The organism is Ensifer sp. ENS08 (genome assembly GCF_014852195.1).
Classification (GTDB): domain Bacteria; phylum Pseudomonadota; class Alphaproteobacteria; order Rhizobiales; family Rhizobiaceae; genus Ensifer; species Ensifer adhaerens.
Genome location: NZ_JACVBF010000020.1, coordinates 57,672 through 145,718 on the forward strand (window position 1 = coordinate 57,672; position 88,047 = coordinate 145,718).

Annotated in this window: 69 protein-coding genes and 10 pseudogenes (1 of these 79 cut by a window edge); 29 read left to right on the forward strand and 50 right to left on the reverse strand. The window is 57.8% G+C overall.

Features of this window, described 5'->3' with window-relative positions; genetic code table 11:
• From IB272_RS29860 to IB272_RS29905, 11 genes and pseudogenes are all read right to left on the reverse strand, one after another.
• Positions 1-196: pseudogene (locus IB272_RS29860) on the reverse strand (hypothetical protein); it reaches 539 nt to the left of the window's first position.
• A gap of 282 nt (positions 197-478) precedes the next feature.
• Positions 479-726: pseudogene (locus IB272_RS29865) on the reverse strand (putative quinol monooxygenase); the annotation flags it as partial.
• A gap of 156 nt (positions 727-882) precedes the next feature.
• The gene (locus tag IB272_RS29870) at positions 883-1,722 is read right to left on the reverse strand and encodes a type 1 glutamine amidotransferase domain-containing protein (protein WP_192445624.1); all 840 of its coding nucleotides are present in this window, start codon (positions 1,720-1,722) and stop codon (positions 883-885) included.
• Positions 1,723-1,805: 83 nt separating this feature from the next.
• A pseudogene (locus IB272_RS29875) lies at positions 1,806-2,498 on the reverse strand (type 1 glutamine amidotransferase domain-containing protein).
• 197 nt (positions 2,499-2,695) lie between these two features.
• Positions 2,696-2,959 carry an SDR family oxidoreductase gene (locus IB272_RS34785; RefSeq protein WP_246810477.1) on the reverse strand — a complete coding sequence of 88 codons (264 nt, stop codon included), beginning with the start codon at positions 2,957-2,959 and terminating at the stop codon, positions 2,696-2,698.
• A 5-nt stretch (positions 2,960-2,964) separates the two neighbouring features.
• Positions 2,965-3,246 (reverse strand): annotated as a pseudogene (locus tag IB272_RS34790) (SDR family NAD(P)-dependent oxidoreductase); the annotation flags it as partial.
• Positions 3,247-3,678: 432 nt separating this feature from the next.
• A complete protein-coding gene (locus tag IB272_RS29885; RefSeq protein WP_192445625.1) occupies positions 3,679-4,206 on the reverse strand; it encodes a hypothetical protein in 528 nt (175 codons plus the stop codon).
• A 466-nt stretch (positions 4,207-4,672) separates the two neighbouring features.
• On the reverse strand, positions 4,673-5,464 hold the full coding sequence (locus IB272_RS29890; protein WP_192358493.1) for a hypothetical protein: 792 nt from the start codon (positions 5,462-5,464) through the stop codon (positions 4,673-4,675).
• Positions 5,465-5,576: 112 nt separating this feature from the next.
• The gene (locus tag IB272_RS29895; protein WP_348646827.1) at positions 5,577-6,818 is read right to left on the reverse strand and encodes an alpha/beta hydrolase; all 1,242 of its coding nucleotides are present in this window, start codon (positions 6,816-6,818) and stop codon (positions 5,577-5,579) included.
• Positions 6,819-7,024: 206 nt separating this feature from the next.
• A pseudogene (locus IB272_RS29900) lies at positions 7,025-7,360 on the reverse strand (arylsulfatase); the annotation flags it as partial.
• Positions 7,361-7,812 (reverse strand): annotated as a pseudogene (locus tag IB272_RS29905) (SUMF1/EgtB/PvdO family nonheme iron enzyme); the annotation flags it as partial. It lies immediately after the preceding pseudogene.
• Between the two features lie 690 nt (positions 7,813-8,502).
• On the opposite strand from IB272_RS29905, the gene IB272_RS29910 reads away from it, so the two are divergent.
• Complete coding sequence (locus tag IB272_RS29910; protein WP_244496894.1) at positions 8,503-9,480, forward strand: AraC family transcriptional regulator; 978 nt, start codon at positions 8,503-8,505, stop codon at positions 9,478-9,480.
• A gap of 63 nt (positions 9,481-9,543) precedes the next feature.
• On the opposite strand, the gene IB272_RS29915 is transcribed toward IB272_RS29910, so the two are convergent.
• The 4 genes from IB272_RS29915 to IB272_RS29930 form a co-directional block, all read right to left on the reverse strand.
• Positions 9,544-11,523 (reverse strand): mechanosensitive ion channel family protein, encoded by a 1,980-nt coding sequence (locus IB272_RS29915; protein ID WP_162727182.1) that lies wholly within the window; start codon positions 11,521-11,523, stop codon positions 9,544-9,546.
• Positions 11,524-11,725: 202 nt separating this feature from the next.
• On the reverse strand, positions 11,726-13,168 hold the full coding sequence (locus IB272_RS29920; RefSeq protein ID WP_192445626.1) for a DUF1254 domain-containing protein: 1,443 nt from the start codon (positions 13,166-13,168) through the stop codon (positions 11,726-11,728).
• A gap of 46 nt (positions 13,169-13,214) precedes the next feature.
• Positions 13,215-13,541 (reverse strand): hypothetical protein, encoded by a 327-nt coding sequence (locus IB272_RS29925; RefSeq protein WP_029742860.1) that lies wholly within the window; start codon positions 13,539-13,541, stop codon positions 13,215-13,217.
• The gene (locus IB272_RS29930) at positions 13,538-14,338 is read right to left on the reverse strand and encodes a DUF2092 domain-containing protein (protein WP_246810473.1); all 801 of its coding nucleotides are present in this window, start codon (positions 14,336-14,338) and stop codon (positions 13,538-13,540) included. The genes IB272_RS29925 and IB272_RS29930 overlap by 4 nt, the downstream gene beginning before the upstream one ends.
• Before the next feature lie 1,638 nt (positions 14,339-15,976).
• Between IB272_RS29930 and IB272_RS29935 the strand changes: the two genes are divergently transcribed.
• Positions 15,977-16,189, forward strand: coding sequence for a hypothetical protein (locus tag IB272_RS29935; protein WP_134888074.1), 213 nt, complete (start codon positions 15,977-15,979; stop codon positions 16,187-16,189).
• Between the two features lie 544 nt (positions 16,190-16,733).
• On the opposite strand, the gene IB272_RS35170 is transcribed toward IB272_RS29935, so the two are convergent.
• Complete coding sequence (locus tag IB272_RS35170) at positions 16,734-16,946, reverse strand: hypothetical protein (protein ID WP_029742856.1); 213 nt, start codon at positions 16,944-16,946, stop codon at positions 16,734-16,736.
• Between the two features lie 838 nt (positions 16,947-17,784).
• On the opposite strand from IB272_RS35170, the gene IB272_RS29940 reads away from it, so the two are divergent.
• Complete coding sequence (locus IB272_RS29940; protein ID WP_192445627.1) at positions 17,785-18,054, forward strand: hypothetical protein; 270 nt, start codon at positions 17,785-17,787, stop codon at positions 18,052-18,054.
• A gap of 357 nt (positions 18,055-18,411) precedes the next feature.
• Here the strand turns inward: IB272_RS29940 and IB272_RS29945 are convergent.
• Positions 18,412-19,049: pseudogene (locus IB272_RS29945) on the reverse strand (hypothetical protein).
• Positions 19,050-19,903: 854 nt separating this feature from the next.
• Between IB272_RS29945 and IB272_RS29950 the strand changes: the two are divergent.
• The gene (locus IB272_RS29950) at positions 19,904-20,104 is read left to right on the forward strand and encodes a hypothetical protein (RefSeq protein ID WP_192445628.1); all 201 of its coding nucleotides are present in this window, start codon (positions 19,904-19,906) and stop codon (positions 20,102-20,104) included.
• 392 nt (positions 20,105-20,496) lie between these two features.
• Here IB272_RS29950 and IB272_RS29955 read toward each other — a convergent pair whose 3' ends face one another.
• From IB272_RS29955 to IB272_RS35175, 4 genes and pseudogenes are all read right to left on the reverse strand, one after another.
• Entirely contained in the window at positions 20,497-20,730 is a 234-nt protein-coding gene (locus IB272_RS29955) for a hypothetical protein (protein WP_029742822.1), read from the reverse strand.
• A gap of 272 nt (positions 20,731-21,002) precedes the next feature.
• Positions 21,003-22,115 (reverse strand): exo-alpha-sialidase, encoded by a 1,113-nt coding sequence (locus IB272_RS29960; protein ID WP_192445629.1) that lies wholly within the window; start codon positions 22,113-22,115, stop codon positions 21,003-21,005.
• A complete protein-coding gene (locus IB272_RS29965) occupies positions 22,099-22,386 on the reverse strand; it encodes a SemiSWEET transporter (protein WP_082566491.1) in 288 nt (95 codons plus the stop codon). The genes IB272_RS29960 and IB272_RS29965 overlap by 17 nt, the downstream gene beginning before the upstream one ends.
• Positions 22,387-23,714: 1,328 nt before the next feature.
• A pseudogene (locus IB272_RS35175) lies at positions 23,715-23,915 on the reverse strand (integrase); the annotation flags it as partial.
• A gap of 118 nt (positions 23,916-24,033) precedes the next feature.
• Between IB272_RS35175 and serA the strand changes: the two are divergent.
• Positions 24,034-25,272 carry a phosphoglycerate dehydrogenase gene (serA, locus tag IB272_RS29975; RefSeq protein WP_060520969.1) on the forward strand — a complete coding sequence of 413 codons (1,239 nt, stop codon included), beginning with the start codon at positions 24,034-24,036 and terminating at the stop codon, positions 25,270-25,272.
• Between the two features lie 689 nt (positions 25,273-25,961).
• Positions 25,962-26,090 carry a hypothetical protein gene (locus IB272_RS35440; protein ID WP_255381751.1) on the forward strand — a complete coding sequence of 43 codons (129 nt, stop codon included), beginning with the start codon at positions 25,962-25,964 and terminating at the stop codon, positions 26,088-26,090.
• Positions 26,091-26,151: 61 nt separating this feature from the next.
• Here IB272_RS35440 and IB272_RS29985 read toward each other — a convergent pair whose 3' ends face one another.
• Positions 26,152-26,397, reverse strand: a complete 246-nt coding sequence (locus IB272_RS29985) for a DUF982 domain-containing protein (RefSeq protein WP_060520967.1) — start codon at positions 26,395-26,397, stop codon at positions 26,152-26,154.
• 34 nt (positions 26,398-26,431) lie between these two features.
• Positions 26,432-26,602, reverse strand: coding sequence for a hypothetical protein (locus tag IB272_RS29990; RefSeq protein WP_089046309.1), 171 nt, complete (start codon positions 26,600-26,602; stop codon positions 26,432-26,434).
• Between the two features lie 510 nt (positions 26,603-27,112).
• Between IB272_RS29990 and IB272_RS29995 the strand changes: the two genes are divergently transcribed.
• Positions 27,113-27,322: a cold-shock protein gene (locus IB272_RS29995; protein WP_029742828.1), complete on the forward strand. Its 210-nt coding sequence runs from the start codon at positions 27,113-27,115 to the stop codon at positions 27,320-27,322.
• A 585-nt stretch (positions 27,323-27,907) separates the two neighbouring features.
• Positions 27,908-28,837, forward strand: coding sequence for an NAD(P)/FAD-dependent oxidoreductase (locus IB272_RS30000; protein ID WP_192445632.1), 930 nt, complete (start codon positions 27,908-27,910; stop codon positions 28,835-28,837).
• 87 nt (positions 28,838-28,924) lie between these two features.
• Here IB272_RS30000 and IB272_RS30005 read toward each other — a convergent pair whose 3' ends face one another.
• On the reverse strand, positions 28,925-29,185 hold the full coding sequence (locus tag IB272_RS30005) for a hypothetical protein (protein ID WP_029742830.1): 261 nt from the start codon (positions 29,183-29,185) through the stop codon (positions 28,925-28,927).
• Positions 29,186-29,262: 77 nt separating this feature from the next.
• On the reverse strand, positions 29,263-29,514 hold the full coding sequence (locus tag IB272_RS30010; protein ID WP_029742831.1) for a hypothetical protein: 252 nt from the start codon (positions 29,512-29,514) through the stop codon (positions 29,263-29,265).
• Positions 29,515-29,899: 385 nt separating this feature from the next.
• Here IB272_RS30010 and IB272_RS30015 point away from each other — a divergent pair, with 385 nt between their 5' ends.
• The 3 genes from IB272_RS30015 (at position 29,900) to IB272_RS30025 (ending at position 33,063) form a co-directional block, all read left to right on the forward strand.
• Positions 29,900-30,406, forward strand: coding sequence for a ferritin-like domain-containing protein (locus IB272_RS30015; protein WP_192445633.1), 507 nt, complete (start codon positions 29,900-29,902; stop codon positions 30,404-30,406).
• Positions 30,407-30,784: 378 nt separating this feature from the next.
• The gene (locus tag IB272_RS30020; protein WP_034800018.1) at positions 30,785-31,687 is read left to right on the forward strand and encodes a membrane protein; all 903 of its coding nucleotides are present in this window, start codon (positions 30,785-30,787) and stop codon (positions 31,685-31,687) included.
• A 200-nt stretch (positions 31,688-31,887) separates the two neighbouring features.
• A complete protein-coding gene (locus tag IB272_RS30025) occupies positions 31,888-33,063 on the forward strand; it encodes a zinc-dependent alcohol dehydrogenase (RefSeq protein ID WP_112772491.1) in 1,176 nt (391 codons plus the stop codon).
• 265 nt (positions 33,064-33,328) lie between these two features.
• Here the strand turns inward: IB272_RS30025 and IB272_RS30030 are convergent, their stop codons facing one another.
• The 4 genes from IB272_RS30030 to IB272_RS30045 form a co-directional block, all read right to left on the reverse strand.
• Positions 33,329-33,511 (reverse strand): hypothetical protein, encoded by a 183-nt coding sequence (locus IB272_RS30030; RefSeq protein ID WP_029742934.1) that lies wholly within the window; start codon positions 33,509-33,511, stop codon positions 33,329-33,331.
• Positions 33,512-34,033: 522 nt separating this feature from the next.
• On the reverse strand, positions 34,034-34,567 hold the full coding sequence (locus IB272_RS30035) for a hypothetical protein (protein WP_192445634.1): 534 nt from the start codon (positions 34,565-34,567) through the stop codon (positions 34,034-34,036).
• 694 nt (positions 34,568-35,261) lie between these two features.
• Positions 35,262-35,588, reverse strand: coding sequence for a hypothetical protein (locus IB272_RS30040; protein ID WP_156553156.1), 327 nt, complete (start codon positions 35,586-35,588; stop codon positions 35,262-35,264).
• Positions 35,589-36,434: 846 nt separating this feature from the next.
• Positions 36,435-36,770, reverse strand: a complete 336-nt coding sequence (locus IB272_RS30045) for a hypothetical protein (protein WP_234798844.1) — start codon at positions 36,768-36,770, stop codon at positions 36,435-36,437.
• Positions 36,771-38,081: 1,311 nt separating this feature from the next.
• Here IB272_RS30045 and IB272_RS30050 point away from each other — a divergent pair.
• From IB272_RS30050 to IB272_RS30070, 5 genes are all read left to right on the forward strand, one after another.
• On the forward strand, positions 38,082-38,441 hold the full coding sequence (locus tag IB272_RS30050) for a hypothetical protein (protein ID WP_034800013.1): 360 nt from the start codon (positions 38,082-38,084) through the stop codon (positions 38,439-38,441).
• A 44-nt stretch (positions 38,442-38,485) separates the two neighbouring features.
• A complete protein-coding gene (locus tag IB272_RS30055; protein ID WP_034800012.1) occupies positions 38,486-38,932 on the forward strand; it encodes a hypothetical protein in 447 nt (148 codons plus the stop codon).
• A 297-nt stretch (positions 38,933-39,229) separates the two neighbouring features.
• Complete coding sequence (locus IB272_RS30060; RefSeq protein ID WP_034800011.1) at positions 39,230-44,695, forward strand: HAMP domain-containing protein; 5,466 nt, start codon at positions 39,230-39,232, stop codon at positions 44,693-44,695.
• A 10-nt stretch (positions 44,696-44,705) separates the two neighbouring features.
• Positions 44,706-46,379: a response regulator gene (locus tag IB272_RS30065; RefSeq protein ID WP_192445635.1), complete on the forward strand. Its 1,674-nt coding sequence runs from the start codon at positions 44,706-44,708 to the stop codon at positions 46,377-46,379.
• Between the two features lie 423 nt (positions 46,380-46,802).
• Positions 46,803-47,057, forward strand: a complete 255-nt coding sequence (locus IB272_RS30070; RefSeq protein ID WP_034800008.1) for a hypothetical protein — start codon at positions 46,803-46,805, stop codon at positions 47,055-47,057.
• 330 nt (positions 47,058-47,387) lie between these two features.
• Here the strand turns inward: IB272_RS30070 and IB272_RS35665 are convergent.
• Both IB272_RS35665 and IB272_RS30075 read right to left on the reverse strand, forming a co-directional pair.
• Positions 47,388-47,617 (reverse strand): annotated as a pseudogene (locus tag IB272_RS35665) (CsbD family protein).
• Between the two features lie 94 nt (positions 47,618-47,711).
• Positions 47,712-48,578, reverse strand: coding sequence for an alpha/beta hydrolase (locus tag IB272_RS30075; protein ID WP_192445636.1), 867 nt, complete (start codon positions 48,576-48,578; stop codon positions 47,712-47,714).
• A 606-nt stretch (positions 48,579-49,184) separates the two neighbouring features.
• On the opposite strand from IB272_RS30075, the gene IB272_RS30080 reads away from it, so the two are divergent.
• Together IB272_RS30080 and IB272_RS30085 are read left to right on the forward strand one after the other, a co-directional pair.
• Positions 49,185-49,475, forward strand: a complete 291-nt coding sequence (locus IB272_RS30080) for a hypothetical protein (protein ID WP_034800005.1) — start codon at positions 49,185-49,187, stop codon at positions 49,473-49,475.
• A gap of 75 nt (positions 49,476-49,550) precedes the next feature.
• On the forward strand, positions 49,551-50,522 hold the full coding sequence (locus tag IB272_RS30085) for a YihY/virulence factor BrkB family protein (RefSeq protein ID WP_192359112.1): 972 nt from the start codon (positions 49,551-49,553) through the stop codon (positions 50,520-50,522).
• A gap of 760 nt (positions 50,523-51,282) precedes the next feature.
• On the opposite strand, the gene IB272_RS30090 is transcribed toward IB272_RS30085, so the two are convergent.
• The 5 genes and pseudogenes from IB272_RS30090 to IB272_RS30110 all read right to left on the reverse strand — a co-directional run bounded on the left by IB272_RS30090 (position 51,283) and on the right by IB272_RS30110 (position 61,295).
• On the reverse strand, positions 51,283-52,164 hold the full coding sequence (locus IB272_RS30090) for a DUF72 domain-containing protein (RefSeq protein WP_034800004.1): 882 nt from the start codon (positions 52,162-52,164) through the stop codon (positions 51,283-51,285).
• 86 nt (positions 52,165-52,250) lie between these two features.
• Complete coding sequence (locus IB272_RS30095) at positions 52,251-54,566, reverse strand: glycosyltransferase family 4 protein (RefSeq protein ID WP_110819831.1); 2,316 nt, start codon at positions 54,564-54,566, stop codon at positions 52,251-52,253.
• Positions 54,563-57,741 (reverse strand): annotated as a pseudogene (locus IB272_RS30100) (glycosyltransferase). Before IB272_RS30100 ends, IB272_RS30095 begins: the two are co-directional and overlap by 4 nt.
• 8 nt (positions 57,742-57,749) lie before the next feature.
• Positions 57,750-60,092 carry a UDP-galactopyranose mutase gene (glf, locus tag IB272_RS30105; RefSeq protein ID WP_192445637.1) on the reverse strand — a complete coding sequence of 781 codons (2,343 nt, stop codon included), beginning with the start codon at positions 60,090-60,092 and terminating at the stop codon, positions 57,750-57,752.
• Between the two features lie 39 nt (positions 60,093-60,131).
• A complete protein-coding gene (locus tag IB272_RS30110; RefSeq protein WP_192359118.1) occupies positions 60,132-61,295 on the reverse strand; it encodes a glycosyltransferase in 1,164 nt (387 codons plus the stop codon).
• Positions 61,296-61,774: 479 nt separating this feature from the next.
• Here IB272_RS30110 and IB272_RS30115 point away from each other — a divergent pair, with 479 nt between their 5' ends.
• The 3 genes from IB272_RS30115 to IB272_RS30125 all read left to right on the forward strand — a co-directional run bounded on the left by IB272_RS30115 (position 61,775) and on the right by IB272_RS30125 (position 65,263).
• Positions 61,775-62,284 carry a ferritin-like domain-containing protein gene (locus tag IB272_RS30115; protein WP_192359121.1) on the forward strand — a complete coding sequence of 170 codons (510 nt, stop codon included), beginning with the start codon at positions 61,775-61,777 and terminating at the stop codon, positions 62,282-62,284.
• Between the two features lie 117 nt (positions 62,285-62,401).
• Complete coding sequence (gene catE, locus IB272_RS30120; protein ID WP_192359124.1) at positions 62,402-64,549, forward strand: catalase C; 2,148 nt, start codon at positions 62,402-62,404, stop codon at positions 64,547-64,549.
• Positions 64,550-65,044: 495 nt separating this feature from the next.
• Complete coding sequence (locus IB272_RS30125) at positions 65,045-65,263, forward strand: hypothetical protein (protein WP_110819836.1); 219 nt, start codon at positions 65,045-65,047, stop codon at positions 65,261-65,263.
• Positions 65,264-65,495: 232 nt separating this feature from the next.
• On the opposite strand, the gene IB272_RS30130 is transcribed toward IB272_RS30125, so the two are convergent.
• The 5 genes from IB272_RS30130 to IB272_RS30150 form a co-directional block, all read right to left on the reverse strand.
• A complete protein-coding gene (locus IB272_RS30130) occupies positions 65,496-66,137 on the reverse strand; it encodes a helix-turn-helix domain-containing protein (RefSeq protein WP_089046231.1) in 642 nt (213 codons plus the stop codon).
• A gap of 68 nt (positions 66,138-66,205) precedes the next feature.
• The gene (locus IB272_RS30135; protein ID WP_192359127.1) at positions 66,206-66,547 is read right to left on the reverse strand and encodes a hypothetical protein; all 342 of its coding nucleotides are present in this window, start codon (positions 66,545-66,547) and stop codon (positions 66,206-66,208) included.
• A 90-nt stretch (positions 66,548-66,637) separates the two neighbouring features.
• Entirely contained in the window at positions 66,638-67,249 is a 612-nt protein-coding gene (gene fixJ / locus IB272_RS30140; protein WP_162728876.1) for a response regulator FixJ, read from the reverse strand.
• The gene (locus IB272_RS30145) at positions 67,245-68,798 is read right to left on the reverse strand and encodes a PAS domain-containing sensor histidine kinase (protein WP_281436411.1); all 1,554 of its coding nucleotides are present in this window, start codon (positions 68,796-68,798) and stop codon (positions 67,245-67,247) included. The genes fixJ and IB272_RS30145 overlap by 5 nt, the downstream gene beginning before the upstream one ends.
• A 343-nt stretch (positions 68,799-69,141) precedes the next feature.
• Complete coding sequence (locus IB272_RS30150) at positions 69,142-71,322, reverse strand: EAL domain-containing protein (RefSeq protein ID WP_110819901.1); 2,181 nt, start codon at positions 71,320-71,322, stop codon at positions 69,142-69,144.
• Between the two features lie 1,428 nt (positions 71,323-72,750).
• Between IB272_RS30150 and IB272_RS30155 the strand changes: the two genes are divergently transcribed.
• Together IB272_RS30155 and IB272_RS30160 are read left to right on the forward strand one after the other, a co-directional pair.
• A complete protein-coding gene (locus IB272_RS30155) occupies positions 72,751-73,068 on the forward strand; it encodes a hypothetical protein (protein ID WP_089046285.1) in 318 nt (105 codons plus the stop codon).
• A gap of 1,075 nt (positions 73,069-74,143) precedes the next feature.
• The gene (locus IB272_RS30160; RefSeq protein WP_110819902.1) at positions 74,144-74,548 is read left to right on the forward strand and encodes a hypothetical protein; all 405 of its coding nucleotides are present in this window, start codon (positions 74,144-74,146) and stop codon (positions 74,546-74,548) included.
• Between the two features lie 188 nt (positions 74,549-74,736).
• Here the strand turns inward: IB272_RS30160 and IB272_RS30165 are convergent, their stop codons facing one another.
• Positions 74,737-75,012, reverse strand: coding sequence for a hypothetical protein (locus tag IB272_RS30165; RefSeq protein WP_192445638.1), 276 nt, complete (start codon positions 75,010-75,012; stop codon positions 74,737-74,739).
• A 269-nt stretch (positions 75,013-75,281) separates the two neighbouring features.
• Here IB272_RS30165 and IB272_RS30170 point away from each other — a divergent pair, with 269 nt between their 5' ends.
• Entirely contained in the window at positions 75,282-75,533 is a 252-nt protein-coding gene (locus IB272_RS30170; protein WP_192445639.1) for a hypothetical protein, read from the forward strand.
• Positions 75,534-75,723: 190 nt separating this feature from the next.
• Here IB272_RS30170 and IB272_RS30175 read toward each other — a convergent pair whose 3' ends face one another.
• The 3 genes from IB272_RS30175 to IB272_RS30185 form a co-directional block, all read right to left on the reverse strand.
• A complete protein-coding gene (locus IB272_RS30175; protein ID WP_034800001.1) occupies positions 75,724-76,026 on the reverse strand; it encodes a DUF982 domain-containing protein in 303 nt (100 codons plus the stop codon).
• A 109-nt stretch (positions 76,027-76,135) separates the two neighbouring features.
• A complete protein-coding gene (gene groL / locus IB272_RS30180; RefSeq protein ID WP_192445640.1) occupies positions 76,136-77,764 on the reverse strand; it encodes a chaperonin GroEL in 1,629 nt (542 codons plus the stop codon).
• Positions 77,765-77,820: 56 nt separating this feature from the next.
• Positions 77,821-78,135: a co-chaperone GroES gene (locus IB272_RS30185; RefSeq protein ID WP_034799999.1), complete on the reverse strand. Its 315-nt coding sequence runs from the start codon at positions 78,133-78,135 to the stop codon at positions 77,821-77,823.
• A 278-nt stretch (positions 78,136-78,413) separates the two neighbouring features.
• On the opposite strand from IB272_RS30185, the gene IB272_RS30190 reads away from it, so the two are divergent.
• From IB272_RS30190 to IB272_RS30205, 4 genes are all read left to right on the forward strand, one after another.
• A complete protein-coding gene (locus IB272_RS30190; RefSeq protein WP_034799997.1) occupies positions 78,414-78,686 on the forward strand; it encodes an usg protein in 273 nt (90 codons plus the stop codon).
• Positions 78,687-78,877: 191 nt separating this feature from the next.
• A complete protein-coding gene (locus IB272_RS30195) occupies positions 78,878-79,354 on the forward strand; it encodes an Hsp20 family protein (protein WP_060520794.1) in 477 nt (158 codons plus the stop codon).
• Between the two features lie 65 nt (positions 79,355-79,419).
• The gene (locus IB272_RS30200) at positions 79,420-79,776 is read left to right on the forward strand and encodes a DUF982 domain-containing protein (RefSeq protein ID WP_192445641.1); all 357 of its coding nucleotides are present in this window, start codon (positions 79,420-79,422) and stop codon (positions 79,774-79,776) included.
• Positions 79,769-80,071, forward strand: a complete 303-nt coding sequence (locus IB272_RS30205) for a DUF982 domain-containing protein (protein ID WP_034800027.1) — start codon at positions 79,769-79,771, stop codon at positions 80,069-80,071. Before IB272_RS30200 ends, IB272_RS30205 begins: the two co-directional genes overlap by 8 nt.
• Before the next feature lie 1,441 nt (positions 80,072-81,512).
• Here the strand turns inward: IB272_RS30205 and IB272_RS30210 are convergent.
• From IB272_RS30210 to IB272_RS30230, 5 genes are all read right to left on the reverse strand, one after another.
• Positions 81,513-81,911 carry a response regulator gene (locus tag IB272_RS30210; protein WP_192358861.1) on the reverse strand — a complete coding sequence of 133 codons (399 nt, stop codon included), beginning with the start codon at positions 81,909-81,911 and terminating at the stop codon, positions 81,513-81,515.
• A gap of 13 nt (positions 81,912-81,924) precedes the next feature.
• Positions 81,925-83,031, reverse strand: coding sequence for a PAS domain-containing protein (locus tag IB272_RS30215; RefSeq protein WP_060645037.1), 1,107 nt, complete (start codon positions 83,029-83,031; stop codon positions 81,925-81,927).
• Between the two features lie 155 nt (positions 83,032-83,186).
• Positions 83,187-84,722 carry a cache domain-containing protein gene (locus IB272_RS30220; protein ID WP_192358857.1) on the reverse strand — a complete coding sequence of 512 codons (1,536 nt, stop codon included), beginning with the start codon at positions 84,720-84,722 and terminating at the stop codon, positions 83,187-83,189.
• A 187-nt stretch (positions 84,723-84,909) separates the two neighbouring features.
• Positions 84,910-86,421 (reverse strand): UdgX family uracil-DNA binding protein, encoded by a 1,512-nt coding sequence (locus IB272_RS30225; protein ID WP_192445642.1) that lies wholly within the window; start codon positions 86,419-86,421, stop codon positions 84,910-84,912.
• Positions 86,418-87,641 (reverse strand): putative DNA modification/repair radical SAM protein, encoded by a 1,224-nt coding sequence (locus IB272_RS30230; protein WP_060520790.1) that lies wholly within the window; start codon positions 87,639-87,641, stop codon positions 86,418-86,420. The genes IB272_RS30225 and IB272_RS30230 overlap by 4 nt, the downstream gene beginning before the upstream one ends.
• Positions 87,642-87,848: 207 nt before the next feature.
• On the opposite strand from IB272_RS30230, the gene IB272_RS30235 reads away from it, so the two are divergent.
• A partial coding sequence (locus IB272_RS30235; protein ID WP_192445643.1) for a ferrochelatase occupies positions 87,849-88,047 on the forward strand: 199 nt, incomplete at its 3' end.

Below are 88,047 nucleotides of genomic sequence, written 5' to 3' on the forward strand. Positions count from 1 at the left end.
GGATTGACGAAATGCTCAATCAGATAGCCATTGGCGCCCCACGTATCTCGACGCCGTCGAAGCCGGCCTTGGTCGCATTCGTCGCAGCACTGGCGAAGTCGTCTACTACGCGCCGCACTCCCTCGGTTTCCAGGGCGCGCGGCGCGCTCGTCTGCACGAAACCGGGGTTGCCGTCCTCATCGAAGGCGAAAGCCATGCTGTTTGCGTCGCGCGCCGGGTTTCCAGTGGAGCTGACGGCTTACCGCCGGGCTGCAAGGAGGTATGAGAAGATGCGGCCGACATGCCAGATCTGGGCGAAGATGGTTCCGCCTTCCGCATGCACTGCATCGGTTACGCCCGCATGCTTTCACCTGTGCGTCGGACCGGGAACGAAGGCGAAGCCCTGTCCCTCCCGCGAGATCGGCGTTCCTTCGGCGTTCCTTCTGTCACGATCCAGCCCTTGCACGCTGACGGAGTAAAGGGCGGTTTCAGGGTCGGCTAGGGGATGGATCTCGATGTGGGCGATTGTTCCCGGGGGCAGTTGCGCGTTGAAGACGCGGATGGCTTCGCCGGACATGTGCTGTTCCCAGATCCGTCGGGAGGCCCATTCCTTAACGAAGACGTAGACCCCTTCTGGTTGAGGTTGCGATGAAGGTGATAGAAGTGGCATCCCACTTCAGCCCGCGTCGCGACCGACAGTTCCGCGGCATATTTTTCGAAGGCGTCTTTCCTGCCGGGTGTGGTCATGACGCGTGCCACGACCTGATGCTGCTGGTCATTTGTCTGTCCTGTCAGGCTTGCTTCGGCTTGCGATATGGAGCAACGCCCAAGCTGCTGACTGGGGGAAGGAAGCCGAGGCGCCGTTCCCGACCGGGAGCGGCGCTGGCCAATCGTCTGGCTGGTTTATTTCAAGCGCTTGAGCAGCTCTGCCGCTACGGCCGGAGCGGAGCCAGGGTTCTGGCCGGTGATCAGTTCACGATCGGTTACGACGTTGGAAGACCACGGTGCGTCATTGCTGACGAAATCGCCCCCCGCCGCCTGCAATGCCGTCTGTGGATAGAACTTCATCTCCCCGCCATTGAGCAGGCCCTTGGCAATTTCTTCTTCCTGATTGCTGATGACGGTCATCTTGTAGCCCGCATAGATCCAGCCCTCGGCCTTGGCCGAACCGCTTGTCTCCAGCTTGGTGGTGAAGGCCGTCGCATCGGGCAGGGCCGAGAGGAGCGCGATGGGGCCGTGGCAGGCAAGCGCCGTGGTCTTGCCCTTCGTATGGAAGTCGGCGAGCAGCTTGCCCAGTTCAGGGCTGACGAGAAGATCCTGCATCGGGGCATGACCGCCCGGCACGTAGACCGCATCGAAATGGTCGTAACCGATCTGCTCGACGCGGGCGAGGCTGACGACCGGCGAGGCGTTATCCGAGGTCAGCCTGAGTTTCTCAAGCATGGCGATGCTTTCCTGCATCGCGGCCTCGTCGCCGCCGAAATACATCTTGTCCACGGAGGACTTGTCCAGCGTCGGCGCCGTACCTTTCGGGGTCGCAAAGGTTATGTCGTGACCGGCCTCGGTGAGCGCCTTTACCGGCTGCATCAACTCGTTGAGGTAGAAGCCGGTCTCGAAAACCTTGCCGTCCTTGAGGTCGAGGTGATCGGAATTGGAAAGGACGACCAATACATTGGCGGCCTGTGCGCTGAAGCCACTTGTTCCAAGAGCAAGCGCAAGAGCGAGAGTGCGGATGGGTTTCATGTTTTTCTCCATGCCAAGGCCATTCCCAAACCGCACGGTCAGGGATGGTTGATGATCCGTTATGAGTGATGCGGGGTATTCGGTTATGCGGTCAGCAGGTCGCGGAGCGCTTCGCCGACGCCAGTCGCCGATTGCGGGTTCTGACCGGTGACCAGCCTTCCGTCGACGACGACCTTGGCCGTCCAGTCGGCGGTCGGATGATGATGCGCGCCGCGCGCTACAAGCGTGCTGGCAAGCAGGAAGGGAACCGTCTTGTCCAGCTTGGCGGCGCGCTCCTCGTCATCGGTGAAAGCCGCGACGTTCTTCCCGGCGACAAGATGCGCGCCGTTGCTCAGCGTAATGTTGACCAGTGCCGCGGGGGGCGTGGCACACGGCGGCGACGACACCGCCCGCCTCGTAGATATCGCGGGCGACGTTGTTGACGGCCAGACTTGTCGGGAAGTCCCACATTGCGCCGTGACCGCCAGCGATGAAGATGGCGGCGTAGTTTTTCGGATCGACGTCGGAAAGGCGCGACGTGTTGCGAACGGCGTGGCGGAAGCCTTCGCTGTTCCAGTAGCGGGCATTGGTCGTGTCATTGAGTTCGAAGCCGTCGACGGGCGGCTCGCCGCCATCGATCGAGGCGAACTCGACCGGGATGCCGGCGGCATTGAGGACGGCGAGGGGATGGGTGACTTCGCCGAGGTAGAAGCCTGTGGGTTCGCCGGTTTCGCCTTAACGCCATGGCTGGTGAGGACGAAGAGAACGGGTTTGATGTCCTGAGTTGCGCTTGTCATGATTTGCTCCTGAAATCGGGGACGAAGTTGGATCGCATTTGGTGGTGTGAACGTATTAAACCTGGAAAGGCGGATAAATGCGCCGCCCGGGAATTCATTTGTTCGCACGGGGACAGAATGGCGGTGAGCAGCACGCAGCGGCGGCTAAGCGAATGGGCTCGCTGTCCTCCTATCGTGTTCGTCCGACGCCAAATGCCTCAGAGCAATGCCCTGCCGATCGATGCACCGCCGTCGATAAACAGCGTCTGGCCGGTGATGAAACCAGCATTTCCCGACAGCAGGAACTGGATTGCCGCTGCGATTTCGTCTGGCGTGCCGAGCCGGTGCATGGGAACGCCGGCCAGATACCGTTCTTCGCCCTCGCTCCCCGCAGGATTGCTGGCGCGGAACAGTTCTGTTTCGGTCGGGCCGGCGCGACAGCGTTGACCGTAATGCCAGTTCGCGCGAGTTCGAGTGCCCATGTCCGGGTGGAGCTCACCAAAGCCGCCATTGCAGCCGCATAGGCGGTCCGCTCGGCGATGCCAAGAATGGTGAGGCTGGAAATATTGACGATACGTTCCCAACCGTTTGTCCGCATCCGAGGCAACGCCGCCTGCGCGGCCTGAATGGCGGGTTGCAGGTTAAGGCGAAGGACCGCATCGAGTGCCTCCAGTTCGACATCGGCAAGGGCTTGCGGAACCCTCAGACTTAAACGTCGCGTGGTCCGGCGTATCAACTGCGCGCCGAGACGAGTCTCGAGACGGGTAATCGCCCTGCTGAGGAGTGATGGCGTCGTCGAAAGCCCGACCGCCCCTCAGTCATCGAGCCTTTTTCAGCAACGGTGACGAATGCCTCAACGTCGCCCAAATGATCAAACCGCCGCCCTATTAGCCCCTTGCGAATAAGTCCGTTTCTTCCGAGCAGGTGTATCCGCGATTTTGGCAGCATCCGGAAAGCCTGCTTTATCTCGTATGGAACAAAGGCGCCTTGCGCCGTCCGCGCTTCGCCTAACCTCGAACCATTAAGCTGTGTAATGTTCCAGGAAGGTTTGCCCGCCTGTCCGGTCCCGCCGTCCCTGCGTAACCAATTGATTGTCCCATTCGGTCTACCAAATCGTCTCCGTAGCCAAAGTGCACAGGTCGCAAGCGAAGCCTCTCACCCTATCACGCCGCCTCATGTGTCAGGGGCATGACCGCGCAAGTCATGGAACTGGAGTAGGATAGGTGGGGTATATCGCGCCCTCTCCGGCATTTCCGGCCGGAGAGCCCTTCGCCCGAATCTCCGTCGCGAGATGATCGAGGTATTCTAGCGCTTCGTGAGTGGCGATCAAAGACGTCATACTCTCGTCCGTGCCGGCACGTATCAGATCGTTTCTAGCATTCTCCACGGCATCATGGATGAACCGGTTTGGATCATTGCATTGCTCGGCAGCCGACCGCAACAATTCACACAGCAATCTTTCGTTGACGCGCATCGCCGTAACGGCCTGGCTCAACATGAGGTTAATTTTCTGGACCTTCTCATCTTTGATCCTGCGAGCCATCGGAATTCTTCCTGATCTACTTCTACGCATGCCTGCGGCCGTTCCAAAGTCCAACGGCGAGGCGAATACATTTGTTCCGCGCCAGAACGCTGCTTGAGCGACGAAGCTGGCGCCCCCTTCTGCACGTTCATCCTGGCCACTCATGATTGAGGCGAGCTGCAACAATGAAACCGGCTTGTGGGACATGGCGCGAGGCGGAGCCTCGACCCGATGCTGACCGGGCCCAGTTGGCCCCGTCCCACTTCCTTCTACCCGGGGTCTAAACAAGAACTGCTCGAATTCGTGCGGTAGTTCGAACAGAGTTTGAACATGGCAACGCGCCGAACGTCCAGCGGTGTTTGCCTCGCGGTCAATAGTGCCTGCGCTTCCGTTGGCGAAAGCGAGGCAGATCGTTTGTGACTCGAGCGGATGGCCAGCCGTCCCCAACTGCTAGCCGCCGGGCATTAGTCGTCTCCCGGCCGGAACGCAAGGGATGTTTGAATGATGGAACCATGATGGCTAAAGTCTGATTTGATCTTTCAGCATTTTGGCGCCTCCACAGTATCCGGTGTAAAGCATCGCGGCATCGACAGCGTACGGTTCGAGTTCGACATAGCGATCCGGCTACAGGTCGAGGTCGATCCGCTCCAAAGGCTAGAAAGTGCGTGCTTCCTTAGAACCGCACTGTGAGCCCCAGCATCGGACCCTGCTGAGTGACATCGAACACGAATCCGTCATTGCTGTAATCCACGCCCAACGCGCGGTAGCCGGCAATCGCCGAAATAGTATCGTTGAACCGGTAACCAATTGCTGCCGCAACGTCCCAATCGAGATCAGCGCCACCAGCACCGACAAGGCCCCAGCCGATTAGGTAGATTTCGGATGTGAGCGAATAGGTGCCGCGGAAGCCGGCCAGACCGTCTACCCAGGTTGCCTGATCGATTCTGGTGCGCCCATCGAGAACGCCGCCGTGGAAGGAAAGCTCGCTTTCGACGGACCATACGCGCATGCCAGCAACCAGGTCTAACCGCGCTGCATCGCTGTCGATAACGGAGTATCCCGCGCCGAGCAGCGCGGCGAAGGTTTCCGATGTGAGCTCGACGTCTGTCGCAAGCACACCTCTTGGCGTGCCCGACTGCCCCGAAATCTTCGTATACATGACATCGGCAAAGATGCTGTACGGACCGTTGCGGGCTTCGCCGATCGCCATCGCACCGAACTCAAGATGGTCGAAGATGTCGCTGAAACTGGCATCGACATCCACCGCCGGCAGCCCGAACTGCGCAACCTCCCCCGACAATCCGGCCGCCCAGAAATAGGGGGCAAAGGAAAAGGTCCATCCGCTTTCGGTGGTCGTCTGCTGAAGCTCGGGCGTCATGGGGGAATAGATGTCCGTGGCCTTTGCCGTCCCAGCGACGAGGCAAGTCCCGATTGCCGCTAGAGTACGAACGATGCAAATCCTCATGATATCTCCTGTTAGGGCCGCTCTTGCGAGCAACCTTGTTGTAGGTCTTCGTTCAACCCGGCGTGAGACCGCGGCCTGATCAAGTGTCTTTCGGGTGCCGTTTTCTATCGGGCTATGGGTTGCATTTTCCGGATCTCGTCTGATTTTCCTTCCCGCATGCGCTATCGGCCGTGTTCGATCTTGCTCTGCCGGAGGGTCCGACGAGTGTCTCCACATGATGGGCATAGTTTTGCCGGGTATTTTGATCCACGATCGCAGCTGGAGCAGCAACGACCAGGCCCGCAGCGGTACCAACCGTTTGTGCGGCCCCGGCAGTGGCCGCGACGATATGGTCGCCCAGCCCCAGTCTGCTGTCGGTCAAGGTTTGGCCGCCAGACAGACGGTTACCAATCAATTGTACGATTTCGGGCGACTCTGCGAACTTGGTATGGTGCAGATTGTCACCTGCCTTGATCTTGGTGAGATCCACGACGGTGATCCCATTCGCGGCCAGTTCCTCTTTGTAGGGCGACTGCTCCGGATCGATCGCTCCCAACCGGGAGACATTGCCCCAGACGCGCCGAGAAACGGCGAGCGCACGGTCATCGCGGGAAACGAAGAGTGTGAATCGCGGTCGCCGCTTGCCCATGTCGGCAATCTGCGAACCGAAGACGTCGACGTCGACGTCCGGCGCTGCCAACATGACATTCTTGAACTTTGCCGGCAGCCCGTCGTTGCGGATGGCCATCTGGCGCAAGGATTCCAGCGCCAGCCAATTGCCCATCGAATGTGCCAGGATGGAGACTTCCTTGACCTCGGGATCACGCGCCAGATATTGAAACAAGCGTTCTACGGCGTTGCGCGTATAGTTGGTGCTTTCACGATCGTAACCATAGGCCAACAAACTCCCGCGCGACGGCCAGGTCGCGAGCACCGGCACACTGCGCGCGCCCGAGTCGTGGACGATTTGCGCGAAACGGAAAACTGCGTCCTCGAAATGGTTGTTGAACCCGTGGATGAAGACCAGGACACTGCCGTCCGGGCTCTTGCGCACATGGCTGTTCAACCATCTTTCGGCGACGACGCGGTCAATTTCCTCAGCCTTCAGTGCGGCGAAATCCGTCGCCGGATTCGGTGGAAGCTTGCGCGGCCAGGCGACTTCGCCCGCCTTGCGGACCGTGTCAGGCGGTATCGACACGGTAATATCGGCGAATGTCGGGCTGAGCGCGCGCTCGCCGCTGAACATCTCGCCCGGTTTTTCCGCCCGGCCTCGGGTCGTCGTGACCAGCATTTCGACTTGAGCGGTCGAGGGATTGGCCGCTACCGGCGCGAGCACCCCTGTCGGACGGCCCGCACATGCAGAGAGCAGCGTCACGCATAAGGCGACCGACGGTAAAAACGGCCAGGATGGTACGCCGCCCTTGGCGTTCCGGAAGAGGCACAGCGTCAATTTAATCGCTCCCGTTAAGCACAGTATGCACGTCGGCAGAAAGAAGAGCGGCGATCGAAACGTCGCCGCGCCAAGGCTCCGAGCGTGCCATCGCTCACTTCAAATACTCGATCTTCAAGCTTGTAGTCTAAGTATGCGAGGGAGACTGGAGTGTAGCTGTCTCTGCCCACATCGAAGGCGTCATTCGCCGAAAACGCGAGCGGAGCGGAGCGCGGCACGCATCCCTTCGCTATCTTTTTGCCATCAACGCGGATAACGACGTCGAGCGGTGCGTCGTGATTGCGGCCGGCCTTGCGTGTTTCGACCTCTATGTTGATCTTTCCGTTCGGCAACGGATCGGACGATTCGAGGCGCGTCCGTTCGATCTCGATCAGATTGTACTCGCAGATTAGCTTGCCGTTCTCGACCCACAAAGCGACACCTCCCGAAAACGCACCCAGAGCGTAGAGCACGCCCTCGGAGTCCGGCCCGTCCGGCAGGGCTAAGCCCCACGCATATTCTGCGCCCTCGAGCCCGCCCCTGGCAGCAAACTCCCATTCGGCCTATGTTGGAAGATCCGCTCCACCGCGCGTATGCGAGGGCATCCTGGTCGGAAACATGAACGACTGGATGGTCATCCAGTCCTTTTGATGTTGCTTCCGGGGCCGTATGGATGACGCCAGCAGGCGCCTTTCACAAAGGACCACCATCGAGTCCAGTCTTGGAGACCAACGGTTCCGTTCGGCTGTTGAAATACCAATGAACCGGCATACAGCATCTCCAGCAAAATACCGGGATAGTCCGCGGGGGCGCGAACGGCATCGGCGAACGTGCGATAATTAGTAGCCGAGACAAACTTGGAAAACTGGGCGTTGGTCACCGGCGTCTCGTCGATGAAGAACCCGTCGACCGTCACGCGATGGGCCGATCCCTCCATCATGCCATCGCGCGGAGAAGTTCCTGGCAATTCGACGAGAGCCGATTGAGAATGCACCGGCGAGTCCCCTCAGTGTGCGTTCAAGGAGTTCACGGGCAGACCGCTGCTCCTGTTCATCTCAGTCGTACCTACAATGAAACCAGGCGGCGAACTTATCATTTGACGCCACGTCCGGTCTCAGAAACCTTGTTTCGCTAGTGATAAATACCACTTTTGATTGTTGTTCAAAGCGCGAATATTCGGAGCTTCGGCCGAGCTTGGCGTAAAAGGTTAAGACGCGACTTCGCTTCCGTTGCATCTTCAGAACTAGATGCCGTAATGATGAATGGGGCGCCCCACGGCTTTGGTGGCCTTTCTCGCAACAGCCCGTCGCAACCGCGAACGCTATTGGTTCAAAGGATTACTAACGGCATGCTGTGCCTTGAAAGCCTGCGGCAAAACTTCCGCCCCGATAAGGTGGGCGCCGTCATCTGCGTATCGAGGGAAACCGAATAATGCGTGCGCGCCTTATATCTATACCGATCTGCGGATACCACTTGCCAAATATACCGGCGGTCGAATATGTGAGAACTATTCATTTTCCGCCAATATCGTTTTCAGGAACCATTTCAGATCGCACCGATTCCCGTGATCTCGAGCCATGTCTTGCAAGGCTTGCCCGCGTTCGTTCGAAGCGAGCTCGGCGAGCGAGCGTTGCTGCGTGCCAACCGCGCCGCGGGCTTCGACGTAGAGCTGATCGAGGATCGCAATGTCTACATTCCTCAGCAGTCCGTGGTGGGCTTCGTCGAAGCCATGGCGAGAGCAGTGGGCGACGCGAATCTCGGTCTCCTGCTCGTGCCCAATATGGACGTTTCCGCGTATGGCAGCTTCGGGCGTTTTATCACTGAAGCGGACACGCTCGGCGAAGCGATCAAACGAAGTATCGTGGCACTGCAGTATCACAGTACTTTTGACAATTTGACGGTCACCACAACGAAGGAGGAACTACGCTTTGGTTACAAATTCGCTCTGGCCGGGTCTCGGGGTTATGAGTCGGTCGCATGTGCTGCTGCTGGCGAACTGCTGAGTCTCTTCAAGGCATATCTGCCTGACCATTGGCACCCCCTTCGCATCGAACTTGACATCCCGACCCCGAGCCATACCTCGCTTTTTGAGAACGTGTTTCAATGCCCGGTGATATTCAATGCGCCAGCAGTGGCGGTGGTCGTTGAGCGGCATCGGTTGATGGCTGCGTCGCGACGAACATCTCGGTCGATCTTGACTCTCGAGGACGTGGCTCGCGATCGTCCAGGGGGTGCACCTCGGAGTTTGTTGGAAATCGCCACTGCACAGATTCGGGCACAACTCCTCGCGGGCGATGTGTCGATCGAGGATGCTGCGCGGACAATGGACACGAGCGTTCGGACGCTGCAGCGTGAACTTCGACAGGCAGGCGCCGACTTTCGTAGCCTGACCAGTGCGGTGAGAATGCAACGTGCGACGGAAATGTTGCGTGATGGGAACGTCTCGATCACCAACATTTCGGAGGATCTGGGCTATTCTTCTCCCGCTGGTTTTTCCCGTGCTTTTCGAAAGGCTACCGGATTTGGACCTCGCGAGTTTCGCGTCAAAGAGAACCTGTCCACTGCTGATCCTGACAGCGAATCCGCAGCACGGAGTGGCGGCCTATAGTCGAACCGCGCTAAAGGCAGTTCCTCTTTCTTCTTCACGTGGCTTTCGACGGAATCGGGCCGGCTAGACGGTGTCCGGCGTAACAGTCTTACCTGGACGCTGCCGCACGGCCAGCGTCGCGGCGGCTGTTTCCTTTTCGTCACCGCTAACTTGAACCACCGGCTGTGCAAAGTCGATCCCATTGTCATGGAAAGCCTGCATCAGCATCGCGTAAGCCTTCCGACGGATCACAGTCTGTTCCCCCGGCTTGCAGGTGAAGGCGATACCAAGTTCGATTCCGTATTCACCGATCTGCTCGACGCCTTTGAGCTTGAGCGGCTCGATAAAGAGCGATCCGAGTTGCGGATCGGCCTGCAATTGGGCGCCGATTTCCTTAATCAGCTTGCGGACTTTATCAACATCAGTTTTGAAAGGGACACGGATGCGGAATTTGTCGACACTCCAATCGCGGCTGGCATTCTTGATCGCGCCAAGCGAACCGAACGGTACGGTGAAGATTGGCCCACGGTGGTGCCGCAGTCGCACGGAACGAAGGCTGAAGGATTCCACGACGCCTGTATAGTTTCCGGCTTCGATGTATTCCCCAACCCGGAAGGCATCGTCCAATAGATAGAAGATACCGCTGACCACGTCCTTGACCAAGGTCTGCGAGCCGAATCCAATTGCAACACCGACGACGCCCGCGCCTGCGACCAGCGGGCCGATTTTGACGCCCATCTCCGAAAGAACCGTGAGCCCCGCGACACACAGAAGCGCTGCTGCCAAGGCGTTGCGGAAAACAGGGAGCAAAGTGCGAAGCCGGCTTTCTCGCGCGAGCGCGTTCGACGTCCCTTCATCGCCAACGTCGCTCAGCTTGCTTGTAATGTAGGCTTTTGCCAATTGCCAGACGAGGTCGATAATGAGCAGAATCACGACGCTGTTGAATGCCCCGGCAATGATCGTCCGGATCAGTGTCACTTCACCGGAAACAAAAGGGAAATTGTGGCGCCAAACGAATGCGACCCAGTCGACCGCTGCAATAAGGATAATAGCCCGCGTTCCGCGGACGAGCAGCACCGACTTAGCGTCCGGTAGGCTTGAACGCGAGGGCGAAAGGGTTAGACTGTCGGCAATCGACAATGCGCGGGGCACGAGGGCGAGCATCATGCCGAGCCAGAATAAAGCCAGGAAGTCGCCGCACCAAAGCAGCCACAGGACGACTGCACCCGAGATGCCCATGGCGCGAGAGACACGGCCTTGCAAAGATCCGACATCGCTGGAGCGCTCACGCCAGATCATCGCGACTGCGATAACGACAAGCGGAATGGACAATCCAATAGCAAGAGCCGATCGAACGTCAGCTGCAACTGCAAGCCGCTCGCATATGGCCGAGAATGCCATCGTTGCCGCCAGCAGCGCGACGAATATTTGGGTCCGCGAATAGGAGCGGGCCGACACTATGGACGCGGCCAGCGCGATGCGCAAGAGCGCGGTCGCGAGCCTCCAGGCGATCAATGCGACGAGCGAGTAGAGTAGGACCACACGCATGAGTGGCGGCCAAGTGAACAGAAAAAAGAAGATCGCAACGCTCGCCGTGAATATGGAGAGCGTCAGAATCTCCGTGTAGGCCTGCCCCCGGGGGAGGGCCTCTGGCAGTGAACGACGAAAGATCCATTCGGTGCTAACCGCAATCCCTGCGATGATAACGAACATCAGCGCCGCGGGCACCAAACCGCTGCTCCGTGCCTCTTGCCGAATCGCAGACACGACTCGGGAAAGTTCATCGCCGACCCGAGGCACTGCGGCAAGAAGTGCATTGAAACGGGCACGTGAGCGGGCCTCCCATTCCTCGATGAACCACACTGCCTCATTGTCGCGGGGCTCGGAAAGGGCGTCTTGCTTCCGCTCTAGCCAGACCCTTACGTCCTCATCCTCGAGAAGACGCAGCAGTTCGTCTATCTTGGACGGTTGCGCAATTCGGGCCGCAGGCGTTTGCGCCTGTAGGTTCGTAAGCCCACAAAGGCACAGAAACAAACTGAATAGCAAAGGCCGAAGAATGTACATAGAAGCTCGGTCCACTAGATCAGACCCCATTTGTCAAAAATTGGTCTCCAAAAACCAAAGACAGGGCCGAAACTAACGTGGTTTCATTCATCATGGCGCGGTGTATCTCCATCGCACCATGCTTGCACTGATGGACGTCGATAGTTCGTGTTTGCAGCCGCCAAGGACCGGAGCCGTGGCAGCTGCATGCACGCTGACAGAATCAGCTCACCTTCTTCACCGGCGGTATCGTCCAGGAACCATCAATGATGGAGGGATTGCTCTCGTTGGGCCAGTAGAGCCGCATCATGAGGATGAACTTTCCCTTGGGCGCCGGGAGCCAGTTCGATTCTTTGTCGGATCCGGGCGACTCATGTTGGATAAACAGGTCGATCGAGCCATCCGGATTGGCCTTCAGCGGTTGGCGCGCGCTGATCGAATAGCGATTGAGCGGATTGTCGACAAAGAAGTAGCCCGCATCATACATGGTCAAGGACCAGAATCCCGAAACCGGTGGCGTAAGTCCCTTTTTGAACGTGAGAACGTAATTCTCGGACCCGTTATACGCCCGCTTGATTACCCCGTCGCCGGACTTCAGCGAGGTCGGATAGATCGCATCCTGCGGCCGGTTCGCCCCAAGACCGATCGCAGTGATCAAGGCACGCTGGACATAGTTGGTGCCGTAGATGCCGGTCTTGGTCGTGAAGCCCCAGCCGTCGATGTCCTGTACGTCGCCGTCGCTGAATTTGAAATGCGTCATGATGCGCGCGAAGCCGAGCTCAGGGACGCGCTTCACAAAAGCGGGATCGAACTTGGCCTTGTCGAAGTCCTGGCCCGGAACGATGCCGAGTTCGGCGAGCTTGGCGACCATAGGTGCATCCGCGTCGGTCGGCGGGTTTCTTTTCAGGAGCTCGGCAAAGAGGGTGAAGTACGCGATGGCGTCCATGCTGTTGACTTGCTCGCGAACGGCAGTCTCCATATCGATGGCCGGATCGACCTTGCCCTTGGGGGCGGTCCACTCCTTGCCCCATGCGCTCAAGGGATAGAGCTTCACTTCATCCTGCAGCTTATGAACTTCTGCGTAGTCCTCCGGCGTCCCCGTGCAATAGATGCGTCCAAGCAGCCAGACGATGCTTGTCGGCGACTTGTATTGGGTCACGCCTTCGGGAAGTGTTCCTTCCCAGCCTGGTCCGGTAACAACGAACGTCTGAGCCTCGGTGCCTGTGGTACGTTTTCCCGGGACGTCGAAGACAGTTGTCCAGCCATCCAGCATCGGAAATAGGGCATACCGGTCTTTCAAATCGGGCAGGCTCACCACCCAAGGCTCGTCCCCCACATCAAAGAAAGCCGTCGTATAGAGGGTATCGGCGTTCGGCGCCGTCACGTCCCGAAACTTCGCGTCTGGATACTGGCGCAGCTTGATCAGATGCCCCATGGGGCCACGGGTTCCCTCGGGCTCCGCGACGTTGGTAATCACGCGCCGGGTCATTTCCATCGTCACGAGGGGGTAGGCGTAAATGTAGGCTTCGACTGCGAGCGCGAACTCATCGAGCCCTTCCGGCAGATCTGCCACCAAACCGTCGGCGGCAGCAGCAGGCCTAGCGAGAGAGCCTGCCGCCAGTACTCCAAGACCGGCGGCCGTCAAGTCACGACGCGTAATATCCATTCTGTCCCTCCATCAAAAAATTGAGTTGCGATGTAATGCACTGAGTTCAGTCGATGTAAACGAGGACGTAACGCCCGCCGTACGGTTGGTAGTAGACCCCGCCGCAATGCCACACCGCGGTGCCATTGACACTAGTGCTGACGCAGCCCGTGGGAAGTGCGGCGACATACATCGTGGAGCGGCGGATCACTCGGCGCGTGGTACGGCGGGCAACACCGGCGACACTTCCTGGTGTCAGCGGGCGTCCCACGACCGCCTGCGCCTCGGGTACGATCGAACCGAACGGCGCGGGAACGAGAGTGTCTGCCGCAAGCATCGCTAGGCCGGCGATGGCGACTGAAAGGATCTTTCCGTGCAGCTTGCTCGTCGTCATTGCCCCGTCTCCAGAGAAAGCTCGCCGGTGACATCGGCGTGGACGTGTTCCAGCTTGTTGGCAGCCGCTGGCGGCGTGAATTTAAACTGCGCGGCGTCGATTCCATCCCACTTCCAGTCGCTGAGCCGCAGCGTATACTGCGGCGCCCCGGTCGTCCATTTGGTCGTGATCACATATTTGAGCGGCAAAGGCCCGCTGCCCTTGCTGATCCAGATCTGCCAGTCGACGATATCGGTCCTGAAGGCGAGCTGATCGCACTCCACCCCGTTGACGAATGCCGATCCGACAACGATTCCTTCTGTCACGCCGTCAGTGAGGACGGCATAAGGATCGCCTGATAGAAATTCCGCTCCCGGAGCGTCAAGTCCGGTAGTGGCGCGAAGCTCCTCGGCTGCATCTTCCACACTTTGGCCGGGGCTCTGCAACTGCGCGTAAACGTTCCGTGTTTTGTCATGCAGTGATATCGTATCGCCATCGAATATCACCTCCGCGCTCGCAAGGGGGCCCATGCGCTTCATTCGAAAACCTTGTGCGCGATCGACGGCGATGGAGCCGGAGGCGCTGTACTGGATCTTCTGACCCTGCAGATTGACGACTTCCTGATCCGCGTCGTAGGCGACACTAAGAGTCTGCGTCGACTTGAGATTTTCGCTCATTGCGGCGAGGATCCGCTCGGCCTCCGGCTCGATTCTGTTCTGCGCCGATACCGGCCAAGCCACCACACTACCAGCAACCACTAACATCCCTGTAAATCGGCGCCGCCAAGCCGCGCTAAGTAACCTCAGTCCGCCAGTCATTCGCTCACCCTGAAGCCTCGTTGATTTCGCTTTGCCGGCCAGGACTCGCAACAGTTCTTGCTCCTGCGAACAACTTGGTTGTGAAGGCCCCCCAGCCAGTGGCATTACTGCTGTATTAGCCGCGTTTCTTCTTACCATTTCACGCCAAGTCGCACTTTCAATGTTACATTCAGCGCACGCTTTCGGAATAAGGTTAAAGGGGTCGGGGCAGCGGACGTTGCAACGACACGCAAATCTGCGGTTGATTTTGAGGAGTCTGATCGCGTCGCAGTAAGGCGATCCGGCTTGCGTTCAAGTGTCAGGAATGCGGGCGAGACCGCAAGCAAGTCTCGGGCGCCGAATACGTCGGTATTGGCATGACTGCGCAGATCATTGACTTGGCGTGTGACAGGTTGGGTACATCGGTGCCCTCACATGCATTTCCGATTGGAGAGCCCTCCGCCCATATCTCCGTAGCGAGGTGATCGAGGTATTGGAGTGCTTCGTGAGTGCAAAGACGTCATACTGTCATCCACACCAGCGGCAGGGGACTTCACCCCTCAAGCGCCCGTCATCCGGCTTCCTCCGCTCCGCGTTCGTTGCGAGCAAGCAAGTGCCCGCAGGAAAAGCGATGACCGACAGCAACCGACGCCTGGGAACCGCCCGAATGGTTTCGGTGACGTCAACCATTACTCGGGTCGGCTGCTGATTGGTCAGCCGTCCGTGGAGAACCATTTGCTGCTTGGCGAGTTGGATCCTAGCGAAACCCAAAGAGTGGCAGCATCGGGATTGGTAAGAGAATGCGGTGCTCCTTTTCCAAATCGCCGGGGAACGCGCAACAGATGAGGAGGTCTCTGTGTCAATTTTCGTTCTAATCAGTGCCGCTTGCATCGTGCTCGGCGTACTTCTCCTTTGCTGGGAGGCACTTGCGGGGCGCCCATTGAGCCGTCCGCGTACTTCCGACGATGGCGCACCTCCGACACTTGAGCCAAAAGGACAAGGCCTTGGCTTCCTCGGTCCAACGAGAAATTGGGCGGGAGTCAGCCTGATTGCGGCAGGCATGATCATATTCCTCTTGGTTCCTTGATGAACGATCGACCTGGCCGCGTGCGGCCCGAAAGGGGGCAGTACCGCGGACGGCGAGATCGCTCGATAGTGAAGGCTTGACCCATCGAGGTTTTATCGCCGCGCGCTGATCCGTATCGCCCCAAATCGAGGACTGGCCGGTGGTCGATCGATTCTGCAAGCCGGCGTCACCGGACGGGTTTGAGTCCGAGAGCCGATCTTGGACACAGATAACATGAAAATGTTTGCCATTTTTGCAGCGGCGCTGAGGAGTAAATGACGAATGGTGCAGTGTCGCTGCGATAAAGCACCGAGACCGCGGAACATTTCCTTTCGGCTGTGTTTGGGCGCGTACACCAGCCGAGTGGACGGTGGTGCGCCAACCGAGGAGAACGAAAATGCCAAACCAAGGCGGCAGCAGCGAGCAAAATCGAAAAGCTGGCGAGCAAGGTAGAAAGAACGAAAACAAGCGTGCATCCAGCAGCCGAGAAAGCGGAAGCGGGAAGAGCTCCGGGTCCGGGGGCAAGAAAAGCGGATCCAGTGGCGCCTCCGGCGCGAGCCGTAGCAGCGATCGAAAGAGTTGAGGTCTTTAAGATGGCAAGCGGACAAGGACGCGAACGACCTGATGATCCCGTGGGCAATGGTAATGGTGTTCGACACAGCGATGAGCAGGATCCACGAAAGCCCCTCCCCGGATCTGATGAAGAAAACGCAGATGAGGAATTGGACGACGACGAAGAAGATGAAATCTCCCCACGGGAGCCGGAGCCCGATGAGGAAGATCCCGATCTGCCGGCTCGCGAGTAGAACCTGCTGGGTTTTCTGACGTGAAGAAGGACCGCCCGCCAAAGCCGCGGGCGGTTCTTTTTTTGCCTAGCCTACCCTGAAAAAACTGAGCTGTGGAAGATTGGGGCCCGCAGCAATCCATGCCAGAAACTCGCACTTGGAAACGGCGGTCGAAAAAGTACGAGGTGTGCGATGAGGTGCTGCGTTTAGCTACCACTGACCGATTAACAGGCTCGCGGCCCTTCTGGCTGGTTGGTGGGCGTGCGGGTGCAAGGGTGGTTCCTCGATCGATAGTTTATGGACGACTGCGAAGACGGCTTTATCGACACGTATGGATCATGCCCCACCGGCGGCGCCGACATGCGCGGGAGTGATCGACTTTCACTGACTGTTTCACGAACGATCTGGCGGTTCGCTGTCGAAGCCGACGTCCCATTCTTTTTTCCCCGGCATCCTGAGAGCCGGTGATGACGGTCGGTTCGCGCTGGCAACCCCGTAGGCCTCGCGGTCCGCCTGGAATGGGGAGAACCCCGCCTGGGACGCGGCGAACGCTTCGGTCTCGCGTTTATTCTCCACCGCGGCGTTCCTTCGCTTTCAAGGCGTGGGAGGGGCGGTTGCGCTCGGGGTCCTTGTTTGTCTCGCCCACGGCGTCACGTGCCGTGTCGGGGTCGTCTTTGGCTGGTAGATAGCCACGCGGCCTAGACTCTTTGGGGCCCTCCCAGCGGGGGGATTGGTCGGTCGTACCGGGCGCGCCGTCCCGAGGTTTGTTAATACCCATAGTCACGTCTCCTTTCCGGTATTAACTGCTCCGTCTTCTCAATGTTCCGTTTGCTAGGGCAATCCTCCCCTCTTGGGGTGAGGGGGTTAACAGGTTTTGACTCTGGAGACACGAAGCGCAGAAAAATCGAGAGGATCACGGGAGCAGCCCTGGACAGGAATTCTAGATTTCAATTCTGGAACCGAACCAGTATTTGGGACTGCCCGCATGTTGTCAGACCGTCGTCGCGGGACTGCCGTGGCTCCGCGCAAAGCTCCGGAGAAAAAGGAGGAAGAGCGTGATCCCGAGAGAGTAGGCGTAACGCCTTGGCGGATAGGCCGCCAAGGCGCACGGGCAACGGCCCTTCAGGCTCATAAGCATGCTTTGCAGGATCCCCGCTTGTCGCTATGAGGCACAGACGGATAAGACCGTCGCTTCTATTTCGAACATTGCCGGCGGGTGGCAGAGGCCGTCCAGCGTAACGAGGCCCAAGTCGTGGCCTACCTGCATGATGTTGTCGAAAGGGGAGGGGATGGACTCTCGACCGTCTACCGGAGGAGGGATTCCCCGAGATCCTGGCGGCCGTCAATGCGATGTTACGCCGCGACCACTAGGCCTAGGGAGGATGCCGTTCGCCGGGCGTCGGCGAACGCCATGTTTCGGCGTGTCAAACAGGCCGATCACGAGGGCAACCTCGCGCAGGTCCAGACGCTGGGGAGAATGGCGCGAAGTACGCAGAGAGCCTTGGGCTGCTGAATACGCTACGAAAATCACGAATAGCGAGCTGCTCCACGGAACCGACGGCCGGCCCCAAAAGTTTGTCACTCCATCGGAACCACTGCTAAACGGGAGGAATCCAATGAGCAGTTCGACGACCACCGACCATGACGTGATCCGTAAATGGGTTGAACAGCGCAAGGGCCGGCCCGCTGCGGTTCGCACGAAGGGCAAGGGTGGCATTCTTCGGATCGACTTTGGCGAGAAGGACGAGGACCTTGAAGAGATCAACTGGGATGAGTTCTTCGAGATTTTCGAGAGCAGCCGGCTTGCCTTTCTTCATCAGGAGAAGACGGAAGGCGGCAAGACTAGCCGCTTCAACAAGTTCGTCGAGCGTGAGTCGACGGACTAGATGGCTCGCCCCGGGTCTGATGAGAGGAATTCCTGGGTGAGGATTCCATCTGCGCGGAGAAGCGATTGCCAAGCGATGCATCGTGCGTTTTGTCTGCCCCCGCTGGATACCGCCTCTTTTACGCGGGGATAGCGATGTGCAAGGTAAATGGCGACGAAAGCGGGTAGCGTTGTTGCAAATGAAGGAAACCTCTGGACCAGTCTGATATGGTCGCCATTGCCTGCCGACGGGGCGTCGCGAGCATGACGCTCGTTGACTGGGAAGTCGGCGCGTTCTACTCGAATTGTCATCGTGCTTACGTCAGGGACTGGGAGCGGCCCGTCCGCGACCAGCAGGAAAGTTCCACCGACGGCACTCCTATCGAAGGAGACCGTCGCTCCCGAATTCGTCCCATCCGCTCAGGCCGGTCGCGGCTTCGTCGGCTCGTTCGCTTGGTTTGACTTTTTCCTTTTTCTTCAGCGACCGCGTCAACTTCGCCTGACACGCGGCCCGCCTGCGATTTTCCGCTTTCGCCGCTATATCTTCTTCTCGCCACTCATCGACGGCACCACGGTCGAGTAGATCTTCGACGACACGAGGATCGAATATGTGAAAGGTGATCTTCTTTGCGCGTCCTTGTAGCCTCACCGTTCGCGTCCCGGCGCTGGGCAGACGACCGTCTGCGAGCCAGCGCTTCCGCTCTGATGCCGTGATCGTCAGAATATCCTCGATCTCTCGAGGAATGATCGGAAGGTTTGCGATGCCGTCCAACGCGCTGGAGACGGCCGATGCCGTAGCTCTGAAGGCTGTCTTCGAAGTCTCTGGCATGACGAGGATCAGCCCGCCTGGCTGCATATCCAGCGACTTCCGGATCGTGGATGGTAGCCGGGACCGGATTCCTGCAGAATACCCTTAAGCCTGACACCAGATCCGAGGGTCGCCACCACGGGAAGCGGCCACTCCCTGATCAGTTCGGGATCGTCACTTTCCTTGCTCTTTGTCTTCGTCTTGGGCATTCCGCAGGAGATGGTGTTGAAGGGGCCGCGCGTCAACGGAGCTTGGGATGATTTGCCACGTTCCCTCCTCATATCTGTGTCGATGCCGAGTTGGTTTCCGGTCATGGGACCGCAAAACCCCGTTTAGAACTGAAGAGATGCCCAGGTTCCGGCGGACCGCCGGGACAGACGCCTACCTCGGTCGATCGGCCGTTACATAAAGCTTGGGTGCGAGCCGAGGCGGCACCAGCGCTGACATTGACGCCAATCAGCAGCATGGTATCGCCTTCCGGGCTGTACTGCTCAAACCAGTGCCGAGCGAGCTCCCGGATCGTTTCAAGCCGGACACCTTGCGATTATCGCTTACGGTCTCCTTTTCCGGCCAACGCGCCGCTGCGCCTCAGCTTCGAAATTTCAGCGTCTGGACTTTTACTTGGAACGGGCGAGTTTCATGCGTCAGGACTTTTACCTTTCGCTCACAGAGGGCCAGCCAAACTGACTCGGCACACGCCCGCGATGATACGCGGCACATCTCAGCGAGCCGGGCACGGTTCACCGTCCAGCGGCCGGTGAGGAACATGAAAGCGGCGATTGAGCCGATAACAATCCGGAGCGCAGCGATAGGCAGGCATAGGGATTCTAGGAATGGCGCAAGATCAAAAGCGCCCGCGCGACTGGTTCGTGATCGTCGAAAACGATTATGTCCTTCAGCTCTGATGAGCCGGCGTGGGCTAAGCGGCGCGCGCTGTTATCATGGCGCGCAGTGCTGGCTGTTGAGGAGGCCAGCATCACTGGAACCAATTCGGTGGCACTCGAGTTGGTGCTTCGACGGATGCGAACCGTACTACAGCCCTCCTAAGTTTGAAAGTCTTGCCATGCGCTACGAAGACACCAAAGAGCAATACAGTAAGGTAGTGCGTGGCTGGAATGCGCGTTACGACCTGAATGAGTTTATCGCGCAGCATGGGCTCCAACCACTGGCCGCGCGCGAACTCTTTGCAAAATTCGGACCGTACAAAGTGGATCTGGATCGCAAAGTCGCAGAGCTACGGAAGGCACGGCACAAGAATCGCTGATCCGTCAGCGGAGCATTCTTGCCGAGACAATGGCCAGACGACGTTTCGTGAACGCATCGGTTGCACCTGGGGTCCCTGTGAATCAATCTAACCGATCCCGAAAAAGGCTAGAATTGCGATCACGATAACGACGAGGCCGACGAGATAGATAATCTGGTTCATGTCACCTTCCTTTCCCCGAATCAACGGCTGCCAAGCCAATAGGTTCCTCGGGCCCCGTTCGGGAATGGTTTGCGAAGTTGAGATGCGTCTTATGCAAAGCGATCACACCCGGTATTGATGATTGCGAGCCAGGTTTCATCGATCCGCGCGGGCTGGAAAGACCGAGCGCCGTCATCGCCTGGCTGTGTGTCCCAACTCCTTGTCAGGCGCTCCTTACCCGTGCATCCATCTCACCGGTTGCGTCTCTTCCACTCGCGATATGGCGCGAGCAACTGACCCGGAAATCGCTTTTCAATTTCTTCTTCGGTTATTACAATGCGCGCCAACACCTCGTCGCGTTCCGCGCCTTCGACACGTTCACTCGCAGCCTCCAGATCAGTCATGACCGAAAAGACTTCGTCCTTGGTCATCGCCTCAAGTCGGTAGGCGAAATCTGCGACGGGAATGTTGTTGAAGTTCGCCATGGTTCACCTCTAGCCTTCCCAGCCCTAAAGCTAGATTCGGCTCGAAAGTTCCCGGAGGCCTACCGCAAGGGCCGTCCTGACAAAATATCGCATGTGGATTTCCTTTTCGTTTCGATTTCGCTGTGGCTGGACCTCCCTTTCAGCAAAGCCAAGCACGACGTGTCCCGATCAGACCTCGGGCCGATGCGATACTGTCAAAGTCGTTGACGTGTGCGACCTTCGTCTGAATTCCCATGCATGCCAGTCCGACGGGTGCCCAAATGGATTGAGTCTCAACTTAAGGTCGGTACTTCTAGGATAGAAGCTGCGATAAAGCGCTCCGGGCCATCTCGATCGTTGAAGTAGTATACAACAATAATCTTGCCGTCCTGTCTAACCAAGGCGCATGGATAACCTAGGTCCGCATCGTCGCCATCATCGCGGAGAACCGCCGGTTCGGTCCATGTTCCGCCCCTATCGCGGCTGACGACAGCGCTTAGTCCGAAGGGTGGATCTCGAAAACCGTAGAGCAGCACCAATCTTTCGTCGGGCAGAGCGACAAGCGCAGGCGGATTGCCCATGATCCCCGTATTCCGAACTGGCGTACCGACACAGGACCAAGTCCGCCCCAGATCCGCTGACCGATATGCCTCCAGCCAGAACCGATCATGGGCCCCACGACGAACGACTGTGTAAATCGTGCCGTCTGCGAGGCGCGTCGACGACGGCATGATGGCGTACCCCGTCTGTTCATCCCAGACGAATCCTTCCGAGGAAAAACTCAATCCTCCGTCCTGCGTGCGGGCGCAAAGGATACGACCTTCCGTCCCATCGGCTTTCGGCGCGGTGAGCATAAACAAAGCGTCGTGTCGGCCCAGCGTTATGATGTCGGTACGCGCAGAGAGCGCCTCTTCGTGAGACTTCAACCCTTCGAACCTAAAAGGCCCATTCCACGAGCGAGCACGGTCCTTGCTGACGTAAAACCAGCTCACTGATCGCCCCGATATCCCGGTGCGGGCTGCCATGACGACTTGCTCGCCATCGGCAAAGTCGATCGGGGTGGGGAGAGTAATGAGATCAAACGCCGGGTCCACATTGGGTCCTGCTTCCAAGTCCTTCGTGACATGTTCGTCCGCCGAAAGACTGCGCGCACCCGGTACGCTCCCACAGAATGGTTCTGCCTGCCAAGTCAGGCCGCCATCGAGGCTTCTCGCCTGAACCGGAGTGAACGCGTGATGCTGATCTTCGAGATGAAGGTTTTCGCTTTCCCTTCCTAGACGGCCTGTGGCAAAGACGCAGACAATTTCGTCTCCCCACGCCCACACGCCGTAATTCGCGGGCCATCCCGCGAATGCGCCGAGTCTCCGATATACGACGGTATGAATCGCTTCAAACCTTGCGGTCATCTCTTCTATTCCCGCGCTCGCAGCCTCCAAGCTTCCGCAAAAGGATGAATGCTGAAAGGCAAAAGCAAATCGCATTGGCGATAATTATCGGCCACTCTCCTTTGAGGACACCAAAGACAGTCCACAGCGCAAAACCGGTAACGGTGAGAACGTACATCCGGGCAGAGAGCGCCGAGGTATCGCCTGTTTTTACGACCTTCCATGCCTGCGGAACGAAGCTACCCACTGAGCAAATTGAGGCGAGATAGCCGATGAGCAGCGTTGCTTCCAAGTGTTCTCCATAAACGTGCGACCAGGATTCTAGCCGGGCACCGCCGCAGCCGCTGTGACTGTGAGCAGACCGAACAGAGAGCCTTGCGAAATGTTCCTCGCATAGGACCGGGTCGCGGTGAGCTAGCGAAAGGCTGGCAATACTTCGCGTGCCATGTCCGCCGATCGATATTGTTTCCTGCCGCAGCCAGAATGCACTGCTCGCACCGACTTCAAGATCCTCTGCACTTGTCAGGCGACATGTAAAACTGGTCCTAAGGACCAGTTCACGATGACGCTTGATACTTTCTTCGAGAGGCCATCGAGCGCGGCATGCGGTTAGTCTGCGACGGGGAAGCCAGCCAAGGTGTCGCACACCCAGCAAATGTTGCAGTTTCGTAATCCGCGTTATGCCATTAACAGGTTGTTTGCTAATGCGTTTTTATGGTTTGAGAATACGCGAATTATTTCAGTTCCCTACGGATCCCGCGATCGGTGAGGCCTTCGCGATAGCCGATAATTGTGTCATCTCCTGACGGAGCGGGGTACTCCTACCGGAACGTTGGTCCCTGTCGGCCGAGACTTTGGATAAATAGGGCACATAGGCTTCTCGAAATTACAGTTGCCCGAAGGAAGTTCCCTATTGCTATGTTGCGCCCAACCCCGCGAACGGTGTTTCGCGCGTCGCACACTGTCGATTCCTACAATTCGAGCTGCGATATTCTGCCGTTAGGATCTAACCCCGGTGCCAAGGCGCGGGACGTCATGTCCGAATTTCGAAGCGCTCGTCTGAGGGGCGACCATCGCATACTGTCCCTGTCGTTGAGGACGCTACGGGCTGCGAAGTATCAGGACGACCTCTCGCCCGCTTTGAGTAGGCTTTGCGGGCGATACGGCGTGTCTCACATGACGTTTCTTGTCTGGGCCGGAGGAGCTTCTCATTCGTACCCGTATTATTGCACCACCTATCCAGAGGCCTGGGTTACGACCTATCTCGAACCGGGCTACTTTGACGTAGCTCCGGTCCTCGACATTATCCGCTGGGGTTCCTGCCCGTGGACTGGTCTTTTTCGAGCACCGGTCAGATCCGTCCGCACCCATGGCATAGGTTCTTATGGCTTGACCATTCCCATCCGTGGGCCAAATGGCGAACGCAGCCATTTTCCGTGACTTGGCGCCTTCCCAGACAGCAATGGACGCATTGCGGACTTCTTTCATTCACGAAATGTAGGTCCTTGCAAGCCATCTCCATGAAACTGTGTTTGAGGCGGTCGGTTTTCGAAGGCTCAGCCGTATTCGCAAACTCTCGCGACGAGAGACATAGTGCCTGCAATTGCTCGCAATGGGCCGGATCGCTTCGGGGAGGGGAATGCCGGGGCGGGCAGCCTCAGTAATATACCCGATCTCATTCCGTGAGCCGAGAACAACGTGGGGTCGAGGGCAGGCCTGCTTGCACCGGCATTTCAGGATCAGATGGACCAACTGTGGCGTGAGCGCCCGTCGGTCGATGCGACGGAACCCCGGTCCTTCACCGGTGCAGGCCTTAGCAAGCACCGCAGTACCTTGAGTTTTTTTGCCGTATCAGTGTGTTGATATTTGCCTGTCCGGCCGCTTAAATCTTCATAGACGCTGAAGCCACTTCGACCTTCCGGACATCGGAGCAACATTTATGACCCGCCAACTTTCTCTCCCACGCGAGCGAATTTCCGTGCTTCTCCTAGAAGGTATTAGCCAGACCGCTGTGGACTACTTTTCTTCGTCCGGCTACACCAACCTCGTTCATTTGCCGAAGGCGCTCGACGACCAGGATCTTAAGCGCCACATCGCCGACGCTCATATCATCGGCATTCGTTCCCGCACGCAGTTGACGGACGAGATTTTCGAATCCGCCAAGAAATTGATCGCCGTCGGCTGTTTTTCCGTCGGTACGAACCAAGTCGATCTGGATGCTGCGCGGCGGCGCGGCATTCCGGTGTTCAATGCACCTTATTCAAACACGCGATCGGTGGCCGAGCTTGTGATCGGCGAAATTATTATGCTGACACGGCAGATCTTTCCGCGCTCGGCTTCGGCGCATCAAGGTGGGTGGGAGAAGTCCGCTGTCGGCAGCCGGGAGGTCCGCGGCAAAACGCTTGGAATTGTCGGCTACGGCAATATCGGATCGCAACTCAGCGCGCTTGCCGAAAGCATGGGCATGGTCGTGCGCTACTTCGATCTTTCAGATCGGCTGCGCCGGGGCAATTCGGAGTCGATGGCCTCGCTCGGCGACCTTCTCGAGATCTCTGATTATGTGACAATGCACGTTCCCGAAACACCCTCGACGCATAACATGATCACTGAAACCGAATTGCGCCGCATGAAGAAGGGCGCCATCTTCATTAACAATTCTCGCGGGACGGTGGTCGATCTCGATGCGCTTGCGAAAGTCCTTAACGACGGGCATCTGGCGGGTGCCGCGGTGGACGTGTTCCCTAAGGAGCCGGCATCGAACAAGGAGCGTTTTGAGACGCCGTTGCAAGGTTTGAGCAACGTCATTCTGACGCCGCATATCGGCGGCTCCACTGAGGAAGCCCAAGAACGCATCGGCGGAGAAGTTTCAAGGAAGCTGGTCGAGTATTCCGACATCGGCTCAACAATGGGCGCCGTCAACTTTCCGCAAGTGCAACTGCCCGAGCGCCCGAACGGCACGCGTTTCATTCACGTGCATGAAAACCGCCCCGGCATGCTCATCCAACTCAACGAGATCTTCTCGTCGCGCGGGCTGAACATCGTCGCTGAGTTTCTTCAGACGCTTGGCGACACGGGCTATGTGGTGGTCGAGGCCGATGGCATTTCCGAAAATGCCGACGAAATTCTTCAGGCTCTACGCGAAATTCCTGGAACGATACGAACGCGATTAGTCTACTGACAGCTGTTAGGGCCGATCTGTTGCGGGGCAATAAGGGTGTTTTCGCGGGACAAGTGAAGACGTCCAATGCTTAGAATGCTCGATTCCAAGGGCTCGAGCGTTTCTGCCTGGGCAGACTACCGAATGCGACAAAGGAGGGTCGAGCTAACGCGGACATGGCCAACGTATGCTGGCCGGGCTCGCGAGCATTCGCCCAAAAATACGCACCCATTGATGGTTTGACGGAAGAGTGGATTGGCAGAGCATGAGGCACGTCAGGCCGCTGCGTTTGAGCAGATGGCAGCGGAAGACACCGACCCGCAGGAAGTCTGGAGGACGCGCCGATGACCGACTCCCCCGAAATGATCGTGTTGTTCAACAACAGCCACTTTCGCCTCACGAGCTGCGGCAAGGAGAGCCAGTCTAGCCCGCGTTGGAGAGCATTTTCCTTCGGTTGCGCGAGCGCAGAAGGCGAGGGCGCGCTGAAAGGCCGGGCCGTAGGTCACCGGCCATCTCTCGGCCAGGACGAACATGGCGTTTCGAGCGTCTTTGATCTCTATCGCACGGGACATTCCCGGAAGCAAAATTATAAGGGTGCTATCCCAGGTCGCAGCAAGCATTTCGAATTTCCCTGTCTCACCGGGGCTATGAATGCAAATCGTGCGCAGGTGGTTCCGTGTTTTTCGCGAAATTTTTAAGAGGCGGACGGCGTGAACGAGATCACACTCCTCACGGACGAACTCGCCGAGCTCGAAGCTCAGATCTTCGGCATCGGGATCAGGATGCACTGGGTCGATGGCGTGAAACTGCAGAAGCTGGCGGTGATCCATTGCCTGTGACCGGAGCAATCGGTCTCTGGACTCCCTCGAAAAGCGGGTGGGCAGCATGACGAGAGTCAATTCAGCGCAATCTTGTAACCTTGGCCTCGGCGATCGCCGCGACGAACGCTACTCGGGCTTGTTCCCATGGGTAGGTACCAACCATTGCGTCCCTGCATTTATTAACGGCGTCGAAGTAAGCGACGCCCGAGGCGGCGGGCCAGTTTTCACCAAGCAGGACCGTGGCCTTGTTCGGTGTCCAGACTATCTGCGCCCCGTCGAGCTCGGGAAGTTCGATGATCACGCACTTGTTCCAGCTCTCAACCACGGCTGTTCCTTTTCTTTATGCTTGCTCCCCGCCGTCAGACGTTGAGCTTCGGTGGCGTGTCGTTCTCATCCGGGTTCGGGTTGGGAACTTCGTCAGGAAGGATGTCGGGCTCCGGTTCCTCGATCGGTGGCTGTGGCACGTCCGGGGGCATGTCCGGCGGGAAATCAGGTTGGGGCGGCCTCGGGATCGGTTCGGTAGGCATCATGATGGACTCCTGTTTAGGAGGGCAACTGATCTCGCGTTGGGATTGTTCCGATCTTTCGGTCAAGGTGCCAGCATGATCAAGCTTCACCTCCCATACCCGTCGGTCTGGGGCCTATACGACGGCTGGGGCGCGAAGCGCCGGCTGTCGCCGACCTACACGAAATGGCGCGTTTCTTCATCAAAGTCGAGGCTGACACTCGGCAGGAACTTCTTCCGCTAGCGATCTGCCGAGCTCGTCATGCAGCAAATGCCAGACCGCGGCGTCCGATGGGAGTGGTTCGTGCGCCGCTCGAATAAGTGACTGCCTGTGCGCGATGCGAAGATAAAGTCCCCATCGACTTGCTAGCGACACATTCGGTCTATAAATACGCAGGCATCGATATTTGCTTGTTGAGCTTTGTTTTCTCGCCTTTCGCGTTCAAGCCGACCTTCCCTCTCAAAGTCGATCTATCTGCCTTGGCTGTCACAATGTCGGTCGGGGTCTTCAATCATGATTTTGAAAGGAATTGTCATGAACACTGGAACCGTAAAGTTTTTCAATAGCGCTAAGGGCTTCGGCTTTATCGAACTCGAGAACGGCGGGACGGACGTATTCGTTCACGCATCTGCTGTCGAACGAGCCGGTCTGCGTTCGCTTGTCGAGGGCCAAAAGGTCACCTTTGACATCGTTCGGGACGCACGCTCTGGCAAGAACGCAGCTGACAACCTCGCAGCTGCCTAAAAAATTCGCTTCTGGCCACTGACCACGGATGTACTGGCAGTGCCGCTGAGGCGTGTGTAGAAGGTCGGGTTTTGCCCGGCCTTTTTTATTGGCAACGTGGTCTGTTTGCCGGCCCGCTCCGCGTTTTCGGCTGACCCGGCTGACCCTAGAAACTGCGGGGAAAAATGGGGCTTTTCTATAAGAGCGACGTTCTCGAACTGTTCTGCGCGTAAGAAGCGCTGGATGCTTGGCTCTCAACCGCCGCTAGATTGTAACGGAAAAGAGGGTCGAATGTTCATTAACCCGTAGGGATTAGAAATCCACTTTTGTACACGCCCCGTTCTCACGCCGTTCGGCGCGTATTAGCGATCAAACTTTCAGTAGAAATTCAGGGTTTTCGTCGGAAGAGGGCAGCTGGGTAGCTCGCTAGCTTCGGGGACGCGCATCATTACGTGACGCGTGCGTTTCACCCATAAATCAGCAAGGCCCCGCCGGAAAAGAGGATCGCGCACCAAGCCATAGAGGGTGCATTGGCGCTCAGAGGGAACCGTTGCTCTCTTAGACAGTTGAACCCTATTAGGCCGCAATTCCTGCTGGGATCTGCCCATGAACCAGTCCTCGAATGGACGAATCTATGACTGCATCGTCGTTGGCGGTGGGCCAGCGGGCCTTACCGCTGCTATATATTTGGCACGCTACCACCTCTCCGTTTTGGTGTTCGACGATCAAGCAAGCCGCGCCGCCAGTATTCCCGTGTCCCACAATCATGCGGGCTTCCCAAACGGTGTGAGTGGCGAAGAGTTGTTGGCTCGTATGCGAACGCAAGCGGAGCGATACGGGGCCTATGTGAGGTATTGTCAGATTACGGAACTGCGCAAGAGAGGTTCGCTGATCGAGGCGATGTCCCCGATTGGTCATTGGAGGGCGAAAACGGTGCTTCTGGCGACCGGGGTCATCAATCGGCGACCGCAGATGCCGGCGGCCGTTCATGATGACGCGCTAGCCCGGGGGCTTCTGCGGTACTGTCCGGTTTGCGATGGGTTCGAGGTTACGGATAAAACCGTAGGCGTTATAGGGGTTGGGACGAGAGCGTTCCAAGAGGCGATTTTCTTGAGAAGCTATACGCGCCACCTCACCATTATCTCGTGCGAGGATAGGCCTCATTTGAATGAGACGCAGATTTCTGAACTTCAGGAGATCGGCGTCAAGCTGGAGCGCGGTCCCGTGAGTTCCATCGAAATCGCGGGCGATCTTCTCGTCATAAACACACCAGACCATCGTCTCTTCTTTGCTTCGGTCTATCCAGCGTTGGGCTCGGACGTGCGGTCGGATTTAGCATCGCGACTGAGCGCTCGGTTATCACGTGAAGGATGCGTGTCCGTCGATGCCCATCAAAGGACGACCGTGAGCGGCTTGTACGCGGCGGGGGACGTTGTACAGGGGTTGGACCAAATCAGTCGCGCAATGGGGCAGGCGGGCGTTGCCGCCACTGCCATCCGAAACGATCTGTGCGAGCAAGTGTTGCGGGTGCGGTAAAAGAGGCCGGACGGTCTCAGATGCAGTTGGGCCGCCCGGCCTATCATTTGTTGCTCCGATAGTTCCACTGCATAATCTTGAGGCGATCTATCGATCGGCAGCAGTCACCTTAGTTGTGTTCGGAATGACTTCGAGAACCAATCTCAGCTCCACCAGCAGGGCATGATGCTGATCGAGAACTTGGATGCTGATCATAGAAATTGGGTCCTGCGGAAGGCCGTCAGCCGCCATCTCCGCCAGGGTGACCTTTGCCTCCTTGATCGCCGCCTGTTCATCTGCGAATTCGAACGCCCGATCTTCGGCGCTGAACCCTTCCTGATCAGTTGTCCTGAAGTAGAAATTTGGCATGTGATGTTCTCCTACTGTCATATCGATACACGGGCTGCCGCGCAGTCGCTTCAACCTCAGAACCGGAGGGATGGCGCCTAGCGTGTCGTGACCACGTTCTTAAGCAATCGGGTGACATCGACCTCGATCCGCGCGCAATCGGAGTCGAGTTCGGCCACATGACTGGAATTCCGGCCTTCAACTGCCCGCACCTGGTCGCGCTGATGAGCCGCAAATCCGTACGCGCGCAGGAGATCTTTCAGCTCGGGAACGCGCAAAAGCTCGATCTGGGGACGATACGTGGGCAATTGTATCAGTAAGCGCGAGCGCCCTATTGCTTCGAAATCCAACGACGTGCCTCCTAAGTTATGTTTTGGGCATCCAGTCGCGAACGGCGAGAAAAGTTCCTCATGCCACGTGCGGACGGGGTGTTGAGGCCCCGAAGGGCGACGTTGCCGCGCTTGTAGGGCTAGGCGTTTGCTGTCTTCTGAGTCGACTCGCTGCGTTAGCCGCGATGATCCAGAGACGAGCAAATCGTCAACGTTGACGGCATCTGGGGGGATTGCGGATGGCTCGGTGAGCGACGGCTAGGAGCGGACCGTGGCGCGCGCTAGCGGCAACAGAGGTGCCGTTGCCGGCAGTGTCAACAGCCCGTGATTATTTCCTGACCCACGGAACGTGCTTCCTGCTCGATGGTTGGGCAGGTCTCTCTCAATAAAATGATCGGACCCTAAAATGCCTGCTGAGAAGACATTGAACGACCTCTTCCTTGACACGCTGAAAGATATCTACTTTGCCGAAAAGCAAATCGTGAAGGCCCTTCCTAAAATGGCCCGCGCCGCCCATTCGGAAGAGGGCAAAGCTGGTTTCCTGCAGCATCGTGATGAGACTGAAGGACAGATCGAGCGTCTCGAGCAGGTGTTCGAACTGATTGGCAAATCTGCCCGCGGCAAGACCTGCGAAGCCATCCAAGGGCTCATCGCCGAAGGCGAAGAAATCATGGAAGAATACAAGGGCACGGCCGCACTTGATGCCGGCCTCATTTCGTCGGCCCAAGCCGTCGAACACTATGAAATTGCCCGCTATGGGGCGCTCAAATCGTGGGCCGCCCAGCTTGGCCTCGATGCGGCCGTCCCGCTCCTCGACGCTAATCTCCAGGAGGAGATCGCCACCGATCAGAAGTTGACGGCACTTGGTGAAGTTGCGGCAAACCCGAAGGCGTCCGAGCGGGCGGCCGAGTAGACCACCTCAACGAAAAGCCGCGCTCATAGTTGGTTTTTCATTTCGCATCGGCGTCGGACGGTCGGTGGCGCATTGCGACGGCACACGACCGGACGACCACAACGCCCCTGCCGTTGGAGACTGCACGCAACCGATGCATCTCATCACCCTTTTTGCCGACGGGCATGGAACCTTTTCATGCGGCAATGTTTGGGTGATGGCGCTCTTCAACCGTAACCGCTCCAGAACAATCACGATCTGGTTTCATGGTTAGCAGCGGTTGGGCCGCGTTTAGCTTAAGGAGGTACGTCGATGGGTCGCGGTATTCTACTCTGGCTACTTGGTGTCCCGATACCGATCATTATTCTGTTGATGCTTTTCATGCGATAGGAGGCTGCCATGGCACCGTCAGTGCTTGCCGATGTTTCAACGCCGGCCGAATCATCTGTTCCAGCCGTCAGCTGGGCGCCGATCATTGCAGGTGCCTTCGCGGCCTCTACATTGACGCTCATTCTCATGCTCGTTGGCTCCGGCCTTGGCCTTACATTGATATCACCGTGGTCTGGGGAATCCGCCAGCGCCACCACTTTCGCGGTCTCAAGCGCCATCTGGCTGGTGATCGTCCAATGGCTCTCGTCGGGCCTGGGCGGCTATCTGACCGGGCGCTTGCGCACCAAATGGGTCGGGCTTCATACCGACGAGACCTTTTTCCGTGATACAGCGCATGGCTTTCTGGCCTGGGCGCTAGCAACGATGCTTGTCGTGTTCGTCCTCGGCTCCGCAACCTCCGCTGCAGTCGGAACGGGGGTGAAGGCAGTTTCCTCAGTCGCGTCAGGCGCGGCCCTTGGGGCGTCAGCGGGCGCAACGAGCGGTCCTGAGGTGGGCGATTCGAACGGGATGCCGTCTTATTTTGTGGACTCCCTTTTCCGTCCAACCGATCCCGCTCGCCTGACGGCGCCGGGCGCCGAGGGCGATGGAGCCGCAGCAGCGCAAGCTTCCCGAATTCTGGTCGCGAGCGCTGCGGCTGGCGAAATGTCGCCGGAGGACAAGACGTATCTGGTCCAGTTGGTCGCGGCACGTACCGGGTTATCGCAGGCCGATGCGACAACCCGGGTCGATACGGTACTTGCGCGGATCGAAGAGGCCAAGGTCGCCGCTCAGAAAGCTGCTGACGCTGCCCGAAAGGCGGCTGCGACATTTGCCCTTGTCGGCGCCTTATCTCTCATCATCGGAGCATTCATAGCGAGTGCCGCAGCCGCCCTTGGTGGACGACAACGGGATGACCTCGAAACGCTTTCCTGAGGGTCCTTCAGCTAAGCTTTTGCATTCTACCTCTTCCTCGACGTCCTTTTTGCCGGGGCAATGGCTGCCTCGGCATCGCTGATCGACGTGCAGGCGGGCGCCGCGATTTCACTATCGCTCTGCTTGCTCTACTGCTCGTCGTCACGACGAAGACCAAGGTGCTTGGCAGGTCTGACCCAACTGATCCAAAGGAGATCACGATGAAAGCCCTTTGCTGGCATGGTAAGAACGACATCCGGTGTGACAGCGTCCCCGACCCGCAGATCGAGGACACCCGCGATGCGATCATCAAGATGACGGCCTGCGCAATCTGCGGCTCGGACCTTCATCTTATGGACGGATACATCCCATTCATGGAAAAGGGCGACATCTTGGGTCACGAGTTCATGGGCGAGGTCGTCGAAGTCGGGAGCGACAACAAGAAGCTCAAAGTTGGTGATCGGGTCGTCGTGCCCTTTACGATTTGCTGTGGCGAATGTCCGCAATGTCTCAAAGGCAACTGGTCTCTATGCGAGCGCAGCAATCGCACCCCCGAGAACGCGGCGAAGGCATTCGGCTATCCGACAGCGGGTCTGTTCGGCTATTCTCATCTAACCGGCGCTTACGCCGGCGGTCAGGCCGAGTACGTCCGCGTCCCCTATGCCGATATTTCGCCTATCATCATTCCGGGCGGAATGACCGATGAGCAGGCTCTCTTTCTCGGCGACATCTTTCCAACCGGTTGGATGGCCGCTGCGAATTGCGAGATCGAAGCCAGCGACATTGTCGCGGTGTGGGGATGTGGCCCGGTCGGCCAGTTTTGCATTAAAAGCGCATTCATGCAGGGCGCCGCCCGCGTCATTGCCATTGATAATGTACCGGAGCGGCTCGCTCTGGCGCAGTCGGCTGGCGCCGAAATCATCAATTTCGATGAAATCGACTGCACGATTCCCGATTATATCAAGGAAATGACTGGCGGGCATGGCGCGGAGAAGTGCATCGACGCAGTTGGCGCCGAGTCTCATGCCACCGCCTCGTTCGACGCCATCGTTGACAAAGTTAAAGCAGCGACACTGATGGGAACCGACCGACCCCACGTGCTGCGCGCGGCGATTATGGCGTGTCGGCCGGGGGGAATCGTCTCCGTGCCTGGCGTCTACGGGGGCGTTCTCGACAAAATTCCGTTCGGCGCGGCGATGAATAAAGGGCTGACCATCCGCACGGGGCAGACGCACGTCAATCGCTATTCGCTCGAGCTGCTTCGCCGGATCGAAGAGGGCGAAATCGACCCTGGCTTTATCATCACGCACCGTGCGACGCTTGAGGATGGTCCCGGTCTCTACGAGACCTTCCGCGATAAGAGGGATGGTTGCATCAAGGTTGTGCTGACCGCCTGACGAATGACGGCGGACGCGTTGAGAACGGAAAAGGACACAGACGACGTGCCCACACCAATGCAGGCAACGAGAACGACCCCGAGCATCAACATTGTCGGCATTTGCGACAAAATGCTCTCGCAAAGCCCTCGTCATTCTTGACGGGTCACGGCGTGCGCTAGGAAACAGGGGTCGAGCCGTTAACGGGCCGAGGGCGGTCGTCGGCATAACAGCAACGACAAAGATGCCAGAACGGTCGCGCAAGACAAGTAGAAGAGGCCTGAGCTTAGGTCGCTACACCAGTGACAGGGTTCACTTCCGGTTTTTCACTCGTATCCTTGGCGTCAGGACCTTGAACGGTTGGCGGCGCGATCGATTCCTCGTCGCGGTGCTTTTTGCGATCGGCGGGGTGATGGACGTCTTCCGGCTTCGCCTGCTCAGGCTTTGCATTGGTGTCTTTGGTTGCCATAGCGATACTCCTTTCCAGTACAACGGGCCTGGGTGGGGCGGGTTCCGCATACGGAGGTTTGATCGCGAAAAAGCTGGCCCCGAAAGGCGACTGACGAGCCCACAAGGCTGCGGTGTCAACGAGAGATCAGAAGCAGACCTTGTAACCTCGGCCGACGAAAAAGGTGGCTTCCCACCTTCAATTCTGCCTCGTCAAGGACACGATGGGCGCGAATGCTGACTAGCTCTATAGGCCGATCGGCCACCAACTCCCCACCTCAGGTGGCGCGATCTCCGTTCGGCTCAGCAATTCCTGCGTTGAAGAGTCCTCCTGAACTTCGCCAATCACGTAGCTGTCGTGGCCGACAGCAGGAGTCGCATGCTGCTTCGATGAGGTCAGAGACGAAGAACGGGATTTCGCTGGCGTCCATCTGACGTCGCCTTCAGTCATGTTTGGCCCTACTCTGAGGGCGGGGAACTGAGCGGCCGCCCGGATCGATAGGAGCGAAGCTCACGCGTAACCCGCTGGACACGATTAATCTGGTCATTCACCTGCGTGACCGGGATCGCCACTACCGTGAGCGGGACCGTCACCAGTGCCGGGGTCGCCGCCACCGCCGTGGCCCGGATCATTCCCGCCCGTGCCGGGGTCGCCGTCACCGCCGTGGTCCGGATCACCCCCGCCCGTGCCGGGGTCGCCACCACCGCCGTGGCCCGGATCACCATCGCCCGTGCCGGGGTCGCCGACATTGCCGTGGCCCGGATCGCCAGCGCCGGGGCCGCCGCCACCGGTAGATGGGGTGCCTGGGTTTCTGCCAGCACCCGTTTTGGTGTCGGTCTTACCCGGATTGCCTTTCGATATTGTCGGGACGATTGCACTTGTCACCGCGGCCGACAGCGGCTCGCATTGTTCTTCTGCAGCCTCGACCATCCGGTTTGCCGGCCCACGGGGACTGCACTGCCCGGGGAAAACGGAGCGCTCAATCATCTGTCCTTGTGCTGGGGTGGCTGTCGATAAAAACCCGGCCGACACCAGGGCCAGACCGGTGGTTATCAGAAGTTCACGTATCGCGTTCATTTTAGCCTCACTAAATTAGCTTCATGCAAAATAAACTTGAGTGAGGGAAATGGTTCCGTCCGACGCCTGGCATGGGACCTTTGTCAGCGCCTGTGGGACCAAGGTCCCATGTGGAGGATCTTGGCCCCGCGTCTGAAAGCGAACCGCAGGGACGGAAAGGCTGTTCTGGTGTCGTTGTCAGTCCAGGGCGGAGTAATAAAATCGCTGCGCGAATAGTCTATTGCTAGGGGCTGGCACGGAGAAACGGAGCCTGGAAGCGACCGAGCGATCACAAAAAGGAATGGCCCCGTCGCGGGACGACGAGGCCAGAGGCGCTTATCGAAGAGACTTCACTTGGGGACAATCGTGAAGCTCGGGCCTGATCTCGATCGGGGAAACGGGATCAGGACAATTGAGAAACGCTTGCGTTATGAAAAGGTTCCTGGCCTCCCAATAAGAAACGGTCCTGAAGTCAACGACGGGGCCGGGAAAGTGCTTTGTTGGGCCAGGAGGTTGGAAAAGCGCTGGGCCCGAATTGGGCTTCTGCTTCCCGACCTTAATCCGTTCCTGTCTCTGTTGCGGCGATGGCGCTGGGCCTCAGTTTCGCTAAGGCCATCAGGCGCATAGTTTTTGGAGTGGTAGGCAACGGTAAAAGACAGCCCCTCCAGAGGGCGGGCAAGTAGGCCCGCGGGGGGGGGGCGGGATTTTTTGATTGTTATTCAATCACCCGTTGAACCAGTGCCGGGATCCCCGCCGCTGCCGGTGCCATGATCGCCGCCACTGCCGGTGCCGGGATCGCCGCCACTGCCGGTGCCAGGATCGCCGCCACTGCCGGTGCCAGGATCACCGCCGCTGCCGGTGCCGGGATCACCGCCGCCGGTGCCAGGATCGCCGCCGCTGCCGGTGCCCGGATCACCGCCGCTGCCGGTGCCAGGATCACCGCCGCTGCCAGTGCCAGGATCACCGCCGCCGCCGGTGCCGGGATCGCCGCCACTGCCGGTGCCAGGATCGCCGCCGCTGCCGGTGCCGGGATCACCGCCACTGCCGGTGCCGGGATCACCGCCGCTAACAGGGGTACCCGGGTTGGTGTTACCGCCCGGACCGGTGGCGGTCCGATCCGTTGTGCCATTCGTTGTCGGGGCGATTGCGTTTGTCGCCGGCAATCGCTCACATTGTGCTCCTCCGGCTCCATTGATCTTGTTTGCGTCTCCAATCGGACCACACTGACCCGGGAAAATGGAGCGCTCGGCGATTTGCCCTTGCGCCGGGACGGCTATGAATAAGAAACCTGCCGACACCACGGTCAGACCGGTGCTTATCAGAAGTCTATGTATCGTGTTCATTTCGACCTCACTAATTTAGCTATATGTTATGTAATCTTTGGTGAGGAGAAAGGTTCCGTCGGACGACTCGGCTTAAAAACTTGCCTGCAGGGCTAGGGTACTATCCTGAGTGTTTTGGGCGCCGTTTAGGGCGAGCTTTAGTTCCTCCGGTTGAACAACGAGATGCTGCGACCGTCGTGTCTAAACGAAGCAAACTGCTTCCGCGAAATCTTGGGGGCATGAAAAGGAATGGCCCCAAGACCCTTCGTGTGAAGGCGAGATCTTGGAGGCCAAGATCTTGGATTGCGAGTTTGGGCCGAATGCGCACCGACACCTCGCAAAAAAGGAGCGGAGTGCGCGCCATATCGGGCTTCGACGAAGCCTCAAAAGGAGTGCTCAAAAGGTGAGTGTGCAATTACGCCACCTTCATTCTCCCATCGATTGATGGGTTCAAGTTTTGTCACTGCGGGCAGGGGCGAGTTTCAGCTCGATACAGGCCTGCCTTGGCAGCCCGATCCTTGCTTTGTGAACCTGATCAACAATGCTTCCAGCGACGGCGAAAGAACTTAAAGCCGCTTGATCGGCAACGCTCGAATGACAATCTCTTGCTGGCCAAACGCGCACTCCAATTCATGGCGATAAACCCGCCACCATAGCTGGTCGAGGTTTTCTGTCATTACTTCCGCCACAACGATCTGATCACGCTCCATTTCAGCTCCGGATACCCAATTTCCTTCCGCGGGTGCATTCCTGTAAAACGTTATGCCGCCGAAGGCCTCCGCAAGTTGTTGCCGAACGGTATCGAACATTTGGGAACCGAACGGTTGCCCATCCCGTCGTTTGAGAGGCAGTAAGATCTGGATAAGATGCATGTTCGGTTCCTTGATTTCGAGCAGTCCCATCCTCTAATTGCCAGGTGGTTTCTTCCAGCGAGATAAAAAGCCACAGTCATCGTCAATGACCTGCCCCTCGTAGGATCAGAAATGCTTGCGGACCACTGCTCTCACTCTTCGCGTAAAGTCATTGCCGTGTTTCGTTGGACGCCGCCAACCCACCCTGCAAAGCACCGCGTTCAACCACCAGGACCGAGAAAGGCGCCTGCGGAAACAGTATCGGCTGCAACTCCCGCGGCTTCAATCGCCTCCTGCTTGGCCGCAGCGATGCTTGTGGTGGTAAGTCTTTTCATACCGCTCGACATGCGTCCGTGCTTGCAGGCTTCCACATTGAACAGGTGAGGGTGAGCCAACAAGGGATTTGCACGATCCCGCCCGTATCGCGACACCTCATGCCTTAGGGTCTTGTTTCTCTCCCGCGCTTTTGCCGTCGGAGCTTCGCGAACGCTCCTCGAAACGTTCCTCCCCTTTTGCCAGGGGGCTTCCTTTTTGGAGTTCAATCCGGCGCTCCTCTCGTTGGGCACTCTCTTGAAGCCCTCGCGCAGACTCGTTGCCCTCGGGTTGTTCATCCCTCGGCCCTTGAGCCGAGAGCGCCTCGAAGGACGACTTTTGTTCGGCGTCAGGCATTGCTGAACTCGCGCTCGCGGCCTCATCGGCCGAGCGAAATCTCTTCAAAGCTGCGCGAACCTCATCTTCTTCCCATCCAGCCTCGACGGCCGCGGCGACCAATTCGGTTTCAAAGTCTCGCCAACTGTCCCGCCCTTCATGAGCTGAAAGAATGGACGAGAAGCACTGGTAACAGTCGGCCGACCTCTCCAACGTGCCCTTCGCAGTCCTTGGGGATGCAATGTATGTCATGATCTCGGACCTCGTATCTGACGGAGCGACCAGGCAGCGAAGTGCAAGGACCTGCATTCGCTATCACTGGCGCGCAAACCTTCGGCCTTTCAAAATGTTCCTGGGAATTTCATACGGAGGGTACGTCGTCGGCCAGGCAAAAAGGCGTGACATGGAGCCGTTGCCGCAGGATCGGAAACTCCTGAAGATCCGTGCAGCCGACGTCGTTGCGCGCGCTTCACCCAGGTTACGTAACAATCCTCTCGCGGGGGGCCCTCTAACCACAGGCTCATCGCCTATGAACTGCCTTGCCCAGGCTTGCAAGCAATTCGCCACCTGAACTCCTCCCGGCGTCTGGCGCGATGAACTCTATCAACCCTTGAACGAGCGCAGGTGTCTTTTCACATTTGGACGGAACCACCGTCTCTCGTGCGGGTTTCACTGATGGCCGGCCGCCAAGTTCGTTCCGATGGAGAAGTTGCAATGGTAAATATCAAAGCAAAGGGGTTTGAAAACCTCGCGCAGTTGCAAGAACATCTGGCTGAGCTCGAGGAAGAAAGCCCTGCAGACGAGCAGGTGCCGGAAGCCTCCCCTTCCCCACAGGAGCAGATCGCAGAATTGCGCCGAGAGCTCGCTCAATTGCAGGCGCGGCTGGTGCCAATTCACGCGAAAACAGAGGGGTTGGACGTTCCATCGCGCCGGGACGTGCATCTGTGGTTGAGGATCGTCATAGCGGCGGCGACAACGCTCGTACTCGCCCGCGTGGTTCAACACTTTCGTCCCGGAGCACCGGGTGCAGCGATCCTACCGTTGCTTACGGCTCGACGTGACGGCAGAATCTGATCCCTACAGGCAAAAGGCCACGGTGAATACATCGGGAGGATCCTATGTCGAACGACAATGGAACGGATGACAGAAATAGCCAGCCAACAGCACCTGGAACCACGTTCGGACGCTCGCTCGAAAGCCAGGCGCAAATGGCGGACGCGCGAGTTGTTGCGACTGGTGAAGCGGTCGAAACCCTCAACGTCTACCGGCTTGTTCCCATTGCGGAGGCAAATGATCCCCGCTGGGCAAACGCTCCATCGCACGGCGTGGTTGTGGTGGCTGCGCGCACTGCCGGGGATGCCCGGGTTGTGGCGGCCGGCGGCGAGCTGGATTTCATGGAGGTCGACGCGGCTCCTGCGGAGGACGTAACGACGCTGCAGGCAAGTGCGTTTCGATCTGAAAAACTTTACAGCGTGGTCGAGATTGAAAGAGGAAGATCGGATCTCAGGAGGGGCGTACTTTCCGGTGCGATCTCGGTCGGCAACATCCGGCCGACTCAGGAGTAGAATCATGTAATCCGTTACCGTCGCCAACATCTTACGACCAACCTTGGGTCGGGGGAGACAATTTCCACCGCCTTGTACTGTCTGCATTCCACCCATTGATGTTGAGAAGGGGACGGAGACAAGTGGCCCGGCATTGACCGGGATGTCCCCCGCCTCTTCTGCTTTGTGCAACTTGGCTTTTCTTCGTCGAAGGCATCGCGTCCCATTGGACCAGAGCGTTCCAACAAGCCGCGCGGTGCCCATGGCAATTTGTGGGTCGAGCGCTAGATCTATCTTGCCTCAACGGAGAACACCAAGGTGGGAAGACAAAGTGGCGATGTCCGGCGTGACAATATGGGCTCAGTCGATCCTCTGGACCCGGCAATTATGGCGGGCGAAGACGCACGCGCCTTGTTCGAAGCACTGCTCGCGATGAAGCGAGGAGACTTCTCGGTCAGGATGAGGCTTGACCTGGATGGTATCACAGGAAAGATAGCCGATACCTTCAACGACCTGGTCGCCGCCAACCAGAAGATGGCTCAGCAGCTAGCGCACGTTGGTCAAGTGGTGGGGCGCGACGGACGCACAAGCACCCGAGTCCGCTTCGGGCTTTCCGACGGGTCCTGGTCCGATATGGAAGACTCCATCAATACGCTGATCGATGATCTCGTATGGCCCACGGCTGCCGTAACCCGTACGATTGCCGCAGTCGCCAAAGGCGATCTTTTGCAGACCGTTCCGCTCGACGTCGATGGTCGCCTCCTCAAGGGGGAGTTTTTAAGATCCGCGAATATCGTCAATACAATGATCAAACAGCTCAGCGTATTCACCTCGGAAGTCACGCGCGTCGCCCGTGAAGTCGGCACTGATGGCAAGCTCGGCGGCCAGGCGCAGGTCCCTGAAGTCACCGGCGTCTGGAAGGACCTCACCGAAAGCGTCAACTCGATGGCGTCAAACCTGACGGCACAGGTGCGCAATATCGCCGAGGTTACGATCGCGGTTGCCAACGGCGATCTGTCGAAAAAGATCACCGTCGATGTCCGCGGCGAAATCTTGCAGTTGAAAGAGGCCATAAACACGATGGTGGATCAGCTTCGCTCTTTCGCCTCGGAGGTAACGCGTGTTGCACGCGAAGTGGGAACGGAAGGAAAGCTCGGCGGCCAAGCGCTCGTGCCAGGCGTTGCCGGGACCTGGAAGGACTTGACGGACTCCGTCAACGCCATGTGCGGCAATCTAACGGCCCAGGTTCGAAACATTGCACAGGTCACGACCGCGGTTGCCCGAGGAGATCTCTCGCGCAAGATCACTGTCGACGTGTCGGGAGAAATCCTTGAGCTCAAGGAAACCATCAATACGATGGTCGACCAGCTGAATGGCTTTGCAGGGGAGGTAACGCGCGTCGCCCGTGAGGTTGGTACCGAGGGGCGTCTGGGCGGGCAAGCACAAGTCCCAGGCGTTGCCGGCACGTGGAAGGACTTGACCGACAGTGTGAATTCCATGGCTGGTAACCTCACGGCTCAGGTTCGAAACATCGCCGAGGTGTCGACCGCCATCGCCAACGGCGACCTTTCACGCAAGATTACCGTCGACGTGAAAGGCGAGATCCTTCAACTGAAAGAAACGCTCAACACCATGGTGGACCAGTTGAACCGTTTCGCTTCCGAAGTTACTCGCGTCGCCCGCGAAGTCGGTACCGAGGGCAAGCTTGGCGGTCAAGCACAGGTTCCAGGCGTTGCTGGCACCTGGAAGGATCTCACTGAAAATGTGAACTTCATGGCATCGAACCTGACGGGCCAGGTGCGAAACATTGCCGAAGTCACGACGGCCGTGGCAAGGGGCGATCTTTCGCGCAAGATCACCGTCGACGTCAAAGGCGAAATCCTAGAGCTCAAGAATACCATCAATACGATGGTCGATCAGCTCAATGCCTTTGCCGGCGAGGTTACACGCGTGGCGCGCGAGGTCGGGACGGAGGGCAAGCTTGGGGGGCAGGCGCAGGTCTCCGGTGTCGCGGGCACCTGGAAGGACTTGACCGATAGCGTCAACTCGATGGCCGGCAACCTGACGGACCAGGTCCGCAACATCGCCGAGGTCGCGACCGCGATTGCCAACGGCGATTTGTCGCGCAAGATCACCGTCGATGTCCGCGGCGAAATCTTGCTCCTGAAGGACACGCTCAACACGATGGTCGATCAGCTGCGCTCGTTCGCGGGGGAGGTGACCCGTGTGGCGCGCGAGGTCGGTACCGATGGCCGACTGGGTGGCCAGGCTGTTGTTCCCGGTGTCGCCGGCACATGGAAAGATCTGACCGACAACGTCAATCTGCTTGCGGCCAACCTGACGACCCAGGTGCGCAACATCGCCGAAGTCACCACGGCTGTCGCGCGCGGTGATCTCTCCCGAAAGATCACGGTCGACGTCAAAGGGGAAATCCTCGAACTCAAAAACACCATCAACACGATGGTCGATCAGCTCAACGCCTTTGCAGGCGAAGTGACGCGTGTGGCCCGCGAAGTGGGTACCGAGGGAAAGCTCGGCGGACAGGCGCAGGTGCCGGGTGTCGCTGGAACCTGGAAGGACTTGACCGACACGGTAAACGTCATGGCTGCCAATCTGACTGAGCAAGTTCGTGGTATCGTGAAGGTGGTGACTGCTGTTGCAAACGGGGACCTCAAGCAGAACCTGACGGTTGCCTCCAAAGGCGAAGTTGCCGCTCTTGCCGAGACGATCAACAACATGACGGGTACGCTTGCAACCTTCGCCGACCAGGTCACGAGCGTGGCGCGCGAAGTGGGTGTCGAGGGCCGGCTCGGCGGGCAGGCAAACGTTCCTGGCGCCGCCGGGACCTGGAAAGACCTCACAGGCAACGTCAACTTGCTCGCGGCAAACCTGACGACGCAGGTCAGAGCGATCGCTGAGGTGGCGACGGCTGTGACGAAAGGTGACCTGACGCGTTCAATCCAGGTCGAGGCCCGCGGCGAGGTGGCCGAGTTGAAAGACAACATCAACACGATGATCGGCAACCTAAGGCTCACGACGGAGCGCAACACCGAGCAAGACTGGCTTAAGACGAACCTGGCCCGGTTTACCAATATGTTGCAGGGGCAGCGCGACCTGACATTGGTCGGGCGGATGCTGCTGTCCGAGCTCGCAGCGCTGGTCGGCGCACACCAGGGCGTCATCTATAAGGTTGATAGCGACGAGCGCCGGTCGACACTTTCGCTTTTGTCGACTTATGCCCACGGGATCGATGCTACCCACCCGGCGCGTCTGGATTTTGGTCAGGGGTTAATCGGACAATGCGCGAGCGATGCACGCCGTATTCTCATTACCAATCTGCCGGACAACGTCGTTCCGATCAGTTCAGGCGTGTTTTCCGCACTTCCCAAGAGCGCGATTGTGCTGCCCGTTCAATTCGAGGGTCAGGTCAAGGCAGTCATCGAATTAGCCTCGGCTGGCGATTTTACAGACCTGCAGTTGTCGTTCCTGGACCAGCTGACGACATCGATCGGGATTGTGCTCAACTCGATTGAAGCGAACATGCAGACAGAGGGTCTGTTGAAGCAATCGCAGCAGCTGGCAACGGAACTTCAAACCCAACAGAGAGAGTTGCAGCAGACCAACGAGCAACTTGAACAAAAAGCACAGCAGCTCGAAGAGCGAAACGTCGAGGTCGAAGGCAAGAACCAGGAAATCGAGCAAGCCCGCCGGGCTCTGGAAGAAAAAGCGACCGAACTTGCACTGACATCGAAATACAAATCCGAGTTCCTTGCCAACATGTCCCACGAGCTGCGGACGCCGCTAAACTCGATCCTCATTCTGGGTCAGCAACTAAGCGACAATCCCGACGGAAATCTGTCGGGTAAGCAGGTGGAGTTCGCCAAGACAATTCACGGAGCCGGCACCGATCTCCTCAACCTCATCAGCGATATCTTGGACCTTTCGAAGATCGAGTCCGGGACGGTTTCGGTCGATGCTGAGGAGATATTCATCAACAACCTGCTGGAGATGATGTCGAGGCCATTCCGCCACGAGGCCGAAAACCGCAACCTCAGCTATTTGGTGGAGATCGGCGACGACGTTCCCAGAAGCGTCATCACAGACTCCAAGCGATTGCAGCAGATCCTCAAGAACCTGCTGTCGAACGCGTTCAAGTTCACCGCAGAGGGCGGCGTGACGCTACGGGTGACCGCGGCAACGGAGGGCTGGTCTTCGGATCACCCCTCGCTCCAACACGCTCCCTCAGTGATCGCGTTCGAAGTGTCTGACACCGGGATCGGCATTTTGCCGGAGAAGCAACGCATTATCTTCGAGGCATTTCAGCAGGCTGATGCTTCGACCAGCCGCAAATACGGCGGCACCGGGCTCGGTCTCGCCATTAGTCGAGAACTAGCAAACCTCCTTGGCGGAGAAATTCAGTTGCGCAGCACCCCCGGGATCGGCAGCACCTTCACGCTCTTTCTACCGCTGACATATGTCGGTGCGTCGACGGCGCTCAAATCTGTTCCCGCTCCAACCAATGTGGTGCAACTGGCGGAGGCTGCAGCCGCATGGCGCGGCGAGAAAGTGGCTGAACAGATGGATGACGATCGCGACGTGATTGAACCCGGCGACGTTGTTCTTCTGATCATCGAAGACGACGCTCACTATGCGCGGGTTCTTGTCGACCTTGCCCGTGACAACGGCTTCAAGGTCCTGGTCGCCAGCCGCGGTAGCGACGCATTGGATCTCGCCCATGAGTTCAAACCCGCCGCGATATCGCTCGACATCTTCTTGCCGGACATGCTCGGATGGACCGTACTGAGCCATTTGAAGCAGAGCGCGGCAACACGACACATCCCGGTCCAGATCATCAGTCTCGATGAAGACCGGCAGCACGGCCTCGCGCGAGGTGCCTTCGCGTTCATGACCAAGCCCACCACCGCACATAGCGTGGGCAAGGCTTTTTCGCGATTAAGAAACTACGCCGAGCCCCGTCGCAAACGCCTCCTTCTCGTCGAAGACAACGAGGCCGAGCGCCTGAGCGTCACCGCACTCCTTGGTGACCATGACATCGACATTGCGAGCGTGGGGTCCGGTGCGGAGGCTCTGGTCGCCCTCCGTAACGATCCCATCGACTGTGTGGTTCTAGACCTGACGCTCCCCGACATGACCGGCTTTGAGGTTCTGGAGAAGATTCGGGACGACGATGACATCGTTGAAGTGCCGGTTGTCGTATTCACGGGGCGAGAACTCTCTCCGGAGGAAGACGCACGACTACACTCCATGGCGCGCAGCGTCGTCGTGAAGGGGGTGGAATCGCCGGAAAGACTCCTCGACGAAACCGCGTTGTTCCTCCATCGGGTGGTAGCTGACATGCCCGCGGCGAAGCAAACCATGCTCGAAGAGCTGCACAGTTCGGATGAGGATCTGCTCGGGGAGGCCGTGTTGCTCGTCGATGACGATGCGCGTAATATTTTTGCGCTAAGCAGCGTGCTGGAACGGCGGGGTATGCGGGTGCTGACAGCGACGACCGGCAGCGAAGCCATCGAGGTCCTTCAAAACGAACCAGGCGTTGCCATCGTTCTCATGGATATCATGATGCCCGGGATGGACGGCTATGAAACCATGCAGGTCATTCGATCGGATTCGAAATTCCGCAGGCTGCCCATCCTTGCGCTCACGGCCAAGGCGATGAAGGGAGATCGCGAGAAATGCCTGGAGGCAGGCGCTTCGGATTACCTTGCAAAGCCGGTCAATACGGAGCAACTGCTGGCAGCTCTTCGTATGTGGCTTCATCGTTGAGGGTTTGGGCATGAATCCTGTCAACATTCTTCTTGTCGATGATCAACCGACGAAATTGCTGAGTTACGAAGTGGTCCTCCAGGATCTGGGTGAAAATCTCCTGAAGGCGCAATCCGGACGGGAAGCTCTGGAGCATCTTCTTCGAAGCGACATCGCGGTAATCCTGGTCGATGTGTGCATGCCGGAACAGGACGGGTTCGAACTCGTCAGCATGATCCGCGAGCATCCGCGATACCAAAACACGGCGATCATCTTCGTGTCGGCCGTCATGATGGCGGAACCCGACCGATTGCGCGGTTACGCCGCTGGCGCCGTCGATTATGTCTCGGTCCCGATCGTACCGGATGTCCTACGTGCCAAGGTTAGGGTCTTTGCGGATCTCTACCGCAAGACCCGCGAGCTCGAACGTCTCAATGCGGAACTCGAGAACCGAGTCCGCGAGCGCACAGCCGAGCTGGAGGCGTCTGCGACCGAACTCCGGCAGCTCAATGAGGAACTCGAACAGCGCATCGAACAGAGGACGCGCGAACGAGAGGCAGCGCTTGCGCAACTGTTCGAAGCGCAAAAGCTCGACACCGTGGGTCAATTGACTGGCGGTGTTGCTCATGACTTCAACAACCTGCTGATGGCGATCCTCGGCAGTTTGAAGCTTTTGAAGAAGCAGCTCCCTCAGGGAGGTAAGAGCGAGCGGCTGGTCGAAAACTCGATCCAGGCGGCCGAGCGTGGTGCCGCATTGACCCAACGCTTGCTGGCGTTCGCCCGTTGTCAGGAACTGAAACCTCAACCGATCGATTTCCTCGATCTTTTTCAAAACATTGAAGACATACTCGTCCGCGCTCTTGGCCCCGGCATCGACGTGCGAAAACACATTCCCGCATCTCTTCCGCCGTTGCTCGTCGATCGCAACCAGCTCGAGCTTGCCTTGCTCAACCTGTTCGTGAACGCTCGCGATGCGATGGTAGGTGGCGGCACGCTTGTCGTGTCGGCTGAGGAGGATTTAACATCGATGCCCGTTAACCTCAAGCCGGGTCGCTACGTGCGAATAACGGTTTCGGACAGCGGTGAAGGCATGGACGAGGCCACTGTGGCGCGCGCGACCGAGCCATTTTTTACCACCAAGGGGCAGGGAAAAGGGACGGGGCTCGGCTTGTCGATGGTCCACGGCCTTGCAGCTCAATCCGGCGGTGCGTTGAGCCTTTCGAGTAGAAAGGACGAAGGCACTACCGTCGCGCTTTGGTTGCCCGTCGCCGAAGATTCCGTGCCGGCGAGCACGCCCTTGGAAACCACCGCGCTCGAGGTTTCCCAAGTCCAAAGTCCTTTGAGGGTACTTGTAGTCGACGACGATGTTCTCGTCAGTATGGGGACAGCCGCTATGCTGGAGGATCTCGGCCATACCGTTGTGGAGGCATCTTCGGCAGCCACCGCACTCGAGATCCTTGGATCGGGACATACGTTCGATCTCGTTATCAGCGACCAGGCGATGCCAGGCATGACGGGTGCGGAGCTGGCACGTTTGATTTTCTCGTCCTATCCGGGTCTCCCAGTGATCCTTGCTTCGGGATATTCTGAGTTGCCCGACGACGAGGGACTTCAGGCGCTCTTGAGAATGACAAAGCCGTTTACGCAGGAAGAACTACAAACAACGATCGGACGCGCGGTGGCCCACCGGGCCACAGCCGCTTGAGAACTTCGTCACGTGCTGAACATCGCAGCAATGATGAAGCGTTCGGAATTCTCGCGGCTGTTGAAGTAGTAGACGGCCAAAAGGGAAGGACACAGCCGATGTCTGGTCCGCCGCGTCGGCTTGGATGACCGTTTCCGAACGCCGCTAGGCGACAGCCTCTATCCATAGCTCGCGCGTGCCAAGCCACTTCAACATTTCCAGCTGACGATAATCAAAGAAGCTGCGGGTGGCGTGGGGGGGAGACGATCGCTGCGAAATCTTTCACGCGGAACCTGCCGGCGGCAGACTGAGCTCAGGCGTCACTTCAGAAAGGGGCTTGCTGCAAGCTCACATCTCGATCACGACGATGTGTACTTTGACAAAGGAACGGGAGTTTGGCTCGATGGTTCGTCCGACATCTACTGGATCAAGAGGAGATTCACGATGCTAAAAACAATGTTAACGGCAGCTGCGCTGTTTGTTGCAGCGACGCCTCCCGCATTTGCCCTATCGGATATCGTGTGTGACCAATCGAACATGTCAAAGCTCGAGAAGGACGTAAAGAGCATCAAAGACGAGATGAAGAAGGACTACGCCAACAAAGAACTCGCCATGGCAAAGGACGCGCTTGCATCAAACGACAGCGACAAATGCAAAACGCACATGTCGAATGCGATGAAAGGCAATGACCCGATGTGATGGGTGAGCGGATTCGGAGGCTCCCTTTTCAAACCGGCCCTGTTGCATGCCCAGACGGAGTGTTGATGCAATATATCGGAGCATTGGAGTGGTTGCCCTTCCTTTTCGCTCGACTCCAGCGGCGCGAGCGCTGCAGCCACCTCAAAAAAACTTGAGGCCCTCGAGGGAGTCGGAGGGTCTCAAAAGGCCCACGTCGCCTTCGTGCCACGCGGTCTTTTAAGCTGCCCCCTCAACCTCTGATCTGGTGCCGGACGCGGAAAGCTTCGCTCCAAATGGTTCCCGCCGCTCCTAAATCAAAATAGTCCGCCCCGCCAAGGCGGGCAGACAACGTCACCAGGTTTGCCGGCCATACCAGTCGTCGATGTTCTTGCCGGACGCGATCCTTCTCGAGGCCGTAAGGCTTCCTGAATCTTCACTTCTAGCTGATCTTGTTTTTCCCCTTACTTGATCAAGATCGTCGTCGGTGAGTTTGCCCTACTTTCCTTGATTTTTCCCTTGAATTGCTTGCAGTTACCTTCATGCGATCCGGCGGCGAAACGCCTGGCGGCTCCTTTGTTCACCGGTTCGTCCAGATTGGGGTTTGAGGAGGGTGATCGACATAACGGCCGCTTCGCTTCGCGGGATGGCTGGCGGGTGTGAGGCTGCAGAAGAGGACTAGATTTCGATTTGGCTTAGGAAGCGAGCAAGTGCCTTCGACAATTCCTCGGGTGCTTCCTCAGCCATATGATGGCCTGAACTGATGGAGTGGCCCTCGAGGTTCGTTGCCCAGGGGCTCCAGACCGCCAGAACATCATCGTAGAGATCCGCGAGGTCGTCCAACCTGGACCATAGACACAACATCGGGCACTCGATCAACCGGCCGGCCCGCCGATCGGCGAGGTCGTGTTGCCTATCGACACCCAGCCCAGCCCGGTAGTCTTCAAGCATACCGTGAACAACGGAAGGATTGCGGGTGGCGGCTCGGAAGTCCTCATAGGCAGCCTGACCCATTGGTTCCATTTCGCCGCCGTACCACGCATCCGGATCGGCAAGGATTGCGCGTTCCGGCTTATCAGGGACGGCAAAGAAAAACCAATGCCACCATTTTCTCGCAAACTGCTCACCAGTTCGTTCGAGAGCTTCCAGGATTGGAACAGCGTCGAGTATGACCAGGTGCGTGACGCTGTCGGGATGATCCATTGCGAGCCGAAACGCGGTGTAGGCGCCACGATCGTGCCCGACAACGGCAAATTGAGTATGTCCAAGCGCCCCCATCAGCTCGACGCATGCGGCAGCCTTGGCCCGTTTCGACGAGCCGGAGTGGTCAGGCGTATCCTGCGGAACATAGGATTGACCAAATCCCGGCAGATCTGGACAGATAACCCGAAAGGTGTCTGCCAGCCGCTCCGCCACCTTCCACCAGGTGACGTGGGTCCGGGGGTGGCCGTGAAGCAATAGAACAGGCGGACCGCTTCCGCCATGTCGCACCCGCAGCTGGCCAGCTGTTACAGGTATCGTTTCAAGTTTGAAGCCCTCGAACATGGTAGTGCCATGAGTGCCATGGGGCCGGTTTTGCATTATATCCGGGCCGCAGATCGGTTAGTAACCGAAGAAACTCTAGCAAAGTCCGATAGTTCCAACCGAGTGTGTGCCTCCCCCAACAAATCGTGGGCCCCACGGGTTAGCATTCGGAACACGTCCGACGCCCTGTCACGCCGCCCATTCTGGCCATCATCACGTCCGCAAGGACTTCGTCCATTTGTCCGTCGGCGCAACGTGGGAATTTTACTTCGGCGCTTTTGGCGAATTCTCGCCCGTCAATGGTCGAAGAAAGTCACACGGAGGGATAGCGGCGGCATGAGACCCTTCCAGCAGTTACGCTCGACAAGCGCGGAAGCGTCCGCTTGGGGGCGAAAGCGACGAGCGCCCTGCGGAACGTTCAAGCTTCTCGCCGGTTTTGGCCTGAGAGAGGAGCCAATTATGGGAATCAACGAATCAAAAAGCGGCGCGCGAGGTACTCCATCACATAGGCTTGGGATACTTGTCCGGGGCCGATTGGAACTTTCCGTCTTTTAGCGCGCTTATCGGATTTGCGGCCAATGCCAGTCGAGCGATGATGCCCGCCTGCCCAGATCAAGGAAAAAGACGATGCGGAATTCAGTTGCCGCGGTCATTGTCAGCGTTTCGCTCGGCGGATGCACCGCCGGCGTCGCGACTTACGGCTTCTCGCCAAACTTAGAACCGATACCCGGTAGCATCACCTATCGCGGCCAGCCTCGCACCAAGCTGACGAAAGCACCTGTGGGCAGCATCGTGCCACACGAGTTTCGAGACCAATTCGGTCGGCGCGTTTCTGAGATCTATGTCATTCAGCCGGATCGCTCTCTTCGTCTTGTCTCCCGACGCAGGCAGACATTTGATTTTTTCGATGACGATTAAGGGGACTTGGCATCCGTAGATTGACGGACGAAGAAATCGCACAGGCGATTAACTTTTAAGCGGCAAGAGGTCGATGTGACGAAGTCAAGGGAAGCCGTGGAACCGGGCAGGGGGCGAAATGCTTCAACGCCTGAAGAGATACCGCCGAAAGGCATTCGCGATGTCTTTTGGCGTGTTGTTTCAGAAATGTTCGAGGAGCGTGTTTTCCTGATCGCGGCGGGGGTGAGTTTCTATCTGCTGTTGGCACTCTTTCCCGCTCTTGCTGCCCTCGTGTCCTTTTACGGCTTCATCGCCGATCCCATCGACATCGGAACCCATATGAGCGTGCTGGACGATCTGTTGCCACCCGGGTCTTACGCTTTGATTTCGGACCAGTTGAAATCTTTGACATCCCAGAAGACGACAACGCTTAGTTTCGGTTTCGTCAGCGGCTTGTTCATCTCGCTCTGGAGTTCTGCCAATGGCATTTCGGCGCTTTTTGATGCCATGAACGTCGCCTATGGCGAAACTGAGAAGAGGACATTCGTCACCCGGACGCTGCTTTGTCTCGCATTCACGTTCGCCGGGTTGCTTTTTGCGGTGGTCCTGATCGTGGCAATCGGCGTCATTCCCGCCTTGCTGGCGTATCTGTGGCTCGATTGGTGGACTGAAATCCTGACGAGGACGGTGCGGTGGCCGATGATCCTCTTCCTCGTCGCTATCGGCACGGCCTCGATCTACCGGTACGGGCCGAGCCGCGAGCGGGCGAAGCTACGGTGGCTCAATTGGGGTATCATATTCAGCACGTTTATGTGGCTCGCCGCCTCTTGGCTCTTTTCCTTCTATTTTCAGAATTTCGCGAACTACAACGCGACTTACGGCGCTCTCGGCGCGCTAGTGGGTTTCATGATGTGGGTATGGATTTCGACGGTTATCCTCATCATAGGTGCTCTGATTAACGCGGAGCTCGAACACCAGACAGTCGTCGACTCCACCACCGGTATACCGCTCCCGATGGGTGAACGCGGCGCCTACGTTGCTGACACACTCGGCAAAGCTGCCGACTAGGCGCGTAAAGCCACGTCGGTTCGCGCACCGCTCTACGAGGCGGGGATCTGCAGACCCGAATGAGCCGATCACTCTGAAGGTCGGGTGTGCGCACCGTCAGCAAGAAACGCTCAACGACCGACGTTGTGGCGCGTGCTCAGCTCCGTTATAGTGACACCGACACCAGTGCGCTCGGCGTTCGCACTTCGACGAAACCTCAAGCCGCGGCAGATCGCGTTCGCTCATCGCTATGAATTCCATGCGCGATCTCCCAGGTCATCCGCCCTCCGGGAAGCGCGTGCACAAGTCCAGGGTGAACCGTGGTTAGGGATCCTGCCGTTGCTCCGACACGAAGCCGAATGGCCGGTTCAGCGACACCAACGTCGGGTTAGCTGTGCCCTTCGATTTCCGCGGCCGGTCTGCGAGTAAGCCCGAGAGTTCGCAAACTCCTGCTTCGTGAGGCCGATGCACTAGCGCATACCCGGCAAACGCAAGCCGCCGCGGCGCGCCTGCTCAGTGGATCCTGGCGCATCTGCGAACCTCGCTCTTTTGTGGGCCTTTTCCGTCGTGCCACTTTGATCAAGCTCCTTCCCGGCGCCGATCTCAGGCGCTGAGTGAATGCCGCAGGGGCGGTCAACTGCCTCATTGCTACGAACGGCAATTGTCGGAGGCCCCGGGCGGGAGGTGAGATCGTGAAGGGGGCCGCACGGCGGCCCTTCAATGTTTCCGATAGAGATGGCGAGCCAGATAGGGCTATAGGCAAAATCTGATCAAAGGGAGTCTACTCGAGCAGCAGCTCCGACAGGCGCTTGGCATTCTTGATCGCATGACCATCACGATCATTGTTGAAGTAAGCCCAGACCGTTTTCGCTCCGCTTTGGCGGATGCGTTCCGCCCATATCCTCAGTTCGGCGTCACTGTAATCGTGCCTATACCATTGGTATGGCCCGTGAAACCGCACATAGATGTCATCGCAAGTCTTCACGAGGGCGTCGGGCAGCCGAGGGCCACTGCAGGAGCAGAAAATGGTTCCATTTTTCTCAAAAGCGTCGAAGACGTCGTCATTCCACCAACTCTTGTGGCGGAACTCCACAACGTTTCGACGGGAAGGGTCAAGCTGAGCCAGTATGGTGTGCAACATCTCGGCGGAGTAACGGACGCTTGGAGGCAATTGAAACAGAAAGCAGCCCATCTGGGGGCCGAGAACGTCGGCTATGTAGCCAAAGTCCTTGACCAAGGTGCTGGTATCGTCGAAGCGCCTGACGTGGGTAATGAGCTCACAGACTTTGACCGTGTAAACAAAATTCGGTCCTGCTTGTCGCAGCCAATTCCTCACCGCGGCGATCGTCGGCCATGAATAAAAGGGCGCATTGAGCTCCACCGTTTGGAACTGCTGGGCATAGATGGGAAACCACTTGCTCGAAGGAATATCTGCCGGATAAAGCTGTCCTTTCCAGTGCCAATAGTACCAACCCGAGCAGCCGATATGGAGGCCGTGTAACAGGTCCCGCGGAATGGTGAGCGCGCCTCCATTCGTCCCCAGCGCCAATCTCAACGCATGCATCTTTTCGGCCCGGCCTATATTCGCAAGCCGCTGCCTCTGTCGGCGCTGCGCGCGACGGGCGCGACGTTCTGCGAGTTCTTCCGAAGAGCGCTCCACCATCTGACAATCCGCCGTTTTCCCTGGTCAGAAAGTCTCGAGACGGGATTTGGTCCCTGCTTTCCAAACACCTATCCATCTTTGCGCCATTACATCCGTGAAGCACGCGAACTCCGGGGCGGAGCATCATGTTTGTTTGCGATTTCTTGAAGAAATGCCTCGATCGTTTTGACCTGATGGAACAACTGATCCGCCAACGGCCTGTAAACATTGCGAAGAGGTGGCGTTGGTTCAGCTGACAAAAGGCCATTGTCGCAAGGGCGACCGTCATCCCAGCCCGCATGATTGGCAATAGGATAAAGACATACTGCCTCTATAGGCACTCCCCACATCATAGCAGCCCTGACTTCTTCGCCGACATATGCCAGCCAATCGGACCGGCGATCGCCTTCAGTACCCGTCTCTGCGATCAGCATTGGCCTGCCATATCGAGCGTAGGTTTCGACAAGAATTTTGCGCAATGGTTTGTAGAGAGGGTGTTCGACGTCGATCGTCGGGCCGCCGTGGATCCACTGGTTGTTGTGGTAGTAGTTGACGCCGATGATATCGAGATACTTTTCCGCGCCTCCCAACTGGGGCCACAAGCGTCCCGAAATCATGTCCCAGGCTTGGTATTGTGCCAATCGATGGCCTTCAGCAGCAAGTCGATCGCCTGGTCGCTCGGGATCGGCCAAAACATTGATGGCCGGCTCGCAGTGGACAAATCGGGCCCGAGGCTCGACCTCAAGAATAGCATCCATCGCCGCGATCGAGGCGCGCGCAAGCTGCACCTTGAGCTCAAAGCCCCTGCGCCCTGCCCAAGGGTTGAGGTAAGCAGCATCTCCACCCGCCCATGAAAAGAAAGAGATTTCGTTGACAGGCACGAAGAACGGCGGGGCGGCGATTTCGCTTCGCAGGAGTTTTGCGGCAGCCCCCGCAAAACGCGCAAACCGTCTCACAAATTCAGGCGACCATATATCGATATCATCGGGCCAGCCGTAGTGCATAAGATCCCAGATGACCTGCGTTCCGGTGGTGCGCGCTGCGCGCATTAACGGTAAAACACTGCTCCAGTCATATGTTCCGGGCAGTTGCTCGACCAGATGCCAGCGAAAACCATCCCGTACGCTGCGGATATGATGGCTCGCCAGCTGACGGTAATCATTTTCCGCATATTGTTCGTGTTTTATCGAGGCTATCATATCCAGGCGCCGACCCCGACCCACCCCATCCCTTGGTCGGACGCGGTGGGTGGAACATTCAAAGCCTCCTTGGAAGAAAGACTGGAACAGTCCGGTCGGAGCGCACGGCGTCCTTTCCTCAAGGACTTCGTCAAAAAGCGCCTGCCACTGCGGAACCACCGCTTCGACGCTGTAAGTCTTCTCTACATGCAAACGCAACTGTAGACCGAAGCTGGCGCGCAACTCCGGCGATCCGGCAAGCATTGTGACGGCCTCTGCCACTGCTAGTGGATCGTCATGTCCGACAAAATAGCCAGAAAGGCCGTGTTTGATCTGTTGTCGTGAACCGTTGTCGGCCGTTGCAATGACCGGAAGGCAGGCGGCCCCAGCCTCAGAAATGACATGGGGCATGCCCTCATCCCGCGAAAGCCAGACGAACACGTCGAACGCTGCAAGCAGGTCCGCGACGTCGACCCGGTCACCCAGGAAGCTCAAGACGGCATCCAATCCAAGCTTGCTACACAGAGCCTTCAGATGCTGCGCATATTCGGGCATGAATGCATCTGGTCCTCCCACGATCACAAAGCGCATGGTGTGATCTTGTGCGTGAATAATCGCGGCCGCCTCGATGAAGGTCTCGACATTCTTTTTTGCATCAAGACGCCCGACCCAGCCGACCAGGATCGTGTCGTCGTAGATGCCGAGTTGCCGGCGCGTTGCAGACCGCCGGCTCGGCTCGAACTCCTTGAGATCGACCATAGATGGGATCTCTCGGGCATCACATTCCCGCCCAGGCATTCGAGACGCGGCGGCGTCGCGAATGGATCGACAGACACCCACATAGCGACTGGTCAAATGTTTCGGTCCGCTCAAAGCTTCCAGGACCAGGCCACCATGCTCGATCAACGGCGGGCGAATGTGCAGCCGTTCAAGTGCCGGGTAAATGTCTGCAACATTTTGACATGAAACCACCACGTCATAAGAAGGAATTTTGTCGGCGAGATAGGCAACGGTCTCTTCGAGCGACATGGAATAGGGCGCAGTGTCCACTTCGATGCCCAAAGCCCGCAGCTGCTGATGCGTCTGCGCGGGCATGCCGTCCTTGTGCAAGCATGCGACCACATCGATTTTGTAGCGCGAACGGTCGATATTGGCCGCAAGAAGACGAACCTCGGTTTCCTCTCCTCCCACCACCAACCAGCCGAAGACGAAGAGGACGGTCTTGGGGCGGCATGATCCGGTCATGGCCCCACCTTGAAGACGATCTGCAAGAACTCAAACCTCCGCTGCAGCAGATCCGAAAGAAACTCCGGAGCATCCTCGAAGGGGATCACATGGGTGATCATGTGCTGTTTGATCAGTTCGCCCTCACGGGCCAACAGGTCGATTGTTTCGCCCGCAAGCCGGCGTTGGCTCCAATGCGATGAAAGACCGCGTGGAACACGATTGATCTGCGCGCAGCGTATGTTAAGGCCATTGTGGTGAAACTCCTCACCCAATCTCAACCTGTCAGCTCCACCCTGATAAAATGCCAGGTCAATCACGCTCCCCTGGGGTCGTACGGCCTTGAGTGCGACGTTAAGGCTTTCCGAATGGGCCCGGGTCTGAAACACGATATCGGCTCCGCGGCTTGCAGCGCCGTCGTGCCAGTGCGTCTTCACGTGTTGCCAGGCGTGTTCCTCTGACATTGCCTGAATGCCCATCGCCTCTGCCTTTTCTCGGCGGAACTGTGACGGATCCGCGACGAGGACCTGGCAAGCGCCAAGGGTCTTGGCAAAGAGCGCTGTGAGCAAGCCTACGGTCCCAGCTCCGATAACCAATACGCGTCGACCGATGACACCGCACCCCAGGAAGGGCAGTGCCGTTCCGAACGCATCGGCATCGGCATGGAGAATGCCATTGGCAGCTATCGGGCCCATTTGTGCGACGAAGATGCCAAGCAACGGATCGATCGTGGTGGGAAGTGGGACGAGAAGGTCGCAAAACGGGTCGGCTACATGGCCGGTCTTGTGGGCGTAGGTTGCAGCGACGATATCGTTTGTTGCGTAGCCGGCGGCGTTTGTGTCTGCGACCCGTGCCACCTCCATGTAGCCTAGAAAGGGGACGGGATATGACAGGTCAGGTTCGTTCGCTATGAAAACCCCCCGCTCGCGGTCGAAGCGCGAGTGAAAGTAGGGGTTGGTGTTTTTGAGGAACGTTAACTCGGTCCCGGCCGAAAACCCGGTAAAGAGTGTGTCGAGCTGTACGTGACCGTCGGCTGGCGCCTCTTCCTCATATTCCAGGAAGTACATTTTGCCAGGGCGCTCGACGCCGAGGGATCTTATGGTGCGGCTGAACATCGGCACAATTCCTAAAAGTTGTGGAGGTCGATCGGCTGACCGGTTTCGGCAGACTTGCTCAGAGCTAAAGCAATGCGGTGGGTCGCGAGCGCCTCATGGTAAGGGCAACGAATGCGATTTTCGCGGCCCCGCACCGCATCGACGAAGTCGCGATCCTCCAGCCGCACCGGGTCTCCGTCGGCCCGGCGCACCGGCCTCCCCGCCCCGACATCCACCATGATGTCATGGTCTGTCAGTTCAATCGCCAAGCCATCGGCAAAGAGGTTCAATCCCATGTGATGCCCCCACTTCAAGGCACACGTGGACGCAATGTTTCCGATTGCACCTGTTGCGAATAAAAAGCTGGCCGTGCTCGACGTGGCAACATCGAGATCAGGAAAGTCATCCCTTTTTCTATGCGTCGTCTGGCCGAATACCCGGACGATATCGCCGACAAGATAACGGGCGAGATCGACGATATGGGTCGTCTGTTCGACGGTTTGCCCGCCTGATGTCTCCTTTTTCCACCACCACTTCGGGGGTGGAGTCTGATCGAGCCAGTAGCCCGAAACAAGTTGCGCAGGGTTCTCAGCCAGGCATCGGCGCGCTTCCTCGACGGTGTCGAGGTATCGCCAGTGATAGCCCACCGCGGTAATCAGGCCGGCCGCAGCAATGCCCGCGGCGAGCTCCCTGGCAAGATCGAGATGCAGGCTGATTGGCTTCTCGACAAAAAATGGAATCCGAGCCGAAATGAGCTCTCGCTCGACATCGCCATGCGCAAATGGGGGGACACAGATATAGGCGGCATCCAGTTCCAGTTCGCCCAGCATCTGGGCAGAGGAAGTAAAGGCTCTGGCGCCAAATCGGCCTGCCGCATGCTGGGCCCGTTCGATGGCGGGATCGGCAAAGCCTACGAGTTGCACGTCGTCGAATTCCGCCAAAATATCGAGATGGCGGGACGCGATCCCGCCCACTCCAATAAAACCGATGCGCGTGCGTTTCATGGTTCGATGCTCTCTTTCGTTGGCGACCGCTGAATGGAGAACGGATCGGTAGATTTCTGCGGTCTCCTCGACCATCCGGGCTGCGGTGAATTGTTGCTTGAACCTTCGTCGCTGCGCCTCTCCCGTGCGAGCTGCCCCTGCCGGATCGGCTAGGACGGAGATAATCCCCTCAGCAAGCCCTTCCGGATTGCTGGGCTCGACAAGGAAGGGATGCTCGTCTCCAAGAGCGTCAATCGTGCCTCCGATCGCAGTCGCAACGACAGGGACCCCCACCGACATCGCCTCAAGAACCGCCAGCGGCAGCCCTTCGAACAGCGATGAGAGAACGAAAACGTCCGCCGATGCCAGCAGCGAGGCTATGTCGTTGCGCTGCCCTGCAAACAACACGGCGCGTTCAAGTCCGAGCTCTGCGACCAAATCCTTCACATTGCCGACTTCAGGACCCGTACCCACCAGTAGCAGCACAGCATTGGGGAATTGTTGCAGGACGCGAGGCATCGCCCTGACCAAGGTCAGGTGGTCCTTCTGCCGTGTGAAGCGCGCGATCGATATAAGGGTGTTTGATCGTTGGGAACCCCACTCAGACCGCACCTCGATGCCATCGCGAAGCGGTGGAATTCCGTTTCGGACAACCTTGATCTTGTTTGGATCGACGCTCTCATTCGGGAAAGTCGACCGCGCCGCGGGGGAGACGACAACCAGTCGCTCGACGAAGCCAAGGCCCTCGAAGAACGCCGCCTTCTGTTCTCCTTCGGTGAGGAGAAACGGCAAATGCTCCGTTCTGATAACCGGAACACCTGCGACTTTTCCGGCGTGTGCGAGCCCATGGCCTTCCCAGCCGATGCCTGCGTGAACATGAATAAGATCGGCATCGACCGATTTCAGCCACAAACCGCACTCGGCGATGTCGTCGAACTCTTTGACCGCCAAGCCGAGTGCGAAGGCTTTCGAAGCAAGGTTGCCCTCGCATCCTCGCGGCAACACCATCGTAACTTCAAAGTGTTCGCTCAACCCCTCGCCGAGAATAAGCATGTGGGCACCCATGCCCGATGCATCGCAGCTGTCGGTCGCAATGACGAGCTTTTGTTTTGGCTTCATGAGAGGGCTCATCGAACACCCAAGCTATGGTCCGCCGTGTCCCTGGCCGCAAATCGCTTGAAAGTCGAAAGTGCCTGACCCACAACCTGGTCCATGTTGTAGTAGCGGTAGCTCGCCAGTCGTCCGACGAAGGTCACATCGCTGCGCGAGCGTGCAAGAAGCGCGTACTGGTTGTAGAGCTCCTGATTTTCGGGCCTTGGGATCGGATAGTAAGGGTCTCCGGCTGAACACGCGTACTCGTGACACACACTCGTCTTGGGATGGACTTGCCCGGTGATGTGCTTGAATTCGGTCACTCTCGTGTAAGGAATCTCTTCAGAGGGAAAATTCACGACCCCGACGGGCAAAATTCGCCGCTGGTCGTAGGTCGTGTGTTCGAACCGCAGGCACCGGTAAGGAAGCCGACCATACTGATAGTTGAAGAACTCGTCGATCGGTCCGGTGAAGATGATATGCGTGCCGGGGAACTCATCCCGGACATCTCTAAAGTCGGTGTTGAGCCGAATATCGATGCGATCGCTATCCAGCATATTCTCAAACATCTTCGTGTAGCCCTCCTTTGGCATCGCCTGGAAGGTGTCCGGGAAGTAGCGATCGTCGGTGTTCGTGCGAGTAGGAATGCGGGCGGTAACTGCCTTGTCGAGTTGAGAAGGATCCAGTCCCCATTGCTTGCGCGTATAGCCCTCGAAAAATGTCCGGTACAAATCCAATCCGACCTGCGCGATAACGACGTCCTTCGAAGTGCGCACCCGGTCCATCGGCTCCGCCTTGGAGGCGAGGTACTGGGCAGCCGCGTCGTCGTCCTTCAAATCAAGTCCGTACAGCCCATTGAGGGTTGTGCGATTGATCGGTATCGGCAAGAGCTTGCCCTCTACATCAGCAAGCACGCGATGTTCGTATGGCCTCCACGCGGTAAAGCGCGAAAGATAGTCGAAGATCATTTCGCTGTTGGTGTGGAAGATGTGCGGGCCATATTTGTGAACAAGAACGCCATGTTCGTTGTAGAAATCGTACGCATTTCCTGCGATGTGGGATCGCCGATCGCAGACGAGCACATTGTGCTTGCCTTTGTTTGCCAGCCTCTCGGCAAGGACTGCCCCAGCAAAACCGGCGCCGACAATCAAAAAATCATAAGAACGGCGCCTAGATCTCATTTTTGCCGGTTTTCGCGAAATGGGCGATATCGAGCGCAGATTTGTTTCAGCCGCTTCCTGCACCAATCCGTCCATTTTCCGGTGAGTCTCATCCCATGAGACCGTCGACAGAAATTCATCGACGCCTTTCAGCCATTTTCCTGACCGGGGCTTTAAATTCATTGCGGCTTCGCATGCCTCAACGAATTCGGTCGCATCGGATGCAAAGAAGACCCCGCTGATGTCTTTGTATTGACGCACGACGTCGACAACCGGCGTCGTGACCACGGCAAGCCCGGCTGCCAGGTATTCCGGGGTCTTTGTCGGGCTGATAAACCGGGTGGCCTCATTCATGGCAAACGGCATTAGAGCCACGTTCCACCCAGAGAAATAGGCAGGCAGGACCTTGTAGTCCTTCTGGCCGAGGTATTGGATGTTGGGTGCGCGAGGAAGATCCTCCTCCCTGATCTTGGCCACCGGACCAATGAGAACGATTGACCAGGACGGCCGTCGTGCCGCCAAGACGCTTATCAGTTCCAGATCAAGACGCTCATCGATGACTCCGCAAAAACCGAGGACAGGGCCAGCAAGATCCGCTTGGTCCGGTGGGCTGATCGGCACCGTTCGTGCCGACCGAAAGTGCCCCACATCCACGCTGGAGGGAAAGGGATGAATGTTGTCATGCAGGAGGCGCTTGGCGTCGTAGAGGCTATGGCCACCTGTGAAGACCACATCAGCCCGATGCATCAGCTCACGCTCCAGTTTCACCATATTTGCCGGCGCGAATCTGAAGTTGGCAAGTTCGTCCATGCAATCATAAACAATTGCGGCCGCATCGACATGCCGGGCAAATGGAAACATCATTGGTGTGTAGAACCACAGGACTGGCTTGGGATGACCAACAAGGTCCAGAAGCTCGTCGAGCAATCCGGCCAAACCCGTGTTTCGTTGTGCCTCGGTCCATTCCCTGGGAATTCGGGGCCTAACGGATTTTACGGTCGTGCCCGCGAAAGGATGGATTTCCAGATAGGCCAGATGGTGGTCTGTCGGAATAAACTCTTCAAAGAAGTAGACGTGTCGGTCGCGAGCAAACCGCTTCATGAGGTGTTGTGGCCGCTGCACGACATAATCCCACCGCAGGTGTGAAAAACAAATCACCGGCGCGCGAGCATTAGAAGAACTCTCTTTTTTCTTCAGATCTGCGGTTAGAACATCCATACTCATTCCGCGCTGAGATGTTCGTAGGCCCGAACAACTTCAATTGACGCGCGCCTCCTTGTTTGCTGACTGTTCGGCTCGAATGAGCTGGCGAAGTTTCTTGATGGAGTGTGGCCAAGTCCAAGATCGGAGGACTGCGTCGCGCGGACTAAAGTCGCTAAGCCGCGACAACATCTGGGCAATAGCAATATGAAACTCGTCCGACGTTGCGGTCGCGCCGGTCTGCGGGGTTATGTATTGCTGGCCGCATCGCAGTTCGGCGTTGGCAAGTACAGGCAAACCTGCGAGCATGTATTCGGTGAGGACCGCCGGGGCCCCGTCATCGACCCCGCACACCACGCCCATGCGAGCGAGATTCATCAACCTGTTGACCTCCGCGAAGGAGACGCCTGGAGGTCCGACAAAGTCGACATCAATCTGCAATTCCGCCGCGTGTTGACGCAACTGATCCGATCGATCGCCGTAGCCGAAAACGCAAAGCGCGCGCACGGACTTCGGCATCTTGGCGAGCGCGTGAAACAGGACATCGTGACGCTTATAGGCTTGCGCGGCGGCTACATAAATTATGTCGTAAGGCTTGGCCCCCTCGATTGGGTAGAACATCGACGGTGCTGCAAATTCCGGACCGATCGGAAGGACCGCGGTGCGTTTGCCCGGGTGACACGCCTCGACCTCGCGGCTCTGCTCTTCTGATCCGGTCAGGATCAGATCGAAGTGGCGGCTCGTGGCGAAAGGGACCCGCAACGCCGGCGCGTCGATCGAGTTATAGATTTTGAAGCTGTTTCGACAAGCCTGCAGGATTTCCTCATCGACCCCTAGGCCCCAGACACAGAGAATATCCGGAGCGCCATAGATCTCGATATGAGCAAGCATGTCGTCCGACGAAAACGGAGGGGTGTTACCGTCGAGGTGGAACGAGCGCCGTGTCAGGAAGGAACTTTCTCTTACCGTTGGTGGGGGGCCGCTGGCCAGCCAATGGCTCCAGATCTCCGCCCGATCGACTAGGCCATCGGCTACGCAGGCAATTGGCATTCGTTCGAGATAGCTACCCTTTACCTCGACATTGTCTTCTGCGGTTGGCCGAGCAGCCAAATCATCCGCGAAAGTCGATGCCCAGGCCGCCAAGCGCTCTGACTTAGTCGGGACTGTTGAAACCGGTGGCCAGCCGTCCTGGAAATCACTGATGACGACAATCTTTCGCATTACTCACTTCGCACATCTACAGTCGCGAACGTCTTGACGACCACCGCGTTTGGGGAAACGGAGTTGTATTTGTCAGGAATCTAATAGTCTCGGCTTGGAACCGCCGAGCACACTGTTTGTTCCAGTTTTGGCCAACTTAAATTTCCCAACCCATCTATTCAGGACCACCGGTGTCAATCGAGTTCCCATTGGTGGCGCCGATTCTGCTTACGAAAGCCGAACTTCAAACGTCCCTGAACACGGGATCGTCAGAAGGAAAAAGGCATCCTGCAGAAAGAAAGAATGAGTTCACTGCGTCGCCGATCTTTGGCACTGCGAGTTTTCGACGCTCCTTTTCACAGAAACCGGAACATAGCCGGCGCCACAACGTTTGGTGTGGTCTGAGGTCATGCGGATTGATGACTTGGTGACCCTCACCTGTGAACTGTTCAAAGAGTGAACTGATGTAGTTCAACTCGAAATGAGAGAAAGGCCACCAAATGGCTACCAAGACGAAAGTCCTGAGCGATCTCTTCCACGATACCCTCATGGACATCTATTTCGCGGAAAAGCAAATCCTCAAGGCGCTCCCAAAGATGGCACGGGCTGCGCGGTCTGAAGAAGGCAAAGGTGGCTTCCTCAAGCACCGGGACGAGACCGAAGGTCAAATCGAGCGGCTGGGGCAGGTTTTTGAGATTATCGGAAAACCTCTGCGGGGTAAGACATGTGAAGCCATCCAAGGCATCCTCGCCGAAGGCGAAGAAATCATGGAAGAGTACCGTGACAGTCCCGCCCTCGATGCCGGCCTCATCTCGTCGGCCCAGGCGGTCGAACACTATGAAATTGCCCGCTATGGGACGCTCAAATCATGGGCCGTCCAGCTTGGTCTCGATGAAGCCGTTCCACTGCTCGACGCCAATCTCCAGGAGGAGATCGCCACCGATCAAAAGCTGACGGCACTGGGCGAAGCTGCGGCAAACTTAAAGGCGTCCAAGCAGGCCGCCGAGTAGACCAACTCGACATGGAGAAGCCGCCGTGAACGGCGGCTTTTTCATTCCGGCACAGGCAAGTGCGCACTCTCCGCGTAGTCCCCCGGCCAATCAATTCGAAACAACGGAGTTCGCCCCATGGCCAAGAAATCTCAAGAAAAGTCGACCTTGAAGCAGCGGGAAACTGTGACGATCCATGATCAAAAGGTGCGCCGCGGGGAAGGAGGCGAGCTTCACCAGATCGCGGAAGACGATACGCCCGTCCTGACCACCGCTCAGGGCGGCCCCGTTGCCGACGACCAAAACTCCCTGCGCGTTGGGCCACGCGGTCCGCTTGTGATTGACGACTTTCATTTCCGTGAAAAGATTTTCCACTTTGACCATGAGCGCATCCCCGAGCGGGTAGTCCACGCTCGAGGCTATGGAGCGCACGGCTATTTCGAAACCTACGAGTCGCTCGCCGCCTATACCCGGGCTGATGTTTTTCAGCGAGCAGGTGAGAAGACACCGGCGTTCGTCCGCTTTTCCACAGTTGCCGGCAGCAAGGGGTCGTTTGATCTTGCCCGCGACGTCCGCGGTTTCGCGGTAAAAATCTACACCAAGGAGGGCAACTGGGACCTGGTAGGCAATAACATTCCTGTCTTCTTCATCCAGGATGCAATCAAGTTTCCCGATATTATTCACGCGGTGAAGCCGGAGCCGGACCGCGCCTTTCCCCAGGCGCAATCTGCCCACGATACATTCTGGGACTTCATCAGCCTCACGCCGGAAAGCATGCACATGATCATGTGGGTGATGTCGGATCGCGCGATCCCCCGCTCGTTCCGGTTCATGGAAGGGTTTGGCGTTCACACCTTCCGCCTCGTCAATGCAAAGGACGAGTCGACCTTCGTTAAGTTTCACTGGAAGCCGAAGCTGGGCCTCCAGTCGGTAGCCTGGAACGAGGCGGTGAAGATCAATGGCGCCGACCCGGATTTTCACCGCCGCGATCTTTGGCAGGCAATACAGTCGGGCAATTTCCCGGAATGGGAATTGCAGGTTCAGCTTTTCGATCAGGAATTTGCAGACAGCTTTGATTTCGACGTGCTTGATCCGACGAAAATCATTCCCGAGGAGGTCCTGGCGCCCCAGCCGATTGGACGGCTCGTCCTTGATCGCATGCCGGACAACTTCTTTGCCGAGACCGAGCAGGTAGCATTCATGACGCAGAACGTTCCGCCTGGCATCGATTTCAGTAACGATCCTCTCCTACAGGGGCGTAACTTCTCCTATCTCGATACGCAGCTGAAACGTCTCGGCAGTCCCAATTTTACCCATCTTCCGATTAATGCGCCGAAGTGTCCCTTCGCGCATTTCCAGCAGGATGGCCACATGGCTATGCGCAATCCGATCGGTAGAGTGAACTACCAGCCGAACTCCTTTGCGGAGGGGCCACGGGAATCGCCGATGAGCGGCTACCGGCATTTCCCCGCCGAAGAGACAGGGACGAAGGCGCGGCTACGGCCGGAGAGCTTTGCCGACCACTACAGCCAGGCTCGCCAATTCTACATCAGCCAGACCGCGCCCGAGCAACGCCACATAGCGGCCGCGCTGACATTCGAGCTGAGCAAGGTCGAAACGCCGGCTATCCGCGAACGGATGGTGTCCCATCTCCTCAATATCGACGAAACGCTAGCAACTGCCGTTGCCCAGAAGCTCGGCTTCCATTCGATGCCAAGCCCGGCTGATGCGGCCGTGCCAACACGGCAGGATCTTGAACCGTCCCCAGCGCTCAGCATCGTGGAACGCGGACCGAAACGCTTCGAGGGCCGCAAGCTCGGCATCCTGATCACCGACGGTCTGGATGCAGCGTTGTTAAACGGCCTGACGGCGGCGGTCGCCAAGGAAAAGGGGGCCTGCGAACTTGTCGCTCCGAAGGTCGGGGGCGCTACGGCCTCGGACGGGACCTGGATAGAAGCACATCACATGATCGATGGCGGTCCCTCCGTGCTGTTCGACGCCGTCGTCCTGCTGACTTCGGCTGACGCCATCGACGACCTCGTAAAGGAAGCCACCGCCCGCGATTTTGTGGCGGACGCCTTCCAGCATTGCAAGTTCATCGGCTACGACCCCTCGGCGATGCCGCTGATCGAAAAAGCCGGGATCGCCGATGGCCTCGATGAGGGTACAATCGAGCTTCCAGGCGAAAAGGGAATATCCGATTTCGTCTCGACGCTCGGCAAGCTGCGCGTCTGGGCCCGAGAACCGTCGGTGAAGCTGGGTAAAGCTTCGTCGCCTCCAGACTAGGCTCGCTGAGATCCCGCGCGCCAAACACGGGACCTTGGCCGTGGATGGTGGTGGCGTGGATCAAACGATTCGTCGCTGTGGACTGGAGCCGTTGCGGTGATGCTTCCGAAGCTCGCGCAATCGCATCCCGTGGTTGACCGAGCAGAGGCCGACAGCAGGGAAGTGCCACTTCGGACTCACGCGCGACCCGCGCATTTTCTCAGCGTTCCAGAGCGAACGATTCACAGCTCAGAGGCCGCTTCGACGAGTCCGGAAACTCGGCCAGTGGCTTTGTGTGTGGTGTGGGTCGCAGAGCCACACCACAGCTACATAGCTCTGGCTTGATATCGAGGAGGAGCCACTCTGTGTTAGACGAAATCTAGATTTGTCAGACACGAGGCCTGTCATGGGAAAGCACAGTGGAACGGGAGAACAGCCAGGGGCAACGCTGCGTGCAAAGCGCGTGCGCTGTGCGAAGGTCGGCAAGTTCACTTGTAGCAGCAGATTGATGCGGTCATGAAAGCGGCTGAGCATTCCGGCCTGCTGGGCGAAAAGAGCAGAAAGAGCGGCGGTAGGATCAGCACCGCTCTTATCGAACAAGCCAACAAGCACACCGGCATCGAAAGCGATATGACCGAGTTCGCTTTGGCAGCCGTAGCGCTTGACGACGATTTCGGATCCGCTTTTCGCAAGATCCGCCGTACCGTCAACCCCGACCTGAAACTCGGCTTCTGATTTGTCGGACTTTAATTTCGACGCCGCGGTTCGCAGGGGAAGGTTTGATCGCGGACGCACGCTTTCAGGGCGCAGGGATAGAGGACTGCCTTCCTTGACAAGCCGGTTGAAGCCGGTCTCGAACTGCTGCTCGATAACTGCGTAGGCCCTTGCGACACCGCGTTCGGTCTGCGTTGGCAGTCTTGTTCGCCCCAAAAGCGGGTGTATCGCGGCCGCGAGCCCGATGAACCGCCTATTCGCTCATCAGTCGTAGCTTTGTGAGGTTCAATACCTCGACCGCGCGTGCGCTTTTGAGTCGAATCACCCCCATGGATCGCAGCTTAGAGAAGCTTCGTGAAACAGTCTCGATCGTCAGCCCAAGATAGTCGCCGATGTCTGTCCGGGTCATTGGAAGGTCGATCGTGCCGTTTGCGCCTTGACGTTCGAAAAGGTCAACGAGGAAGACGGCCACTTTTTCAAGCGCGCTCTGCTTTCCGACGACCAAAAGATGCTCCTGCGCCCGCACCATGCACTCAAGCGCCAGAGCCATTAACTCTGAAGAACAGCGGCCTCGTTCTTCGAAGGTTAGGATTGTCAAACCCGTAGGGGCGATGCTTTCAGCGAAGAAGCTGCGCATGGTCCGCGCTTCGAAACCGAAGGTCTCTCCGGCAACGTGAAACGCAACCACCTGCCTGCGGCCGTCGGCGAGCAGACGGAAGATCCGAACAGCTCCATACTCGATCCGATAGAGCGTACCCGCCACCTCTCCCTGGGCATAGATTTCAGTTTCTGCCCCGTAGAATGAGATTGCGCGAGGCCGAGCAAACGAACGACCATCAAGGGCTACGGCGGCATTGAAGCTGAAGGAGGGGATGGAAGCGGTAGAAGCGTACATGGGACCGACCCTTTGTTGACGGTCAGATCATGACGAAGCATGGCCGCGTGCGAAATTCGTTCGTTCCACTACGCGTTACTACGTAGTGCGGCCAAGGCGGCGATTACGTCAGAACCGGAGAGAGGCTTGTGAAGGACGAGAATGTTCCGGCCCGGCCTCACCCGGTCAATGTCTTCATCTGCAAGCAATACCACTCGCTTGCCGGCCGCCAACACCAAACACTCTTCGATGTCCGTCGCCGGCAGTGATCCGTCAAGGACCAGGATTTCCTCGACGGAGCTTCGTTCTTTTGCTGCTATCCATGACCCGAACTGCTCGACCTGGTATCCATGCGCCTCCATTGCGAAGACCAGGGAGCGGAGCAAAGCTTCGTCTTTCACAATCGTGACGACAGGTGGCGGGCTGGACACTGCGGTTCCGTGGGTTCGAGGCGCGATAATTCCTCAAACTTTGCACAGACGGAAAGTATCTGCTTTGTTCCAGATCAACACGATGGCGCGCTAGTCTGAGGCCTCTGCTGCAAGAGACATCCTTACAAGTTCTGGTAGGCTGCGGGCCTGCATTTTCGCCATGACGTTCGCCCGGTGAACTTCAACGGTGCGCGGGCTAATGTCGAGAGCAAAGGCGATCGCCTTGTTCGGTTGTCCGGCGACAACCGCGCTTAGAACTTGACGCTCGCGGTCGCTGAGGGTGCCGATGCGCGCCCGAATGTCTTCAGCTCTCTCTATGGGCGACGACGCATCGCTCAGACGCTCAGAGGCGCGTCGAATCGCTTCGACCATGGTGTTGTCGTCAAAAGGCTTTTCAATGAAGTCGACAGCTCCCGCTTTCATCGCGTCAACGGCCATCGGTACATCCCCGTGCCCCGTTATCATGATCGACGGGATCGGTGTCTTGAGGGCGGCCAGTCGGCGAATGAGATCCAGTCCGCTAAGATCGGACATGCGCATGTCGGTAATGAGCACGGCTTGTCGCAGATTGGGAGCAACGGAGAGGAAGGCGCTGGCGGACTCGTGCACCCTGACACCCAGTCCGTGCATCGTCAGCATAAATGCGAGCGATTTCCTGACCGCCTCTTCGTCATCGACAATATGCACGGTGAAGTCGTCAATCGGCATCTTCTTCCTCGTTGTATTGCGGCAAGGTAAAGCTGAAGCGCGCGCCGCCCAAACTCCCGCTGAAGACGGTTAGATCGCCACCATGCGCCTCGACGATGCGCTTGGAGATCGACAACCCAATGCCCATGCCACCAGCCTTGGTCGTTGTGAACGGCTTAAACAAGTTGGCGGCAATTTCCTCAGGTATGCCAGCGCCGGAGTCTTCGACCGCAATCATGACCTCTGTAGTGCCCAAGCGCCGAATGGTGACCAAAAGTTCCTTCTTGGGCGTATTTTTCATCGCCTCTACGGCGTTGCGCATAAGGTTTGTCAGCACCTGCTGTATCTGGATTCGGTCGACCAGGACATGGTCTGCGCCTGATTCGAAATCGAAGACCGTTCGCACGCCTTTCTCACGCGACCCGACCAAAGCAAGCGCGCCGGCTTCTTCGACCAGTTGCCGCAGGTTGTGGGGAGACTTATCCGTCTCTCCCTTGGTGACGAATTCCCGCAAGTGTTTGATGATTTGTCCCGCACGCAGGCTCTGTTCGCCGGCTTCCTTCAGCGCATCCCGTATCTGGATGTCGCGCGGACTTTCGGCTTGCTGAAGCAGCCGCCCGCAACCGTGGACATAATTGGCTATAGCGGAGAGTGGCTGGTTCAATTCGTGGGCGAGCGTCGAGGCCATTTCGCCCATTTCGTTGAGACGGGCGAGGCGAGCCAACTCCGTCTGAACCTCTTGCAGACGAGCGGCCGATTCTTCGCGCTCAGTCAGGTCGCGTATAAAACCTGTGAAAAACCTTCGACCACCGGATCTCATCTCCCCGACGGCAAGTTTCATGGGAAAGGTCGACCCGTCCTTTCGTTGACCGACGACCACACGGTCGGTTCCGATAATACGTTTTTCACCGGTCGAGAGGTACCGCTCGAGATAGCCGTCGTGTTCCTTGCGATAGGGTTGCGGCATCAGCATCCGCAGATTTTGGCCGATCACCTCATCTTCGCGGTAGCCAAACTGTCTGATGGCCGCAGCGTTGAACGATACGATCGTGCCGTCCTGCTCGCTGACGATGGTGGCGTCGAGAACAGTGTCCAGGATCGACCGAAGATGCGCCTCTCTAGTACGCAAGGCTTCGTCAGCGGTTGTTAACTCATGTTGAGCGCGTCGGAGCATTTCTCCCAAGAAGGAAATTGCGACCCCCACGGTGGTGAACACGACCAATTCCGGTATCTGTACCCCGCCAGGAGTAAGTGACCGAAGATAGGCTGCCGAACCGATTGAAGCGATGACAGCAAGGATCCCGGGACCGATGCCCCCGATTGCGGCTGCAAGGAGGACGGGGGGCACGAAAAGAATGTAGATTGCCCGATCATCTAGAACACCCATTAGGAAATAGCGAAGGAGAAAGGCAATCAAGACCGTAGTGGCCGCAAATCCGTGGGCTTTGGCGGGCGACGAACTTCCGCGGAACACGCGATCCGAAAAGCCGCGCATTAAGCTGGTCCGACCACTGAGCATCATCTCTTCCGCATTCCCAATTGAAAGCGAATTGACGCTTATCATCTTGATAACGGTGCTGTCACATGAAAGCTGCACCTCTCACCTGGCCGTGCTTGTTTGAGGGCGACAGAAACCGATTGGGCGATCGGGTCGTCGGGCAGCTTCGCCGACGTTGACTGGCGTGCGCGCGGCCACAAGACGTTGGTATCATTCTCAATACGCTCGGCTGAAATCGCCATCGTGCAGGATGTTCAAGCCTGCATGTGGTTCGAGAATTGCGGCAGGAATGCCTCGACCACTATAGCAACCTCCGCCGGATCGCTATATTTCCCCATTCAATTGTGGACGGCAATCCGAAAGCTTTCCTGGCCGCTTTTGAAGCATCCATGCAATCCGGCACGGATCGTCACGTGCGAAACCTAGCGCTTTCCTCAACGCTGCCGCTCTCAAGCAGGGAGATCAACTCGTCTGGAGGTATCGGTTTCGACATGAGGAAGCCCTGGACGTTGTCGCAGCCAAGAACCTTGAGAGCGTTGAGTTGATCTACGGTTTCGACCCCCTCGGCCGTAGTGCTGAGACCTTGAGCCCGAGCCATGGCGATCATCGCCTCCACCAGCGCGCGGCTTCGGTCATGATGAATGGCTTGCACGAAGGACTTGTCGATCTTAATCCTATCGACCGCCATCTTTTGAATGCGCGCGAACGACGAGTGCCCGGTCCCGAAATCATCGATCGCGAAACGAACCCCTGCAGCCCTGAGCATCGCAATGTTTCGATCCGTCTGCTCTTCGCCTTTGATTGCTGCGGTTTCTGTAATCTCGATTTCGAGGCGAGCAGGCGCGACGCCCCACTTCGAAAGCATTGTCAATACTCTTAAGCAGTAGCCGGACGAATCCAACTCAACCGCTGAGGCGTTTATGGCCACGCCGACCGCTTTGCAACTGGCGCCCAGACGACAAGCGTTCTCAAGTACGATCGCCCCAATTTGATGTATCACCCCGATTTCTTCCGCGAGCGGAATGAAGACGTCGGGTGCGACCAGACCCATTTGCGGATGGCGCCAGCGAGACAAAGCCTCTATGGAACGCACGGTACCTCCATCGGCGCTGAAAACAGGTTGATAGACGGTTTCAATCTGTATCGGAGTTTCGACTGCCGCGCGTAGATCTACCTCTAGCTTTCTCCGGGTTCTAAGAAGTTCGTCCATATGAGCGCCAAACACAGCATAAGTGTTCCGCCCCGCAGATTTCGCGTGATAGAGCGCGATATCCGCTTGCCGCGTCAGCTCAATTGCGTCCATTTGCGCATTTCCAACTGCCGCACCAACACTCGCGCCGATCGATATATTGAGACCCTCGATGTCGAATGGTTCACGCATACAACCGACCAGCTCCTTTGCGATCGATTCAATCGCGTTCCGGTCGCGACCTTCCAGAAGTACAGTGAATTCGTCGCCACCTATCCGTCCGACGAGCGCGTCCGGCAAGAGGTTCCTCATACGCTCGGCTGCGATGCGGATGAGCTTGTCGCCGGTCGGGTGGCCATAGGTGTCGTTGACCGCCTTGAACCGGTCGAGGTCGAGAAACAGCACGCCACAATCTTTACTGGAAAAAGCACCCCTTAGACGTGCTGCAACTTCGCGTTCGAAGTAGCCTCTGTTGGCCAATCCGGTCAGTGTGTCGTGCATCGCGAGATGCTGAAGCTGCGCCCGACTTGACGCAAGCCGCACAGAGCGCCGGCAAAGCAAATGTCCAGCTGCGCATGTGGTGAGGAAGATTGCCACCACCGCCAATCCAATCGTCGGGAGCGTCGCGTTCAGAACATTAAGGCCCGGCGTAAACTGATTCCACCTGAGGTATCCGACGACCTCCCCCGTGTCGGACTTCAAGACGATGTGCGATTGACCTGCTTCGACATGATCCTCGGGCGTGAACCGGATGTTTGCAAATTGGTATTCCGCCGCGATTGATCGCTGAAAGTCCGTGTCCAAAAACCGTACAGCAACGTGCAGGCTTTCCTTGCCCGCCGGCTGGGTGATCTCACCGGTATCGGAGACAATCGGCTTTACGCTGACCACCGCCGGCCGCGAGCCAACGATTTTTAAATCGCTCTCGCCAATGGAAAGAACGCGGCCAGAAATACCTTCGCGATCGCCCGCGCGAAGCCGCGCTCGAAGCCGCTCGACGAGTGGCATGTAGCTGGTGCGCAGATCAGCGTGCAACGACGTGGATTTGGACGGGACGATAAACTCGTAAACCGGTTCATCGTTTGACGTAAGCACGATTGCGGCGTCATGGCCGAAGTAGGTGTTCATCCATTCGCCGAGATTGGCCTGAAGCCAGGAAACATCACCTTCGGCGACCTTGACTACAGCGTCGTCCCAAACAGTTGCGCTCTCTTGATCGTGTGCGATCTTCGCTTGCAACTGAGACACTATCAAGGAGATCAGATCCTGCTGCCGTTCCCTCGCAACTTCATCGGTCTTGGATGCCGCCCAGTGCAGCGTACTCACCAACACTAGACCTATTAAAGCCGATATGCCCGCCGGGATCAGCCATTTAAACAACCACTGTGAATGCCTGGACATGCTTGAACCTGCTATAGAACGACGAGTAGATATCACGGGTCGGTTAAGAGTGGCGAAAGCGAGGTGGTTAATGAGAAACGATCACTCGTCGAACTACGCGCTTCTTTCGGCAAAGCGGCTGAGAGACTCTCCAAGAACGCGCCATCATGCGACCTGAGCATTTCCTGCCTGCATCCTTGCTCCAAGCTGATGCTGCTTATCGTTTGGCACTAACGTAAGAATGTGGCTGTTTCCTTGGTTGGCATTTAATTCGAGATTCCGTGGGCTGAGAATCTCAAATTAAGTGTAACTGCGAAGACCTCCGCGACTGGGCGCCCGCAGTCCATCATCTCCTCTATAGAGTTGCCGAAGCGGGCTTATTCTCACCCGTCATATGGCCCTGTAGCATCTCCGGCCCAGCTCCCGGACTTGCTGGGCTCGGAAAGTAGTTTCCATCTTTAGGACGTGACCGAGATCAGGAATGATGAAGCCGAGCACTCTGCAGCTTGACGGTTCGTAGCGATCGGCGAACGACTTTGGAACGCCGCATCAGCAGTAGGCGGGCAGTCTCACTCGGGGTTAACCAGTTTTGGACACCCGGCTCGGCTCTGGCCGATGGGCCGAGACATAGGCTTGCCCGAGTCGACGCGGCACGCCGACGTTGACGCCCATCAACAGTGCTGTATCCCGGGGATTGAAAGCGCGCCCGGGCTTAGTGAAGCCAGCTGGCGTCGTTGCGCGCATACGGCGAGGCCTTTTGGTGACCCCAGATCGCGACTCTTCCTTAGGGGACTACCATGAAAAAAGTTGCACCAATGATCACGGAAAATGGCTCTCGAACCTCACGGCTGGGCTGGGTCACTGCCCAATGCGTCACAGATCTTCTGCCACGATTTTGCGCCCATTCCCTTCATCCGCAACGCGTCTGTCGTGGGAACGTGCTTCATGTCGTCTACGGACTCGTACCCTCGCCGCTCGAGTTCAGCGAGAAGCTTTGGATTTCTCAATGCCAAGTCTGAAAGTTTCCTGCCCATACTCTGATATTGAGCAGGTCTGCTCGCGACGCGCAATTACAAGTATCTACAATAATGGAAGGCAGAGGACCCTCCGCCAGCCCTGTGCGTCTACTGGCCGCCTACGATCAATAGTCCCCGGATTGCAGCCGAGTGGCATTATGCCCTTCCTCCGGGCCCCGCTCTCCCCGAGCACGGGGGCCGTTTTCTTTGATCGGCTACGCCTCGGACTTAGGTCCGACGTGGTCGCGCAAAGGTCCGGGTTGCATTGCCGAATCCTAATCGCTCCGCCAATTGCCGGTTAAGCACAAGCGGTATCAGAAGCCCCCTGCCGCCAAAGATCTCACCGAGCGCAGCTCCGCAAGCGTCGAGCCAGGACGGTTCAGCTGACGTTCAGGCTTGAGGAGCCAAGCTAAGGCTAGAAAGGATGCGTCGAATGAAACTGATAATATCCACCCTTGGCGCCGTCGTCCTGACGGCATCTTTCGCGCTACCGCTAAACGCCGCGCCTATTTACCTGCCGAAACCGGAACAAGTGCAGACCGGCGATGTCGAACAGGTAAAGCACCGGAAACATCGTCATGAGCATGCGGATCGCCACTGGAAACGGAAGTACGCCCATCGTCACTGCGGCTACTACGACAGGTGCTACCCCCGCTATTCCCGGTATTACGGCTATCGTGACCATTACCGATACGGCCATCGAGACTACTATCAGCGGCGGCAAGGCGTGACAGTCTATTTTGACTTCTAGCCGGCAACTCTCGCTTCATTACCGCCCTTGGGAGACCCTGGGGCGGGCTTTCGCCGAAGGAACCTCTGGTGTCCCAGCTAACAACCCGCGCCCAGCGTGTTTCCATCCTCCTGGCCCAAGACAAAGCACACTGCGCCTTTTTGGGGCCATCTTTTTTCGGGGAGGACCGGGAACCCATTTGGAGTATCGGCGGTTCTGGCTTTGTGGAGCCCTTTCGCCGATCAGGGTGACACCTTCACAATCCCTCCGGAAGTGAAGCCCGATAAGTGCCCATGGCCTCGTCGCTTCCCGACGGGGCCATTCCTTATGGCCGTTTCATTTCCACGTCCTAAGAGGTCGGAGAGTACACAAGACGGCACATTCAAGTCTGATAGCTTCGTGGTAATACCCGCATAAATGAGGCTTCCCCAAGCCGCGCAATTCGTAGGATCTTCATGAAAGCGCGGAAACAGTCGCCGCCTATGACCGTTCAGAGCCTGAGGCCCGAGTTATCCCTTCTAAACGAGGGCCTCCGTACACTCTGTCCTCGGCCCCGTCATGACCTTTCGGGGCCATCTTTTTGACCGCCCCACCCCGAAATCTGATTTTCCGTCGCACCCAAGCAATAATTCGACCTAGCTGGTATGGCCCGGCCACGGAAGGCGCTCGGCTCTCCAGCTGCAGAGATCACAGAGATGTCGCCCAACCTTCCTCCCCAGGAAATGAACTAGATCTTCCAGGGGATATTGCGGCAGCGCGGCCTGTCGCGCGATTGCGCAGCCGCAGAGATCGCGAGACACCTTATCGCAGGAAAGAGCCAAGGAGATCGTCGCCTACCTTCGGTCCATTGGTCGGTACGTGGACGTCCCATGGCCGACGACCGTCCACTAGCGCAGCATTCGCGACTGTGAAGGCCTGAGCGCCAGTATGACACCATCCACACCGCGATCGGCTATCGCAATCATCGGAACGCGAACTTTTCATCGAGCAGCGCCTGGATGGCGGCCGCATAGTCGGCCCGTCACCGGCCGAGCAGGTTGCGCATATTCGATCAGCATGGCGTCGACGATCTTCTATTTGCCCGCGGGCGCCCGAGATGTCTAACCCCGACCATCGCCTGCGGCTTTTTCCGGTGTTTCATAGGCGCTTCACAAACACGGAATTGAAAAAGCACATTTCTCTCTTTCATCAAGGGAAGCATCGCTGCGACGACAGATTCTTGAAATTCGCTGGGCAGGCTTTAAGTCTTGGTGGCCAGAAGGGAATGAACGAGCGCAAGCTAAAACGAAACCGCAAGCTCCGCATTCTTTGCGGGTGTCTTGCACTCTTCACAGCAAATGAGGCCGTTGCCCAGGAGGTGCTGGTCAGCCCCGGCGTCGTGGCGGTCGTGGAAGGCGGGCCCTGGAAAGAGGAACGCCTGGGCGAGGGGAGCTACCGTGTCGCAGTTGTCAACCAAGTTTTCGTCACGCGTCGTGGCGGAACGGAAACTGGTGCCAAATGAACGCGGCCTGTCCCGGATCGTTCATTCGGTGGAACTCGTCGAAGGTGGGTTCTATAGCTTCGGTGCACCTGAAATCACTTTTTCCGGCGGTGAGACAAGCGTCGATTTGAAAGGCACGGCGACTTACTCACCGGGAACGACGGTGGTTTGCCGCTTTGGGCTAGCCCCCGGAGGGGGCGTCTCGCCAATCAGGGCGTGCGGCGACTAAAAAACCTTCGATCTCGTTTCAAGAACGGAGCCGGCTGCTTGTCGCCGACGTATCTGATGCGTAAATCCACTATATTCCGGTGAACGATCAGCGTCCGCTCGATAGCCATGAATTTCGGGCCGATCAGCGTCCATTTCAGGCCCGGCGCGATCGATGGCCCGGAGAGCGGGCGGTTCGCATCCATGTCTGAGGCGTCAGGCTGAACAGTACACGTGAAGCCCGGTAGCAAGGCCGATCTCCCGCCGATCGTCTTCATCCACGGCGCCAGCGCCAGTCTTCACGATCCGATGCCTCCCTTTCGCGCCAAGATCGAAGCAACAGCCACGCTTTGTTCGTCGACGGCCGGGTTATGGCTGCCATGGCAAGTGTTAACTGTTACGTACTTTCTCTTCCGCGCGTAACAAGCAATGATGTTTGCCGGACGTCGCGAACAGCGCGAGATATGAAGGCTTGTGGGGAGCAATCCCTTGCGGTCCCGACCCTCGCGCCGTTGGCAAATGCGGGCCGGGCGAGATTGGAAGGCGCATGAGCTTGTTGGAACTGGGGCGGGTTCGGCTGGCCATGGTACTGCCACGCCATCGCGAGCAGTTGCGGGGCGCGATGAACGAACGCATCTGTGAGCTTTTCGAGGCCTACGCATTGGCATCGACGACACTTGACAAGCTCGAGCGAGAGATGACGAGGAGTGAGCACTTGATACATGAGTATCGTCAGATCTGCCTGGATTTGCAGGCGGAAGTGATGACGATGCTCGCGCTGAGAAAGGATAAGTCGTAAAGTCGTCGGGGCGAGCACGCCGTCCCTTTGAAGCGGGGGACAATGCGCCTGTAGTGCATCCCGAGCTCGTTCCCTAAGCAGTGGAATTGCCGGCTGCCACTGCTTGCTCGCCCGCATACTTCGCCGATACGGGCGAGCGTAAGGATCTGGGGGAGAGGCTGCAATCGCAGCCTCTCGCGGGAAGGTTGGTTTACGGCGAGAGTCGCCCGCCGCCGGACTTTGCTTTGATCATCCACGGCGCAACCGCGGGAGTTTTCACGAGTATACCCTTCTTCTTCGCGAAGGCGCGCAGTGCGTCTCGCGCCACCTGAAGGGGCTTATGTCCGTCGTGGGCGAGGTAGCACGTCTTCAGGGTTGCGTCGTGAATGATGTCACGGTCTCCTTTGGACCACTCCTCAAGGAAATCGATCGCATCGTCCAGGTTTGTGATTTCGAGGATTAGATCCTTCCTTTCACGCAGGTAAAGTGGCCGGTCAAACATCTTCATTTGCATTTCTACCTCACTTAATAGCTGCGGCACCACCAACCTGTGGACCAGCCGGCGGGGCCGATCGGTGGAGTCGTCAGGCCCGCTCCCGTGAGAACGGGCCTGAACCATCGCTTTAGAAGTCCATGCCAGGGCCGGCCGGTAGTGCTGGCGCGGCGTCCTTCTTCGGCTTTTCTGCAATCATCGCCTCGGTAGTTACCAGGAGGCCAGCGACCGAGGCAGCATCCTGGAGCGCTGTGCGCACGACCTTCGCCGGGTCGATCACGCCCTGGGCGTAAAGATCACCGTATTCTCCGGTCTGGGCGTTCCAGCCGTAGGAGAAGTCCATCTTCTCGCGCAGCTTGCCGACGATGATTGAGCCTTCTGCGCCAGCATTCTCAGCGATCTGGCGAACCGGGGCCTCGACCGCACGTCGAACGATCTCGATCCCAACCTTTTGGTCTCGATTGGCCGAAGGCAGATCGTCGAGCGCCTTGACGGCCCTCAGCAGCGCGACACCGCCGCCCGGAAGAATACCTTCCTCAACGGCCGCTCGGGTGGCATGCAGCGCATCGTCGACGCGGTCTTTCTTTTCCTTCACCTCTACCTCAGTCGACCCGCCCACTCGAATGACAGCAACACCGCCGGCGAGTTTGGCCAGACGCTCCTGGAGCTTCTCGCGATCGTAGTCGGACGTGGTTTCTTCGATCTGGGCGCGGATCTGTGCGACACGGCCGTCGATATCAGCTTTGGCGCCAACGCCGTCGATGATCGTTGTGTTCTCCTTCTCGATCGCAACTTTCTTTGCCCGACCGAGCATGTCGAGGGTGACGTTCTCAAGCTTGATACCGACGTCGTCGGAGACAACCGTGCCGCCGGTGAGAACGGCGATATCTTCAAGCATGGCTTTGCGGCGATCGCCGAAGCCCGGAGCTTTGACCGCTGCAATCTTCAAGCCGCCGCGCAACTTGTTGACGACCAGCGTCGCTAGCGCTTCGCCCTCCACATCTTCAGCGATGATGAGCAGCGGCTTGCTGGATTGCACCACCGCTTCGAGAACGGGCAGCATGGCCTGAAGGTTGGAAAGCTTCTTTTCGTGGATCAGGATGTAGGGATCGTCAAACTCGGTCCGCATCTTGTCCGCATTGGTTACGAAATACGGGCTGAGATAGCCGCGGTCGAACTGCATGCCCTCAACGACTTCGAGTTCAGTCTCTGCAGTCTTGGCCTCCTCGACGGTGATGACACCTTCATTGCCCACCTTCTGCATCGCCTCAGCCAGGTAGCGGCCGATCTCCTCGTCGCCGTTGGCCGAGATGGTGCCGACCTGGGCGATCTCCGAATTATTGGAGATCTTGCGGGCGTTTGTCTTGAGTTCCCTCACGATCGCGTCAACCGCAAGGTCGATGCCCCGCTTCAGATCCATAGGATTCATGCCGGAAGCAACGGCCTTCGCGCCTTCCTTGACGATCGCTTGCGCAAGCACAGTGGCCGTAGTCGTCCCGTCACCGGCGAGATCGTTGGTTTTGGAGGCGACTTCGCGCAGCATCTGCGCGCCCATATTCTCGAACTTGTCTTCCAGCTCGATTTCCTTGGCGACCGAGACACCGTCCTTGGTGATGCGAGGGGCGCCAAAAGACTTGTCGATAACGACATTGCGCCCCTTTGGGCCGAGCGTCACCTTGACGGCATTGGCAAGAACATCGACCCCACGCAGCATGCGTTCACGGGCATCGGTATGAAACTTGACTTCTTTCGCAGCCATTTCCTTAACTCCTCAATAGGCAGCTATTTGACTGATGGATTTATGGTGTGGTTGGCTCAAGCTGCCTGCTTGCGCTCGACTTGGGCCTCGAGGACACCGAGGACGTCGCTTTCTTTCATGATCAACAGGTCTTCCCCATTGATCTTGATCTCGGTTCCTGACCACTTGCCGAACAGAATACGGTCGCCTGCTTTGACGTCGAGCGCCTGGACTTGGCCCGCTTCATTGCGTGCGCCAGGTCCGACGGAAACGACTTCTCCCTCCTGGGGTTTCTCCTTTGCCGTATCAGGAATGATGATGCCGCCCCTGGTTTTCTCTTCTGAGTCAACCCGGCGGACGAGAATGCGATCATGCAGCGGTCGGAAAGACATGTTTTCCTCCAATGGACAAACACTATTGACGTTGTTCCCCCATCACCGGACCGGACAGTCCGGACGGGTGCAAAACCTCGAATGAGCGTCTTGCGCAAATCATCTGGTTTCACAATTTTTCGGATTCAAGGGGTGAAATCAAAAAAATCAGCACTCGCATCGTGCGGCTGCTAACATGCTGTAAAGGAACAACAAAGCCTCCTTGCCGTTTAGAATTTCGTTGATGACCGCGAACAATTGCGCCACCTTGGCGCTTGTTGAGGCAACGGAGATGAAACATGCGATATTCATCGGATTTCGAGCGTCAAATAAACGGCTACGGACTGACCACCGCGCATATCCTTTACCGCATTCCCGATTTCGAATCCGTTCTGCAGACCTATATCTGGCAGGATTATGATCTTGCTCCCGAGTTTCCTGAGATGCAGAAATTCCTCGATTTCTGGCAAGCCAATCTTGACGGTCCGCTGCATTCCGTTCGCTATACGCATCACCATCTGATCGGCCCGAATGAATGGCGACGCGTGGATGGCGAGTTCCGACTGAACTGAGCCCTCTGTTGGGGTTTTGAGTCGTTCAAAAACGTCGAAAAGCGCACGCGATTTTTTTTATTATGGGCCCTTGAAACTGCGGTCCATCCTAACCAAATCGCTTTCCGCCAGCCGCTCGTGTAGGGCTGGCCTTGCTGGAAGCGTCGTCTTTCGGCGCTTCCGTACCCATGTTGCTCAAGGAGGATATGGTTATGGCAACAACTTACGACTACGCACCACTGTTCCGTTCGACTGTCGGGTTCGACCGGCTCTTCAATTTGCTCGAAAACGCGCAGCGCGCTCGTTCGATCAGTGATTGGCCTCCCTACGACATTGCCAAGACCGGTGACGATAGCTACCGGATCTCGATTGCGGTGGCCGGCTTTGCTCGCGACGATCTCGACATCACGTTTCAAACCAATCTTTTGACGGTCGTCGGCAAGAAGCAGGAGACCTCTTCCGAAGCCTATCTGCATCGCGGGATCGCCGGCCGACCGTTCGAGCATCGGTTCGAGCTTGCCGACCACGTCCGAGTGATGGGCGCGGATCTGAACAACGGCCTTCTAGAGATCGATCTCGTGCGGGAAATCCCGGAGGAGATGAAGCCACGCAAAATCGCGATCGAAACAGCTGCGGCGGTTGAGCAGTCAAAAGCTCAGATGCAAATCGAAGCATCGAATGCCGCGTAGCTGACGTAAATTGGGCGCCGGTTTCAAGGCGCCCATCGGCATTCCGGGTTGGAAAGGAGAGCACGATGAAACCCGATATGTTCGAGCGGCCTGTTAGCATCCTTGTTGGTCTTGGTTTCCCCGGTGAAATCCGCTCCGTGATGGACGCTTATCGTCTCCTCGTCGATTGGCAAGCCCCGTCGGGGGATGCGCTGCATTCGGTGGCGATCAAGGCTTGTCTGGCTGCATTACGGGGAGAGGTTGAAGCAGAGACTGTGCGCGGCCTTTTCGTCGCCTTCGCCGAAAGGCACCATCTTCTAGCGCCAGCGATGGATGCGAGCATCCCATCTGCGCCGCCGGCTTTTGAGATCGGCATCGTGCCTGGCACGGCCGTTGAAAAGTCTTTGTATGGCATCAAGGCGAAGGGAGATCACCATGCTTAATCCCGAACTACTGCTCATGGCACCCATCTCGGTCCAGATGAAGGACGGCACGCGGCAGGTATTTGCGTCTGTCAACGACGTTCTCGATTTCCTGGAAGGCGAATGGACTATTTATAGAGGCCGCAAGCACAATAGGGCGGTACAAACATGTCGTCGGGCGCTTAACCGAATGACGCCGGTTGCCATCGCCCGCGAAGCGTTCGTTGAGGCCTGCCGAGACGCTGGAATGTCGACAGATGCCGAGCGGCCGTTCGGCGCCAAACCCGATGCTGGTGGCCACCATTCCCCAATTTAGAATGTGATAATCCGGGCAACCCGAAGCGCCCGACTCCCCACTTCTCGAGGCCGCTCGTGCGCCAGACTGCTTTAGCCGCAGGAGTGGCATGTGAGAGACGAGGGTCATCGACCCGGTCGCCGACGCGACCGGGTAGGAGACGAGAAATCAACCTCCGTAGAAACCAGTCAGAACCCTCGTACGAGCGCAGTGGCTTGTGGGCACCTCTGCACGATTCCTTACCTCGCCCCTACAGCAGCTGGACGGGGCGACTTCGGTTGCAGAGCAGAGCTGTATCCGTCGCCGCTTGTCAAACCGCGTTGGGGAATAACTGGTTCCAGCCCTCAGCAAGCGACAGGTCGTTCGAGCAGAGAGGGCCGGCGAGAGTGGGTGGCTGCACCCGTCTCACATCGATTGACGGCTCTGCTTGATCGATAGGTCAGTCCCAAGCAAGGGACCTCTTGAGTTTGAGCCACCCATCTGTCGTGCACGGTTCGACGAGTACCGCTGGTTCCCGAGCCGCGCCGGTTCGAAATGAAACTGGCTGGATCCTCGAGTGGCTCGGAACGTCGACCGACGTCCACGAGATGCGGGAGTTGTGGGCACATCAGAAGGTCCTCGTCGCTGAACTGCAATACGGTAACCATCCGGACGTGGTGCTTGCGATGGGGAACAAGACGTCACGCCCCAGAGCGGAGCTGTATACCTCCCGGGCTCGCTTCCGTGACTAGCTGTGTGGCCGTCCAAAACGTACTCCCTCAATTGATCTGACCGCGTGACATTTGATGAAATGAACCATGCTGAATCTGCCGCGATGGATGGTTCGACGGACCGAGCAACGGAAGCGGCCGGGTGTTAGACAAGCGATTGGTTGTCGAAGCCATCGGCCTTTCAGCGAGGGACGACCGATGAAAGCGTCAGCGAAGACTCTTTGAGAGGATTATCTTGTACAAGCCTCAGCACTTCCTATCTCAGATTCCACCCTCGACATGGAGCCTCGAGATGGACCAGATGGCACGAAAACTCCCTACCGATCGCGTGATCGAAATCATCCCGCCTGCGCCCGTAAAGCGGGACGCGCGGAGCACTTTGACGTGTCAGTGTTGTCAAAAGCAGTTCCCAGCCTCACGTATGGACGTCGATGGTTGTGGCATATGCGAGGAATGTCTCGCCCCGTAAGCATCTGCGGGGCGAGTGGCGCGTTCAAGCTGGCCTGACGTTTGCGGCTCGTACCAGACTGCGTCCAAGCGAAGCGCAGGCCCGCGTTCCGCGGCTCGGATAAGACTGCATAAGAGCCAGTTCGGCCGGCAGAACGTTCCGGCGGTGCAGTAAGGGTCTGAGCGGGCGAGCGGCGCTGTCGCCGAAACACACCAGCTGCTCGGCACTTGAGATGGGCACAGGCATGCGATCAGAGCAAGTGGTGTGAGATAATCGACGGCGCCGGCGCTACTCCGGAGATGCTTTATTGAAAGATTGTGAGGCTTGAGGGAGGTTGTGGCAGATCCTCTCCAGATAACACCGCCCGGAGATACAACAGAGCGTTTTGTAGGCCGTTGGCCGAGTAAGGTTTCTCGATAGCGCCGAGTGCACCCGCGAAGTCCGCCGGAATTCGTTTAAGGTTGCCTGAGACAAAAACGAAGGGGATGCCCCTCGAGGCCAAGTATCGACCGATATCAATACCAGTCGGACCATCGCGCAGGTGGATATCGACGAAAGCGAACTCTGGTTGTTCTCGCTCGACGAGCGCAATCGCTTCGCTTGCGTCGCTTGCCAGGCCGATAACCCTGTAACCGCTGGACTCGACCTCATGTTCAAGTTCCAGGGCCAGGAGCATTTCGTCTTCGACAATCAGGGTTCGCAAATATCGGCCCTTCCTAATCTCCTACCGGCAGCGTTACACGAACTTCCGTGCGGTGACCGGAAACCTCTCGCTCGCTCGTTGCCCTTAGCTGCCTGATCGAGGCGTCAAGCATGGCGCGGCTGAAGGACTCTTGTTCTTTGTCGACCTCGACGGGTGTGACCGTGTCCAGGACTCGTATGAGCAAGTGTCCGTTGAGCCTTCGGATTTCGAGGTGTATTTCGCCCCCGCCATCACTGAGGCCGCGTCGGACTGCATCACCAACGAGTTCGTTAACGATAAGGGCGAGGGCCGAAGCTTTCGACGCCGAGACTGTCACAGAATGAAGGTCCGTAGTTAAGATGATGTCTGGCCTTTTCAGAGAACCCACGATTTCGGTAATCAGGTCTCGACCGAAATCGGCCACATCGAACTGACCAACGCGGTTATCATTGAGAAGCTTCCTTTGCGCGGCACTCAGAGCCTCGACGCGGTCGAGTATTGATTTAAGTGTCTGTGCGACCGTAGCGTTGCTGGTCATCCGCATTTGCAATCTGATGATCGAGGCGATTGTCAGAAGGTTGTTTTTAACCCTGTGATCGACCTCGTGGACAAGGGCAGTTTTCACGCGCAGCGCTTCCATGAGCTCCGCAGTGCGACTTGAGACTTCCTCTTCCGCAAGCTGGCGCGCCTTGGCCAGCTCGGCTTCTTTGCTTTTGGTGCTCGTGAAGTCGAGTTGCGACGCGAAGAAGTAGATCACTGCGCCGGCCTGATCGCGGACGGGGCTGACAAACAGCGCGTTCCAGAAGCTGCCGCCGTCCTTACGGTAATTGAGGATGTCGACCGAGACATCGCGCGCTTCTGAAATGGCATCCCTGATCTTAGCGATCGCCGCTTTGTCCGTGTCCGGCCCTTGGAGAAGGCGACAGTTCCGGCCGACCAACTCATTCTGACTGTAGCCGGTCAACTCGGTGAAGGCTCGGTTCGCGAAGATGATGGGATTATCGTCCTGCCTTGGATCGGTAATTAGCATCGGCATGCGTGTGGCCTTGAACGCAGCCGCGAATGGATCTTCAGATGGGTGTGAAGCTAAGAGGCGGTCGCCCGCATCACGGGCGTCACGAAGGTGGTTTTCGTCGGCCATTTTGCTCATCCAGGTCGGCTGTTGCTGGCCACCCAAACAACGGATTGCAGATGATAGGTATCTATCCGCGCGTTTTGTGTTTTCAAGGTTTTCCGAAATGGGGGCGCACACGGCATCTTATGAGGTCACGCAAACAGTCTTAACGAGGTTGCTCCTCAGTCTGTTAGACCGAGCTCGACTTGCGCGATAAAGTGCGTGCCTTCTGTTGACTTGTATTCGAATGAACCGCGCAACTGACTTACGACCCCGCGAATGATACGGCTGCCCATGCCTTTGCGCACAGTCGATGTGTCGAAGCCCACGCCGTTGTCGCAGATGGTAAGCAGGGAGCTGCGCGAAGACACTTTGTGGAACGCTATTTCGAGCTTTCCTGGGCGGCCGTCCGGAAACGCGTATTTAAGACTGTTTGTCACGACCTCGTTCACCAGGAGCGCGACGGCCGTGGCCTGTTCGGGTGTCAGGTCAAACTCACCGATATCGTACCGTACGGATACGTTGTCAGAATAGGCGCTGACGAGTTTGTCCACGATCGACGGGATAAGATCACGGGCGGACAGGGCGTTGAACTGGTCGCGATCATATATTTGCTCATGGACCGCGATCATGGCGCCGATCCGGTCAAAGAGCGACTTCTGTGCCTCGGGCGGCAGTAGCTGCATGCGGATGACGCCCTGCACAGCCTGAAAGTTGTTTTTGACCCGATGATGGATTTCGCGCAGCAGAAGGCGATTGTCCTCAAGTGCGGCCTCAAGTTCGGCGGATTTCTTCACATCGCGCTTAACGAGGTGCCTGACCCATCCTCCTGCGGCAAGCGATGAAGCGGCAGCAAGTGCCATAACGGCGATCGCGATGAAGACGTCGTTGCGGAAGGGGACCAGCCCGACACGGTAGTCAGCCGACGCGAGCGCAACGATGTCCGTTCCCTCAACAACCCGATAGGCGACCATACGGTGCTCGCCGTCCGCTGGAGATATTGCCTCGTAAGTCCCGTTGGGCGAGGAGGGAAGATAGTCTGTAAACAATACGTACTTGCTCATGTTCAACGGACCGCCGGGGGCGGGGTAGCGTGCGACGAGTTCTCCGTCCTTGCGAATCATGCTGATAGTCGAATTCGTGCCGAGAGAGACGGCCTCCCAAACATCCTTCAGCAGGTCGCTCCCTTGGAACGACACCATTGCAGCGCCGACGAACACGCCGTTCCGTTCCAGGCGCCGGCTGAACACGAATATCTGCTGATTGTTGAGTCTGCTGACCAGGAGACCGGAAACGAAAGTTTTCGCTCCCTTTTCGACGGCGGCGAAGTATTCGCGGTCCCTTATGTCGATGGGCTTTATATCGGGATCGGTGGACAGAAGTGTCCGGCCATTCCGGTCGACGACGTAGGCCTGAACTTGACCCGGAAGATTAGAAACCGCCTCGTTGATGTTCTTGACGTCATCCGTGGCAATGCCCAGCGTCGGTCCGAGAGCGTCATCAATTCGTTGAAGTGTCTGTGCCGAGAGCGCGTTTATCCATGAGGCGTTCGTGGATACGATTTTCGAGGCGGCAATTGCGCGCTCTTCGGTCCGCCGTATCGCGGCATGGTAGCTCTCGTATAACCACAGGCTCAGTAGCACGACAAGCGCCGCAAACATTGCCGCAATGACAAACGTCGCGGCTCTGGACACCGTAACCGTCAGACTTCTCACCATGCCCCAGTCCCTAAAACCTGAGTACATATTAGAAGGCTTCTAATCCAATGCAAGAAACTCCACCCCTCGATCGGACGCCTGTCATTGTCACCAAGCACCTGGGCATCATGGAAGCTCCGGCCGATAGATCCTCAAGAGTAGGGTAGGCTGGGAAGCGCCAAGCGACCAAGCAGTACGTGCCTCTCTTTCACTCTCGCCATCCCCTCATACGGCCGGAGGGTACATATTCGGTAACTCCGTACGATCTCTGGTTGAGTTGCTCCACCCCTCTTTCATAGATAACTGCCATGGCCTTGGCCAGGTCACGCGCCAAATCATCTCGGGCGATCGTGGCGGCTGCTGGGTCGCCTGCACGCAGAATATAGGAAGGATGCCATGTCACGAGGACGGGGCCGCCGTGAAGACCGGTTTCAATCTCCCCCCGCCGCTCCGCCATTGGACGGTTGTCGCCTGTAAGGGCGAAGGCCGCGGAGGCGCCAAGCGCCACCGTCAACTTCGGTTTGACAAGGGTCAGTTCCAGTCCCAGCCACCAGCGACAATGAGCAATTTCGCCGCGGTCCGGATTGCGGTGCAGTCGCCGCTTGCCACGTGGGCTGAACTTGAAATGCTTGACGGCGTTCGTCAGCCACAGCGTCCTTGCGTCTATACCGGCGTCGGAAAGCAATGCCCGAAGCAACTGCCCGGCCGGCCCCGTAAACGGGCGGCCCTCGATATCTTCCCGGTCGCCAGGCTGTTCGCCGACGATCATGAGCTGCGCGTCAGCGGCACCTTCACCCCAGACGGTCTGCGTCGCGGATTCGCACAGGTCGCAACGCCGACATTGTGCCGCTGCCTTCGATGCCTCCTCCAGGGTGTCAATTTGCTCGGGCGGCTGCGGCATTGAAGCCCGATAGCGCTCGGACACCGGGGCTGCGCCCGTTCGCGGCGCGGAGATGCCTGCCTCGTGCATCTTTTGCACCCGTGCTTCCGCTGCGGCGAGCATCTCGGGGATTAAGCGCGTTTCCGGCAGGTTGTGCCAGTATTTCTTCGGCATCTCCGACTGCATGGCGTCGAGCTTGATGCGGGCCGGATTGAAGATGTTGACGAAATAGGCTGCCCAAAGTTTCTCGGCCGCATCCTCCGGCAGGTCTGGTTTCGTGCCACCCTGATCAAAGGTCAACGCGCCGTCAATAAAAAGGGCGGTCAAGCGCGGCGTCGCAATCATCCAATCCATGTCGCCGAACCGGCGGGCAAAGAAAGCGCTTCCCGGCTCCAGCGTATTGTGCGTCGGCTCAAACCAGGCGGCAAAGCGTCGACGCGGACCCTCTGCTGAGATTTCGCGGAAGCGAACGAATGCATGCATCTTGTGAATGTCCCGTCCGACGGATTTCTGCATAAGCGACAGTTTGCGACCGAGCGGATCGGCGGGCGAGAGCGGCTCGCCCTCGCGCCTGTCGAGGCGCCAAAGCGCGCGATAAAGGAGCGCCAAGCGTTCTGGTGCTGAATGCCAGATTACGGACTGCGCCAAAGTCATGAAGGCTTGAGGAACGCGTGCTGCGTGCTCGCCTGGAGTCTCCGGGAGAAAGGCCCTGTCGAACAGGCCGCCCGCGCTGTTCCAGTCAATTTGGTCGGGGGCGATCCGGTGGCTGATAGCGCGCCTGGCGGCATTTCGCCAGGCATCAAAAGTTCCCTTGTCCGGAAGTGAGACCCCGTAAGTCATAGAAGCTGAAGTTGCTTTGGCGGGGGCGCCAGGCGCGCGCGCAGATCGCTGCTGTCCGTCAAACCGCCGGGGCTCCAGCCGGGCAGGGCAACGAAGGGGCGAGCCTTGCGTGTCAGCGCTCCCATTCGAGCGAGATCCTCGACACGGAGGCGGCGATTGCGTCGCGCGGTGATGATGCGGTCGACCACGCGCGTCCCAAATCCCGGCACGCGCAGAAGCGTATCGCGGGAGGCGAGGTTGACGTCGACCGGAAAGAATTGCCGGTTCTGCAGCGCCCATGCCGTCTTCGGATCGAGCTCCAGATCCAGAAAGCCTCCTTGCGTGCCGGTCGCGATCTCGTCGGTCGTAAAGCCATAAAATCGCAGAAGCCAGTCGGCCTGATAGAGCCGGTGCTCCCGAACAAGCGGTGGCTGAACCAGGGGAAGCGCAGAGGAAGCGTCCGGGATCGGTGAGAACGCCGAATAGTAAACGCGCCGCAGCTTGTAACCGCTATAAAGCCGGGTTGCGCAGGACAGGATGGCGGTATCGTCGGCGCCGTCAGCGCCGACAATTATCTGCGTGCTCTGGCCGGCAGGGGCAAAGCGTTGCGGCTTGCGGCCGGTGTGGGTCTTGTCTTGCGCGGCTTCACCTTCCAGCCGAACCTGTGCCATGGCGGCACGAATGGTTTCCGGCCGCTTCTCCGGCGCGAACTTCCTTACGCTCGAATCCCTTGGCAGTTCGACATTTATTGACAACCGGTCGGCCCAAAGGCCGGCCTCACGAATGAGCTCAGCCTGTGCGTCGGGGATGGTCTTGAGGTGAATGTAGCCTTTAAAACCGTGGACTTCTCTCAGCGTTCGGGCAATGCGGACCATATCGGCCATGGTCTGGTCAGGCGAGCGGATGATACCGGAGGAGAGAAACAAGCCTTCAATGTAGTTGCGTCGGTAAAACTCGAGCGTCAATGATACCACTTCTTCGACGCTAAACCGCGCGCGCTCGACATTGGAACTGACGCGATTGATGCAATAGGCACAGTCGAAGATGCAGAAGTTCGTCATCAGGATCTTTAATAGCGATATGCATCGCCCATCTGGCGTGTAGGCATGGCAAATACCGCTCCCACCGGAAGATCCTATTCCTCCTTTGCGTGAATCTCGCTTCTCGCCACCGCTCGAGGCGCATGAGGCGTCGTACTTGGCTGCGTCCGATAGGATCGCCAGCTTCTTTCCAAGTGCCATGGGTGTCATGACGCGACTTTAGATGTTCATGTTATGTTCGTCAAGGTTTCGCGGGGAGCCGCAGGCGAATGTCGAAAGATGAACGGTCGCTGTGTTCCGCTTCCAGTATCGCAGCTTTCAATCAAGAACGCTTTCCCTGGTCGCTTCAGAATTTTCAGTCGCGGCTGATCCATCCCGCATTCCATCCGTATTCAATTGGGTTGATAAATGAAGAAAGATGTGATGCTCAAAAAAACTGCCGGTCACCCCACTATTAAACGCGGCAACATCGGAGTTCTCCTGGTCAATCTCGGCACGCCTGATGGCACCGACTACACCTCGATGCGCCGCTACCTGAAGGAGTTTCTGACCGACCGCCGGGTGATCGAGTGGTCGCGACTGTTCTGGTACCCGATCCTGTTCGGCA

What these genes read in the sequence shown, in the direction of transcription:
- IB272_RS29870 (WP_192445624.1), bottom strand. Translation starts at nt 1,722, where the DNA reads ATGAAACCCATCCGCACTCTCGCTCTTGCGCTTGCTCTTGGAACAAGT.
- IB272_RS34785 (WP_246810477.1), bottom strand. Translation starts at nt 2,959, where the DNA reads ATGGGCACTCGAACTCGCGCGAACTGGCATTACGGTCAACGCTGTCGC.
- IB272_RS29885 (WP_192445625.1), bottom strand. Translation starts at nt 4,206, where the DNA reads ATGTCCCACAAGCCGGTTTCATTGTTGCAGCTCGCCTCAATCATGAGT.
- IB272_RS29890 (WP_192358493.1), bottom strand. Translation starts at nt 5,464, where the DNA reads ATGAGGATTTGCATCGTTCGTACTCTAGCGGCAATCGGGACTTGCCTC.
- IB272_RS29915 (WP_162727182.1), bottom strand. Translation starts at nt 11,523, where the DNA reads ATGTACATTCTTCGGCCTTTGCTATTCAGTTTGTTTCTGTGCCTTTGT.
- IB272_RS29920 (WP_192445626.1), bottom strand. Translation starts at nt 13,168, where the DNA reads ATGGATATTACGCGTCGTGACTTGACGGCCGCCGGTCTTGGAGTACTG.
- IB272_RS29925 (WP_029742860.1), bottom strand. Translation starts at nt 13,541, where the DNA reads ATGACGACGAGCAAGCTGCACGGAAAGATCCTTTCAGTCGCCATCGCC.
- IB272_RS29930 (WP_246810473.1), bottom strand. Translation starts at nt 14,338, where the DNA reads ATGACTGGCGGACTGAGGTTACTTAGCGCGGCTTGGCGGCGCCGATTT.
- IB272_RS29935 (WP_134888074.1), top strand. Translation starts at nt 15,977, where the DNA reads ATGGCAAGCGGACAAGGACGCGAACGACCTGATGATCCCGTGGGCAAT.
- IB272_RS35170 (WP_029742856.1), bottom strand. Translation starts at nt 16,946, where the DNA reads ATGGGTATTAACAAACCTCGGGACGGCGCGCCCGGTACGACCGACCAA.
- IB272_RS29940 (WP_192445627.1), top strand. Translation starts at nt 17,785, where the DNA reads ATGAGCAGTTCGACGACCACCGACCATGACGTGATCCGTAAATGGGTT.
- IB272_RS29950 (WP_192445628.1), top strand. Translation starts at nt 19,904, where the DNA reads ATGCGCTACGAAGACACCAAAGAGCAATACAGTAAGGTAGTGCGTGGC.
- IB272_RS29955 (WP_029742822.1), bottom strand. Translation starts at nt 20,730, where the DNA reads ATGGCGAACTTCAACAACATTCCCGTCGCAGATTTCGCCTACCGACTT.
- IB272_RS29960 (WP_192445629.1), bottom strand. Translation starts at nt 22,115, where the DNA reads ATGACCGCAAGGTTTGAAGCGATTCATACCGTCGTATATCGGAGACTC.
- serA (WP_060520969.1), top strand. Translation starts at nt 24,034, where the DNA reads ATGACCCGCCAACTTTCTCTCCCACGCGAGCGAATTTCCGTGCTTCTC.
- IB272_RS29990 (WP_089046309.1), bottom strand. Translation starts at nt 26,602, where the DNA reads ATGATGCCTACCGAACCGATCCCGAGGCCGCCCCAACCTGATTTCCCG.
- IB272_RS29995 (WP_029742828.1), top strand. Translation starts at nt 27,113, where the DNA reads ATGAACACTGGAACCGTAAAGTTTTTCAATAGCGCTAAGGGCTTCGGC.
- IB272_RS30000 (WP_192445632.1), top strand. Translation starts at nt 27,908, where the DNA reads ATGAACCAGTCCTCGAATGGACGAATCTATGACTGCATCGTCGTTGGC.
- IB272_RS30005 (WP_029742830.1), bottom strand. Translation starts at nt 29,185, where the DNA reads ATGCCAAATTTCTACTTCAGGACAACTGATCAGGAAGGGTTCAGCGCC.
- IB272_RS30015 (WP_192445633.1), top strand. Translation starts at nt 29,900, where the DNA reads ATGCCTGCTGAGAAGACATTGAACGACCTCTTCCTTGACACGCTGAAA.
- IB272_RS30020 (WP_034800018.1), top strand. Translation starts at nt 30,785, where the DNA reads ATGGCACCGTCAGTGCTTGCCGATGTTTCAACGCCGGCCGAATCATCT.
- IB272_RS30025 (WP_112772491.1), top strand. Translation starts at nt 31,888, where the DNA reads ATGAAAGCCCTTTGCTGGCATGGTAAGAACGACATCCGGTGTGACAGC.
- IB272_RS30030 (WP_029742934.1), bottom strand. Translation starts at nt 33,511, where the DNA reads ATGGCAACCAAAGACACCAATGCAAAGCCTGAGCAGGCGAAGCCGGAA.
- IB272_RS30035 (WP_192445634.1), bottom strand. Translation starts at nt 34,567, where the DNA reads ATGAACGCGATACGTGAACTTCTGATAACCACCGGTCTGGCCCTGGTG.
- IB272_RS30045 (WP_234798844.1), bottom strand. Translation starts at nt 36,770, where the DNA reads ATGGGACTGCTCGAAATCAAGGAACCGAACATGCATCTTATCCAGATC.
- IB272_RS30050 (WP_034800013.1), top strand. Translation starts at nt 38,082, where the DNA reads ATGGTAAATATCAAAGCAAAGGGGTTTGAAAACCTCGCGCAGTTGCAA.
- IB272_RS30055 (WP_034800012.1), top strand. Translation starts at nt 38,486, where the DNA reads ATGTCGAACGACAATGGAACGGATGACAGAAATAGCCAGCCAACAGCA.
- IB272_RS30065 (WP_192445635.1), top strand. Translation starts at nt 44,706, where the DNA reads ATGAATCCTGTCAACATTCTTCTTGTCGATGATCAACCGACGAAATTG.
- IB272_RS30070 (WP_034800008.1), top strand. Translation starts at nt 46,803, where the DNA reads ATGCTAAAAACAATGTTAACGGCAGCTGCGCTGTTTGTTGCAGCGACG.
- IB272_RS30075 (WP_192445636.1), bottom strand. Translation starts at nt 48,578, where the DNA reads ATGTTCGAGGGCTTCAAACTTGAAACGATACCTGTAACAGCTGGCCAG.
- IB272_RS30080 (WP_034800005.1), top strand. Translation starts at nt 49,185, where the DNA reads ATGCGGAATTCAGTTGCCGCGGTCATTGTCAGCGTTTCGCTCGGCGGA.
- IB272_RS30090 (WP_034800004.1), bottom strand. Translation starts at nt 52,164, where the DNA reads ATGGTGGAGCGCTCTTCGGAAGAACTCGCAGAACGTCGCGCCCGTCGC.
- IB272_RS30095 (WP_110819831.1), bottom strand. Translation starts at nt 54,566, where the DNA reads ATGACCGGATCATGCCGCCCCAAGACCGTCCTCTTCGTCTTCGGCTGG.
- glf (WP_192445637.1), bottom strand. Translation starts at nt 60,092, where the DNA reads ATGGATGTTCTAACCGCAGATCTGAAGAAAAAAGAGAGTTCTTCTAAT.
- IB272_RS30110 (WP_192359118.1), bottom strand. Translation starts at nt 61,295, where the DNA reads ATGCGAAAGATTGTCGTCATCAGTGATTTCCAGGACGGCTGGCCACCG.
- IB272_RS30115 (WP_192359121.1), top strand. Translation starts at nt 61,775, where the DNA reads ATGGCTACCAAGACGAAAGTCCTGAGCGATCTCTTCCACGATACCCTC.
- catE (WP_192359124.1), top strand. Translation starts at nt 62,402, where the DNA reads ATGGCCAAGAAATCTCAAGAAAAGTCGACCTTGAAGCAGCGGGAAACT.
- IB272_RS30125 (WP_110819836.1), top strand. Translation starts at nt 65,045, where the DNA reads ATGAAAGCGGCTGAGCATTCCGGCCTGCTGGGCGAAAAGAGCAGAAAG.
- IB272_RS30130 (WP_089046231.1), bottom strand. Translation starts at nt 66,137, where the DNA reads ATGTACGCTTCTACCGCTTCCATCCCCTCCTTCAGCTTCAATGCCGCC.
- IB272_RS30145 (WP_281436411.1), bottom strand. Translation starts at nt 68,798, where the DNA reads ATGATAAGCGTCAATTCGCTTTCAATTGGGAATGCGGAAGAGATGATG.
- IB272_RS30150 (WP_110819901.1), bottom strand. Translation starts at nt 71,322, where the DNA reads ATGTCCAGGCATTCACAGTGGTTGTTTAAATGGCTGATCCCGGCGGGC.
- IB272_RS30155 (WP_089046285.1), top strand. Translation starts at nt 72,751, where the DNA reads ATGAAACTGATAATATCCACCCTTGGCGCCGTCGTCCTGACGGCATCT.
- IB272_RS30160 (WP_110819902.1), top strand. Translation starts at nt 74,144, where the DNA reads ATGTCTAACCCCGACCATCGCCTGCGGCTTTTTCCGGTGTTTCATAGG.
- IB272_RS30165 (WP_192445638.1), bottom strand. Translation starts at nt 75,012, where the DNA reads ATGAAGACGATCGGCGGGAGATCGGCCTTGCTACCGGGCTTCACGTGT.
- IB272_RS30170 (WP_192445639.1), top strand. Translation starts at nt 75,282, where the DNA reads ATGAGCTTGTTGGAACTGGGGCGGGTTCGGCTGGCCATGGTACTGCCA.
- IB272_RS30175 (WP_034800001.1), bottom strand. Translation starts at nt 76,026, where the DNA reads ATGCAAATGAAGATGTTTGACCGGCCACTTTACCTGCGTGAAAGGAAG.
- groL (WP_192445640.1), bottom strand. Translation starts at nt 77,764, where the DNA reads ATGGCTGCGAAAGAAGTCAAGTTTCATACCGATGCCCGTGAACGCATG.
- IB272_RS30185 (WP_034799999.1), bottom strand. Translation starts at nt 78,135, where the DNA reads ATGTCTTTCCGACCGCTGCATGATCGCATTCTCGTCCGCCGGGTTGAC.
- IB272_RS30190 (WP_034799997.1), top strand. Translation starts at nt 78,414, where the DNA reads ATGCGATATTCATCGGATTTCGAGCGTCAAATAAACGGCTACGGACTG.
- IB272_RS30195 (WP_060520794.1), top strand. Translation starts at nt 78,878, where the DNA reads ATGGCAACAACTTACGACTACGCACCACTGTTCCGTTCGACTGTCGGG.
- IB272_RS30200 (WP_192445641.1), top strand. Translation starts at nt 79,420, where the DNA reads ATGAAACCCGATATGTTCGAGCGGCCTGTTAGCATCCTTGTTGGTCTT.
- IB272_RS30205 (WP_034800027.1), top strand. Translation starts at nt 79,769, where the DNA reads ATGCTTAATCCCGAACTACTGCTCATGGCACCCATCTCGGTCCAGATG.
- IB272_RS30215 (WP_060645037.1), bottom strand. Translation starts at nt 83,031, where the DNA reads ATGGCCGACGAAAACCACCTTCGTGACGCCCGTGATGCGGGCGACCGC.
- IB272_RS30220 (WP_192358857.1), bottom strand. Translation starts at nt 84,722, where the DNA reads ATGGTGAGAAGTCTGACGGTTACGGTGTCCAGAGCCGCGACGTTTGTC.
- IB272_RS30225 (WP_192445642.1), bottom strand. Translation starts at nt 86,421, where the DNA reads ATGACTTACGGGGTCTCACTTCCGGACAAGGGAACTTTTGATGCCTGG.
- IB272_RS30230 (WP_060520790.1), bottom strand. Translation starts at nt 87,641, where the DNA reads ATGGCACTTGGAAAGAAGCTGGCGATCCTATCGGACGCAGCCAAGTAC.